Below are 90,171 nucleotides of genomic sequence, written 5' to 3'. Positions count from 1 at the left end.
GCACAGACTGCCTCCCTGCCTCCGGCGTGCCCGGCAGTAAATGCCGGCCGCCCGGCGCTGAACCCCGGCGTTCTCTGTGACCGTCGTTGCCGGTCAGCCGCCATTCAACATAATGTGGCATTAAGCGCAATGGGCCTGAACGGCCCGCCGCGCTTAACAAACATTATGTCGGCGCCGCCCACCCAAGGGCGCTGCGCGGCCACCTCAACCCCGGTGAGCGGCTGGCCGCCGGGTGGGGCCTCTTAGCCCCCGTGGCGCACCGGGCTGCGCCCGCTGCTGTCAGCCTCAATACAAAATCCCACCGCCGCAGTCGCCGCCCTCCCTGGCGGCTCCGGGGCGAAAATCTGCCTTAACCCGTTGCCGGTCAGTCCGTCAGGGTCAACCGCCCTGAAGGCAGGCCAGCAAGCTGGCCGCGGTTTATTGCCCCCGCCCAACCCTGCTGCGCTGGCTGCGTCCGGCTCGCAGTCGCAGGCGCCTCGCTCGTTCCCGTACTCGCCATCTCCGCCCCGTCCGCCCCCGCGGGCGGGGGCTCCCCGCTGAACAGCGTCACCTGCGGGCTTCGCCAGCCCGCACCCGGCCAACCCGCGTCAGCGGCGCAGGCAAGCTGCCCCGCCGCCCCGGGTTATCGATAAAACCTGGTTCCGGCAGAAAAAGCGGGCCAAAACCCGATTATGACATCGGGGAAAAAGTGAGCTAAAATCGGCAAAGTGCCCGTCGGGGCGAGTTGATATGTTCTTTAACAGGGTGGGAAAAAGCGGTGAAGAAAAAGGCTGCTAAATCAAGGGGGAAAGTCCGCTCAACGGTATGATGGCATCGGGATAGTCCCTAAGATCCTTTGGGGTTAGCAGGAGGAGTAAATCCTTACAGTTACGTGCATAATCCGACGGGTTGGATTGACCCGCTGGGGCTAATGTCTAAAAAATGTGGAACAGGTGAATATAAAGATGTTGGTGGTCATCATATTCACGCTAAAGCCGGATTTAAAGATAATGTCAGTTATGATCCTAAGAAAGGGTTTTCAATAAGTCAGGACTATATGACTAAGAATAAATTAGATCATCAACTAATGACTAACTATCAAAGATCTGCCTTTAAAGAATTAAAAAACAGTGGACGCCCAAATACACTCCAAGAACATACTAAGATTGCGGTTGACGCTTTAGAAACAGGAGGCGCATCAACTCAGCAAGCAAGAAACTTAGTCGCTGAATCTCTATGGAATCTACGAAATCAAGGAGTCAGAACTCCTTCTAATATTCCATGGTACAAATAGGATAAAATTATGTCAGATACCGAATTACTTAAAATATTTGGTCATATATTAATGACTACAGTGCGAGATCGATCAATTGAACGCTTTGAGAACATATCGTCAGGAACAGTAAAAGCAAAATACTTACTTGAATTACATAATTTAATAGAAAATTTTACCTTAGAACAACGAGAAATCCTTAGGAAGTTAGTTGTTGAATCTATAGATAATGTTATTTTTAACTTACTTGATATGCTAGAGCAAAATGAAGATTCTATGAAATTACTACTATCTGAAAATAATGGTAGTGAAAGAAATATTATCAATATTAGCGATGGTCTATCCGGTGAGCTATTTACTGATGATGGTTGGATAGAACAATTTAGTAAGTATAAATGATATTCAGGCCGGAAGATCCCTGTGATCTTCCGGCCTTCTGATGATCTACCGTGGCGCATACCCACGATAAGCCAGTGCCGACTGAAGCTTACCGATCGCATCCTTAATCTGATACGCTTCCTCGTCATTCACGGCACAGGCGCGTATCTCCGCCCAATTCAGCCGCTTCACCAGTTGGGCTAAGGCCAGCGCTTCAATGTGGGTTAACTGAATGTCCTGCAAATGTTCAATCGCTATCGTCATCTCATGCTCTCCCCTTAACCCGCAAAACCGGTTATCAGCGCCCGCATCTGCTGCTTAATTTCCCGCAGTTGGGCCTGTTGTCGCTGGTACTGCTGATGCTGTTGTTGCGTGGCTTCACTGTCAGGGATCAGCACCAGACAACCGTCCATCACCTTCACCGTAATCTGGCCGCCGGTATTAAATCCCGCCTGTCTCAGCCACTGCCCCTTAAGGTGTATCGCCGGGGTGGCGTTGTTGACCTTATTCCCGTTCGGCACATAACCCACCGTGTAATAACGTTCTGTTTTCACGGCTTTATTTATCGCCGCTTCTGCTTTAGAATGCGCCTTAGCCATCATTCAACTCCTTCTTAGTTGCTTGTGGTGAGCGGCGTTGTTGTGTTGCTGCACTTCAACGCCGCGCTAAAAAATCACTTTAGACTTAGTTATTCTTCTCCTGATCAACAGGGCGTATTGCCGACTCAACCCGGTGCTTAACAATCACCGCATCAATCAGTTTAATCACTGTCTCCTGTTCTTCCGGCTGGCATTGGGCCAGTGCTTTAAATCGCTCCATTAATCGCGTGTTGCTAATCGGTATCTGTTCGTTAGGCGAGCCAAGCAATAAGTAATCAATAGTTGTCGTGAACAACTCAGCCAGTTGGATCAATTTATCTGTGGGACGGCGACGTGCCGGCGGAAATCCGCGAATACCAGCACGGCCGGCTAAAAATGATCCGCCATCTGGTGTTTGACGGCTGGGAGCTGATAGCGCAGCAGACGCAACAGTTTACGCTTAATCTGGATAACCGGGTGGAGCTGATGGCCGGGGAGGTGCAGACTCAATATGCGGTCAGCGCCCCGACCGGCGAGCCGCTGGCGCTGTTCGACCCGGAGGGCAAGCGGGTGTGGCGGCGGCCGAAGCAGTCGCTATACGGCCTGCGTCTGAGCGGACACGGCGAGAACCCGCCATTGGACCCGGGCCTGAGATTTGCCGGGCAACTTTTTGATGAGGAAAGTGGTTTATTCTATAATCGGTTCCGCTATTATTTGCCGGAAGCAGCGTGCTACCTCAGTTCCGATCCAACTGGCCTCTGGGGCGGTGAGAATACCTATGCATACGTCAAAAATCCCACAGGATGGATTGATCCGCTGGGGCTATCGTCAAAGAAATGTGAGTTTCCATCTGGTGATCCTGCCTTAGGTCCTCATGGCAGCTTGAAAAAAGATCCTCGACCAGGGCAATCTCATCACTTAAACCAAGATGCCGCTTATAGGGAGGTAATTCCAACCAATAGTGGTGCTGCAATTAAGTTAAAAGGTAATGCTTTTGCGCAACCCGGTACTCCTCATTATGAGGCTCATAAATCTCTAGAGCAATTCTGGAATAAGTATAGAAGAGGTGGCGAGTTTGCAGGGCAACGACCAAGTAACATTCAATATACTCAAGCTGTCAAACATTCTTTAGAATCGGCAGGATTATCTGCTAGTCAAGTAAATCAAGCTATCAGGTATAGTATACGAAATAGGATTCAGCATGGTGCTCTTGGTGGTATGAACGTGCCTAGAATACCAGGAAGAATAAATCAGGTGAAACCATGAAAATATCTAGTCATTCAATGAACAGGCTTTTGTCTATAGATTGGTTTTCTAATGTAGGGAATCAATTAAAGATACCCAGCATTAAGATAGTAAAAAGTTCAAGTGATGCAAATCAATATATTTCTGCTCCAGAATGGGAAGATGTAACACTAGAAGCAGCCAATGATATATCTGGATTTTTAGCAATAAATCATTCAATTGTATTCCAAAATTGGAACAATATAGCTAAAGATGCCAAGATTTTCCTTGAGAAAGAAGTAATTGAAAAGATTCCTGATATAGATGGATTTGATACTTTAATTTTATCTCAATGCGTTAGTTGGGATATCGTCCATTACTTAATAGAAGACACATATAAGGATAAATTGAAAAAACCTCTATTTTTTGAAAAGCTGATTGAAGTATATGAAAGTGGTCACCTCCCTTGTGGCTGGGATGGAGAATGGCCTAATGGAAATCTAATAGTTTACTAATACGATTAGAAATTGGTAGAGCCGGAAAGATCTTTCGAGATCTTCCGGCCTCCTTATGAATGTCGCCAAAAGATGTAGTGAGAGATTTATTGATAAACAACCCTAAATATATAGGTCGGGGTGACTATGCAATTATCTTTAAAATAGATCCTGGTGAGCGTGGTAATATTCGTTTTTCTACTGACTTGGAATATATTCATGAAGGAAAGTTGAAATTAAAAAACGTTCTATATTCAGGTAAGAATCCATATGATATGCTAGAACATCTTGATTATGAAGCAAGGCATAAACTTACTAATGAGCAAGTTAGAATTAAAAAATGTGGGAGGAAATAATGATGTGCGAATCTATTCAATTAGCAAGGGAAGAGGTGAATGCAATAATCAAGCTGATCCTTTATATAAAGTTCGAATGTGAAGATCCTGGAACATTGATATATTCAAGTAGTCCTTTGATAAATTCAGCCTTAGAGAAAATGCTGAATATGTATGGTTATAAGGATGTCTGGGATAAAGTTTTTGAATAACTTCCTGAAATAAATAGAAATTTTATAAAAAAAATAATTGAGTGTTCAGAGAAGCAGGAGAATAATTATCTTTCCGAGGAAATTAAGCAGCAAATCTTATCAAATCATGCGTATCCATATAAGTGGTAGTTAATAATTAACAAAGCAGGAAAGATCCCCGTGATCTTTCGGCTTTGTTATTTTTATGCTTAAAATAAATATTTTACAAGGTTGATATTATATATTAAATATATAACTTAAAATCACAAAAATATAAAACAAATAAGAAGATAAACAAATAAATAATACAATAAAATATAAAATTCACATTAAATATACATATAAGCTATATTTTAGATATTTTACTCTGTTTTCTCTCTGAAACAGCAAAAAGCCGGAATCGCTTCCGGCTGGCTTCTTTCTTACCGTGGTGAATACCCATGCCGCGCCAACGCCGACTGGTTAGTGCAATGGCAAGGCATCAATGTAATCATCACGGATATACTGATGCAATATAGAAATACTCTGGATAAAATAAATCTAAATCAATCAACTGATGCCATATCGAAACAAGTAGCTAACATTCAAAATATAGCTAAAAAAGGCATGGAGAATGGTAATATTATTAGATCCAAAGATATGTATAACACTAATATTTTTGGGAAAGACGTAAATCAAATAGGCAGACAAAGAGTTTTTGATCTCTGGAGTAAAATTTTAGGATAATTCAATATGAGTGAGATAATAAATTTTTATATGGAACCAGTTGAATTCTTTAAAAGTTCGGATTTTTTATCCGGTTCTATTGAAGAATTTAATGAATATGAAATTATTGATAATAAAGATATAGCATTAAAGCTTCTTTTCGATCAAGGCATACCATGTAACTATATGGTTTGGAGTGATTTTTTTCTGATCTGGTATCCGAGTTTTATCTTCATGAGGATTATAAAAAAGCAGAAAAGGATATCCTTGACAGAATAAAAATATCTACCAAGGATCAAGTTAAAGAAAATATTAGAAAAAGAAAACTACATCTTATAAGAAAGAAACAAGGGTTAGTTGATAACATAGAATACGATAACTTTCTAAATGAAGTAAATGACGAATGTAATTACATGTTAAATATGATAAGCATTTATCGATATTTATTTTCTTTTAATCAAGACTCTAAATTAGAAGAAATATTTTCTATATTTAAAAAAGGAGTTATGCCGTGCGGTATAAAAAAAGATAAAAAGACATTAGTTATTTTCAATCCTATTCTTTTGAAGAATAGTTAATAAAATTATAGATGAACTGCCCTCAAAAACTAGATTCAACATTTAATGACTAGATTTAGAGAGGCAGTTCACAATCACCAGATCTTCCGATGTTATTATTGATCTACCGTGGCGCATACCCACGGTAAGACAGAGCAGACTGGAGCTTAGCGATCGCATCTTTAATCTGATACGCTTCCTCGTCATTCACGGCACAGGCGCGTATCTCCGCCCAGTTCAGCCGCTTAACCAATTGGGCCAAGGCCAGCGTTTCAATGTGGGTTAACTGAATGTCCTGTAAATGTTCAGTAAACGTCCGGTCATCTCACCTTGTTCTTCCCCTCTGGCCCCTGCACGCTACCGCTTCCTTATCTTCATTTGGAGACTGACACCATGAGCCGTAGCCGATATACCCCGGAGCAAAAACAACACCATGTGACCCAATGGCGCCACAGTGACCTGACTCGAAAACAGTATTGTGAACAGCATCAGCTGAGTTTTTCCTCTTTCCGCGACTGGATTGCCGACAGTAACAACATCCCCCAACCTCTCAGCCAGACACTGCCCGCCATCTTGCCGGTTTCACTCCAGCCTGACGACGCGCCCACCGTCACCCTGCATACCCCAGACGGGTATGCCATCGCCTGTCCATTGACGCTGTTGCTTGACGTGACGCGGGTACTGGCCCAATGCTGAAACCGCAACAGCTCTTTCTGGTGCGAGAGCCCGTCGATATGCGCCGGGGCATTGATGCCCTGACTCAACACCTCGAGGGACTGAATTTGCGCTGGCAGGACGAAGCCGCTTTTGTTTTCTGCAACAAGGCCCGCTCCCGTCTCAAGGTGTTGCGCTGGGACCGACACGGTGTCTGGTTGTGTATCCGCCGTCTGCATGCCGATACCGATATCGCGGTGGATGGAGCCTTACTTTTATTACCAGAGAACCGTTGATATTTTTTCTATCTCCGCCCCGGAGACAGTTATGCTTATTTACTCTAGACGTGATACCTGACGGCTTCCACAAAAGCCATAAAAGCCGGTGAGGCTTGTCGCCGGTTGGGATAATAAAGATGAAATCCCTGAAAATATGGGCACCAGTCTGCTAAGACTTCTTTTAGTTTCCCGTCGGCAATGTAGGGTTTAGCTAAATATTCAGGAATATAAGCCAGCCCTATACCATCCAGTGCGCTATTCAGAAGATGAATAGTACTATTTGAGGTAAATTGCCCATTGACCCGAATATTCAGCTTTCTGCCATCTTTCTCAAATTCCCACACGTAAACACCGCCAACAACTGAATAACGGGCATTAATACAACAATGGTTTGTCAGATCATGAGGAGATTGCGGAATTGGATGCCGCTCAAAATAGGCGGGTGTCCCAACTACGGAGAGGCGCCAATCTGGACCAAGACGTACTGCTATCATGTCCTTGCTGATAGCTTCGCCAAGCCGGATTCCTGCATCAAAACGCTCATTGACAATATTCGTGAAGCCGTAATCGATATTGACCTCCACGTTGATGTCAGGGTATCTGGCAAGAAACTTGGCAAGCATGGGCCTCAGGATCATCTGTGCCGCATCGTCTGAGCAAGTGATCCGAATTGTACCCGCAGGTTTATCCCGAAGTTCACCCAATCTTTCAATTTCAGCGTTAATCTGCTCAAAAAGAGGACTAATAGAATGTAATAATCTTTCCCCTGCTTCTGTCGGTGCGACATTACGTGTTGTGCGGGTTAATAAACGTACCCCGAGTCTTTCCTCCAGAGCTTTAATGGTGTGGCTGAGTGCTGATGGCGTGACGCCTATTCTTGCCGCTGCCTTTGTAAAACTTTGCTCCTCTGCCACTAACAAAAATGCTTGCAGATCATCCATCCTGAAACCTCAATTGTTGAATTTTTCTCACAAGAGCATGCTAATTATAGCGTCTAATCAAAGAAACACTATGCAATTAAGATCTACATGAGTTTGATTATCGTCATAGTTGTTTGGGATGCATAAAGCACGTCATTCCGTTCTGCTATCAAATGAATGCCGGAGAAAAATGAAAACTGTTGATATTGATGTAAGACCATACACGCATTCAACACAGCCTCCTGCATGGGGAGCGGTCTTTTCGATGGCTCTCTGTGTTGTTGTATTGATTGCGTCAGAATTTATGCCCGTCAGCTTGCTGAGTCCAATCGCACAGGACTTGCAGATGAGCCAGGGGCAGGTGGGTCAGGCTATTTCAGTTTCAGGCTTTTTTGCCGTGCTGACCAGCCTGCTGAATACTCCCCTGACAGGTAAGTTCGATCGGAAAAAAGTGCTGCTGAGTTTCACGCTGCTTCTGACAATATCCGGGGTGATTGTGACACTGGCCGTTAGTAACGTGGAGTTCATGGTCGGACGGGCTTTATTGGGCATCGCCATTGGTGGTTTTTGGTCAATGGCGACGGCGACCGTGATGAGACTGCTTCCACCTGATTCTGTTGCGAAAGGGCTAGCTCTGATAAACGGTGGCAATGCGCTGGCAGCGACCATTGCAGCCCCGCTAGGTAGCTTTTTGGGACAGTATATTGGCTGGCGAGGCGCTTTTTTTATGGTGATCCCACTTGCCATACTGGCGTTTGCCTGGCAATGGCGGGGGATTCCTGCGATGGAAGCCAGTAAAAAAAGCGAAGCAGTCAATCCATTCAGGTTGCTAAAAAAAACGCAGGTTGCCTTGGGTATGGCTGGCATTATGTGGTTATTCATGGGGCAGTTCGCGGTTTTTACCTATCTGCGGCCGTTTCTGGAAACGATTACTGGCATCAGTGTGACTGAATTATCCCTCACGTTCCTTCTGTTGGGTGCTAGCGGTCTGGTTGGAACATATTTCATCGGATTGTTGTTAAAAAAACGGTTGTTTGCCTACCTGATTGCTATCCCTCTCGCGATGGCAGTGGTTGCGGTAGTCCTTACCATTTTCGGAAATTCTGGCATAGCGGTTGCGGCGTTACTGGCAACTTGGGGATTAGTCGCCACGCCGGCGCCGGTTGCTTGGGGACTCTGGTTGAGCTGCGCACTGCCGGATGATGCGGAAGTTGGTGGTGGTCTGATGGTCGCGACTATTCAGTTAGCTATTACGTTAGGAGCCAGTTCCGGCGGAGCAATGTTTGATGTCATGGGTTGGAAAAGCCCCTTCGTCTTTGGCGCGGTATTACTGTCGTTATCTGCCATTTTTACCTGGGTTGCGCAGCGTTCAGCCCATCCAGACGTTATTGCTCATGGGTAAACATGGGCAATAGCAGAGAAAAATGTACTGACTTTTATATTTCATTAAAGGCAAATATATGAACATGAAAAAGATAGTTTCAGCAATAGCTTTGAGTACGATGTTATCAACATCGGCAGTAGCATCTGCCGCGGATACGCTGGCTTGGGATAAAACATTTGCGCAAAGTGACAAGGTAATTCACCAGAAGGTGTCGTTCTATAACCGTCTGGGAATTAATCTGGTTGCCGATATGTATATTCCAAGAAACTTGGATATGTCGAAAAAGCACCCAGCTATTATTGTTGGTCATCCTTTTGGGGGCGTCAAAGAGCAGAGTTCGGGTTTATACGCCCAGACAATGGCAGAGCGTGGTTTTGTCACTCTGGCTTGGGATGCATCCTATAACGGCGAGAGCGGCGGTGAACCTCGTTCGATTGCCTCCCCAGAAGCTTTTGTGGAAGATTTCAGTGCTGCTGTTGACTTTATTGGCACCCGCTCATTTGTTGACAGAAATCGCATTGGTGTCATTGGTATCTGCGGGAGCGGAGGGTTTGCACTCAGTGCTGCGGCTGTCGATCCTCGGATGAAGGCCATAGTGACTATCAGTATGTATGATATGGGCCGGGATCGCCGTCAGGGATTGGGGGACACAATGACCAAAGAGGATAGGATCAAAGCACTTGAAGACATTGCCCAGCAACGCTACGTCGAATTTGAAGGTGGGCAGAAACGCTATGTTATCGGGACTCCGGAAGAAATTACCGCCGAGTCACCCGCTGTAGCTCGCGAGTTCTATGATTACTACCGGACGCCGAGGGGACACCATCCTCGTTCAACAACAGCAATGTCTCTGACCAGCAACCCGGCATTAATGAATTTCTTTCCGTTCTCTCAAATAGAGGCAATCTCGCCCCGTCCGATTCTGTTCATTGCGGGTGAGAAAGCTAATTCTCGTTACTTCAGCGAGGATGCTTACAAATTGGCGGCTGAGCCTAAGGAACTTTACATTGTTTCCGACGCATTGCATGTGGACTTATATGATCGGACGAAATTCATTCCATTTGACAAGATTACATCATTTTTCACTCACAACTTGAAATAAGATAATAACAAACTAAAGGCGCCTTTAGTTCCAGGCCGCTGATAAATCGCGTTTAAAATAGCGAGGTTCGTCAGCGGCCTGAATACCCTTTTTATAACAGGCATCAACAATGTGGAGCATATCAGCCGTATTGCGCCTAGAGGAGGCTACTGTCTGCTTTGCCCGGTTTTAATATGGCTCAGAGCTGAATGATGATGCTCCGTTAAAACCTAAGATATTAAGAAAGTTACTGCGCGGTATATCCACCATCAATGGGGTGGAAACTACCGGTGATAAAAGACGCATCCTGAGATAATAGGAAGCAAACTAGTGCAGCGACTTCATCTGGTGTTCCGAGGCGGCCAATAGGCTGAAGCTTGATCGCTTCTTGGACTACATTGGTGTCGATCTTGGACATCAACGGCGTGTCGATGTAACCAGGGCCGACGGCGTTGATCCGAATCCCTTGTGTAGCGTATTCCAGCGCGGCGGTCTTTGTCATACCTAGCAACGCATGCTTGGCTGCTACGTATGCAATCGAGTTGGCGAGACCAACACTACTTGCGGCCGAGGCCATGTTAACAATCGCACCACCGCCGGAAGCCAGCATCGCGGGGAGCTCGTACTTCATTGAGTACAGCACACCGTGCATGTTGACATTGATGACCTGATGCCAATCATCCAACGGATAATCTACGGTCCGATGAAACGAGCCGACTATCCCGGCGTTGTTGACTGCCAAGTGTAGTGCCCCAAAGGTCTCTACCGTTTGAGCCACTAAGCGCTCTACCGCAGATGCTTGGGAGACGTCGAGCTGAATGGCGATAGCCTTATCAAGGTCATTGGCAAGAGCTTGAGCTGCGTTGCCGTCAAGATCGGCCACGACAACTTTTGCGCCGTTTGCAGCCAGTCTGCGGCAGATTGCCGCACCAATACCCATAGCTCCGCCGGTAACGATTGCCACCTTACCGTTAAAATTTAAAGTCATATATTCTACTCCTGTAAATGATGCGAAATAAGTTCATACTATCCTTGACTGCCTGTGGCATATCCTCAATCGATTCAGGCAATTCAGCATTTTTAATAAGTGATCAAATTAGTTCTAGCTTGTATTGGCCCTTTTTTCTATTTACATTAACGATATTATCTTAATCTTATTAAAATAATTCCTAATAAATTGTTTTTCAACTTAATCTTATGTTTTGTATAATTTGATGTGTTGAATGATTTTGTAAATATTGAATAAGTCGTATTCTGGATTAATATTGTATCTATTGTTTAGAATAGATGGCTAATTTTACTGGTGTTTGCCAAAATAAAATTTTTTATAATTAAATGTAAAGTTTTAGTTTGTATTTAAAAATATTTAATGGTTTTCAATAATATAGGTTTGATATTAGTATGAATAAAATAAAATGTAACGTGATTTAACATTTATATATAATAAGTTCACATGATGATTCCACTTTTAATAATGCAGTTATGTGTTTTTCAATGAAAATTTCAGGAAATTAAAAGAGGTTTCTTATTTAGAGTGATAAATTGATGATAAAGATTATATCTGTTGTTTCAATCGTAAAGCAGTACCGTATATCAATTCTTTATCAAGTCAGTAAAGTAATTAGTTTAAACTCTGAATAGGGAGTTGGTAATCAGTTGTGATGTAAATGTTTTATAATTCTAATATATTAAAATATAATGAATTGTTTGGCATTAGTGTGACGATTTGGGATAAATGGTGTTCCCGAGTTTTTCCTATGTAAAAGCAAGATTGAGGAAAGTGATAATCGCTATTGAATAGTTTTCACTTGAAAAGACTTTACCTGTTTCTCTAATCTAAGTAAATCATTGAGGTAAGGTACAATAAAGTCAATTTGTGAAAAATAATCTTAATGGGCAGGAGTATTGTTGTTGTCTGAAATTTAAGAGCATTTAGATATAGTCAATTTTCTTAACTGGATAGTTAATTCTACATTAAATTATTGTCAGATTGTTCACTTCTTTTGTTGTTTTGGGTTATCGGTTTACTCTGGTTTTTAAAAGTTAAATTACGTCAAATTTTATTTTGCATTTAAGTAAATAAATTTCTAGCGTTATTAATGAATAATTATTTATTTATTCTTTTCATCTATATGTAGCAGATTTCATTTATTCACTTTTTATTCGCTTTTTATTCACCAAAAGTGCATAAATTGTGCATAAAAATACTTTTTGGAATTTTGAACGAGATCAAAAAGTGTTTTTTTTGTGTATAACTTGTGTTGACTTTGTTAAAGGCGGGCAACAGTATCTGTCTAGTGGCTGTGCAGCTATTTTTGGGAATAGTCATGGGATTAATAAGAATAATATTAAAAAGATCCTGTAATTCTATTATTTTTAAGGATTTTTAGGTTTCAGTTTGGTAAACCTTTTCCTCGGCATACATTAATAAGTTGTGTAAGTATGAGATGAAAAATGATGCGGGGTATATTACTTTCTTTCGTCCGTGTACTCTCTATTTTAAGGGGAAATGATCTATGTTAGAAAATATTCAGAGAAGTTGGTTTGATCACTATATGGTTCCTTGTTTCTCTCCTGCCAGGTTCATACCTGTTCGGGCCAAAGGTTCGAAAGTATGGGATCAGGATGGTAAGGAATATATCGATTTTGCAGGTGGAATTGCCGTTAATTCATTAGGGCATGCACATCCTGAATTAAAGGATGAGTTAATTTCTCAGATTGAGAAAATATGGCATATAGGTAATGGTTACACCAATGAACCTGTCCTAAAATTAGCAAAAAAACTCGTGGAAGGTACTTTTGCTGATAAAGCATTTTTCTGTAATTCAGGAGCGGAAGCTAACGAGGCAGCATTAAAGTTAGCCAGAAAATATGCCTCTGATAAATATGGAAAAAATAAAAGTGAAATTATTTCGTTTAAAGACTCTTTTCATGGGAGAACATTATTTACCGTTACAGTAGGAGGGCAGCCAAAATATTCACAAGATTATGCTCCTCTTCCGCAAGGAATTACCCATCTTCCTTATAATGATTTATCGGCAATTAAAGAACACATTTCTGAAAATACCTGTGCGGTTATTGTCGAACCTATTATCGGTGAGGCCGGTGTTATTCCCGCAGATCCTGCGTTCTTGCAGGAATTACGTACTTTGTGTGATCGTTTTCAAGCGTTGCTTATTTTTGATGAAGTTCAAACTGGGGTAGGTCGTACAGGGTATCTTTATGCTTATCAGGAATATGGTATTGAGCCTGATATTCTTACCAGTGCTAAAGGTCTCGGCGGCGGCTTTCCTATCGGCGCCATGTTAACAAAACAACATATTGCAGCGGTTTTTCAACCAGGAACGCATGGTACTACGTTTGGTGGTAATCCTTTGGCGGCAGCAGTTGCCAATAAGGTGCTTTCCATTGTTAATCAGCCGGAACTGCTCACCGGCGTTTTGCAACGTCATGATTACTTCATGGATAAATTGTCGAAACTGAATCAGCGTTGCCGAATATTCAGTTGTTTGCGCGGTAAGGGGCTGCTTTTAGGCGCTGAATTGGATAAGGCTTGGCAGGGTAAGGCGAAGCAATTAACTAATTTGGCCGCAGAGGAGGGGTTAATGGCCTTAATCGCGGGTCCAGATGTATTGCGCTTTGCGCCGGCATTAAATATCGACTTTGCTGATATCGATGAAGGTCTGGCTCGTCTTGAAAGCGCCATCATGCGGTTTGTCGGTTAATAGTAAGGTTAATAGTAAGTTGAAGGTGACGTTATGATGCTTTTCCGAGCTGTCCGGCATAGTGACTTAAATGGGGTTCAGTCTTTATCTCAACGCGCTGGTATAGGTTTGACATCTTTTCCCAATAACCTGGAGCAGCTACGCGCACGTATTGCGCGTAGTGTTGATACTTTTGATGGAAAACTGTCCAGGGCTCAACAGGGATTCCTTTTTGTGCTGGAAGATACCAGTGTGAATCGGGTGGCGGGTGTCAGTGCCATCGAAGTGGCGGTTGGGCTGGAAGAGCCGTTTTATAACTTTCGGGTACAAAAAACCGTTCGCTCATCACGTGAATTGGGGATTTATAAATCTATTGAAGCGTTAACTTTGGAGCAAGATCAGACCGGTAACAGTGAATTATGTACCTTGTTTCTCGATCCAGAATATCAGAAGGGGAAAAATGGAACATTTCTCTCCAAAGCTCGTTTTCTTTTTATCGCCGCATTTAGGGATATTTTTTCTAAAATTATATTCGCTGAAATGCGGGGAGTTGCAGATGAGCAAGGAAATTCCCCTTTCTGGAATTCATTGGGACAACATTTTTTTGGTATTCCTTTTTCTCAGGCAGATTACTTAACCGGTATTGGATCGAAAACCTTTATTGCGGAGCTCATGCCCCTTCACCCTATTTATATCTCCTTATTATCGGCTGAGGCTCAGAAGGTGATTGGGCAGGTCCATGAAAAAACTGTACCTGCGCGGGCCATTCTTGAAAAAGAAGGTCTTGCCTATCAAGGCCATATCGATATTTTTGATGGCGGCGCTTTATTACAGGCTGAGATTGACCGGATACGTGCGGTAAAAGAGAGCCGCCTCGTTCCTGTTAGTAAAGCAGCATCAGTGACCAGAGATGATGGTGTTTCTTGCATCGTTGCCAATCAGCAGTTTAGTGAATTCCGAGCGCTTTTATTAAATGTGGCGTGTGACAGTAATGAACTGTTTTTAACAACCGCTGAGATGGATGCGCTTCAAGTAAGCGATGGGGAGCAGGTTCGACTGGTTAGTCTCTTTCCAAAGGAAAATTAAACATGAATTATAAAGCACATTACATTGGGGGAAGATGGATTGAGGGGCTGGGTGAGTCAATAACTAAATTTTCCCCAATAGATCAACAGATTCTGTGGCAAGCTAACAGCGCTGATGCTTCTCAGGTCAGAGCCGCTTGTCATGCTGCCCGCGAGGCGTTTTATGTCTGGTCGCATTTGCCCGCCAGTGAGCGGATTAAAGTCGTTCAGACGTTTGCGGCTTTACTGAATGAGGAGAAAGAGACGCTTGCTCGTGTTATCAGTCAGGAAACCAGTAAACCGTTATGGGAAACGCGGACTGAAATACAATCCATGATAGGTAAAGCGGCGATTTCTATCGAAGCGTGGGAACAGCGTACCGGTGAATCAGAAACGATTATGCCAGACGGCCGTGCCTTACTGCGTCACCGTCCTCACGGTGTGATGGCGGTTTTTGGTCCGTATAACTTTCCCGGGCATTTGCCTAATGGTCATATTATTCCTGCGCTTATTGCGGGTAATACGCTGGTGTTTAAACCGAGTGAATTGACGCCGATGACCGCGGAAGAGACGGTGAAACTATGGGAAAAAGCGGGTTTGCCCGCCGGTGTGCTCAATCTGGTTCAGGGAGCGCGCAGTACCGGGACTGCATTGCTGGAGGATAAGCAGATTGATGGCGTGCTGTTCACGGGGAGCGCCAACACCGGCTTTCACTTTCACCGCGTGCTTGGCGGTCAGCCGGAGAAGATGTTGGCGCTTGAAATGGGGGGAAATAATGCATTGATCGTCGATGGTTGCGACGATATTGATGCCGCGGTTTACACCATTGTGCAATCAGCATTTATCTCCGCCGGTCAACGTTGCACTTGCGCCCGCAGATTGTTGGTGAAAAATGGCGTGCACGGAGATGCGGTGATTAAGCGTCTGGTGGAGGTGACAGAACGGATCGTGCCATCCCATTGGGATGCCCAATCTCAGCCGTTCATCGGTGGAGTCATTTCTCTACAGGCTGTGCAAAATCTATTGGAAGCTCAAGATCGGTTGCAAAAACTGGGGGGGATCTCTTTGGTCTCGCTGGAGCAATGTCAGCCGCAATCAACGTTTCTGACTCCAGGAATTATTGACGTTAGCCAAATCGCTGATGTTCCTGATGAAGAGTATTTCGGGCCGCTGCTCATGCTTATGCGTTATGACACATTTGATGAAGCGTTGGCAATCGCTAACAACACCCGATTTGGGCTGGCGGTCGGTTTAATTTCGCCGGATGCTGCTTTGTTCCAGCGCCTGTCAGAAGATGCCAGAGCGGGCATTGTGAACTGGAATAAGCCGTTAACCGGGGCTTCCAGTAAAGCGCCTTTCGGCGGCATTGGCGCGTCAGGAAACTACCGACCTAGTGCTTATTATGCTGCCGATTATTGTGCCTGGCCGATGGCATCTCTGGTTGCCGACGAACTTACTTTTCCTGAGACGCTTGCGCCGGGGATCTGCTTCCCTGATTAACCGTTTAACGGAATAGGTTTCAATTTATACAATTTTTTCAGAGGGATTTATGGCTGGTTTTGAAGCGAATTTTGATGGGTTGGTCGGCCTGACCCATCATTATGCGGGGCTTTCTGTGGGTAATAAGGCTTCGATTAATAATAAGGATAGCGTATCTAATCCGCGTAAAGCCGCGTTGCAAGGTGTGATGAAAATGAAAGCGCTGGCTGATGCGGGGTTTATTCAGGGAGTGCTTCCTCCGCAACAACGCCCTAATATCCCTGCCTTACGTAATTTAGGTTTTGTCGGCAGTGATGAGCAGATACTTCATAAAGCGGCCAAATATTCTCCGGTGTTATTATCAAAACTGAGTTCTGCTTCATCAATGTGGACGGCAAATGCGGCAACCGTGTCGCCTTCGGCGGATAGTGTTGATCAGCGAGTTCATTTCACGGTGGCAAATTTAAATAACAAATTGCACCGTTCGCTGGAAGTGGAAACGACAGCCGCCGCGTTAAAAGCCACGTTTGCTGACCAAAACTATTTTGTCCACCATCAGGCGCTTCCACAACATGAAGATTTTGGTGATGAAGGGGCGGCAAACCATAATCGCCTTGGCGGTGATTATGATACTCCCGGCGTACAGGTGTTTGTTTATGGCCGTAGTGTGTTTCGCGGCGGCCCGGTACCCAAACATTATCCGGCGCGGCAAACATTGGAAGCCAGTGAAGCGATTGCCCGACTGCATCAACTTAATCCGGCGCAAACCGTTTTTGTCCAGCAAAACCCGGTCGCCATTGACAGTGGTGTTTTCCACAACGATGTGATTGCGGTCAGCAACCGAAATGTCCTTTTTCATCATCAACATGCTTATCTTCATCAATCTCAGGCACTGGCCGAAATTAAGCAGAAACTGGCGGTGTTGGGACAGGATTTTGTCTCAATTGAGGTGCCGTCTGAGCAAGTAAGCATTAAAGAGGCCGTTAATTCCTATCTTTTTAATAGTCAATTGTTGAGCAAAACTGACGGAAAGATGATGATCGTTGTTCCTGAAGAGTGCCGTCAAAATGCTGTCGTTTGGAGCTATTTACAGTCGCTGATTGCGCAATCCTCTTCACCGATTAATGAAGTTTGTGTTTTTGATCTGCGGGAAAGCATGCGCAATGGCGGCGGACCGGCTTGTTTGCGTCTGAGGGTGGTACTCAACGATGCTGAATTTCGTGCTGTTAATCCTGCAACATTGTTGAATACGCCGCTCTACAATCGCTTGACCGAATGGATAATGCGCCATTATCGTGACGAATTATGTGCCGGTGATTTGGTTGATCCTCAGTTACTTCGTGAAGTTTATACTGCTCTGGATGAGCTAACGCAGATCCTGAATTTAGGGTCGATCTATGAATTTCAGCGCTAAATTGGAGCAGATATGGATCTGTTAACATTATTGCTTGAAAAAAAACTTGCCGACCACCTGACATTTCCAGAAACAATGAGCGCACATTGGTTGTCAGAAGGGGTATTGCAACTGATTCCCCATGAGGGAGAAAATCGGTCTCTGGTGATTTCTGCCGGCATTCACGGTAATGAAACCGCGCCCATTGAAATATTGATTCAGTTACTCGCGCAGTTGGCGGATGGTACGTTAACACTAAAAAATAAATTGTTGATCATCTTCGGTAATTTGCCTGCGATACGGGCGAATCGACGTTATTTACAGCATGATTTGAATCGCATGTTTAGTGGCCGTTATCTGGATTTCCCGCAGGGAGATGAGCGATCGCGTGCGGCTGAACTTGAAGATGTCGTGAGTCGTTTTTTTGCTGAACCTTCGGTGTCGTCGACAAATATTCGCTGGCATATTGATCTGCATACCGCTATCCGCGCTTCTCACCATGAACAATTTGCCTTGTTGCCTGTCAAGAGCCGTCCCTTTTCCGCTGAATTTATGCAATGGTTGCATGACAGCGATATTGATGCGCTGGTTTACCATCGTGAGAAAGCCGGGACTTTCAGCCATTTTCTGAGTGAAAAGTTTGGGGCGGATAGTTGTACGATGGAGATGGGTAAAGCAATGCCTTTTGGGGAAAATGATTTAACCAGATTTCAAAAAATTACCGATGCCCTTTATAATTTAATTTCTTTATTACCAATAACAGCACGTATTAAATCTGAGTTGAAACATTATCAGGTAATTGACTCTATTATTAAGAGTGATAATAGTTTTCAGCTTCATATACCCGCAGATACCTTGAACTTTACTGAATTGCCAGAAGGATTTGAAATCGCCAGCCAACATGATCGTCATTGGAAAATTAAATTTCCGGCGAAATTTATTTTATTTCCTAATGCTGAGGTAGCTAATGGATTAAGGGCGGGACTGTTACTTGCATTAAATGAAAAAATAATTAAATAAGATATTACTCTAATTTCTTCCTGAAGCCGTGGTAACTTCTTATTTGGGAAGATTTGGCAGTCAACTGCTTCTTTAATGACGGACGGGTATTATCATGATAAAAAACAATAAAACTCAACAAAACCTTTCGGCAGAGAAATTTGCTGATACACAAACGCTTCATAGAGGGCTGAGTGCGCGTCATATTCAATTGATTTCTATTGGTGGTGCTATTGGCACAGGTTTATTTATGGGATCAGGAAAAACCATTGCCGTATCGGGTACATCGATCATTATTACCTATGCGATTGTTGGTTTTTTTGTCTATATGGTAATGCGGGCAATGGGAGAATTACTCCTGACTAAATTGAATTATCGCTCTTTTGCTGATTTCGTTTCCGATTATTTAGGCACCAAAGCCAGTTTTTTTCTCGGCTGGACTTACTGGATGAGTTGGGTTGTCTCTTGTATTGCTGATGTTGTTGTATGCGGCGGCTACATTCAATATTGGTTTCCCGGCGTTTCTCTTTGGGTGCCCGCATTTATAACGCTAGGTTTACTGGGTACTTGTAATCTTCTTTCTGTCCGCTTATTTGGCGAAGCTGAATTCTGGTTCGCCATGATTAAAGTCATTGCGATTTTAGCGCTGATTATTATTGGTGTTGGTATGGTGATGGTAGGTTGGCAATCACCGGATGGTATGATCGCCTCGGTGAATAATTTGACTGATCCATCGGTATTTCTGCCAAATGGTATTTTTGGTTTTTTTGCTGGTTTCCAAATAGCGATTTTTTCTTTTACCGGTGTTGAGCTAGTTGGCACGATGACGGCAGAAACCAAAGATCCGGAAAAGATATTGCCGAAAGCCATTAATAATATCCCGATAAGAATTATTATTTTCTATATTTTCTCCATGTTAAGCATCATTGCTGTCACTTCTTGGGGGCGAATTTCAGCGGAAGTTAGCCCTTTTGTGACGCTATTTGCCTTGGCTGGTCTGCCTGCCGCTGCCGCAGTGGTTAATTTTGTTGTGTTAACGTCGGCAATGTCCTCTGCGAATAGTGGATTATATGCCTGTACACGTATGCTTTATGGCTTATCAACAGAAAAGAATGCCCACCGGAAATTTAAAATTCTTTCCCGTAATACCGCAATTCCTGTACATAGCCTGATGTTTTCTTGTTTCTGTATGGTGATTGGTACGTCGCTTTTATTTATCATACCGAATGTCATGCAGTTGTTTACTATTGTATCCACCGTTGCTTCGATTATGGTGATTTATAGCTGGTGTGTGATTTTGATTGCCTATTTGGTTTATCGTAAGAATTGCCCTGATGTACATAAACGTTCAATCTTTAAGATGCCTTTGGGGATGTTAATGACTTGGATAACCCTGACCTTTTTCATCTTTACCATAGTGGTAATGGTTTTTGACCCGGATACACTGGTTGCACTTTGTGTCACGCCTTTATGGTTTATTTTGTTAAGTATTTTATGGCGCGTAAAAAAGAGAAATGAGGTACAGGAAGAACAACGTTATCAGATATCAAAAGAGAGTTTTCGTTCGTAGTCAGCTAATTGAGAAATAATGAATTGAAGCAGCTAGAAAAATGGCTTCAATGGTGATCTCATATTAGCCGAAACGGCTCATTTGATTGCATGATATTCAACGAATACCAAACAATTACCTCAGGTGATAATCAAATCGTTTGGCGGGCGGGGGTTTGCCTTTGCAGATATTTTAGTCAGAGTTGCGTTATTTCTTTTGACCTACTTCCAATTGAGAATTTGTTAAGTCCATTAGTTTTCACCTGCTAAGTGTTTAGTCCCTTCAATGCCAAATAGGCTTCCATGCTACCTGTATTATTAGTCGAATCTAGCATTGGATATTCATGATCTCGGTGCTTTTATTAAATTTTAAATTAAATTTATTGATGCTTTATTTTGTTTTTCGTCAAATTTTTTAATTTATTTTGAATCGTTGACCGTTTTAGTTAATGCCTTTGGTCTCTCCGAGGCAAGGATATACAACATTAATCCTGGCTGTTAGTGTATATTAAATAGTACAGGGTGTGGATTTAATAATTAATATTATTAATTGTTGTATGATAGATTGTATGTAAATATATTATCTATTATCAGTCGATAATTGATAATTGTTGTGTGGGAGGATGTTCATAGTGAGTGAAATTCAGCAATCCACCAGGAAAATTAAAATGGGTTATACGGTTTCCATAACTATAATACAGCCTTTAAGTTTCTAATAAAATCAATAATATAAATATAGGCACATATGCAGCAAATTAACATCTCAAACAGCCACCGTTTGGTTCAATCCGAGGCTGAGCTACTCGACCTTATTCTCGCCGAAGTAACTAATACTCCACATCCGGATCTCGTCATTATGGCAGGGCATTTCATGCTCTTCCTTGACGAAGAACGGGGATGCCTCGTACCGGGGGTTATCGAAGAAAATAGTTCGCCCATGCGAGAAAAAATTGAACGACGTGTAGGAATCTTTCCAGGATATACTTGGGAACTTGGTGTTCGAATCGCAGAGCAGCTTGATCCCCAATTCGAAGCGATTAAATTTCTATTGCTTATCAACGATTGGCAATATGTTTCGCGCGATAATGGGCCTGCATCCGAATTAAGACGTGTCTTCTACGAGCAATTCTCCGCGCTTCCGGCCTCATACCAATCTGTCTTGGAGCGCAGCGGGCGATTCTCTGAACAAAACATACTTGCAAGCCGCAAGCACCCTATTGCCTACCCGGAGACTTGGCTGAAATATCGGTTCCAGAAAAGCGCCGATAAGTTGGTCAAAGCGGGGCTATTAAATCGTCGGGTTCTCGACAATGGCCCTGATGCTGGAACCGAAATTTCTCTTGTGGACGAAAACGGCGACTATCGTCCTCTCATTACCTGTGGTGTTACCGGATGTGCGGGAGAGATCACGGAGATGATCTCTGAGGTCTACAACGCGCAACATCGCCTTCTGGTGATTTTTGCCCCCGGCGAATGTTTCCAACCGGTCAAAACAGGGGTAAGCACCGCGCTCTCTCTGTATGGGCTTTCGGGTATGAAGGTGATTGTTGCAGATCCCGGTGGAAGCGGAGAGATGCAGCAGCAAGAGATCTACTCGAAACTCGTTAACGTTGCCGTCTTCACTTCCTGATAGGGAGTCGCTATGAATGTCAATGAAAACCCGACTGGCACAATCTATCTGGATCATTGCGCCACGACACCATGCTTTCCAGAGGTCGTCGACATCATGCGATTCTATATGGAGCATGAATTCGGCAATGCTTCTTCCGCTCATGTGATGGGGCGTCGTGCCCGGCATGCGATTGAGAACGCCACCCAACAAGTTGCGTCTCTCATCGGCGCCCGCCCGGAAGAGATCGTCTTCACATCGGGCGCTACAGAAGCCAACAACATCGCTCTTTTTTCGAGTTTTGCCCACAACGAATGCGCTCCTGCGGGAGCGCTGCTTTGCCCCATCGACCACAAATCTGTGTTGCTCGTCGGCAAAGAGTTGGCTCGTCGGGGGCTTGCTGTCGAGTATCTGCCGGTTGCCGCCAATGGTCGGGTAAAACCGGAAGATGTCATGACTAGACTGACCGCCGACACCCGTATCGTCAGCGTCACTCATGTGAATTCTGAGCTAGGCACCGTTCAGCCGGTGGATGAAATCGCCGCAATCACGCGTCGGTCAGGCGCTTGGCTACATGTGGATGCTGTCCAGTCTGTCGGCAAAATTCCTATGAATGTCAAGGAAAAGGGAATTGATATGCTTTCATTTTCCGCCCACAAAATGCGGGGGCCGAAAGGAGTCGGAGCACTCTTTGTCGATGCGCGTATTGCCGCACGTTTGAGGACCTTTATCTATGGCGGCGGTCAGAATCATTTGCGTAGCGGCACCTTGCCGACGCCGTTGATTGTAGGGTTTGGCCTTGCGTGCCAGATGGTTCAGTCGACCCTCATGCAACGCCAGGCAAAAGTCACCGCATTGAGAGACTATTTCATCACTCGTCTGCATCAAAGAGTGCCGAACGCAGTGTTGAATACCGATCTCTCTTGCAGTTCCCCATATGTCGTGAACGTTCAGTTCAAAGGTATCGCTTCGGAGGCGTTGATATCCGGGTTGCATCAGGTGGCTATATCGTCAGGTTCAGCCTGCAACTCCGCGGAACTACAGCCTTCGCATGTGCTCACAGGTATTGGCTTAAGCTCGGCTCAGGCCAATGCGTCGGTTCGGTTCTGTTTTGATCCGGATCTCGATAATGCGATACTGGATACCGCAATTGAACACCTTGTCTTCCGATTAAATTCTATTCGCTAGGAGCATTATCTATGACTATGCAAACTTCCTCCTCAAGCTCTGGCACTGGTTTTTACGAACGGGCTTTTGGTAGTTTCTCTGCGGAAGCGGTATCCGAGGTACGCAAAGAGACTTATGGCGAAGACCTGGGGCAAAACAACTGGTCCTCTGCTGATGAGTTTAGAAAGTTCTCCCAATGGCTTCAATTATCTGACCGCTCTCATGTGCTGGATGTATGCAGTGGGTCTGGAGGGCCGGCTCTGTTTTTGGCAAGGACCAGCGGCTGTAGCGTGACGGGGATTGACATTAATCCTCATGGTCTCCTTACCGCCCGGCAACTTGCGGTAGATTTCGGACTGGAGGATAGAAGCAACTTCGTCGACAGTGATGTTCGTCAGCCTCTGCCATTTCCCGACGGCACCTTTGACGCGCTATGGTGCATCGACTCGGTAATTCATATTCCCGATCGGCTGGCTTTGCTGCGTGAGTGGTGTCGGCTACTGAAGCCCGGCGGACGGTTTTTATATACTGATCCTACCTTGGTAACGGGCATGCTCAGTAAAGAAGAGATAGTGATACGTGGCATGCCAGGTTATTTCCTTTATAGCCCAGTCGGATTGAACGAGCGCCTGATCAATGAGGCGGGCCTTTGCCTCGAAATGCAGGTGGACCTGACACAAAGCGTTGTGGAACTCAGCGAACGCTGGAGTGCCGGGCGTGAGAAGCGCAAGGAGCAGTTTATCGCAATAGAGGGTGAAGAGACGTTCGAACGTATGCAGAACTTCTTGTCCACCACTCGGTTAGTCTCAATCGAACGCAGGTTGTCACGCGTGGCCTTTGTCGGTTATCGTCCGTGATATCCTTTACCTCCTGCCCATTGGGCAAGGAGGTATCCTACCTATTTGCGTGTGAATAATGATGTTAACCTACCGAAGTGCATTCAACTTTCCTGTCTCGGGTTGGATGCCTGGCTTGACCGCTTACTAAAAATTCAATGAATGATAAACCCGTTTACTCGTAGAGTAATTATGTTGTACTGACTATGCGAAACTGAATTTAAATTAATTTAAAGTAAATGTAGCGATTGTTCAAAAATATATTTTTAATGTTATGGAAATGTGTATTTTCTTTAATTATATTTTAGATTTTTGGAATTAATCTAAGTAATTATTTTGTTTTATTATCAGTATGGTGTTTTTATTGCGATTATAATATGTTTTTGACCATTGTAGTATAAATGGTTATATAATCATTTTATTATTGCCATGTTGTCTTGATATATAAATTAAATATTTTTTGTTTTAATCATATTGGAATTTGTTTTTGTTTTTTATGATTTAATAACATATCGTTATCTAGGTCAGGTGGTAGCAAGAGAGAGTGATTTAATTGATTAATTTATTATCGGTCATCCGTAATGATATGTTTTAAAATAATTATATTAATAACAGCAATGAAATTTATTTTTATTCTATTGAACGTTAAATTTCTTAATTGAATAAAGCAAGGAGATAAGTATGATTTTAAATAAAAAAGTTTTCCTGATTTCCCCTTTTTTGCTCGCAGTGAGTAGTTTTAGCATGGCATGTAAGACAGATCCAAAGATAGAAAAAATAATCACTAAAAATGGGCTGGAAAAGACCAAAGTGATGTCTATGTATAAAAATTGCACACTTTCAGTCTCAGCAGATACACCAAATAAAGTGACATTAGTAAATAATAAAGCGGCAAATCGTGATGCTGAAGCAAAAAAAGCGATGTATTGGTATAGAGGGATGGGAATAAAGGAATATAAAGCATTTCACCAGAATAAGTATAAAAGTCTTCCTTGTGTTAAAGGCAAAAGTTTTTGTGGAATTGCTCCCGAATATACTTATTCGCAAGGTTATCTGACAAATAGCAATCCTGGCGTTGTTGTTGAGTTTAGTACAATAGAACCCAGTTGGTTATATAATGATTTTAAAATTAAACATAAGTGTGAGTATAAAGCTGAAGGGGGAGGAACATATGGGCTTGGTGTAACAGGAACATCGGCAAGTTGTGATTCAGAATACCAGAGAGTAGGAATAGGAAATGTATTTAATAGGTGGTTATCAGAAAAGCCAGCTAAAATAGATGTCATAATTTCTTATGTATTGTTAGCAAAATAGATTTCAACTATATACCTGTCATCTTTCAAGTTGCCTCTTTGTTGGCGGCACTCACTCACCCCGGTCACATAGTTCTCTATGCTCCCGGGGATTCGCTCCCTTGCCGTCGCGATGCATCTTGAAATCTATAAGGTATAAATAGTTTTTGTTGAAATATATTGCACCGAATGTTTATAACTTCGGTGCTTTTTATTGGTAATGTATTTAAATAAAATGATCAACGTTATTGGAAATAAAATGGATTTGTTAATATTTTATTGGATATGATAAGAATATAGTCTACAAAAAGAATATTACCATATGGTAATAAAAAATTACCATTGCTAGATGTTTTCCAATAGGTATAAATAAATACTTTATTTTTTGAATTATGTGAATAATTATCATTGCAATTGGGTGATGTCCAATATGTTATTTAGGAATAATAAATAGGTAATTGTTTTATTTATGTGATATGGTAACAACTAAAAAATTATCTATTTTATATGTTATTGAAATTGTCTTTTTTGTGTTTTTGTTTTATTTTTAATTTGATTATTTTGGCGCTTGTGTTTTTTGATTTAACAATCTATCTTTATTTAAGATAGCTAATAATAAGAGAGACTAATTAAATGATATAATTTATATTGCGAAGTTATTTTGTTATTGATTCTTTATTTATAGTAGCATTGCACGTTAAGTCATTATATGTCGACAAAGATTATAGATGAATTTGTTAATAACAGTTATGAAATATATCTTTGTTTTTCTTGGTATCAATACTATCAATACTATCAATAAAGCAAGGAGAGAAATATGAGCTTGAATAAAAAGTCTTTCTGATTTTTACTTTATTAGCTATGAGCCATTTTAGTGTGGCATGTAATATTGATCCAACGGTAGAAAATATAATAAAAAGCTATGGACTACAAGAAACTAAAGTGATGTCTATGTATAAAAAGTGCGAATTGGATGCGGTGAATACTGGAAATAGAATTATATTAACTAATCATAAATCCCAAAATAGGAATGAACGTGCAGAGATAGAGATGTACTGGTATCGAGGAATGGGAATAGAAGAATTTAAGTTATTTGATAGTAATAAGTTTAAGAGTATTCCTTGTGTTAATGTGCCGAATCGCTTTTGTGGAATTTCTCCTGAGTATACTTACGCGAAGAGTTATCCGATGAGAGAAGATAAAAAATTGGTTATAGAGTTTAGTACCGTAAAACCTGGTTGGCTATATAATGAATTTACAACTAAACATAACTGCGAAATTTATGTTGAATCAAGAGGAGAATCATATAGACTGGGTGGAATGGGCGCATTGAAAGAAGATGAATCGAATTGTGAGCCTAAAGGTTATAAGGTCGGGGATGAGTTTAATAACTGGCTATTAGAAAAGCCAGTTAAAATAGAGGCTACAATTTCTTATATACAAATACCTATACTGAACTAATCCTTAATATCTATTATATAATCATGTCATTATTAGCTTTAAACTCTCTTTTAGCACCGAATGTCTTATAGCTTTGGTGCTTTTTCTTGGTTAAAGTTTATCGCCCTTGTTGGGGGGATAACTAATAGCACTCGATAGAATGTTAAAGAATAAATGCAAATTGCATAAAGAACTCTATTAGATAACAAAGAAAATTTTCATTGAGAAATGTTTTTCAAAAGAAATATTTTCATATCACTATTGGTTTTTTTTCTTATATATCGTTACTATATTTTTTGTAGATATTCTAATGGCATATTTTTTAATTTAATTATATTGGAATTTGTTTTTGTTTTTTATAGTTAAATAATCTACCTTATTCAAGGCAGATAATAACAATAAGGATTAATGCAACGGCTAATTTATTATGTTATCTGTAATGGCATTCTTTAATTAATATATAATGATGAAATCTATTTTAATCTAATTAGGTACCAAAACTATAAATAAAGCAAGGAGAGAAATATGAGTTTGAATAAAAAAGTTTTCCTTATTTCCCCACTTTTATTAGCTATTAGCAGTTTCAGTATGGCATGTATGAAAGATCCGGAAAACATTAGAAATCAGGTAAAAGATGCAATAACTGCAAATGGATTGGCAAAAACCAAAGTAATGTCTTTATACACAAATTGTGTTCTTAGAGTTAAAGACAACACACCAAATAAACTTACGCTAAAGAGTAGTAAAACCTCAAATAGTGATAATGAGGCAGAAAAATCGATGTACTGGTATCGAGGAATGGAGATAAAGGAATATCAAACATTTGATAAAAATAGGAACGAGAAAATTTCTTGCGTTCAAGAAAACAGTTTCTGTGGAATTGCGCCTCAATTCACTTACTCACAAAGTTATCTAACGAATAAAAAACCAGGTGTTGTTATTGAATTTAAGACGGAAAAGGCTGGTTGGTTATATAATGACTTTACAACTAAAAATGGATGTAAGACTAAAGCTGAAGGTGGAGGAACATACGGGCTTGGTGTAACAGGAACATCGGCAAGTTGTAATTCTGCATATAAGCAACGCGGAATAGGAAATATATTTAATGGGTGGTTATCAAAGAATAAAGTACAAGCCCAGGTCGCGTATGTATTATTACAGAAAAAGAAAAAATAGGCTTCTCTGTGCTGAAACTATGCAATTATCAATCTTGAATATACACAGATAACTATAAAGGTGAGGTGCCGCATATATGCGGCACAATTAAATTGTTTTTTGTAGTTCATTGCGTGTAGTTAGGTAGTAGAAAAGTTTTCATTGAAAAATATTTTACAATAGTTATAAATGATCATGTGGTTTTTTATAAATTTTATGGTCGAATGTATTTGCAATCTTGTGAGGTTATTTAGATTGTTATGATATAAAAAACCAGTAGTTATGATGTTATATATATAACATGTGAATGTTGATGAATTATTCATTTTATATATTGTTGAAATTTTTCTATATTTATTTTTATGTGTTTAAGTAAGATATTTTTCTAATTTAATGATTCTGTGATTTGTGTTTTTTGATTTAATAATCTATTCTTACTTAAGAAAGGAAATAATAACTAATTGAATTAAATGATTTATATTGTAATTCCCTATTGTTGTTGATTTCTTATTTGTGTCTGAATTGTGATTTAAATTATTATTTATATCGTAAATTATATATTAGTTTGATGATAACGAAATTAATTTTTGTTCCATTTAGTGTTAAAACTATAAATCAAGTAAGGAGAGAAATATGAATTTGAATAAAAAGATTTTCTTTATTGCACCATTTTTATTAACTATTAGCAATTTCAGTATGGCCTGTATGCAAGATCCGGAGAACATTAGAAATCAGGTAAAAAATGCGATAACTGCAAATGGATTGGCAAAGACTAAGGTCATGTCTTTATATGAAAATTGTGTTCTTCGAGTTTCAGTCAACACACCGAATAAACTTACACTAACGAGTAATAAAACTGTAAATAGTGATAATGAGATAGAAGAATCGATGTACTGGTATCGAGGAATGCAGATAAATGAATATCAAGGATTTGATAGGAATAGTAATGAAAAAATTTCTTGTGTTCAAGAAAACGTTTTTTGTGGAATTGCGCCTAAATTCACTTACTCTCAAAGTTATCTAACCAATAATAACCCAGGTGTTGTTATTGAATTCAAAACGAAAAGAGCCGGTTGGTTATATGGTGATTTTACAACTGCACATAATTGCCGCCCTAAAGTGGAAGCTGGAACATTATCGTATGGGTTAGGTAGAAGAGGGACATCGGAAAGCTGTGATGCTGAATATAAGCAACGTGGAATAGGAAATATATTTAACGAGTGGTTATCAACTAATAAAATACAAGCTCAAGTGGCGTATGTATTGTTAAGAAAATAGGATTTAACATCTATTATATTATCATGTCATTATCAATCTTAAATTTGTGCAGATAACTATAAAGGTAAGGTGCCGCATATCTGCGGCACGATTAAATTTCTGATTCATTTTGCGAAATGTATCTCAATAGCACTTTTAGCATCTTGCCAGGCTTCTTCAAGTGTATCGCCAGTAAAATAACAGCCGGGTAAATCAGAAAACCAGAATCTTTACGGGGATAAAAAGAAAATAAAAAGGCCAAATCCAGAGAAGTACAGGATTCAGCCTTTGTCAGCGATTAATCTGCTACGGATAAGAAGCGGTTACGCTTCCCCCTGTGCTGATTGAATCGCAGTCAGTGCAACGGTGTAAACAATATCGTCTACCAAAGCGCCACGGGACAGGTCGTTAACCGGTTTACGCATACCTTGCAGCATTGGTCCGATTGAAACCAGATCCGCAGAACGTTGTACCGCTTTATAGGTGGTGTTACCAGTGTTCAGATCAGGGAAGATGAACACAGTAGCTTGACCGGCAACCGGTGAGTTTGGTGCTTTAGATTTCGCTACATCTGCCATGATTGCGGCGTCATATTGCAATGGGCCATCAATGATCAGGTCCGGGCGTTTTTCCTGTGCCAAACGAGTTGCTTCACGAACTTTTTCAACATCACTACCGGCGCCGGAGTTGCCGGTAGAGTAGGAGATCATGGCTACACGCGGTTCGATACCAAATGCTTTAGCTGAATCCGCAGATTGAATAGCGATTTCAGACAGTTGTTCAGCAGTCGGATCTGGGTTGATTGCACAGTCACCGTAAACCAGAACCTGTTCCGGCAGCAGCATAAAGAATACGGATGATACCAATGAACTACCCGGCGCAGTTTTAATTAACTGTAATGGCGGACGGATGGTGTTTGCCGTGGTGTGTACCGCACCGGATACCAAACCATCAACTTCGCCCTGTTCCAGCATCAACGTACCCAGAACAACGTTGTCTTCCAGTTGTTCACGTGCAACGACTTCGGTCATGCCTTTGCTTTTACGCAGTTCAACCAGACGTGGAACATAACGCTCACGTACAGCAACCGGATCAACAATTTCAATACCCGCGCCCAGTTCTACCCCCTGAGCAGCGGCGACACGGCGGATCTCTTCTGGATCACCAAGTAAAACGCATTGCGCAATACCGCGATCAGCACAGATAGATGCCGCTTTCACGGTACGAGGTTCGTCACCTTCCGGCAGAACAATGCGTTTGCCTGCTTTGCGCGCCAATTCTGTTAATTGATAACGGAATGCAGGTGGAGAGAGGCGATGTGGGCGTTCAGAGTTCGCTGTCAGGGAGTCGATCCACTCTTTGTTGATATGGTGTGCGACGTAGTTTTGCAGTTTTTCAATACGTTCATGGTCATCTACCGGAACTTCCAGGCTGAAACTTTGCAGGCTCAGGGAAGTCTGCCAGGTGTTGGTATCAACCATAAAGACTGGCAGGCCAGTGTTGAAGGCACGTTCACACAGTTGCTTAATCGGCTCATCGATGGCATAGCCGCCGGTCAGCAGAATTGCACCGATTTCAACGCCATTCATAGCCGCCAGACAGGCCGAAACCAGAACGTCTGGACGATCAGCCGAAGTGACCAGCAGAGAACCGGGACGGAAGTGCTCTAACATGTGTGGAATGCTGCGTGCACAGAAAGTGACGGATTTCACACGACGGGTTTTGATCGCGCCTTCGTTGATAATACGGGCGTTCAGGTGTTTTGCCATATCAATTGCACGAGTTGCAATCAGGTCAAAACTCCACGGAATGCAACCCAGAATCGGCAATGGGCTGTTTTTAAACAGCGTGTTTGGATCGATGTTAGCTACGGTGGCTTTTGAGGATTCGTCAAAGATCTCTGACAGATCAGGACGGGTGCGGCCTTGATCGTCAACCGGCGCATTCAGTTTGTTAATAATAACACCGGTAATGTTCTGGTTTTTGCTGCCGCCAAATTCAGCACGCGCCAGTTCAACACGCTCTTTCAACTGTTCCGGTGAATCGTTGCCTAGCGCTAATACGAATACGATTTCAGCGTTCAGCGTTTTGGCAATTTCATAGTTGAGAGATTGGGCGAATGAATGCTTACGGGTTGGAACCAGACCTTCAATCAGAATGACTTCTGCGTCTTTGGTGTTTTCGTGGTAAAGGGCCACGATTTTTTCCATCAGTACATCTTTCTGATTGGTTGTCAGCAAAGATTCCACATGCGCCATGTCCAGCGGTTCAGCGGTTTTTATGCTGGAATGAGAGCGGATGATTGTCGTGGTTTGATCTTGGGCGCCACAGCAACGGGATTGGGCGATAGGTTTGAAAACACTCAGGCTAACGCCTTTTTGCTCCATTGAGCGGATTACACCTAAACTAACACTGGTCAAGCCGACGCTGGTGCTAGTAGGGATCAACATAATTGTTCGGGACACGGAAACCTCTTTACGGTTGCTCGTTGGTCGAAAAATAGTACCGCCAGCAGTGGCTGGCGGTTGGTCAAATTATTACGCGGTCAGACGCGCTGCGTCTTGAGCGATCACTAATTCTTCATTGGTTGGGATTACCAAAGCAAGACGGCTGTTGTCAGTCGTGATAGCGCCGGATTTACCGAAGCGAGCCGCCAGGTTACGGTCGTGATCGTATTCAAAGCCTAACAGAGCCAGTTTTTTCAGTACCAGCTCACGAACCAGTGCGGAGTTTTCACCAATACCACCGGTAAAGATAATGGCATCCAAACGGCCTTCCATCAGTGCGGAATAAGAGCCGACGTATTTAGCCAGACGGTGGCAGTAAACGTCCATCGCGCGTTTAGCATCGGCTTTAGTTTCATAGTTATCTTCTATATAACGGCAATCACTGGTGACTTCGGTCAGACCTAGCAGACCAGATTCTTTGGTCAACAGTTTGTTGATTTGTTCAACGCTCATGCCCAGTGAATCATGCAGGTGGAAAATGATAGCCGGGTCGATGTCACCGCTGCGGGTACCCATTACCAGACCTTCCAGTGGCGTCAATCCCATAGAGGTGTCAACACACCGGCCATTAACGATAGCGGAGATGGAACCACCATTACCCAGATGACAAACGATAACGTTCAGCTCTTCAACCGGTTTGTTGAGCGTTTTTGCCGCTTCACGGGAAACGAAGAAGTGGCTGGTTCCATGTGCGCCATAGCGACGAATGCCGTGTTCTTTGTACAGGTTGTATGGCAGGGCATACAGGTAAGCCTCTTCCGGCATGGTCTGATGGAACGCGGTATCGAATACGGCAACGTTTTTGTCAGTCAGGTGTGGGAACCCTTTTTTCGCTTCTTCGATACCAATCAGGTGAGCCGGGTTGTGCAATGGTGCGAATGGAACCGCATCTTTAATCCCTTGAATCACTTCATCATTGATGGCGACGGATGCTGTGAATTTTTCACCGCCGTGAACAATACGGTGGCCGATTGCGGTGATTTGATCAGAAAGTTCTGGTTTTTCCGCCAGAATAGTATTAACAATAAAGTTCAATGCTTCACTGTGGGCTGCGCCAGCACCTAAAGCGGCTTCATGTTTCGCGCCATCCATTTTCCACTTAATGCGGGCTTCGGGCAGGTTAAAACATTCAGCTAGACCAGAAAGATATTCTTCACCGTTAGCAGGATCGATGATAGCAAATTTCAGAGAAGAGCTACCGCAATTGAGGACCAGTACCAGCTTACTTGACATGGAAATACCTATATCGTGTTTGTCATTGAGTCTTACAGATAAGACATGTTGATTAATAAAACGTCAATTACTTATGAGCGTAGCGCGTAAGGTGATGACATTAAATGATTAACATCATGCTCTATGCAAAGAGCATGATGTTAAGGTTTCGATTTTCAAAACCCCTTTTTTGCCAGCCATGATGTTAAGAGATAGCGTGATTTGTTAACAAAATGAACCTAAATGCAGTAAAAAAGGTAAAATGTGTCACTTTACTGCTGTGTATAACACAAAAGTGGATGTAGGATACCGATAGCCAGCAGTAAAGACAAAATATACTTAATCCTACAAAAAATATTTTATCATTTACAATGTTTTTTTAAAAAATGTGTTTTTAATTGATTGAGGTCATAATGAGCGCAATACCTCCCACCAGTAATGGATGGCTGAGAAAGATGCAACTGGGACAGCAATACATGAAGACTTGGCCGATTGAGAAACAATTGGCGCCCATGTTTCCTGAAAACCGGATTATTAAGGCAACTCGTTTTGGTATCCGGTTTATGCCGCCGTTGGCTATTTTTACGTTGACGTGGCAAATCGCACTGGGTGGTCAGCTTGGTCCGGCTGTGGCGACGGCGTTGTTTGCCTGTAGTTTACCGATGCAAGGGTTATGGTGGTTGGGGAAACGGGCATCAACGCCACTACCGGCGGCATTGCTGAAATGGTTCCATGAAATCCGTGATAAATTTGCCGCAGCCGGTATTGCAATGGCTCCGGTGCAGCAAACGCCAACTTATCAATCTCTCGCAGAATTGCTGAAACGCGCGTTTAAACAACTCGATCGTTCGTTTCTCGATGATGTTTAAGCCAGGAGAAATCCGTTTAGATTATTGCCGTCAATGTATTGAAAAATCAGAAATGATGATTCATGGCGAAAAGTGGGGGCATTGTTGATCGCAACCGAAGATTTTTCCTCGATAAAATGGTCTACTAGCCAAGTTTTCGATACTAATATCTTCTTCTTTGTTGATAGAGGCCATTTTGAATAGCGAACTCTTGTGGGTATTGACCCTGCTGTTGATAGCTATTGTTCTTTTTACCACCAATAAACTACGCATGGATATTGTTGCATTATTGGTGATTATCGCATTTGTCATGAGTGGAACGTTAACGCTCGGTGAAGCGACCAGCGGTTTCAGTGATCCCAATGTGTTGTTGATAGCTGCCCTGTTTGTTATTGGCGAAGGGTTGGTAAGGACTGGCGTTGCTTATCAAATGGGGGACTGGCTGGTAAGAGTTGCCGGAAACAGCGAAACTAAAATGTTGGCGTTACTGATGATGACGGTGGCGGGGCTTGGTGCTTTCATGAGCTCTACAGGAGTGGTCGCAATTTTTATTCCTGTGGTGCTCAGTGTGGCGGCAAGAATGAAAATTTCGCCGGGGCGGTTGATGATGCCTTTGAGTTTCGCCGGGCTTATCAGTGGCATGATGACATTGGTAGCAACGCCGCCCAATATGGTGATTAACAGTGAGTTGATACGGGAAGGGCTTCCCGGTTTCAAATTTTTCTCTATTACACCGATTGGTATTTTGATTCTGTTTGCCGGTATTGGTTATATGTTGATCGCTCACCATTGGTTGGGAAATGATCAATCGGATAAAGGTCATGACAAATGGAATCGCCGCACTTTCCGTGACCTTATCCGCGACTATAAATTATCCGGTCGCGCGCGTCGTCTGGCTATCCGTTCAGGTTCCCCGCTGATTGGCCTTTCTCTTGATGAGTTAAATTTGCGTGCCCGCTATGGGGCTAATGTCGTTGGTATTGAGCGTTGGCGACGTTTTCGGCGCGTTATGGTCAGTGCGGTGGGCAATACCGAATTGAGAGCGCGGGATGTGTTGCTGGTTGATATGTCAGACAGTGAGGTGGATCTGCGTGAGTTTTGCAGTGAGCAATTATTAGAGCCGATGGTACTGCGTGGGGAGTACTTTTCTGAACAATCTCGTAATGTGGGAATGGCGGAAGTTTCTCTGATCCCGGAGTCAGATTTATTAGGAAAGTCGCTGCGGGAAATCTGTTTTCGTACCTGCTATGGCTTGAATGTTGTTGGTATTCGACGTGATGGTGAATCGTTGCCGGGTAAACTGGTCGATGAACCGCTGCAACTGGGCGATATTTTGCTGGTTATTGGTGACTGGAAACTGATCCGTGTCCTGCAAACCAAAATGCGCGATTTTATTGTCCTTAATCTGCCGGTTGAGATCGAAGAAGTAGCCCCGGCAACGTCCCAAGCTCCACATGCGCTTTTGAGTTTGGCGCTGATGGTAGCCATGATGCTTACCGATGAAGTACCCAATGTGATTGCGGCATTGATAGCTTGCCTGTTGATGGGAAAATTCCGCTGTATTGATATGGAAAGTGCGTACCGCTCTATTCACTGGCCCAGTATTATCCTGATTGTCGGGATGATGCCGTTTGCACTGGCATTACAGAAAACCGGCGGGATTGATCTGATTGTTCGCGGCCTGATGGATATTGCCGGTGATATGGGGCCGAGAGTGATGCTGGTATGTCTGTTTGTACTTTGTGCGGTAATCGGCTTGTTTATTTCTAATACGGCAACGGCGGTATTAATGGCGCCGATAGCCATTGCTGCCGCGCGTGAAATGGCAGTCTCTCCGATGCCATTTGCGATGATTATTGGCGTGGCGGCTTCCGCTGCATTTATGACCCCGGTTTCATCCCCAGTGAATACGCTGGTTCTTGGCCCCGGTGGTTATAAGTTTTCCGATTTTGTCCGTTTGGGCGTACCATTCACCCTGCTGGTGATGGTGATAAGTGTGCTGGTCATACCTTGGTTGTTTCCATTCTAATGGGGAATATCGAGGCTAATTTCATCTAATGACAAGCTGAACCCCGGTACAAAAACTTTCATAAAGTAATCCATCTCCTGGCTGTGACGATCAGCCAGGGTTTTTTCAAGCCGGGCTTTCGCCAGATTGAATTCATGGTTACCTGCCGATAACTCTTCCAGACATTTCAGATAAGCACACAGGGAATCGGCCTGCTTAATGATAAAAGTTTCTTCTGCTGTATGCTGACTGTCATCCAGAATTGGGCGGAAATCCTCTTGTAGCTCCGCGGGCAGCATTTCCAATAATTTCTTCTGTGCGATTTTTTCTATCTTTTTGTATTCCCGTGCGATATGTGGATTGTGATATTTGACCGGTGTGGGTAAATCTCCGGTGATAACTTCGCTGGCGTCGTGATACATAGCCAGCAACGCAATGCGTTCAGCATTCACATTGCCGCCAAATTTGCGGTTTTTGATAATGGCTAAGGCGTGTGCGACAAAGGCTACCTGTAGGCTGTGTTCAGACACGTTTTCTGTACGTACATTGCGCATCAAAGGCCAACGGTTAATCAGTTTCAAACGGGAGAGGTGGGCAAAAAAGTGGCTCATAATTATCTCTTACAGTAAACATTGCTGTTATTGTGAGCTGTGGGTGGGGTGAAGTAAACCTTAAAATCGTTTCTTATTTTTATCCATTGGTTTTATAGGGAAATCCGCTATTTACCTGACACACATTAAAACAGGTATCCAGACCGTATAGCAGGGGTGATAGGGTTAATTTACATTTACCATTAACTGGCAATGTTATAATCGTGATGGATATATTTTTTAAAAGAAATTTATTTCTCTACTCCATTTTATATACAATTCATATACAAAAATTTCATATAATTTACAATAGCTTATTATTTATTCAGGTGTTCTCTTTTATCAAGTTTAATAAATGCAATGTTTAATTCTTTTGTATCTTGCTAATGCCTTATATAATCACTGCAAGAGTCCTCTATAAAATAAAAAAATTAGTCTGTGTTACCGGTAAAAAGTGAAAATTTATTGGTCTTATTTTGCAGAGAGTCATCATTTGGCATCAATAAAGAAAGCTATGGAAATGGTTATCAAGGATTTCTCTCTGACAGGTGAGGTTTTCCTCAGTGAGGGAAAAACGGGTAGGCTAGATTTATCGGACAGGCTGGATTTATCGGAATAGAAGAAATAGGTTTTCTTCTACACCGACAGAACGTATGGTATGAATAATCTCCGTTATCAGTAATCTCTTTCTGTGAACGGAGATTATTTTTGCTGGTGATATTTGCCAATAAATCGAGCGAATTTTTGAATCGCCATCTCCAGTTCGTCGAGCCTTGGTAACGTCACGATGCGGAAATGGTCAGGTTCCGGCCAGTTAAATGCGGTTCCTTGCACTAACAAAACCTTCTCTTGTAATAAAAGGTCAAGCACCATCTTTTGGTCATCATGAACATTAAAGCGCTTCGTATCAATTTTGGGAAACATATATAAAGCGCCTTTAGGTTTTACGCAGGAAACGCCGGGGATTTGATTAATTAATTCCCATGCTCGGTTACGCTGCTCATACAAACGACCACCAGGTAAAATGAATTCACTGATACTTTGGTAACCACCTAAGGCGGTTTGAATAGCATGTTGCATTGGCACATTGGCGCATAAACGCATTGATGCCAGCATTTCTAAACCTTCAATATAGCTCTTAGCGTGTTTCTTCGGGCCGTTTAATACCATCCAGCCTTGACGAAAACCTGCTACCCGGTATGTTTTGGATAGCCCGTTAAATGTTACCGTTAACAGATCAGGGGCGAGCGCGGCAATTGAATGATGCTCTGCATCGTCATATAAGATTTTGTCGTAAATCTCATCAGCAAAAATAATCAAATTGTGTTGACGGGCTATTTCAACAACTTCCAACAGCAATTCTTTACTATATACAGCACCCGTTGGATTATTAGGGTTAATAATCACGATCCCACGTGTACGAGGTGTAATTTTGTTGCGGATATCGTTTAAGTCAGGAAACCAATCTGACCCTTCATCACACATATAATGTACGGCTTTGCCGCTGGAAAGTGAAACCGCCGCAGTCCAGAGAGGATAATCAGGCGCAGGAACCAGCATTTCATCACCGGTATTCAGTAATGCTTGCATTGCCTGAACGATTAATTCAGAAACGCCATTGCCGATATAAATATCTTCAACGGTCACATCCATCATATTCCGGGCTTGATAATGTTGCATGATAGCTTTGCGTGCGGAATACAGACCTTTCGAATCTGAATAACCCTGCGCGGTTGGTAAGTTACGGATAACATCTACCAAGATTTCATCTGGCGCTTCAAAACCAAAGGGGGCTGGATTACCAATATTTAATTTGAGGACTTTATTACCTTCTTCTTCAAGGCGTTTCGCTTCCTTGAGTACGGGGCCGCGGATGTCGTAACAAACATTATCCAATTTGCTGGATTTTTTAACTGCTAGCATAGAGAGTCTTACCTTATCTTGGTAAAAAAAAGGGGTCGCTTGGCACATAGTGTGTAACATTTAATGTACTCTTCCCGCTGAATGTTTTGAAGATGCCTTGATATATTTGGTTAAAATGGTTGTTTTAGTAGGGAAGTTGTTATTTGAGTATCTTTTTATGCAAATTATGTCAGCGTTAAATTCTGAATTTATTCACAAGATCAAATTTATAATCTTAATTGTGGGTGTTTTCTAGTGTGGAAATGGAGTGTTTTTAACGTGATAACGGCTTGATTGCGCCATTTTGGGCAGAAAGTGATCATGGTTCAATTTGCCAATAAAAATTGTTGTGTTTGTATAATTTATTCTTATGTATAAGATTTGCCTTGAATTGGCAATTCAGAACTATATATTTTAGAAAGATCGAACAATATTTTTGATCATTTCTGGAAACTAGTTGTAAATTTATCTGAATAGGATTATTAAACATTAGTGATATTGTAGATTTTTACTTTATATTTAGTTTTTCTGATATAACTTATGTTATTCTTTGACGTGAGTCAGAAAACAAAATAACCAAACTAGAAATCACATATAGGGTGTTGTAAATAGGGATTGTCCTCAATTTATTTAGGAATCCGAGTAACTTTTGCTAACGAAGAGGAGAAAATAAAACCCGCAATGGGTTGAATAGGTAAAAAAACAGCAGTAAATCTTTGCCCTATTTAATAGAGTAGAGTACTGTCTAAGCGATGTTAATTTAATTTGATAGTGCTTACGTAAAAACACCAGGTTAGTTAGTAATTAAAATCAAAAAAAAGTGATGAATAAACAATGATAAATGCAAATCGTCCGATAATGAATCTCGATCTCGATCTGCTAAGAACTTTTGTTGCTGTTGCTGATTTAAATACTTTTGCAGCAGCAGCAGCAGCAGTATGCAGAACGCAATCGGCTGTAAGTCAGCAAATGCAACGTTTGGAGCAGTTGGTAGGCAGAGAGCTGTTTGCCCGCCACGGCCGTAATAAGCTTCTTACAGAGCATGGTCTTCAACTTCTTGGTTATGCAAGACAAATTCTGCGCGCTAACGATGATGCCAGCGCATCATTAACCTATAGCGATGCAGAAGGCGAACTAAGAATCGGTGCATCCGACGATACGGTGGATACACTGCTCCCTTTTTTGTTAAATCGCATCGCTTCTGTTTATCCGCGGATGGCAATAGATGTCCGTATAAAGCGTACTCAATTTATTGAAAGTATGCTGGATAGCCATGAGATCGATTTGGCGCTCACAACCGCGAAGATCAGTCATCATCCAAGGACTGTTCTGCGCTCAACTCCGGTATTATGGCATTGCGCCCCTGATTTCCAGCTACAACCAAATGAACCTGTGCCACTGGTTGTGATGGATGAAACCAATCCATTCCGTCAGTTGGCGTTGGATACGTTGGATGAGGTGGGAGTATCGTGGCGGATTGCTTATGAAGCCGCTTCTCTGTCGGCAGTTCGCACGGCAGTGAATGCAGAAGTCGGTATTACTGCCCGTCCTCTGGAAATGCAAAATGCCGATCTGCGTATTTTAGGGGAGAGTGAAGGGCTTCCTCGTTTGCCTGAAACTCAATTCTCTCTTTATAGACATAGCAATGAACAAAATGAATCTGTTCTGACGGTTTTTAGTGCTATAGAGAATAAGAAAACGCCATACACGATATCGGGTGTTCCAGAAGAACTTCCTGATGATGACGATATTATTGATGAGTAATATCTGAAACGCTTGTCTTTGCTAATACCTCCATTATGGACGGAAGGAGGTATTAGCTCCCTAGATATATTTATAAGAAATCATCAACTGAATTCATCTTATTTTGTTGTTATCGTAATCATTAAATATACGGTGGCATTTTTCTTAACACCCCCCTGATTTGGTTAACAAATTGTTATATTGTTAACAAAGTAATAATTCGCTGAATTGATGAAATAAGAATTTCTGTAGTGAACGGGAACTTTTCTTGTCGCTAATGGATAAAAAATATAATTTCTTCAGATTTGAATGAATTATCATCAGCAGTAAAATTTTTTTCTGTCAAATTGTGTACTTGATCAAAGAAATACTCCCTATGTAGCAGTGGAAAGGCAGGTTTTTCCTGAGATAATGATGTAGTAAAAGCGAGTTATCGGTTAGACTAGTTTCCGCCGCTATTCGCATGCCAGTTTACTGACACGTTTTAGCAGCGCGGCAGCACGATCCGTTAAGACTAAGTTTGTTGTTTGTAAATAAATGTTAGATTAATTTTGTCATAACAGACAAAATATTGTTGAGAGGAGTAAAAACCAAGAAGATTCACTCCATCAATCATTGATTAACAGTGTTTCAGATTTGGTTATTACCCCTTCCCTTGAATCGATGTGGTGCAACACTGCCAGACAAAAGAGCAGACACTTTTGACACCACTTTTGATGAGTAAGCAATGAGTATGTCAACATCCACTGAACTCTTTGCCCATCACTGGGCATTCGCGGTATTTCTTTTAGGTGCTTTCGGTCTGTGTGCTTTGATGCTGTTAGGGGCGTTTTTCTTGGGCGGAAGAGCGAAAGCCCGGGCAAAACACGTCCCTTATGAATCCGGTATTGATTCTGTCGGTAGTGCTCGTCTCCGTATGTCGGCCAAGTTCTATCTGGTCGCTATGTTCTTTGTCATCTTCGATGTTGAAGCGCTGTTTTTATATGCATGGTCAGTTTCTATCAAAGAGAGTGGCTGGTTAGGCTTTATCGAAGCAAGCATTTTCATTTTGGTGTTACTCGCAGGCTTGTTTTATCTGGTGCGTATTGGGGCGCTGAATTGGACGCCATCTCGTTCAAGCCGCCAGGTAAGTAAACCAAGTGTTGTGATTAACATTAACAATAGTCATCCGCAGTAATAGCGAGGCATTTAAAGATGGATTATACGCTCACCCGCATAGATCCGAACGGTGAGAATGACCGTTATCCCCTGCAAAAACAGGAAATTGTCGCAGACCCACTGGAGCAGCATGTCCACCGTAGTGTTTACATGGGCAAACTGGAGCATGCTCTGCATGATATGGTGAACTGGGGACGTAAAAACTCCCTGTGGCCCTACAACTTTGGTCTTTCCTGCTGTTATGTGGAAATGGCCACATCATTTACCGCTGTTCATGATGTCGCCCGTTTTGGCGCTGAAGTTTTACGTGCATCACCCCGTCAGGCGGATTTTATGGTGGTCGCTGGCACTTGTTTTACCAAAATGGCGCCGGTTATTCAGCGCTTGTATGACCAGATGCTTGAGCCGAAGTGGGTTATCTCTATGGGAGCCTGCGCCAACTCTGGTGGTATGTACGATATTTACTCTGTAGTTCAAGGCGTCGATAAGTTTATCCCCGTTGATGTTTATATTCCTGGCTGTCCTCCTCGTCCTGAAGCTTATATGCAAGCTCTGTTGCTGCTACAGGAGTCGATCGGCAAAGAGCGTCGTCCGCTGTCTTGGGTGGTGGGAGATCAAGGGGTTTACCGTGCCAATATGCAGTCAGAAAGAGAACGTAAGCACGGGGAACGTATCGCAGTGAAAAATCTGCGTACGCCAGACGAAGTTTAGAATCTGTCTTTTAGACAGTAGGCGTGACTCAAAGTAGCCTAATGAATGTAACCAGAGCAATGTGTTGCGATACTAATCCTGATCAAAACGAACACTGATCAAAGCGTTGTGGTGAAAAATGATGATAGATCAGATAGCGCAAGAAAGCGCCCGGCCTGCGTGGCAAACTCACGACCATCTTGATGATCCGGTTGTGGGTGAGCTGCGTAACCACTTTGGCCCGGATGCCTTTACTGTTCAGCCAACCCGTACTGGTATGCCAGTTGTCTGGGTGAAGCGTGAACAATTACTGGAAGTAATGACTTTCCTGAAGAAGCTGCCCAAACCGTATGTCATGCTGTTCGATTTACATGGCATGGATGAGCGTCAGCGTACTCACCGCCAGGGTCTGCCAGAGGCAGATTTTTCTGTGTTTTATCACCTGCTTTCTATTGAGCGTAACCGCGATGTGATGTTGAAGGTCGCCCTCAGTGAAAAAGACCTGAATCTCCCGACTGCAACTCCTCTGTTTCCAAATGCCAACTGGTATGAGCGTGAAACATGGGAAATGTTTGGCGTTGTCTTTAACGGCCATCCAAACCTGCGTCGTATTATGTTGCCGCCGACTTGGGAAGGGCATCCGCTGCGTAAGGATTATCCCGCTCGTGCGACGGAGTTTGATCCTTTCGAACTGACCAGACAGAAAGAAGATCTGGAAATGGAAGCGCTGACTTTCAAACCAGAAGAGTGGGGAATGAAACGAGGTACCGAGAATGAGGACTTTATGTTCCTTAACCTTGGTCCTAACCATCCCTCTTCTCATGGTGCGTTCCGTATCATTCTGCAACTGGATGGTGAAGAGATTGTCGATTGTGTCCCGGATATTGGTTATCACCATCGTGGCGCGGAGAAGATGGGAGAGCGCCAATCTTGGCACAGTTATATTCCCTATACAGACCGTATTGAATACTTAGGCGGTTGTGTTAATGAAATGCCTTATGTGCTGGCGGTGGAGAAACTGGCGGGAATTGAAGTGCCTGACCGGGTAAAAACCATTCGCGTTATGTTGTCGGAATTGTTCCGTATTAACAGCCATCTACTCTACATTTCAACTTTCATTCAGGACGTTGGCGGGATGACGCCGGTGTTCTTCGCCTTTACTGACCGCCAGAAAGTGTATGATCTGGTGGAGGCGATTACCGGTTTCCGTATGCACCCGGCGTGGTTCCGCATTGGCGGTGTCGCTCATGACTTGCCGCGTGGTTGGGATAGATTATTGCGCGATTTCCTGAACTGGATGCCTAAACGCCTTGATTCCTACGTGAAAGCAGCGCTGAAAAACAGCATCCTGAAGGGCCGTTCTATTGGGGTTGCCGCGTATAATTCCAAACAAGCCCTTGAATGGGGCACCACTGGCGCTGGGTTGCGGGCGACGGGCATTGCGTTTGATGTGCGTAAATGGCGTCCATACTCCGGCTATGAAAATTTCGATTTCGACGTGCCGATTGGTAATAACGGCGACTGTTATGATCGCGTGATGTTGAAAGTGGAAGAAGTGCGTCAGAGCTTGCGAATCTTGAAGCAGTGTCTGGACAATATGCCTGAAGGTCCATTCAAAGCAGATCACCCACTGACGACGCCACCACCCAAAGAGCGTACTTTGCAGCATATTGAAACCATGATTAACCACTTTTTGCAAGTGTCATGGGGACCGGTAATGCCGGCAAATGAATCTTTCCAAATGATTGAGGCCACCAAAGGCATCAACAGCTATTACCTCACCAGCGACGGCAGTACTGTGAGTTACCGTACCCGCGTCCGTACACCGAGTTATCCGCATTTGCAGCAGATCCCATCGGTAATCCGCGGTGGCTTAGTGTCTGACCTGATCGTGTATCTGGGCAGTATCGATTTTGTTATGTCTGATGTGGATCGCTAACTATGCAAAGTGAAATTAACGCGAGTGCTCAACAAGCGCGACTTGATGTGGTTAACGTAACAGAGTCTCAGGCAAAAGCAGATTTTGTGCTGAGTATCGAAGAGCACGATGCTATCGAACATGAAAAACACCACTACGAAGATCCGCGCGCCGCTTCGATAGAAGCATTGAAAATTGTACAGAAACATCGTGGTTGGGTACCGGATGGCGCCATTTACGCGATTGCTGATGTGCTTGGTATTCCCGCTAGTGATGTGGAAGGTGTGGCGACATTTTACAGCCAGATTTATCGTCAACCGGTGGGCCGCCATATTATTCGTTATTGTGACAGCGTGGTTTGTCATATTACCGGTTATCAGGATGTCCAGGCTGCGATTGAAAAACATCTGAATATCTGTCCGGGGCAGACGACGAAAGATGGGCGTTTTACGCTGTTGCCAACCTGTTGTCTGGGTAACTGCGACAAAGGCCCGACCATGATGATCGATGACGATACGCACAGTTCTGTCAGACCTGAAGAGATTGAAAAGTTACTGGAGCAGTATCCATGACAGCATATTCAGGAATAAAAGAAATTATTCTTACCGAGGAAAACCATCCTCTTACCTGGCGTTTACGGGATGATAAACAACCGGTATGGCTGGATGAGTACCGTAGCAAAAGTGGTTATCGTGGCGCTGAAAAAGCACTGAAAAGCATGTCCCCAGATGAAGTGGTTTCTCTGGTAAAAGACGCCGGGCTGAAAGGCCGTGGCGGCGCAGGTTTCTCTACTGGTTTGAAGTGGAGCCTGATGCCAAAAGATGAAAGCATGAATATCCGTTATCTGCTATGTAACGCAGATGAAATGGAGCCGGGTACTTACAAAGATCGCTTGTTGATGGAGCAACTTCCTCATCTGCTGGTGGAAGGGATGTTGATCAGTGCGTTTGCCTTGAAAGCTTATCGTGGCTATATCTTCCTGCGTGGTGAATATGTGGAAGCGGCTGTGCATCTGCGTAAAGCCATCGAAGAAGCTAAGGCTGCGGGTTTGTTGGGTAAAAACATTATGGGCAGCGGCTTTGATTTTGAGTTGTTTGTTCATACCGGCGCAGGGCGTTATATCTGTGGTGAAGAGACCGCGTTGATTAACTCACTGGAAGGCCGCCGAGCAAATCCTCGCTCAAAACCGCCATTTCCAGCCACTTCCGGCGCATGGGGCAAGCCTACTTGCGTCAACAACGTTGAAACCTTGTGCAACGTTCCTTCAATTCTCGAATACGGTAAAGAGTGGTATATCGGCCTGAGTGCGGGCAAGAGTAAAGATGCCGGTACCAAACTGATGGGCTTCTCTGGTCGGGTGAAAAATCCGGGCTTGTGGGAGTTGCCATTTGGTACGACTGCCCGTGAAATTCTTGAAGATTATGCCGGCGGTATGCGTGACGGCTTGAAATTCAAAGCATGGCAGCCCGGTGGTGCAGGAACTGACTTCCTGACCGCTGAACATCTGGATCTGCCAATGGATTTCGAGAATATCGCTAAAGCGGGCAGCCGTTTAGGCACTGCTTTGGCAATGGCGGTTGACCATGAAATTAATATGGTTTCTTTGACTCGTAATCTTGAAGAGTTCTTTGCCCGTGAATCTTGCGGCTGGTGTACTCCATGTCGTGACGGGTTGCCGTGGAGCGTGAAAATCCTGCGTGCAATAGAGCGTGGGGAAGGGCAACCCGGGGATATTGAAACGTTGGAGCAGCTCTGTCGCTTCCTTGGGCCAGGTAATACATTCTGTGCTCACGCACCGGGGGCCGTGGAACCACTACAGAGTGCCATCAAATATTTCCGTGATGAATTCGAAGCTGGAATTATAACCAAAGACTATGGGAACACTCATCTCATTGCGGGTATCCAGTCAAACCTGTTGAAACAGCGTTGGTAATGGGTTCTTCACGAAATTAGCAGAATTTTTGATTAACACTTGCTGAAAAGCAGGTCATTTGGAAGCATGCTGACTATGGCTACGATACATGTAGACGGCAAAAAATATGACGTAGACGGGGCTGATAACCTGTTACAAGCCTGCCTCTCTTTGGGGTTGGATATTCCTTATTTTTGCTGGCATCCAGCGCTTGGAAGCGTTGGCGCTTGCCGCCAGTGTGCGGTGAAGCAATATCAAAACGCGGATGATACGCGCGGTCGTCTGATAATGTCCTGTATGACTCCGGCAGCGGATGGCACTTTCATCTCGATTGATGATGAAGAGGCTAAAAAGTTCCGTGAGAGTGTGGTTGAGTGGTTGATGACTAACCATCCGCACGATTGCCCAGTATGTGAAGAAGGGGGCAATTGCCACTTACAGGATATGACCGTGATGACCGGTCATACATTCCGTAAATACCGTTTCACTAAGCGTACTCACAACAATCAGGAATTGGGGCCGTTTATTTCTCATGAAATGAACCGCTGTATTGCCTGTTATCGTTGTGTGCGTTATTACAAAGATTACGCCGACGGCACTGATTTTGGTGTCTATGGCGCTCACGATAATATCTATTTTGGTCGCCCTGAAAGCGGCACGCTGGAAAGTGAGTTCTCCGGTAACTTGGTGGAAATTTGTCCAACAGGGGTATTTACTGATAAAACCCACTCTGAACGTTATAACCGTAAATGGGATATGCAGTTCGCGCCAAGTATCTGCCAACAGTGCAGCATTGGTTGCAATACCAGCCCGGGAGAGCGCTATGGTGAATTACGCCGTATCGAGAACCGTTATAACGGGACAGTAAACCACTACTTTATGTGTGACCGTGGTCGTTTCGGTTACGGTTATGTCAACAGTAAGGATCGCCCTCGTCAGCCACAGCAATTGCGTGGTGATCATTGGATCTCGCTTAACGCTGAACAGGCTATGCAGGGTGGGGCGGATATTTTACGTCAGGCCAAAAATGCCATTGGTATCGGCTCCCCACGCGCTAGTTTGGAAAGTAACTTTGCACTGCGTGAACTGGTGGGCGCGGAAAACTTCTATAGCGGGATTGCCGCGGCTGAACAACAACGCCTTGATATGATGTTGGAAATTCTTCAACAGGGCGGCGTTTATACACCATCGCTGCGTGAAATTGAAAGCTATGATGCGGTACTGATTTTAGGTGAAGATCTAACGCAAACCGGCGCCCGGATGGCACTGGCAGTTCGTCAGGCTGTGAAAGGTAAAGCCCGCGAAATGGCGGCCGCTCAGAAAGTTGCTGATTGGCAAATTGCCGCTGTGATGAATATTGGTCAGCGTGCGAAATATCCCCTGTTTGTGACCAACGTGGATGATACTCGTCTGGATGATATCGCCGCGTGGAATTATCGCGCGCCGGTTGATGATCAGGCGCGTTTTGGTTTTGCCATCGCCCATGCATTGGATAACACTGCGCCGGCAGTCGAGAATTTGCCTGACGAACTGAAAGCTAAAGTGGAAATGGTTGCGCAAGCATTGATTGGCGCGAAGAAACCACTGATTATCAGCGGCAGTAACGTCGGTAGTGATGCGATTATTCAAGCAGCGGCCAATGTTGCCTGGGCGCTGAAAGACCGAGGTTCAGATGTCGGTTTGTCGTTTGTTGCAATCTATGCGAATAGTATTGGATTGGGAATGATGGAGGCTCAACCACTGGATGTTGCGCTGCAACGGATAAGCAGTGGTGAATCTGATACGGCTATCGTAATGGAAAATGATCTCTATCGGCATGCCGCAGCAGATAAGGTAGATGATGCACTGAGCAAGCTGAAAAACCTGGTTGTGGTTGATCATCAACGCACTGCCATCATGGATAAAGCCCATTTGATTCTTCCAGCTTCCAGCTTTGCAGAAAGTGACGGTACGCTGGTAAATCAGGAAGGCCGGGCGCAGCGTTATTTCCAAGTTTTCGAACCCTCTTTCTATGACAAATCGGTGGTGATGCTGGAGAGTTGGCGTTGGTTGCACTCCTTGCACACAACTTATACTGAACGCCATTTAGACTGGACGCAGCTTGACCATGTTATTGATGCCTGTGTTGAAACAATGCCACAGCTTAAAGGCATTGTTGACGCCGCGCCTGATTCTACATTCCGCATCCGTGGTCAGAAATTGGCCCGTTCACCGCACCGTTACAGTGGTCGTACTGCAATGTTGGCGAATCTCAGTGTACATGAGCAACGTCAACCGCAGGATGTGGATTCGCCATTTGCTTTCTCAATGGAAGGTAACAATAGCCCTAATGCCTATCGTCAGCAGGTGCCATTTGCATGGGCACCGGGCTGGAACTCACCACAGGCTTGGAACAAATTCCAGGCGGAAGTAGGTGGTCATCTGCGCTTTGGTGATCCCGGTGTGCGTCTGATTGAAACCACTGACGGCGGTTTGAACTATTTTGATCAGATCCCGACAGCCTTTACTGCACAAAATAACCAGTGGACAGTGGCTCCTTACCACCATTTGTTTGGTAGTGAAGAGTTAACTCAGCGTTCTGATGTGATTCAGGAACGTATGCCGGAGCCTTATGTGATGCTCAATAGCAAAGATGCGGATCAATTGGGTGTGAAAACGGGTTCTGTTCTGGAGTTTGATTGTTTTGGTCAGCAACTGCGTCTGGCAGTTCGTCTGAGTGAAAATCTTGCTCAAGGGCAGATTGGTTTGCCAATGGGAATGCCGGGCATTCCTCCAGTATTGGCGGGTGTTTCCGTGAATAATTTACGGGAGGTTGCATAATGAGTTGGTTAACCCCCGAAATTATTGATGTGCTGATCGCTGTTCTCAAGGCCGTGGTGATCTTGGTCGTGGTGGTTGTCTGTGGGGCATTGATGAGCTTTGGCGAGCGTCGTTTGCTAGGGCTGTTTCAAAACCGTTATGGGCCAAACCGTGTAGGTTGGGGTGGGTCGTTACAGATCGTCGCTGATATGATCAAAATGTTCTTCAAAGAGGACTGGGTACCCCGGTTTGCCGACAGAATGATCTTTACCTTGGCGCCGGTGATTGGTTTCGTTTCTCTGTTGCTGGCATTTGCCATTGTGCCGATCACGCCGACTTGGATGGCCGCCGACCTGAACATCGGTATTTTGTTCTTTATGATGATGGCGGGTCTGGCTGTCTATGCGGTGCTGTTTGCTGGATGGTCAAGTAACAACAAATACTCATTACTGGGGGCGATGCGTGCTTCTGCGCAGACACTGAGTTACGAAGTGTTTATCGGCCTCTCCTTTATGGGCGTTGTGGCGCAGGCAGATTCTTTCAATATGGTGGATATCGTCAATGCACAGGAGCATATGTGGAATGTCATTCCTCAGTTCTTTGGCTTCTTGACTTTTGCTATCGCGGGTGTGGCGGTGTGTCACCGTCATCCATTTGACCAGCCGGAAGCAGAACAGGAGCTGGCTGACGGCTATCATATTGAATATTCCGGTATGAAATTCGGTCTGTTCTTCGTTGGTGAATATATCGGTATTGTCACGGTTTCTGCCCTGATTGTGACAATGTTCTTTGGTGGCTGGCATGGTCCGTTCTTGCCGCCGTTTGTCTGGTTTGCGTTGAAAACGGCATTCTTCATGGTGATGTTCATCCTGATACGCGCCTCTTTACCACGTCCGCGTTATGACCAGGTGATGTCGTTTGGCTGGAAAGTCTGTCTGCCGCTAACCTTACTTAACCTGCTGGCGACTGCGGCAGTGATTTTGTACAACGCTCAATAAGGGGGGAATGAACCATGACATTAAAAGAGTTAGTGGTTGGTTTTGCCACCCAGGTACGCAGTATTTGGATGATTGGCTTGCATGCCTTTCATAAGCGCGAAACCCAAATGTATCCAGAGGAACCGGTTTATCTGCCGCCCCGTTACCGTGGCCGTATTGTGCTGACGCGCGATCCGGACGGTGAAGAGCGTTGTGTTGCCTGTAACCTGTGTGCGGCGGTTTGCCCGGTGGGATGTATCTCACTGCAAAAAGCTGAACATAAAGATGGTCGTTGGTATCCAGAATTTTTCCGCGTTAACTTCTCACGTTGTATTTTCTGTGGCTTATGTGAAGAAGCTTGCCCGACGACTGCGATCCAATTAACGCCGGATTTCGAAATGGGGGAGTTTAAGCGCCAGGATCTGGTGTATGAAAAAGAGGACCTGACGATTTCAGGTCCGGGTAAATATCCTGATTATAACTTTTACCGTAAGACAGGTATGGCGATTGGCGGCAAATCGAAAGGTGAAGCTGACAATGAAGCGAAACCTATCGACGTTAAAAGCCTGTTGCCGTAAGGAGCGATATTCATGGAATTTACGTTTTATACTGCCGGGCTGATTGCCATATTGGCAACTATCAGGGTGATTACCCATACCAATCCGATACATGCGCTTTTGTATCTGATTGTGTCTCTGCTGGCGCTTTCAGCGGTGTTTTTTTCGCTTGGCGCTTATTTTGCCGGTGCGCTAGAGATCATCGTCTACGCCGGGGCCATTATGGTGCTGTTTGTTTTCGTGGTGATGATGCTTAACCTTGGCAAATCTGTTGTTGAACAAGAGCGTGTCTGGTTGAAACCGAGGACTTGGATTGGTCCGGGGATACTGTCAGCGGTGCTGCTTGTTGTGCTGGTGTATACCATTATCAATGTTTCTCATGGCGATATTGCTGACAATATCACCGGCGAAGTTATCAGTGCTAAAGAAGTGGGTATCAGTTTGTTTGGTCCGTATGTATTGGCCGTTGAACTGGCTTCTTTGCTATTACTTGCCGGTATGGTGGTGGCGTATCACATAGGCCGTGAGCATAAACAGGGTGAAGTGCTCAGCAACCGAAATGCGGAGGAACAACCATGATACCTCTTCAACATGGACTGATTTTGGCGGCCATTCTATTTGTGTTGGGCCTGACCGGGCTCATCATTCGCCGTAATCTGTTGTTTATGTTAATTGGGCTCGAAGTGATGATTAATGCTGCGGCTTTGGCCTTTGTTGTGGTAGGCAGCTATTGGGGCCAGCCAGATGGTCAAGTGATGTTTATTTTGGCTATCAGCTTGGCGGCAGCCGAGGCGAGTATTGGCTTGGCGCTGTTATTGCAGCTCTATCGTCGTCGCCAGAATCTGAATATTGATACAGTCAGTGAGATGCGCGGATGAACTTACTCTATTTAACAATTCTGCTGCCACTGCTGGGATTTTTGCTGTTGGCATTTTCCCGTGGCCGCTGGTCTGAAAATACATCAGCCACCATCGGGATTAGTTCTGTTGGTTTGGCTGCGTTGGTTACCTTATGGGTTGCTATCGATTTCAACAGTCAGAATGGTGCGGGTGATCTGGTTTACAGTCAGAACCTGTGGAACTGGATGGAAGTTGGGAATTTCAGTATCCCGTTTACTCTGGTGCTTGATGGTTTATCGCTTACCATGTTGAGTGTGGTGACTGGTGTTGGTTTCCTGATCCATATGTATGCCTCGTGGTATATGCGTGGTGAAGAGGGTTATTCCCGTTTCTTCGCTTATACCAACCTGTTTATCGCCAGCATGGTGATACTGGTTCTGGCAGATAACATGATGCTGATGTATCTCGGTTGGGAAGGGGTAGGTCTGTGCAGTTACCTGCTGATTGGCTTCTACTATACCAACCCGGCGAATGGCGCTGCGGCAATGAAAGCCTTTGTTGTTACTCGTGTGGGTGACGTCTTCTTGGCTATCGGCATGTTCATTCTGTATGACAATCTGGGAACGTTGAACTTCCGCGAGTTGGCGATTTTAGCTCCACAGCATCTGGAAGCCGGTTCTTCAGTGATTACTTGGGCAACCCTGATGATATTGGGGGGAGCAGTAGGTAAATCAGCTCAGTTGCCGTTACAAACTTGGTTGGCCGATGCGATGGCGGGTCCAACGCCGGTTTCCGCGCTGATTCATGCGGCAACGATGGTAACCGCCGGGGTCTACTTGGTTGCGCGTAGCCACGGCCTATTCTTGATGGCGCCGGAAATCCTGCAACTGGTTGGTACTATCGGCGCTATCACGTTGGTGTTGGCAGGTTTTGCTGCGTTAGTGCAAACCGATATTAAGCGTGTATTGGCTTACTCAACCATGAGCCAGATTGGCTACATGTTCTTAGCATTGGGGGTTCAGGCATGGGATGCGGCAATCTTCCACCTGATGACTCACGCTTTCTTTAAGGCGCTGTTGTTTCTGGCATCGGGTTCCGTCATTCTGGCCTGTCACCACGAGCAGAATATTTTCAAAATGGGAGGATTGCGTAAATCCATTCCGTTGGTTTATGTCTGTTTCTTGGTGGGTGGCGCGGCGTTATCAGCGTTGCCAATCGTCACTGCCGGTTTCTACAGTAAAGATGAAATTCTGTGGGGAGCAATGTCACATGGTCATATCAACCTAATGCTGGCGGGTTTGGCGGGGGCATTTATGACTTCCTTGTACACCTTCCGCATGATTTTCATCGTATTCCACGGTGAGGCGAAAACAAAAGCCCATCCTGTTAAAGGTATTACCCATCACCTGCCGTTACTGGTATTGCTGGTGCTTTCCACCTTTGTGGGCGCACTGATTGCGCCGCCATTGGCGGGTGTGTTGCCGGGAAGCCATGCAACGGATCACACAGGCAAAATGACCCTGGAAGTGGTTTCTGGCGTGATCGCTGTAGCGGGCATTTTGCTGGCAATGGCACTGTATCTGGGTAAACGTCAGTTGGTGAATGGTGTGGCACAAAGTGCTCCGGGGCGTTTCTTCTCCGTGTGGTGGTTTAATGCTTGGGGCTTTGATGTTCTCTATGACTGGGTATTTGTTAAGCCGTTCAAGAACATTACACATGTATTGCGAAACGATCCGCTAAATTCACTGATGAATATTCCTGCGGTGTTATCACGCTGGAGTAACAAAGGTCTTAGTCTGAGTGAAAATGGACAGGTCCGTTGGTACGTTGCCTCTATGGGGTTGGGTGCAGTGCTGGTTTTAGCTCTGCTGCTACTGGTTTAATTTAAGGGATACATTGCGCCATGCTATTACCTTGGCTAATTCTTATGCCCTTCATCGGTGGCCTGTTGAGTTGGCAGGCTGAACGCTTCGGTACCCGTGTACCGCGTTGGATCGCGTTAATTTCGATGGGGTTGACTCTGGTGCTCTCTCTGCAACTGTGGTTGCAGGGGGGGTATACCTTGGCTAATCCACAAGGGATACCTCAATGGCAAGAGGAATTTCTTATGCCGTGGATCCCACGTTTTGGTATCAGTATTCACCTTGCTTTGGATGGCTTATCGCTGCTGATGGTGGTGTTGACCGCACTACTGGGGCTGATGGCTATTCTCTGTTCATGGACGGAAAATCAGCCATATCAGGGCTTTTTCCACTTGAACCTGCTGTGGATCTTGGGTGGTGTGATGGGGGTGTTCCTCGCTATCGACATGTTCCTGTTCTTCTTCTTCTGGGAAATGATGTTGGTGCCGATGTACTTCCTGATTGCACTGTGGGGACACAGAGGCTCAGGCGGTAAGACTCGTATCACCGCGGCGACCAAGTTTTTCATTTACACTCAGGCGAGTGGCTTGGTGATGTTAATTGCGATTATGGCGCTGGTACTGGTTCACTATAACGGGACAGGCGAGTGGACATTCAGCTATGAAAAATTGCTGAATACACCAATGTCACACACCGTTCAATACTTGCTGATGCTCGGTTTCTTCATTGCGTTTGCGGTAAAAATGCCGGTTGTGCCTTTACATGGGTGGCTACCTGACGCGCACAGTCAGGCGCCGACAGCGGGTTCTGTTGACTTAGCCGGCATCTTGCTGAAAACCGCAGGTTATGGTCTGTTGCGTTTTGCTTTGCCGTTGTTCCCGGAAGCTTCTCATGAGTTCACACCGATTGCGATGTGGTTCGGTGTGCTTGGGATCTTCTATGGCGCATGGATGGCGTTCAGCCAGACAGATATCAAACGCTTGATTGCTTATACCAGTATCTCTCATATGGGGTTTGTGTTAATCGCGATCTATTCTGGCAGCCAGCTTGCTTACCAGGGGGCAATTATTCAGATGATTGCTCATGGTCTGTCAGCCGCAGGTATGTTTATTCTCTGTGGGCAACTTTATGAGCGCTTACATACCCGTGATATGAATCTCATGGGGGGCTTGTGGAAACGTGTGCAGTTCTTGCCTGCGTTATCGCTCTCTTTTGCTGTCGCGACACTGGGAATGCCGGGGACCGGTAACTTCGTCGGTGAATTTATGATCCTGTTTGGTAGTTTTAGTGAATTTCCGTTAATTATAACGATTTCTGTATTTGGTCTGGTCTTCGCCTCTGTTTATGCCCTGTATATGATGCAGCGTGCTTACTACGGTGAGGCAAAATCAGACGAACCACTAAGACGGATGGATATGCGAGAAATATCCATTGTAATGGTGCTGTTGATATTACTGGTGGTGATGGGTTTTTACCCACAACCTATCCTTGATACTTCAGCGGCAGCGATGGATAACATCCAGACCTGGTATTCAGCTTCAATTTCAACTACAAGGCCGTAATTCGCCATGACAATAACTCCTCAACAACTGATCGCGCTGTTACCGCTGTTGATCGTCGGATTGACGGTAGTGGTTGTGATGCTGTCCATTGCGTGGCGACGCGATCACTTTATTAACACCACTCTGACCGTGGTAGGTTTGAATCTGGCTCTGCTGTCTCTCTATTTTGTCGGACAGCAAGAAGCGATGGATGTCACTCCACTGGTTCATGTGGATCGCTATGCTATGCTCTATATCGGTCTCGTGCTGGTTGCGAGTTTAGCAACGACGACTTTCGCCTATTCTTGGTTAGAAAATTATCCAGATAACAAAGAAGAGTTCTATTTGCTGGTGCTAATTGCGACAGTGGGTGGGATTCTTCTGGCTTGTGCAAACCACCTGGCGTCATTGTTTATCGGTATTGAGTTATTAACTTTGCCGCTGTTTGGTTTGATTGGTTATGCATATCGCCAGAAACGCTCTCTGGAAGCGGCTATCAAGTATATGTTGCTGTCTGCGGCAGCCTCTTCTTTCATGCTATTTGGTATAGCGTTGTTATATGCGGAATCAGGCGATCTCTCTTTTGCCGCACTGGGGCATCGTTTGTCTGACAGCTATATCTATCAACCTTTGATACTGTCAGGCTTGGGTATGCTGGTTGTTGGCCTTGGCTTCAAATTATCACTGGTTCCTTTCCATCTCTGGACACCGGATGTTTATCAGGGAGCGCCGGCTCCGGTCTCTACCTTCCTGGCGACAGCCAGCAAGATAGCGATTTTCGCGGTAGTAGTGCGCTTGTTTGTTGAAGCGCCAATGGCGGATAGCGAAGCATTGCGCACAGTATTAACCGTTATTGCCATTGCTTCTATGCTGTTCGGTAACTTGATGGCGTTGACCCAGACAAATATCAAACGTCTGCTTGGTTACTCTTCTATTGCTCACCTGGGTTATTTGTTGGTGGCGCTGGTGGCGGTACAGAATCACCAGCTTTCAGAAGAGACGGTCGGTATCTATCTGGCAGGTTATCTGTTTAGCAGTATCGGCGCATTTGGCGTTGTTAGCCTCATGTCCAGCCCATATAAAGGGCCGGATGCAGATTCCCTCTACTCATATCGTGGCCTGTTTTGGCATAAACCTATTCTGTCTGCGGTGATGACGGTGATGATGTTGTCGCTGGCGGGGATACCAATGACATTTGGTTTTATTGGTAAGTTCTACGTCATTGTGTTGGGTGTGAAAGCGGAACTGTGGTGGCTGACGGGGGCTGTGGTGGTAGGTAGTGCTATCGGTTTGTATTACTACCTGCGGGTGATGGTCAGTTTGTACCTGCCTGCGCCAAAGGCCCTTAACCGCGACACGCCAAGGAACTGGGCATCGACTGCCGGCGGGATCGTTGTTCTGGTTTCCGCATTATTGGTATTAGCGCTAGGTATCTGGCCTCAACCGCTGATTGATGTGATACAGCAAGCGAAAATTATTCTCTAAATAGCCAGTCAGTTGTTACGGATTATTTGGAGTATAAAAACCCGGTAAGATTATTCTTACCGGGTCAGTTTTGAAAAGACTTGGGCTATAAAAATAAAATATTTTATTTATTAAAATAGTCTCGCCATATGATTTTAGGTTTTCTCTTAAAGCCATGTCTATTTAAATGATGTTTAAATAAATCAGTAAATTCATTTAATAATATTTTATGTTCTTATTTGCCTTTTTTACGGGGTATAAATGAGATTTCAAAATGGTTATACATCTTATGTCACTTATAATTATATGTATAACAATGAGTTGAAAATGGTCATGTGTAGTAAAATTATGAAACGTTATTTATAATCATTGATAAAGTTAATTATTTTTCTCATTTTTCACTGATGGTTTTATGGTGAGCAGGTTTTAAATAGCTATTAAAAGCTATTTTTTTAGAGCCTGTAATTTAAATTTATCCATTTTCATTAAATCGATACTCTGATTTTCTCGTTTTTCCTTTTTCTTGTATTTGATTTTTAGGCTTAAAACCAAAGAGGGTAAGAAATATATTAATGGTATTAAAATTAAAGTCCATTTCTTTAATTATCGCATCCAATCTGACTTCTTCAAGAATATATTCAGGATAACATCTTTCACAGTAAACAACGTATTTATCAATGCACCTTTGGCACATATCCAAAGGTGCATCTTCGACAGTTCGTGTTAGTTGTAGTTTACCCAGCAGTCATAGGATGAAATGTACGGCGGCTGATACAACCCGCCCGTGATATTTCCGACTTTCATTTGCAGGGTAATCCTACAGTCTGCTGGAACATTCGCTCCTGCGGCATTGATCGTGGCTGAGCCGCTGGCTACATCCAGAAATGCTTCCCATGCAGCAGAATTATCCGGGGTGGTGATGAAAAGACGCAGCGTGATTTGATTTTGCCAGCCAGCCCAATTGATTCGGTCATAAGTACACTGAATGGTGTTCACAATTCCTGAAGGCACCGGTCCGTTCAGGGGAGCTAAGGTTGTACCAGAAATATACGTTCCGCCTTGAGTTGGTTTAGGGCCGAAACCAGAGCGATACCAACGTGGTCCGGTCTGTTGCGTGAGACTGTCCTCGGCTTCAATTTGCTGTTGTAGCAACTCCAGCAGAGATGGGTCTTCTTTGGTTAGGTCTACTTGGGTCAACGAAACAGTTTGTTCCTCTTTCAACAACATATTAGAGGACAGAATTAGCTTGCTCATTTACATTCTCCTAATTTATATCGAAAAAATGGTGACGAGCATTAAAACACCACTCGATCATGCAATACAATCGATCATGTGACACAATCGATAATGCAGGATTGATGCTTATTAGAAGGGTAGATTTGTGAAAATCTTTCAGTTTTCGCGTAATGATATTATGCTCCCAATCTAGCAGACGTGCGGCCTTGCTTATGTCTTTGGGGATGTTTTTAAATGGGTTGGTCAATAACTTGACCCGGTAAGGTTTATTCCTACCGGGTTGTTTTTATCTCCTATTTTTTATCTCTTATATAGGAGAATGAGTCTTCTTAGTGCTTAGCTCAGTAGCATCGAGTGATATTGCAATGCCAGATCATCAAGGAAACCCAACTGTTTGTGTATAATCTTGGTTAGATCTTGTTGGTCAATTTTACCATCTATGGTGTTCTGTAATTGTTTGGTAAATATATTCCATGCTTGTTCTAGTTTAGCTGCCTGAAGTAGTAATGTGGTTCTCTCCTTGTCGATTTGGTGCACATCTTCTATACCGGCAATCCGTTGTTCTACTCCTTTTAATTGGATTTTCAGGTCGTCGCAATCTTTATTTATCTGGTTGATTCGTTCATCCAATTTGGCTCTGGCATCAGCCAATTCTATATATTTCAATCCTTTGGAAATATTGCCCAGAATCTTTTTAGCAATTTCAACTCCCTGCTTAATTGCCTGTTTGATCAGTTCTTTTTTAGGATTGGCTAAATCCAGTTTATCCAGATCGCTGATATTGGGAATATAGTCTTTGAACATGTCAGCCAAATTGTATTGACGTATAACGTCTTGGCTTTCGATGATTTTGTTGCGATCTACAACCAATTTGGCTTTATTCTGCTCTTGTTGCGCAATATCAGCCTGAATCTCTGCTTTTCGTTCTTGTTCCTCTTTCAGACTACCTTCCAGGCGTTCCAAAATCACGACATTGCTCACATCGGCAATCCTACTTGCCATATGGTTCTCTTCTTTCTGTAAGCTGCGAATAACACCTTTGACATCTTTTTTGAGATTGCGGATATGTTCTGAGCGTGCTTCCAAAAGAGTATTTCGAGTTTCATCATCTAATTCGGGATCTTCCAGTTCTGTATCGATTTCAGTGAGGGTCAGGAAGTAGTCTTGAGGGGGGAGTTGTCTCAGGACAGTTTGCAATTGAGGCACAGAGGCACGAGCTGCTTCGTCGAGGTCACGGCTGTATAAGCTTATCCGTAGTGTTTTTTCCTGAATGATTTCAATGCCTGACTTTTGCTGGTGTGACAGCTGCCAGATATTTTTCACTGCTTGACTCAAGGTTTTTACGTTAATTTCTGGGTAAACAACAGTCTGCTGTGGAAAAGTGATGATCTCACTCATTCTAATACTCCTTTTTTCTATTTCTTATGTCATACGAGAGGAAACAATTAGTTGTAGCGATTTTTGTATTCTTTTAACGCTTCATCGAAAACTCTGACTAATTGTTTAGCGGAGCCTTCTACCTCTTTCCAAGGGCTTATCACTTGCTGGAATTTAGTGATGAAAGAGGTCAGTTTTAGTGCGTCGTTAATCTGAGAGAATTTATCCCTGGAGGCATTGATTTGAGTTAGCATGGATTGCCACATGTAATCTAAATGGTTCAATGCCACTTCTGCATCCAGCAAACGGGTATCAATGTCGCTAAAATCAAGAGATAAAGTGGTAATGGATTTTTGTAGGGCGCGTTTACCTTTAATGTTATCTTCCAGGCTGCGTACTTCTGCGATCAGTTCATTTTTCAGTTTACGTACTTCTTCTGCCTTAGCACCAAAAATACCGCCAGTAATCGCGAGACCTATAATCCCTCCGGCAATACCAGAAAAAGCCAGGCCAACGAATTTATTGTAATCTTGCTTGAGTTGGTCGATTTCCGCTTTCTTTTCGATAATTTTTTCGTCCAAATCTCCGATACTGACTGACATTTTATTGTCTCTCATCAGCTTTCTTTTACTTTCAACTTGTGGTTGCAAGCCCATAGCAATACTGCCATTTGACAGCCTGCCACCGATCAGTTTTAGTTTGAAATCGGATACTTCGTTTTTGACTTTTTCAGTTTTTCGCCGTTGTTTCTCAATATCACTCTTCATGGTGTCGAGGATTTCTACCAGGGCATACGATACTTCTCTGTCTTCGTGAGTATAAGTGATCTCGGAAAGTTGTCTTTTTGAGAGATCTCCCAATCTTCTCTTGATGCGTTCAATAATTGGCATTTCATTGATGATACTGAGTATATTCTCTCCGGCTTCGGTAATTTGTTGACCAATAACTTCCAGGTCAATGCTCTGTTGTAGAACATCTTTTTCTACTTCACTCCAGCTAAGAGAATGGATGCGGATTTCTTCAAACAAGGTGTGAATATCCTCTGGTTCCAGTCCAGCGATATTGACTCTTTGGTAGCCGAGATAGCTCTTCACTTCCTCAAGATTAAAAGGTAGTGATAGGCCCTTCTTGACATACAGTTTGATATTAATCAGGTCTTCTTTGGTAAATATTCCTCCGGGGCGGGCAACACCTTCTTGTTTACCAGTCAGTAATTGCAAGGTAGCCGAGGGAATATCTGTTTCGTTCAGTGTTTTTTCCGCTGGAAGTTGAGCTAATAACATATATTTCTCCATTAATGGTTCTTGCTTTATTGAAAAATTATTAGATACATCAAGGCACAACCGAAAGTCATAATACTCATGTTGTTAAATTAATGTTGTATTTTTTATTGAATAATCTGAATTAAAAATACACATATTTTCGTGGTTGATTGTTGAAAAAATAGTTTTATTTATGAGTTTTATTAAATAATTTTTTGTCGTTTTCATTAATCTTAAATGAAATTGTTTATGGTTTTTGTATATCTAATGTATGGAATTAAATAATATGAATTTTTATTATTTTAGTCATGAAATGTGAAAACAATCTTTTGTTTTTCTTGTTTATATGATTTTAAATTTCATTTTTTAATTGATGTTAATGTAAAAAACATAAAAAATTTTAATGTTGTTTTATAAAAGTCATTTTAAAACAATTAGTTGTGTTGGTTTGTGATGTGGGGGTTATGTGATTTTCACCTTATTAATTTAAAAAGTGGGTAATATAGTCTTTTTATAAAGAATGAGTTAAATATTTTTTGATTTGTCATTTATGGCATGTTTAAAAAAAATGGGGTCGTAACCTATTTTTCTGATGTTATTGAATAAAGTCTTTTGTTATTTTCAGATCTATATTTCAATTAAATTGTTAATTATTCACACAATAGATTAGAATTAACAAATAAGGTGGATTTTTTTATAATTCTATTTGGCTATTGTGAAAATAATATATGTTTTTTTATAGCGCGGTTTTTTTATAAAAATAAATATTTATTTCTTGGTTTATAATAACGCTATTTATTTAGTAAATTTTCCGTAGTAAGTAAAAGAGTCGTTTTTTTATAAATTGCATCGAAAGAATTGATCATACTAATGAACTTAATATTCCTTATCTAAAGGACAAAACGTCTGATGTAGCTTGTTTCAGTATTGGGATAATGGCATATCACTAACGGAATCGAACAAGCATAACTACATAAATAATCAGGACTTTAATTATTATTAATGCCCCGTATAATCTTACTTTTTATCACGTCTTTTGGGGCAGAAGTGATGAATCAAATTGCTAATGTTGTCGCTAATGTATGCAACATACTGAATAATAAACAAATTAGTGAAGTTGGTATCCAACAGATTTCATTTCCTCTGCCAGCCGGTTGCAGCGCTTACTGGCTGGAATGGCTGGCAGCGCAGTCTCATTATCCGCAGTTCTATTGGCATCACAGAGAGGGCCATGAAGAGGTCGCTGCTTGTGGGCAAATCTATCTTTTCAGTGATATTGTTTCAGCCGAAAATTTTTTGCACAGAAACCGTCAATTTCCACAGATACGGATCTGGGGGCTGAATGCCTGGGATCGGATTCAACCCGCTCGTATTACGCGATCCGAAGCAGGGGACGCGGGTTATCTGTTTTTACCCCGTATCGAATTACGTCGCTACCGTGACGAAAGCTGGTTGTATTTGAATATAGCTGGCCGACAGGATGTGAGAAATGCACAGGAATTCCTGCAACAGTTAGTTCCGCACCGGGAATTCTCCGCGTTACAGGCAGTGGTAGTGAATGCGGAGAATATACCGGAACGCGCCCGGTGGTGTGACTTGATTGAGCTGGCTTTGGAGACTATCACCCATCGTAAGATGGAGAAGGTTGTGATGGCGCGTAAGACGCAGTTAATACTGAGTGAGCCTTTAGCGGCTGCCCAATTTATGGCAGCGAGCCGCCAGATAAATCACCGTTGTTATCATTTTATGTTGGCGTTTAATCGGCATGAGGCATTTTTGGCGTCTTCGCCAGAACGGCTTTACTACCGTAAGCAGACTCAACTTTATACAGAGGCGCTAGCGGGGACGGTTGCCAATTCTGATAATACTCAGCACGCCGAAAAATTGGGGCAATGGTTGCTGGAAGATAAAAAAAATCAACATGAAAACTTGCTCGTTGTTGATGATATTTGCCAGCGTCTTCAAGGTGCTGTGGTTTCTGTCGATGTGGCTCCGCCAGATGTGATTCGTTTGCGAAAAGTCCAGCATTTACGGCGTCGGATTCAGGGAAAGTTAGAGAGTGATCGTGATAGTGATTGCTTGCATCGTTTACAACCAACGGCGGCTGTTGCTGGATTACCTCGTGAAGCGGCGCGTGATTTTATTGGTGATAGCGAACCATTCAGTCGTGATTGGTATGCGGGTTCCGCAGGATATCTTTCCTGTGAACAGAGTGAGTTTGCGGTTTCCCTGCGTTGCGCAGAAATTAACAACAATTTACTTTCTCTATATGCCGGTGCCGGGATTGTGATGGGTTCTGATCCACAACAGGAGTGGATAGAGATAGAGAATAAAGCTGCCGGGCTGCGCACTTTACTGAAAGGTGAAGAGTTGAATGAAAATAATCTCCGATTAAGTGGCAATTCATTGAACTAGGATAAAGAAATAATTATTTGTGCCGTTAGGCTAATAGTCAGCTTTTATAGAAATTCTCTGAGTAAACTATGTCAAACAGCGCATTTAACCGCCGCTGGGCGGAGCTTTTATTGGAAGCACTCACTCGTCATGGATTACGTCATGTTTGCATTGCGCCCGGTTCACGTTCCACGCCTTTGACAATAGCTGCCGCGGCAAATAGCAAACTGATTTGTCATACTCATTTTGACGAACGTGGATTAGGGCATCTGGCACTGGGGTTATCCAAAGCAAGCAGAGAGCCGGTTGCCGTCATTGTGACTTCTGGAACCGCAGTGGCAAATCTCTATCCTTCATTAATTGAAGCCAGTTTAACGGGTGAACGCGTGGTTTTCCTTACGGCTGATCGGCCGCCAGAATTGATGGATTGTGGCGCGAATCAGGCTATCCGTCAGAATGGTATTTTTGCTTCTTATCCATGCCAAACAATCTCTTTGCCAAGGCCGACTGTAGATATACCGGCAAGTTGGCTGGTTTCTGTCATAGATCATGGTATGGCGAATTTGCGGCACGGGGCTTTGCATATTAATTGCCCATTTGCTGAGCCGTTATATGGTAATGAAGAGCCTGCTTATGGTGAGTGGCAGCAGCAGTTAGGCGAGTGGTGGAAGAGCAACGAACCTTGGTTAAGCCAGCCAGTGGCTAATGTTGTGGCGGAAGTACCGGATTGGCACTGTTGGCAACAGAAAAAAGGCATTGTATTGGCTGGTCGAATGAGTGCCGAAGAGGGAGTTAATGTTGCTAAATGGGCAAAGGCATTGGGTTGGCCGCTGATTGGCAATGTGCTTTCACAAACTGGGCAGCCATTGCCTTGTGCCGATTTATGGCTGGATAATCCTCATGTGCAGGAGATTTTAGCGCAAGCGCAACTGGTCGTGCAGTTTGGTTCCAGCTTGATAGGGAAACGCTTGTTACAGTGGCAGGCGAAATGCCAGCCGCAGGAGTTTTGGATTATTGATCCAATACCAGGCCGGCTTGATCCTGCCAATCATCGTGGCAAAAAATTAACCTGTCATATTGCTGACTGGTTACTGGCTCATCCCGCGCAGTCGCGTATACCGTGGGCGCAATTGCATACATCGTGGGCAGAAGAGCTTATTGTCTGGTCAGAAAAAGCCGTTAACTGCGTCAGAATAGAGTTGGCAGGGAAATTCGGTGAAGCAACTGTGGCCTATCGATTGCGTGAATTACTGCCTGAACGAGGGCAGTTGTTTGTCGGTAACAGCCTGATTATTCGTTTGATAGATGCGCTGGGGCAATTACCGGCTGGGTATCCGGTTTACAGTAACCGGGGCGCTAGCGGCATTGATGGATTAATTTCCACTGCGGCGGGTGTGCAACGGGCAACAGCAAAGCCCACTTTGGCTATTATCGGTGATTTATCGGCGCTTTATGATCTCAATAGCTTGGCACTGTTGCGTCATCCTTCCTCACCCATTGTGTTAATCGTGGTAAATAATAACGGCGGACAGATTTTCTCTTTACTACCAACCCCGGAAGAAGCAAGGCAACGTTTTTACTGTATGCCTCAGCAGGTTGATTTTGATCATGCTGCGGCGATGTTCGGCTTGAAATATGCCAGCCCACAAAGTTGGATAGAGTTGCAACAAAGTATTGAACAGGCATGGCAACAAAATGAAACCACGTTGGTTGAGCTAAAAGTGCAGGAGAGAGAAGGGGCTGAATGTTTGCAACAACTGTTAAAACAGGTGTCAATATTGTGAGTCTGGCTTGTCGCAAGTTCAATAGTCACAATGATCGCCCTTGGTTGATGTGGTTGCATGGATTATTAGGCTGTAGTGATGAATGGTTGCCGTTAGTGAATCTGTGCGCTCAGCATCCCTCATTGGTCATCGATCTGCCCGGTCACGGTGATTCTACTGACGTGCGGGTAAAAGATCTTATGGATATGAGTTGTCTTTTATCTGAAACATTGGCAGAACAGCAAATTAGCAAATATTGGCTGATGGGCTACTCATTAGGAGGCCGTATTGCTATGTATCATGCCTGTTATGGTGATATGCGGGGATTATGTGGGTTACTGATCGAAGGAGGAAATCCTGGATTGTTTTCCCAACAGGAGCGCAATAATCGTTTCGAACACGATAGAAATTGGGCCGGACGTTTTCGTTCTCAGCCGATTGAACAGGTTTTATCTGATTGGTATCAGCAGCCGGTTTTTTCTGATCTATTACCTGAACAGCGTCAGCAACTGATCAAAATACGCCGTCATAATAATGGCGATGGTGTGGCTAATATGCTGGAAAATACCTCACTTGGACATCAACCTTGGTTAGTACCTGTACTGCAACAATTGAGGTTGCCTTTTGTTTATCTGTGTGGCGAAAATGATAAGAAATTCCAGCAATTGGCAAAACATTGCGCCTTACCGCTGCAAACTATTCCACGTGTTGGGCATAATGCTCACCGAGCGAACGCGGTGGCGTTTGCTGCGGAAGTAAACCATTTTTTATCACTCTTTAATGTATAAGGAATACGAATATGATTTACCCGAGCGAAGAAGAACTTTATGCCCCAATTCTATGGCAGGACTACTCCGAAGGGTTTGAAGATATTTTTTATCACAAATCTACCGATGGTATGGCTAAAATCACCATTAATCGCCCGCAAGTACGTAACGCATTCCGGCCATTGACGGTTAAAGAGATGATGTTGGCGTTGGATGATGCCCGTTATGATGACAATATCGGTGTGATTATCCTGACGGGTAGGGGTGAAAAAGCTTTTTGTGCCGGTGGAGATCAAAAAGTCCGTGGCGATCATGGTGGTTATAAAGATGACAATGGCATGCATCACCTGAATGTCTTGGATTTCCAGCGCCAGATTCGCACTTGTCCAAAACCCGTCGTTGCTATGGTTGCTGGATATGCGATTGGTGGTGGTCATGTACTGCATTTGGTGTGTGATCTGACTATTGCTGCTGATAACGCTATTTTCGGTCAGACCGGGCCTAAAGTGGGTTCTTTTGACGGCGGTTGGGGAGCATCTTACATGGCACGGATTGTTGGTCAGAAAAAGGCCCGCGAAATTTGGTTCTTGTGTCGTCAATATGATGCTAAACAAGCGTTGGAGATGGGGTTGATTAACACCGTTGTGCCTTATGCGGATCTGGAAAAAGAGACCGTTCGCTGGTGTCGTGAAATGCTGAAAAATAGCCCAATGGCCCTGCGCTGCTTAAAAGCGGCTCTAAATGCGGATTGTGATGGTCAGTCTGGATTGCAGGAGCTGGCAGGTAACGCCACCATGCTTTTCTATATGACAGAAGAGGGGCAGGAGGGGCGTAATGCATTCGTTGAGAAACGCCACCCTGATTTTAGTAAATTTAAACGTAATCCATAATGCGTACTGCAACTTTATATCGGTTCAGATTGCCAATGGAGGCTGGTGTTATCCTGCGGTATCAGCGGCTTAAAACTCGTGATGGTTTTTTGGTTCACTTACAGGAAAATGGTCAACAGGGATGGGGTGAAATTGCACCACTACCGGAATTCAGCAAAGAAACAGTTGAACAGGCAGGTGAAGCTACGGTGGCATGGCTTAAACGGTGGCGCCTTGGCGCTGAACCTGATGAAAGTGAATTACCTTCTGTCGCATTTGGGATTAGCTGCGCATTAGCTGAATTGCAGGGTAAATTACCGCAAGATGCTGACTATCGGAAAGCGCCTCTGTGTAATGGCGATCCTGATGAACTGATTGTTTGTCTCAGTAACATGAGTGGGCAAAAAGTCGCCAAAGTGAAAATCGGACTGTATGAAGCTGTACGTGATGGCATGGTAGTGAATATTTTGCTGGAAGCGGTACCGGATTTGTCTTTGCGGCTGGATGCTAACCGTAGTTGGAGCCGTGCTAAAGCGGACAGTTTCGCTAAGTATGTCAATCCTGATTACCGCCACCGAATTGCCTTTTTGGAAGAACCTTGTCAAACCCCGGAACAATCGCTCGCTTTTTCCCGTGATACAGGGATCGCCATTGCATGGGATGAAAGCGTTCGTGATGAAGGTTTTAACGTAGCGGCACAGGCAGGGGTGACGGCTATTGTGATTAAACCCACTCTGATTGGCAGCCTTGCCTGTTGCCGTCAGTTGATTTCAGCCGCGCACAATGCGGGATTGGAAGCGGTGATCAGCTCCAGTATTGAAACCAGCTTCGGTTTGACTCAGCTTGCCCGTATTGCTCATTGGCTGACGCCAGCGACTATTCCTGGACTGGATACGTTGGAATTGATTCAGTCTCAGTTAGTACGCCGTTGGCCGGGTAGCACGATGCCAGTAACAGGATTGGACGAGTTAGAAATCGCATGGCGCAGTTAAATCTATTTACCCAGTGGCCGTGGCGCTACTGGGCATCGTTTAGCCCCGAAAATATGGCTGTTAAGTTGCGTGATCGTTCCCTAACCTGGCATCAATTAGTTATTTCTCTGGATAAGATAGCGGCCAATTTTCGTCGGCAAGGAGTGGTTGAAGGCAGTAGCGTCATGCTGCGGGGGAAAAACAGCGAAGAGATGCTATTTTGTTATCTTGCTGCGTTACAGTGTGGTGCGCGGGTATTGCCACTGAATCCTCAATTGCCTGAAATACTCTTGGCTCAATTACTGCCGCATTTGAATATCGATTTCGTGACTGATTTTTGTGATGACAGTTTGCCTGTGATGGATGCCATCTCCCTCGATTGGAAAAGTGAACTACTGAATTCTGATGATAATTCAGTGGCATGGGATGCTATGCGTCCGGCCAGTATGATACTGACCTCTGGCTCTTCCGGGTTGCCTAAAGCGGCTGTTCACTCGATTCATGCTCATCTTGCCAGTGCGCAAGATGTACTTTCAGTAATCAATTTTCAGCAGCAAGATAGCTGGTTGCTTTCATTGCCATTGTTTCATGTATCTGGTCAGGGGATCATTTGGCGCTGGTTAATCAAAGGGGCCTCTTTAGTGCTCAGAAATACCAGTCTGTTAGATCATTCTTTGGCAGATTGTACTCACGCATCATTGGTTCCAACTCAGCTTTGGCGGTTACTGGAGTCTTCACAAAATCAGACACTGAATTTGAAAGAAGTACTTTTGGGTGGATCAATGATCCCCATTGAATTGACTCAAAGGGCGGAGCGGCAAGGTATTCGTTGTTGGTGTAGTTATGGTTTGACCGAACTGGCTTCAACCGTATGCATTAAACGGGCTGATGATCTTCCCGGTGTCGGCAATCCCTTACCGGGCAAAGAAATTCGGCTGATAAATGAAGAAATTCAGATTCGTTCTGGCAGCCTCGCTAACGGATATTGGCTGGATGGTAAATTACAACCGTTAGCTGATAGTGATGGCTGGTTTCATACCCGTGATCGAGGAGTGATACAAAATGGTGAATTGCGGATACTTGGTCGGATGGATAATCAATTTTTCAGCGGTGGAGAAGGGATTCAGCCGGAAGATATTGAACGGGTGATTAACACCCACCCGCAGGTCGCGCAAAACTTTATTGTTCCCGTCCCCGATTATGAATTTGGTTATCGCCCTGTCGCGGTGATAGACAGTAATTCATCTGAGGTCATTGATACATTACCTGAATGGTTGATTGGTAAACTGGCTTCTTTTCAGCGCCCGGTAGCTTACTATCTGCTACCTAAGCAGTTTAAAAATAACGGCATTAAAATTTCCCGCCAGCAAATTAAAAAATGGGTGATGGATTTACCCAGTTTTTCTTGAACTATGTCGCCAAAGCTATCATAATGATAGATATCTTTTTGATAGGAGATTTCATGGAAGAAAATGGATTGCCTATAATCAGAGAATTTCCTCTGAATTCTGTATCAGCAAAGAGAATTATCAGTGAGTTAGCTGAGAATCACACGGGGCGTATTAAATATACTCATCATGTTAAACAAAGAATGGTTGAGCGAGGAGTGACGACTCGGCAAATCATTAACGTATTAAAGAGCCGACATAATCATATAACAGAGCAACCACATCAAACGGCGAGTGGTGATTGGAAATTCAATCTTCAAGGCATTGCGGCGGGAGAATTGATCGAAGTCGTTATTGTTTTAAAAAGATGTGAGTATGACCCGTCTTGTTTTGTGATTACGGTAATAGTTAAATAAGGATAATATTATGTATCATTATGTTGAAAGTGGATTATCAAATATTTGGTTAGCGAATGGATTTCAACAGGAAATAACTGATGGTGAAGTTTATATCAGTATCGACAATCTTGATGAATTGCATCGTTTAATTGCTAAGGTATTAGTTTCACTGAAACGCCCACTGTCAGCAGAAGAAGTTCGTTTTTTACGTATTGAAATGAATATGTCGCAAAAGCTCTTGTCTAACTTGTTGGGCGTTGATATCCAGACAATTGCTCGTTGGGAAAAGGGGCAATCTGGTATTCCAAGGGTTGCCGATGTTGCTTTACGTTCTCTCTACACAGAATCAATTGATGAGCAAAGTTATATTGGTGACATGCTGAGAAAGTTGTCAGAAACCAGTATCCAGCAGCAAGCAGAAAAATTGGTTTTTGCTGAAAAAAATAATATGTGGCAAAAGCTGGCATGATGAAAATATTCAATTGAACACTTCGTACTGCCCATTATTTATCGTGTAATAATGGGCAGAGATGGTTAAAAAACTGTGTTGTTAGACATTATCCTTTCATTTTTTTCAGCGCGTTTTCAACACCGGCGCCATATTCTGGGTGAACTTTTCTAAATAGCTCAACCTGACGACGTTGAGTATCTTCATGTGCTTGTGATAGCTCACTGGCGATACGATCAAACATACGTTGATGCTCTTTACTGTTTATTAACATAAACAGTTTACGAGGCTGGCTGAAATAATCTTCATCTTGACGATGGTTCCAGTGGTCGGCATCTCCTTCTAAAGCTAATGATGGATGTTTGAATTCAGGTTGTTCCTGGAACAATCCCGCATTGTTTGGTTCATAAGTCACCGTGTTTCCGCTGTTGCCATCGACACGCATTGCCCCATCACGGTGGTAATTATGGAACGGACAACGAGGTGTATTGACCGGAATTTGATGGTGGTTAACGCCAAGACGGTAACGTTGAGCATCACCATAAGAGAACAGACGGCCTTGTAACATCTTATCAGGAGAGAAACTGATACCCGGCACGACATTAGCGGGGTTGAAAGCTGCCTGTTCAACGTCTGAGAAATAGTTATCAGGATTACGGTTTAGCTCGAAATAACCGACATCAATCATCGGGTAGTCGCCGTGAGGCCATACTTTGGTCAAATCAAATGGGTTGTACGGTAACAGATTAGCTTCTTTCTCTGGCATGATTTGAACTTTTAATTTCCAGCGTGGATAATCTCCTTGTTCAATTGCTGCAAACAAATCACGCTGAGAACTTTCACGATCTTTACCTACCAGCGCTTCTGCCTCTTCGTCCATCAGGTTTTTAATGCCTTGCTGACAACGGAAATGGAATTTCACCCAGAAACGTTCATTATCTGCGTTGATAAAGCTGAAAGCATGGCTACCAAAACCGTGCATATGACGGAAAGATTTAGGTACGCCACGGTCACTGAAATCAATGGTTAATTGGTGCAGTGATTCAGGTTGATGAGAGAAGAAATCCCATTTATAGGCAGGATTACGTAAATTAGTGTGGGGATCGCGTTTAACAACATGGTTAAGATCTGGGAACTTCAGTGGATCACGAAGATAGAATATTGGGGTATTGTTGCCGACTAAATCCCAATTACCTTCTTCAGTATAGAACTTAAGCGCAAAACCACGAATGTCACGTTCAGCATCTGCTGCGCCGCGCTCACCGGCGACGGTTGAGAAACGGGCAAACATCTCGGTTTTTTTGCCTATTTCAGAAAAAATCTTAGCTCGGGTGTACTTAGTAATATCGTGAGTAACCACAAAAATGCCATGAGCTCCAGAACCTTTAGCATGCATACGGCGTTCTGGGATCACTTCACGATCAAAATGGGCAAGCTTTTCTAAGAACCAAACATCTTGTAACAACATAGGACCACGTTGACCCGCGGTCATGACATTATTGTTGTCAACGACAGGGGCGCCAGCATTCGTTGTAAGTCCTCTCTTTTTCATCACACTTCTCCTGTTTTACATGAAAAAAAACAGCGGAATCGCTGATTAAGAAAAATGTTCTGGTCAATGGCGAAATGCAAATATTGTGTTTTTTTATAATTTATTTATTATTTTCTTATTTACTATTTAATTTGAAATTATTTATATGGTTAATTATTAAGTACGTGAAATGAAGAATTCACACATATTTAGTAAGTATAGATGATTCATTTCTTTTTGTTGTCTATCGGTTTAGTTGTATTTACGTAAGATGTGTAACATTAAGTAAATAAAGAGGAAATGTGATGAAGATTTATCTTGCTGCGGTAGCGACCGGTTTGTTGTTCATTGCTGAATCTGCGAATGCAATTTCCGTGAATGTTCAGGCTGGTCGCCATTTCACCAATACTTCTGCGGCAATTGGTGATAACAGTGCTGGGTTATCTTTTAACGGCAACTGGGCTCGTAGTGATCATAACGGTCAGTTGGGAAGTTTGGGAACCGCATTTAGTCTGCCTGTTGGTCCATTGACGGCCAGCATTGGCGGTAAGGCTCTCTATTTATCCCCTAAAGATGGAAAAAATGGTGAGGCATTAGCAGCAGGTGTGGGTTTGAGTTGGACTGTTATGCCCTCTTTAGCTCTGTACGGTGAAGTTTACGGCGCGCCATCCGGATTAACTTTGGGTATTAATTCTTATGCTGAAGCTGCTGGTGGCTTACGTTTTACCGTGTTCAAACCGTTAACAGTGGATGCAGGTTATCGGGTTATGAACATGAGAGGGAAAGAGGGGAATAGAGATAACAAATTGGCTGATGGATTTTATATCGGTGCTGGTTTGAATTTTTAATTTACTTTTTCCATGCCGTCCGCACCATTTCTGATGCGGACAGTTTCGATTTCCAATTAGCCCACTTCTGGCAATAAACCACTGACAATACCTATTTGGATGGTAATTACCGTAATTCCGCAAAGAAATATCAGAATCAAAGCGGGTTTTCCGCCTTTTACTCGATAGGCTCTTTGCTCAATTTGACGGCTGCGCCATGCCAGCATGGAAGGCAGTAACAGGGCGAGAATAGAGAGTGCTACTGCGGCGAAAGTTAACGCCATAACAAAGTTTGGATAGTATAAGGAGCAAAGCAACGGTGGAACAAAAGTGATGATGCCGGTTTGCAGGCGGCCTGTCGCATTATTACGACGTTTGAACAGATCTGCCATGTAATCAAACAAACCTAAGGAGACCCCAAGAAATGAGGTTGCCAGCGCTAAATCAGCAAACAGACGGACCGCAAGCTCTACACGAGGCGTCGCGACAACTTCTCTCACCGCTTTTAACAGCCCATTCAGCCCTGATTGCTCTGCTAAGATCCCGACAAAAGTGTGGGAAGAGATGGCGCCCAGTGTAGCTAATTGCCATAAGATATAGGCAGTCAGTGGGATAGCACTGCCGATAACAAATATTTTGCGTAACTTTTGGGTATCGCCTCCCATATAATTCACGATACTTGGCACACTGCCGTGAAAACCAAAAGAGGTGAATACCACGGGAATAGCCGATAATACCAAACCCTGTTCCAAAGGCATTGACATCAGATTAGTGCTTTTGATGTGGGGCATCATGACAGTCAGCATAATAACCAGGAAGATGATTTTTGCCGTAAATAGCAGGCGGTTAATCATATCGACAGATTGAGTACCGATAGTGACAACACAACCTGCGACAAGGGTGAAAATCAGTACGCCAAATGAAACAGATATGGGTTTACCCAGCCATGAAGAGAGGCTGCCTGACAGCAACTCACCGGCGCCACTGATATAAGCGGTTGTCAGGGCATACATAAGGAAGAGCATACTGAAACCGGTGAGCCATTGACCTCCTCGACCAAGATAACGTTTTGCCAGCGTTCCCAGGCCCGTATCAGCCGGGCTGTATTGATAAACTTCCACCAGCAATAAAGCGGTATAGCTCATCAAAACCCAAAGAGCGACTAACATCACAAAGGTTGTTCCAAAACCGACACCGGCTGCTGCCAGCGGCATCGCCAGCATTCCTGCGCCAATTGTCGTGCCCGCTACGATAAAAATACTGCCAAGAGTACGATTCTTCACGCTTTCCCCTAGTTTATGAACTGATTGAAATCGTTATGGAAAGGCAGGCTAAAGGAATAATTTATTTATGTCAAATTAAGGTTACACTTAGTGTAAATAAATAATTACAATTGCATTTTTGCATGATCCTAAATTATGTATTTCATTAAATATAAAAAGTTATTTATTCTATTGAGTATTTAAAAAACCAGACTTTATTCACACTTAAATAATATAATTTTTTATTTTCATCTAGATTGCCAATTAAAATAAGACGTTATTCATTATTTTAACAATTAACGCATGGTGAAATAAAAATTATCAATGGAAAGAATAACTGTTTGTTTTAGGACATTAGTTGTAAATGGTCATTGTCTGCTAGTTACGGTCAAACCACACCGTACAACCTTATATGCCAATGAGCGTCTCTCACTAGGTGGGCAATATTCTGTTCGGGGATTTAAAGAACAATACCTGACCGGCAATCGCGGTGGGTATTGGCGTAATGAATTGAAAAGGATCTTATCTGATAAGAAGGTTGTTCAATCTCCTATCATACGAACTATTCAAAGTAATGATGGTATTCGTTATGAACGCGTAGTGATTACAGAAAAAAATGATGGGAATTGACAAGTTTAGTAATTACAAATCTACTAATATTATAACTATCTTAACTGATAAGCATGGAAACCTAATTACAACAACTCCGGGAAGAATAAAATGAAATTGATGGATTTGTTAATAGAAAAAGAGTATCGTCAACAGTTGCTTCAATCAAGAAAGTCGTTGTTTGCTGGTGATAATCCTGAGTTACTTTCACTTTTGTATGAAGTGAGACCAGAGACTAAAAGTGCATTATTTATCAGACATTTTCCTGATAGAGATTTAGGTAATAATAGCAGATTCATTTATTATTAATTTTCATCCTGAATACCATCTGTGAATTATTCAACCTACGGATAATATTGGAAATGAAATTATAGCCAAATGGGGAAATGTTAAAATTGATTAAAAAGAAGTTAATAGAGGATTTAAGATCATTTATTAACTTCCGATGTTTTCAATAATAACATATATATCTAGTTGTTATTTCCCCTAAAAACCGATTTATTCATTTTTATATTGTAAATAATTCTTCATTCTATAATCTTTTAATACTTGGTCGATTACCCAACTGGTTCGTGAGCCTGATTCTCCTGTTGATGGGCAAAGTCCTTTTTCTTGTAATTCATTGATGATAGTGTTAATCAATGGCATTTCTATATGTACTGGATTGTCAATATTAAATTGGTGTAATTTATTATTCTGGTCATAATGTGAAATGGCTGAATTTCCAAAGGTGGAAAAAGATATTTTTCCTTTATTGCCAATTATTTCAACATTATCATGTCTGGAATTCGATGCAAAATTCCATATACCCACACCTTGAATATTATTTTCAAACATAAATGACATTGATACGCAATCTTCCGCAGACTCAACAACCACCGACTAAAGTCGGTGGGTTAGTGATTAACGGACTGAAAGTCCGGATACGCATCGGCTGAACGATGCGTCAATTGTCCATCCTGAAGTTATCATCCGGGTTTGGTTCAAAATGATGCTCCAGATAAGCCTTTATCATCTCTTCCGTTAACTGACCCACCGTCGCACAAAAATAGCCTCTGCCCCAAAAATGCTGACCCCAGTAGCGTTTCTTTAGATGCGAAAACTCTTCAAACAACTTACTCGCTGTCCTTCCCTTCAGTCTCCTCATGATTTCTGAGGGAGATAATGTCGGGGGACTACTCACCAGTATGTGAACATGATCTTTGCTCACGACCCCTTTTAATATCCTGATTTCAAATGCTTCACATGTCTGACGAACTAATTCGCGCACCCGTATTGCTACTTCACCTATCAGCACTTTGTGCCTGTATTTCGTTACCCACACAAAATGGTATTCAATCTGAAATACTGTGTGACTACCGTATCTGTAATCCATGTTGCACCTCCCATGCAACACAGTATCTCAGCTAAAGCTGACCGACTAAAGTCGGTGGTTTTAACCTTTCATATGGAAGAATAAATATTTCCCTGAGAGTTTGCATGCCCTTTAACAGAAATAATTCTTCCTAAAAGAAAGTCTAATATATCAAGAGTATGACATGCTAAATCAACAAATAACCCACCACCGGAAATTTCGGGCTTAACAACCCAAGGTAAATGATGAGGATCTTGGTAACATTGCTCTATCTCTCTATAAAGTATACAGTTTACTATCCTTGGTGTCCCTATCGCGCCAGACTCAATTAATTCTTTGATCTTTAAAAATCTTGGCAATGCTCTTCTGTAATAAGCTACAAATAAGGGAACATTTTGGGATTTACAAGTCGCGATCATCTCATTACATTCTTCGAATGTTAATGCCATAGGTTTTTCTACATATATTGCTTTACCAGCTTTAGCTGCTAAAATGGTATATTCTTTATGTGTAGAGGGCGGTGTTGCAATATATACTGCATCAATGTCTTTGTCATTAATCAGTGAATCAGCGTCAGAATACCATTTAGGAACATGATGTCTCTTGGCAAAGTCTTCTGCTAAATTAGCGTTGCGCCGCATTACTGCAACTAATTCAGAATTATCTAATTTATAAAAGGCAGGGCCACTTTTTACTTCAGTAACATCACCGCAACCAATAATGCCCCATTTTATTGTTTTTTTCATCGTCGTTTCCTTGATATTATTGTGTCTAATTGTTTGTTAATTAAACATTGATAGAGATTATATTACAAATATAATTTATACTATTATTTCAATAAAAAATATATTTATATAGCATGTTTTTTACTCTTGAATCAAGAGAGTTAATGAACGTTCTCGAATTTATTATTATCTATTAATTCAGCGTAATCTATAGGATTATGGAGAGTAAATATTGATTTCAGCGGTAAATTCTAATGAATATATTAAAGAGGAGAGAAGCAATAATATGGTCTTTCTTCTAAAAGAAAGACGTAATAACTGAAAGAATAGGTTATTACGTTTTACCACCTAGGAACGGCCTGAAATAATTACGCCTATTGGGATAGGTTCTAAAGCTCAATCTCAATATCACTGAGTGGATGACAGCAGCAGGGTAAAATCTCGCCTTCATTAACAAAAGCCAAAGGTTTGCGTCGATAGCCGACTTTGCCTTTTATCAATTTGACACGGCAAGAGCCGCAATAACCTTCGCGGCACTGGTATTCAGCTTGAACTCTACCCTGTTCCAGTGCTTCTAGCAGACTGTTATGCAGCTTGGGAGAGCTGTAGATATGATAACCCTGCATACCATGCAGGGTTACTTTGTAGCTTGTCATCAGAGTTCAAAATCACTCAGGTCGTCAGGGTTAACCTCAGCATCAATCTGACCAACCAGATATGAGCTAACTTCAACTTCCTGCGGTGCTACTTGAACGTTGTCAGACACCAGCCAAGCGTTAATCCACGGAATCGGGTTAGAGCGCGTTTCAAATGGCAGTTTCAGCCCGACAGCCTGCATACGGATGTTAGTGATGTACTCAACATATTGACACAGAATATCTTTGTTCAAACCAATCATAGAACCTTCGCTGAACAGGTAATCTGCCCACTCTTTTTCTTGTTCCGCCGCCTGAACAAACAGATCATAGCACTGTTGTTCACACTCTTTGGCGATTTCTGCCATTTCTGGATCGTCCTGACCAGAGCGCAACAGATTCAGCATATGTTGTGTGCCGGTCAGATGTAGTGCTTCGTCACGGGCGATCAATTTGATGATTTTCGCGTTACCTTCCATCAATTCGCGTTCAGCAAAGGCAAATGAACAGGCAAAACTGACGTAAAAGCGGATCGCTTCCAGCGCGTTAACGCTCATCAGGCACAGGTACAGTTGCTTTTTCAGTTCACGCAAGCTGACAGTGATGGTTTTACCGGCAATCTGATGCGTTCCTTCACCAAATAGCTGGTAGTGATTAGTCATCTCAATCAGATCATCGTAATAAGCGGAAATGTCTTTCGCCCGTTTCAGAATTTCTTCATTGGTGACAATATCATCAAACACAACTGCCGGATCATTAACGATATTCCGAATGATGTGAGTGTAAGAACGTGAATGAATCGTTTCAGAAAAAGACCAAGTTTCAACCCAGGTTTCCAACTCAGGGATGGAGATCAAGGGCAGAAAAGCCACGTTCGGGCTGCGGCCCTGAATAGAGTCCAGCAGCGTTTGATATTTTAAATTGCTGATAAAAATATGCTTTTCATGGTCAGGCAACGCATTGTAGTCAATGCGGTCGCGAGACACGTCAACTTCTTCCGGGCGCCAGAAGAAAGAGAGCTGTTTTTCGATCAATTTCTCGAAAATTGGATACTTTTGCTGGTCATAACGGGCTACGTTTACCGGCTGACCAAAAAACATCGGTTCTTGTAACTGGTCGTTTTTTACTTGTGAAAAAGTGGTATAGGCCATAACTTCCTCAAATTAAATCTTACACGCGCCGCCTTCACAATCGGAATCAGCAGATTCCACGACTTCTTCCAGGTCATCCTGAACGTCTTCCGCACCATCACGGGTATTGTGGTAATACAGCGTTTTCACACCATATTTGTAAGCGAGCAGCAAATCTTTCAGCAGCTGATTCATCGGCACTTTTCCACTTGGGAAATGTGTCGGATCATAGTTGGTATTGGCAGAGATCGACTGATCGATAAATTTCTGCATGATACCAACCAACTGCAAGTAGCCATCATTGCCGGGCATTTGCCATAAGAGTTCATAAGCCCCTTTCAGACGCTCATATTCCGGGACAACCTGGCGTAAAATGCCATCTTTTGATGCTTTAATGCTGATGTAGCCACGAGGCGGCTCAATGCCGTTGGTGGCGTTAGAGATCTGTGAAGAGGTCTCTGACGGCATCAAAGAAGATAATGTCGAGTTGCGCAGACCATGTTGTTTGATCTCGTTGCGCAATGTTTCCCAGTCATAGTGCAGCGGTTCATTGGTCAATGCATCCAGCGCTTTTTTATAGGTATCGATAGGCAGGATACCTTTAGAATAGGTGGTCTCTTTAAACCACGGGCAAGCGCCTTGCTCTTTCGCCAGTTCATTAGAAGCTTTCAGCAGGTAATACTGGATCGCTTCAAATGTTTTGTGAGTCAGATTGTTCGCGCTGCCATCGGAATAACGTACACCGTGTTTCGCCAGATAGTAAGCATAGTTGATAACACCAATGCCTAATGTACGGCGACCCATTGCCCCTTGTTTGGCGGCAAGGATAGGGTAGTCCTGATAATCGAGCAGGGCATCAAGGGCACGAACCGCCAGAATAGCCAGTTCTTCCAGCTCATCAAGATTTTCAATGGCTCCCAGGTTGAATGCAGATAAGGTACACAACGCGATTTCACCATTTTTATCATTGATATCATTCAATGGTTTGGTTGGCAGTGCAATTTCCAGACACAGATTTGATTGGCGCACTGGGGCGACCAAAGGATCAAATGGGCTGTGAGTGTTGCAGTGATCTACGTTCTGAATATAGATACGGCCGGTAGAAGCACGTTCCTGCATCATCAGGGAGAAGAGCTCAACCGCTTTCAGACGTTGCTGACGGATATTGCTGTCTTGCTCATATTTGGTGTACAAGCGTTCAAATTCATCCTGATCGGCAAAGAATGCATCATATAGCCCCGGAACGTCGGATGGGCTGAACAGGGTGATCTCTTCACCTTTGATCAGTCGTTCGTACATCAGTTTGTTAAGTTGTACGCCATAGTCCATGTGACGAACACGGTTCCCTTCAACGCCACGGTTGTTTTTCAATACCAGCAGGCTTTCAACTTCCAGATGCCACAATGGATAGAACAGTGTAGCGGCGCCGCCACGAACGCCCCCTTGAGAGCAGGATTTTACTGCGGTCTGGAAATGTTTATAAAAAGGAATACAGCCGGTATGGAAGGCTTCACCATTACGGATTGGGCTTCCCAGTGCGCGAATACGGCCTGCATTGATACCAATACCGGCACGTTGAGAAACATATTTCACAATGGCGCTAGATGTCGCATTAATGGAATCCAGGCTATCGTCACATTCAATCAGCACGCAGGAGCTGAATTGACGGGTAGGGGTGCGTACACCCGCCATGATCGGAGTTGGCAGAGAAATTTTAAATGTCGAAGCCGCGTCGTAAAAACGGCGAATATAGTCCAGACGCGTCTCTTTCGGATAACCGGAGAACAGGCAAGCCGCCACCAGAATATAGAGGAATTGGGCGCTTTCATAAATTTCACCGGTAACGCGATTCTGAACCAGGTATTTACCTTCAAGCTGTTTGACCGCCGCATAGGAAAAGTTCATATCACGCCAATGGTCAATAAAATCGTCCATTTGCTCGAATTCTTCTTTCGAGTAGTCTGCAAGCAAATGTTTGCCATATTTGCCCATTTCCACCATACGGGATACATGATCATAGAGTGCTGGCGGCTCGAATTGACCATAAGCTTTTTTACGCAGGTTGAAAATTGCCAGACGGGCGGCCAGATACTGATAGTCAGGCGCATCGCCGGAGATAAGATCAGCGGCAGCTTTGATCATCGTCTCGTGAATATCCGAGGTTCTGATACCATCGTAAAATTGGATTTGGGACCGCAGTTCTACTTGTGATACCGAGACATTTTTCAGCCCATCGGCTGCCCAGTTAACAACCCGGTGGATTTTCTCAAGGTCAATTCGTTCTTTGTGGCCATCACGCTTTGTTACTAGCAGACTATGGTTCATGGACAGGCATACCTTACATTTACTTTCAGATTCGTTCCCACCTGCTTTGTGTCTTTGCTCAGACCAAAACATAACCCTCTCAGTGGCGAAGAAACCCACGAGAGAGTAGTGGTAATGGAATGTTAAGGAACACAATATGTAGGGGGTACACTAAATAATGACAACAAGATAATGTTAAAAGCGGCTTTTATCAAGTGCACAAAAATACGGATTCTTGTGGATAACTTGAGGACTAAATTTATTAAAAAGCCGGAAGCCTGCATCATTACTAGCGGTTGCTCTGACAGAAACACCGGCAAAAATGAGTAAAAAAATTCCTGAAAATATGATTCATTTGCCGATTTATTAATCTGCCAGATGAATATGTCAGACATACCGGGTGTGTAACATATAATTGACGTCTATATTGTGACCAAGGCTAAATTTATCCGTCAGCAGGTTGTAATGCAGGCCGATAATATGCTGTTCTTGTAGAGGTGTGCTGTCAATCCAGCCTATCAACTCTGATGGCCGGATAAATTTCTTCACGTCATGAGTTCCTTTTGGCACCATTTTCAGAATATATTCCGCGCCGATTATCCCTATAAGCCAGGCTTTTTTGTTGCGGTTAACGGTAGAAAAAAAGGCGTGCCCGCCGGGTTTCACTAACTGAGCACAAGCACGGACGACCGATTGTGGATCTGGGACATGTTCCAGCATTTCCATACAGGTGACGATATCATAAGCTTGTGGATATTTTTCGGCGTGGCTTTCCACAGTTTCCTGTACATAAGTCACGGGGATACCTGTTTCAAGGGCGTGCAGTCTGGCAACTTCAAGTGGTTCCGTACCCATATCCAGCCCGGTCACTTCTGCCCCTTCACGGGCCATACTTTCTGACAAAATACCGCCGCCACAGCCCACATCCAAGATTTTTTTACCGAAAATGCCGTCAGAACGCTGCAAGATGTAATTCAAGCGTAGCGGATTAATTCGGTGCAGCGGCTTAAATTCACCTTCCAAATCCCACCAGCGAGAAGCAATCGCTTCAAATTTTTCTATTTCCTGTTGATCAACATTGTTTGGGATGGAAGGGGTTTTGATGTTCATCAGCGGTTGTCGCTCCTTAAACTTTCTTAAAACAGGCGGATTCACTCCGTTCTGAGCAGGGTTTACTCAGTTTTGAGATAGTATACACGGCTTAATTTTTAAATACCCGTATCTGATTTTTATAAAACTGTTGGTTTATGGTATAGTTCTAAACCTTTGAATTCGGAATGTATGAGGGATAGTGGGCTCCATGAGCGACATTGCCAGAGAAATCACCCCGGTCAATATCGAAGAAGAGCTGAAAAGCTCATATCTGGATTATGCGATGTCTGTAATTGTCGGGCGTGCACTACCAGATGTTCGAGACGGACTAAAGCCGGTACACCGCCGCGTGCTTTATGCCATGAGTGTACTGGGAAATGATTGGAATAAACCCTACAAGAAGTCTGCCCGTGTTGTCGGGGACGTCATCGGTAAATACCATCCACATGGGGATAGCGCAGTCTACGACACGATCGTTCGTATGGCTCAGCCGTTTTCCCTGCGCTATATGTTGGTTGATGGTCAGGGTAACTTTGGTTCAGTCGATGGAGACTCAGCCGCCGCTATGCGTTACACCGAAGTACGTATGGCGAAAGTTGCCCATGAGTTGCTAGCGGATCTGGAGAAAGAGACTGTCGATTTTGTGCCAAACTATGATGGTACAGAGCAGATCCCGGAAGTGATGCCAACCCGAGTACCAAACCTGCTGATCAATGGCTCTTCTGGTATCGCAGTGGGTATGGCGACTAACATTCCTCCTCATAACTTATCCGAAGTTATTGATGGTTGTCTGGCTTATATTGAAGATGAAAATATCAGCATTGAAGGGCTGATGCAGTATATTCCCGGCCCGGATTTCCCTACTGCTGCGATTATTAATGGTCGTCGCGGTATTCAGGAGGCTTATCGGACTGGCCGCGGTAAAATTTATATCCGTGCCCGTGCGGAAATTGAAGTTGATGAGAAGAATGGCCGTGAAACGATTTTAGTGCACGAAATTCCTTATCAAGTCAACAAAGCCCGCCTGATTGAAAAAATTGCCGAATTGGTGAAAGAGAAACGCATTGAAGGGATCAGTGCGCTGCGTGACGAATCCGATAAAGACGGCATGCGGATCGTGATTGAAGTGAAGCGGGATGCGGTGGGGGAAGTGGTTCTGAATAACCTCTATTCCCTGACTCAGCTTCAAGTCTCTTTTGGCATCAACATGGTGGCCCTGCATCAGGGGCAGCCGAAGCTGCTGAATCTAAAAGATATTATTTCGGCCTTCGTATGCCACCGCCGTGAAGTGGTTACTCGTCGTACCATCTTTGAATTACGCAAAGCCCGTGAACGCGCCCATATTCTTGAGGCATTAGCTGTCGCACTGGCGAATATCGATCCGATTATCGAACTTATCCGTCTTGCTCCGACACCTGCCGAGGCAAAAGCCGCATTGGTCGCTAAGCCGTGGGAATTAGGCAGTGTTGCTACTATGCTGGAACGAGCCGGTGATGATGCCGCCCGTCCTGAGTGGTTGGAACCACAATATGGTGTGCATGATGGTAAATATTATCTGACCGAACAACAGGCTCAAGCCATTCTGGATCTGCGTTTGCAGAAACTGACCGGCTTGGAGCATGAAAAACTGCTGGATGAATATCGTGAATTGCTGACATTAATCGGCGAGTTACTATTTATTCTGGAAAATCCTGAGCGCTTAATGGAAGTGATCCGTGAAGAGTTGTTGGCGATTAAGTCGCAATACAGCGATGCCCGCCGTACTGAAATCACGGAAAATACGGCTGATATCAATATCGAAGATTTGATTAATCAGGAAGATGTGGTTGTCACGCTGTCACATCAAGGGTATGTCAAATATCAGCCGTTATCTGACTATGAAGCGCAGCGCCGTGGTGGTAAAGGTAAATCCGCAGCGCGTATTAAAGAAGAAGATTTTATTGACAAGTTGTTGGTTGCCAATACTCACGATACGATCCTCTGCTTCTCCAGCCGTGGCCGCCTGTACTGGATGAAGGTTTATCAATTACCGGAGGCTAGCCGTGGTGCGCGTGGTCGTCCGATTGTTAACCTGTTGCCGTTAGAGCAAAATGAGAGAATTACGGCGATTCTGCCGGTACGTGAATATGAAGAAGGGTTGTATGTCTTCATGGCTACTGCCAGTGGGACCGTGAAGAAAACCGCGTTGCAAGATTTCAGCCGTCCGCGCAGTGCCGGTATTCTCGCAGTTAATCTCAATGAAGGTGATGAGCTGATAGGCGTTGACCTGACTGACGGTAGTAACGAAGTTATGTTGTTCTCCGCGGAAGGGAAGGTTGTTCGTTTTGAAGAGGAAGCGGTTCGTTCAATGGGGCGTACAGCGACCGGTGTACGTGGTATCAAACTGAATGGTGAAGATAAAGTTGTTTCTCTGATTATCCCGCGTGGAGAAGGAGAAATTCTGACTGTCACTGAAAACGGTTATGGTAAACGTACTGCTGAAAACGAGTATCCAATTAAATCCCGTGCAACGCAGGGGGTTATCTCGATTAAAGTCAGCGAACGTAATGGCAATGTGATCGGGGCAATTCAGGTTGAACCGACCGATCAGATAATGATGATTACTGATGCCGGCACGTTAGTGCGTACAAGGGTATCGGAAGTCAGCGTTGTTGGCCGCAATACTCAAGGTGTAACGCTTATTCGTACTGCGGAAGATGAGAAAGTTGTCGGCTTACAGCGGGTCGCTGAGCCGGAAGATGATGAAGAGGGATTGGCGGCAGAAGGGGAAGAATCGAAAAGTGATAACACCGATTTACCTGATGCTAACATCGGCGAGTCAGTTGATCCGGTTTAAGTGAAGATATTTTTTTACTTAATATAAGAAACAGGTACTTCGGTGCCTGTTTTTTTAAAGGGATTTTTATTAATATCGAAATATGCAATCAATGGGCCTTTTTAATCTTTAAGCTCTGGTATATCTTGTCATTAATGACATTGAATAATGCCGGTTTTTATTAGGTAACCTTTTGAGATATCTTTCTTCTTTTCGTACATCGCTAAAAATATCCCGTTATCTTTTCCGGGTGCTTGGCCTAATGCTGTGGGCGTTAGGCGCTTTATTAACAGCTTTTTACCTGGTTAATATCTTTAATGAAATCAAGTCGGATATTCGGCAAGAATACAATGCTAATTATGATTCCACGCTCTCTTATGTGCGTCATACAGCAAGTGTTCTGCGGGATATCCAATATATGACAGAGAAGCATTTACTGAATTCTAATGGAAAAAATGCTATTTTTGATTTTCCACATAATAGCCCGACGTTTTCTTATCATCCTCTGAACCAAGGCGCTGATTGTCGTACTTTTCGCGACAACACTCATAGCTATTTAAATTCGTTGAATAACCTCATCTTCTATTGGAAAGATAATCTTGCGGCCCCTCAGGGGTTGAATCAGGTTTTTCTGGTGGGTACGCAAAGTATGTGTATGGTGAATTTTTCTATCCGTAATACCTCGACTGAACCTGATACACTGAAAAAAATAGTTTATGAAAACTCACGCAGACTTATCAGCTTGAAAGATCAAGGTAAAGAACGAAATGTTTATTGGGTTATTCCTAGTGCAAGATCTGATAGTGGTCATCTCTACGTATTGGCGCCGGTATATGTCAATGGTCAGATGGTTGCAATGATAGGCATTGAACAATTCATCAGATTGGACTCTTTTATTCAAAGACAAGACCGCCCAATTTCAATAACGTTATTGAATCGTAGTAATCAACCTGTGTTGCACTATCCAGCAAATGATGACTATAAACTTCATTATGCCGATTATCAGTTGGAAGCGCCTTATTTTGGCTATGATGATAATTTCACTGATTTACTGTTAAAACGCCGGTTAATGCCATCTTCATTCAGTATCATTTACGCGTTGCCGCTGAAAACTATTTTTGAGGGTTTTAAGCTACAGATTATTAGCAGTATTGTGCTTAATGTATTGTCTGCCTGTGTCATCATTATTCTGGTGTATCTGTTTGAGCGGAAAATGTTTGCTCCGGCTGAAGAGAATGCAATTCGGCTAGAGGAGCATGAACAATTTAATCATAAAATTGTCGCTTCGGCACCGGTTGGGATCAGTATATTGCGGGTCAGTGATGGGAGTAATATTCTAAGTAATGAGCTAGCTCATAATTATTTAAGAATGTTAACGCATGAAGATCGGGAACGTATTATTCATATTATTTGTGACAGAACCAGCAGTTATGTTGATGTCGTAACCAGTAATCATCATCATCTACAAATCAGTTTTGTTCATTCCCGCTACAGGAATGAAGAGGTGGCGATTTGTGTTTTGGTTGATATTAGCGTCCGTGTACGGATGGAAAAATCATTACAGGAGATGGCGCTGGCATCGGAACAGGCTAACTATTCTAAATCTATGTTTTTAGCTACCGTCAGTCACGAGTTGAGAACGCCGCTTTACGGTATTATTGGCAACCTGGAATTATTACAGGCGCATTCGTTGCCTATTGAATCTATTCGTTTGTTATCAACGATGAATAATTCTTCAGCGTTGTTGCTAAAAATTATCAGTGATATTCTCGACTTCTCAAAAATTGAATCTAAACAGCTTAAAATTGAGTCTAGAGAATTTTCCTGTCAGGAAGTTATCTCTCATGTTATTTCTAACTACCTGCCGTTAGTGGTGAAAAAACCGTTGACCTTGTATTGCTATATTGAACCGGATGTACCGGATTATATCTGCAATGATCCGGTTCGATTACAACAAGTTATATCTAATTTGTTAAATAATGCGATTAAATTCACTGATACCGGATGTGTGGTTATCCATGTGACGGTTGATAGAGATTATTTATACGTCAGAATAAAAGATACTGGCGTCGGTATTTCTGATAAAGCGCTGGTTCAGTTGTTTGATCCATTTTTCCAGATCATGCCCAATACGGAAAGTTCATCTCAAGGAACGGGGCTTGGTCTGGCGATTTGTGAAAAACTTATCAATCTGATGGATGGTGATATCGAAGTCATTTCACAACCACAGATAGGGAGTATGTTTTCTATTCGTTTACCTTTATATGGTGCGAAATATAGGCCAAACACTCAGCTAATCAATGAGCATCAGCGAAAAATCATCTTGGCTATACGTAATCTTTATCTGGAGGAATTTTTACAGCGTTTTCTGGTTCATCATGGCTTACACACTATTTTGTATAGCGGGCAAAGCACTGATGGTAGTGAAATTATTATCAGCGATTTCCCTGATGCTGTGACTTCCCCGGTATATGGTTATATTGAGTTATCAACCGACTATATTGGCTCACCGGAACAAATCAGAGAAAACTATTGGTTACACAACACTTACCATTTACATGATTTTCCGGTAATGATTGAGCGGCTGATTTCATCGAATCATAATGTGGTATTAAATACCGCACCACCTGTTTTTCAGGTAAATACCCGGTTTAATACTATTATGGTTCTGGTAGTGGATGATCATCCTATCAACCGCCGTTTATTGGCCGATCAATTGAAATCCATTGGTTTTCAAACAGTGATGGCAAATGATGGATTAGATGCGTTGGAATATTTGAAAGAAGGGGGGATTGATATCATTCTGACGGATGTCAATATGCCCAATATGGATGGTTATGCGTTAACAATGTACTTACGAAATGAAGGGTGTAAGCTGCCGATTATTGGTATTACGGCAAATGCACTGGCAGAAGAAAAACAGCGCTGTATTGATGCAGGAATGAATGATTGTTTGTCTAAACCTGTTTCCCTGGTGACTCTCAGGCAGGTACTGGCGGAGATGATTTGAACCGATGATTCTTAAAACGATGAATTAAGACAATGCCCGGCATAAACAAGTAGTTGCCGGGCATCGGGACGACTTTCATATTAAAATTAAAATAACGAACGGTATCTACTGAACATTATCGTTTGTATCGATAGTGACAGAAGCAAGGTAATTGAGTAATGCAATATCGTTATTTACCCCCAGTTTTACCATAGCTGATTTTTTCTGACTGCTGATAGTCTTGACACTGCGTTTCAGTTTTTTGGCAATATCTGTTACCAAAAAGCCTTGGGCAAATAGACGTATAACTTCACTCTCTTTTTGTGATAACGGTTTATCTCCATAGGGGGCTTTCGTCACTTTTTTCAACAGTTCAGAAACGCTTTCTGGCATAAATCTTTCCCCTTCTTTCAGGGCCGTCAATACATCAGGTAAATCTGTTGGTGCTCCTTGTTTTAAGACAATGCCTTCAATATCAAGTTCGAGTACAGCACTTAAGATTGCTGGATTATTGTTCATGGTTAAAACAATGATTGATAGTCTGGGATAATGGCGTTTGATGTATTTAATCAAATTGATTCCATCGCCGTATATGTCGCCAGGCATAGACAGATCAGTGATCAATACGTTTGCTTTAATACAGGACAGATTGTTGATCAATGTGGTCGAGTCTTCCGACTCAGCGACGACATTGATCCATTCAAGCCGCTCAAGTGATTTGCGGATGCCAAACAGGACAATTGGATGATCATCAGCAATAATGACGTTAAGGTTATTCATCTATTAGTTACCCTGCTGCAATAGCCTATTGGTTAAGGACTCAATACGGCTAATGCTATTCTTAATCTCTATTTCGTTACTGTCTGTTATGTGTTGTTCCAGTGTTTCGCAAGAAAGTTTGAGGAGTTCTAGGTCTAACATAGCAAAGACGCCTTTCAGGCGATGTGCTGTTTGCGAAAGCGATATCAGATCATATTGTTCTATGTCAGTATACAGCTTATTAATATCTATCGGTACTGTCTCGACAAATAATTGTCGGTAATCGCTATCAATGAGCTGTTTTTGATAACTATTTATGACATTGCCAAAATCGTAATCACTGCTTTCATCGTTAAATGCTGACATTTCAGCATTTGCATTAAACTCGTTAAAACTGAAACTTCTCTCAATTAATAACGAAATGGCATTGATAACCGCTTCACCCAGATTGTAGTTACACCTAATATAGTCAGGTTTTATCTGCTCAAAGCCAGCCAGATTATCAACCAGTAATATAGTCGATTTTGCCGAATCGTAGTGTTTATCTGTCAACATGATATCGTATTCTCGATTCATATTTTCTTGCTTTTTATCGAAGTAAACCGCGCCATAATGATGCAGATGATTTTGCACAATCTTACGGACTTCCGTATTGCTGATATCCAGCAAGGCAGTAATGTCTTCCAGTAGCGGTGGGCATTGGCCTTGGCCGATGATTAAAGGCAGGCTGATAGCATAGTGCGTACCTAAGTTGGGTTTGCTGTTTATAGTAAAATGACCATTTAATTTTCTACATAATTGGTTACATAGATAAAAGGTTAATCCTGAATTGGATTGATATTTATCACCTGTCGCTTTGCTTAAAAATGGATAATTCAAATTGGTTAAATCTGTTGAATTAAGTCCAGCCCCTGTATCTATAATTTCGATTTGAATTTGTTCTTTGTATTCCTGAGAATAATTAACGACGAGAGATATTTTGCCATAAGATGTGAGCGTGATTGCATAATTGACTAACATCAGGACGATCTTACTGATGGCGGTGCTATCGCCAATAAATAGTGATTCAGGATTAATATTACAATGATAATAATAACTCAATCCTTTATTATTCATCTTAGAAAACACTTTCTTAATAATATCTTCTAAAATGACTGATAATGAAAACGATTCATTTTTTGCTTGCCATTCACCTGATTCTAATTCATTGAGTAATGAAATATTCTCGATCCAGTCTGATATATGTTCAGATTTAGATAATAAATTATCAACGATACGAATACTATTTTCTTCTGTGAGAATTTGTTTCAGTTGGTAAGCGATATGATCTAATTCCTTTATTGGTTGTTTTAATTCAGAACGAATGTTAGTCAGCATAAAACGCCGAGCTTGTACACTCTTATCGTGTTCCAGATGAGCAAGTTGTAGACGCCTGCTAATTAATGCTTCCTGATCTTTATCTTGCAGTAAAAACAGATAAGTTTCCGGCAACAGGCGAATGCTGGACATTTTAATTTCATAGACTGAATCGTCAATTGACGTTTGGATGACACCATGATGTTGCTTTGCCATCATTTTAATTTTATTTAAATCGACATTCGGCAACAGATGATCGGCAATGTTATTGCACATAATTATTTGATTTACTGAGAAATCATAAATCAATAGGCCAATCGGGATATTAGAGATAATATCGTGACTTAACGCGTCCTTGACTTGTAATTCGTGGTTCATAAGAGCGTTTGGCGCGATATATTTTCTACGAATGTAGATAAGCCCACCTAGAGAGAGGATAATAAATACTGAATCAGCCAGTAACAACCAGATGTTTCTGTATAACAAATCGATGAGCAAATCTTTGAGTGATATCCGATACAACAGTTTGTATTGTGTACCTTTGAGTGATTGAGAAAATTCGAGCCAGAAACCATTTTGTGAGATATTAACTTTATTGATTTCATGAGGGGGTTGTTCGTCATCCGACAATAAACTGAAATTTGCCGCTGCCATATCAATAGGAAGAAGATGGCAAATAGGTAAATCGAAAGCGATAACTGTCGCCAATTGACCCGGTGAATTGAATGTTGCTCGGTAAGTATAAAAATAGATATTTGAGCCATTTAACTTACGGATGGATGAAATATTTTCCCGTTCATCTAACGCGGTGGATTGCATCAGCATTTCTGAACGTTTTGATTCGGCAGTCAGTGTTAGATAACTTTCTTTAAATCTCAATTCCGGTTTAAGAATAGAGTGAGTTGTTATCAGAAACAGACTATTATCTTTACCATTCAGATAGTACATGGAGTTATATTCATTGCGAGTGCCCCACAAAATTTCCATATAATTGGAGAGGCGTAGTGCCAACTCTACACTTGTAGCGCTGTGATGACCAAAAATAATCGTGTCGATGGTTTGATAACGATTCTCAAGCCAGTAAACATCAGGCCGTAGCTTCATTGGTGTGACGAGTTCTTGCGGTTTAAAAGATGAGCTATTGGCTTGTTTAAAGATAGAGTTAGCGTGGTAACGATAATCTTCTATCTGTAATACTACTTTGGTTGCAACACTATTTAGCGCATACTTTTTCCCCATTAGCCAGGCATTGAAGTAGTTATAACTGTATAAAAACAGGGAAATAAAAAGCAGAATAATGAACAGACCGTAGTAACGGTTTATGGTTGATGAATTAATAGAAAACTGTTTGTTATACATTCGTTGAGTAGAAGCCTTAATAATTGCTTGGCTGTTTAGCGAGCTTGTTAAATTGGTGAATCTCATGATTCGATCTATTTAGGCTAATTTTAGCAGGATTAGGGCTGGAAAGGATATTGTAGATTGAGGATTGAGCGAACAGTAAAAAAATCACAGAATTTTTACGATAGAGGCTAGACATATTATTATGTTAGGAGCATAATCCCGCGTCATGGAAGGATGGCCGAGCGGTCGAAGGCAGCGGTCTTGAAAACCGCCGATGGGAAACCATCCTAGAGTTCGAATCTCTATCCTTCCGCCAAATAGTGACCCTACGCACATAAAGTGCGTAGGGTTTTTTATTTGTGCAGAGGTTCATTACGCACGGGTATATTCAATGTTGCGGGTATGTTTATTATGGCTGGGGTCATAATGCTAATATGACTGATAGGGTACAGCGCATAGCAATTATAGAAGCCTTGCCACTGGGCGAGGGGAGAACAACTCAGCAAATTAAACTATGAAGATTAGAGCCTTTTACTTCTTGACCTTTTAGCAAAATCCGCCGTAAACCCTCGCCCAATGCGGGCGGTGATATAAGGCGAAAAGCCCGCAGGGCTTTCAGGTTATTAACCATCACGTTCACTGGCAGCCCGGGGGGGGGGGGACACGGCCCAAAAAAGCGGTTAAAATACATAAACTATCCCGATGAGCGCTGATGATGTTAAGAGCCACCAAAGTCCGCATTTACCCGACACCCGAACAGGCTGATTATCTCAATGCTCAGTTCGGTGCGGTCCGTTTCGCGTACAACAAGGCGCTCCACATCAAGAAGCACGCTTATCAACGCCACGGGGTGAACCTCAGCCCGCGTAAAGACCTCAAGCCCTTACTGTCAGTGGCGAAAAAATCCCGCCGGTATGCCTGGCTCAAAGCGTATGACGCCATCGCCTTGCAGCAGGCGGTGATTAACCTCGATATGGCGTTTTCCCACTTTTTTAATCCGAAGCTGAAAGCACGCTTCCCGGCGTTCAAACGCAAGCATGGCAGGCAGTCCAGCTATCATTGTGT

At 43.2% G+C, this 90,171-nt stretch carries 76 protein-coding genes, 1 tRNA gene and 4 pseudogenes; 56 read left to right on the top strand and 25 right to left on the bottom strand.

Annotated features, from left to right (window positions below; all coding sequences use genetic code 11):
• Positions 1 to 910: 910 nt before the first annotated feature.
• Entirely contained in the window at positions 911 to 1,273 is a 363-nt protein-coding gene (locus tag EAE93_RS17625) for a hypothetical protein (protein WP_044467127.1), read from the top strand.
• 9 nt (positions 1,274 to 1,282) lie between these two features.
• The gene (locus EAE93_RS17620; protein WP_040151676.1) at positions 1,283 to 1,651 is read left to right on the top strand and encodes a hypothetical protein; all 369 of its coding nucleotides are present in this window, start codon (positions 1,283 to 1,285) and stop codon (positions 1,649 to 1,651) included.
• 45 nt (positions 1,652 to 1,696) lie between these two features.
• On the opposite strand, the gene EAE93_RS17615 is transcribed toward EAE93_RS17620, so the two are convergent.
• The 3 genes and pseudogenes from EAE93_RS17615 to EAE93_RS17605 all read right to left on the bottom strand — a co-directional run.
• Positions 1,697 to 1,894 (bottom strand): DUF7706 family protein, encoded by a 198-nt coding sequence (locus EAE93_RS17615; protein WP_040151678.1) that lies wholly within the window; start codon positions 1,892 to 1,894, stop codon positions 1,697 to 1,699.
• A 14-nt stretch (positions 1,895 to 1,908) separates the two neighbouring features.
• The gene (locus tag EAE93_RS17610) at positions 1,909 to 2,229 is read right to left on the bottom strand and encodes a SymE family type I addiction module toxin (protein ID WP_040151679.1); all 321 of its coding nucleotides are present in this window, start codon (positions 2,227 to 2,229) and stop codon (positions 1,909 to 1,911) included.
• 85 nt (positions 2,230 to 2,314) lie between these two features.
• Positions 2,315 to 2,554 (bottom strand): annotated as a pseudogene (locus tag EAE93_RS17605) (helix-turn-helix domain-containing protein); the annotation flags it as partial.
• Between the two features lie 8 nt (positions 2,555 to 2,562).
• Between EAE93_RS17605 and EAE93_RS24730 the strand changes: the two are divergent.
• The 6 genes from EAE93_RS24730 to EAE93_RS24725 all read left to right on the top strand — a co-directional run bounded on the left by EAE93_RS24730 (position 2,563) and on the right by EAE93_RS24725 (position 5,436).
• Positions 2,563 to 3,474 (top strand): RHS repeat domain-containing protein, encoded by a 912-nt coding sequence (locus tag EAE93_RS24730; protein WP_246593316.1) that lies wholly within the window; start codon positions 2,563 to 2,565, stop codon positions 3,472 to 3,474.
• Positions 3,471 to 3,947: a hypothetical protein gene (locus EAE93_RS17595; protein WP_214040226.1), complete on the top strand. Its 477-nt coding sequence runs from the start codon at positions 3,471 to 3,473 to the stop codon at positions 3,945 to 3,947. Before EAE93_RS24730 ends, EAE93_RS17595 begins: the two co-directional genes overlap by 4 nt.
• A gap of 59 nt (positions 3,948 to 4,006) precedes the next feature.
• On the top strand, positions 4,007 to 4,282 hold the full coding sequence (locus EAE93_RS17590) for a hypothetical protein (protein ID WP_214040225.1): 276 nt from the start codon (positions 4,007 to 4,009) through the stop codon (positions 4,280 to 4,282).
• Positions 4,282 to 4,473 (top strand): hypothetical protein, encoded by a 192-nt coding sequence (locus tag EAE93_RS17585; RefSeq protein ID WP_214040224.1) that lies wholly within the window; start codon positions 4,282 to 4,284, stop codon positions 4,471 to 4,473. The genes EAE93_RS17590 and EAE93_RS17585 overlap by 1 nt, the downstream gene beginning before the upstream one ends.
• 486 nt (positions 4,474 to 4,959) lie before the next feature.
• Entirely contained in the window at positions 4,960 to 5,178 is a 219-nt protein-coding gene (locus tag EAE93_RS17580; protein WP_181148493.1) for a hypothetical protein, read from the top strand.
• 6 nt (positions 5,179 to 5,184) lie between these two features.
• Positions 5,185 to 5,436 (top strand): hypothetical protein, encoded by a 252-nt coding sequence (locus EAE93_RS24725; RefSeq protein ID WP_250151085.1) that lies wholly within the window; start codon positions 5,185 to 5,187, stop codon positions 5,434 to 5,436.
• Between the two features lie 402 nt (positions 5,437 to 5,838).
• Here the strand turns inward: EAE93_RS24725 and EAE93_RS25750 are convergent, their stop codons facing one another.
• Positions 5,839 to 6,006, bottom strand: a complete 168-nt coding sequence (locus EAE93_RS25750; protein ID WP_420875400.1) for a DUF7706 family protein — start codon at positions 6,004 to 6,006, stop codon at positions 5,839 to 5,841.
• Between the two features lie 101 nt (positions 6,007 to 6,107).
• Between EAE93_RS25750 and tnpA (EAE93_RS25640) the strand changes: the two genes are divergently transcribed.
• Together tnpA (EAE93_RS25640) and tnpB are read left to right on the top strand one after the other, a co-directional pair.
• Complete coding sequence (tnpA, locus tag EAE93_RS25640) at positions 6,108 to 6,410, top strand: IS66 family insertion sequence element accessory protein TnpA (protein WP_415186299.1); 303 nt, start codon at positions 6,108 to 6,110, stop codon at positions 6,408 to 6,410.
• Positions 6,404 to 6,607: pseudogene (tnpB, locus tag EAE93_RS17565) on the top strand (IS66 family insertion sequence element accessory protein TnpB); the annotation flags it as partial. The gene tnpA (EAE93_RS25640) and the pseudogene tnpB, both read left to right, overlap by 7 nt.
• Positions 6,608 to 6,708: 101 nt before the next feature.
• On the opposite strand, the gene EAE93_RS17560 reads toward tnpB, so the two are convergent.
• Positions 6,709 to 7,587, bottom strand: a complete 879-nt coding sequence (locus EAE93_RS17560) for a LysR family transcriptional regulator (protein ID WP_214040222.1) — start codon at positions 7,585 to 7,587, stop codon at positions 6,709 to 6,711.
• Between the two features lie 169 nt (positions 7,588 to 7,756).
• Here EAE93_RS17560 and EAE93_RS17555 point away from each other — a divergent pair, with 169 nt between their 5' ends.
• Together EAE93_RS17555 and EAE93_RS17550 are read left to right on the top strand one after the other, a co-directional pair.
• Positions 7,757 to 8,968 (top strand): MFS transporter, encoded by a 1,212-nt coding sequence (locus EAE93_RS17555; RefSeq protein WP_214040221.1) that lies wholly within the window; start codon positions 7,757 to 7,759, stop codon positions 8,966 to 8,968.
• A 100-nt stretch (positions 8,969 to 9,068) separates the two neighbouring features.
• Positions 9,069 to 10,052, top strand: a complete 984-nt coding sequence (locus tag EAE93_RS17550) for an alpha/beta hydrolase (protein WP_235319454.1) — start codon at positions 9,069 to 9,071, stop codon at positions 10,050 to 10,052.
• A 226-nt stretch (positions 10,053 to 10,278) separates the two neighbouring features.
• On the opposite strand, the gene EAE93_RS17545 is transcribed toward EAE93_RS17550, so the two are convergent.
• Positions 10,279 to 11,019, bottom strand: a complete 741-nt coding sequence (locus EAE93_RS17545; protein WP_214040220.1) for an SDR family NAD(P)-dependent oxidoreductase — start codon at positions 11,017 to 11,019, stop codon at positions 10,279 to 10,281.
• Between the two features lie 1,528 nt (positions 11,020 to 12,547).
• Between EAE93_RS17545 and astC the strand changes: the two genes are divergently transcribed.
• The 13 genes from astC to EAE93_RS17480 all read left to right on the top strand — a co-directional run bounded on the left by astC (position 12,548) and on the right by EAE93_RS17480 (position 28,995).
• The gene (gene astC, locus EAE93_RS17540) at positions 12,548 to 13,756 is read left to right on the top strand and encodes an aspartate aminotransferase family protein (RefSeq protein WP_036775871.1); all 1,209 of its coding nucleotides are present in this window, start codon (positions 12,548 to 12,550) and stop codon (positions 13,754 to 13,756) included.
• Positions 13,757 to 13,792: 36 nt separating this feature from the next.
• The gene (astA, locus tag EAE93_RS17535) at positions 13,793 to 14,821 is read left to right on the top strand and encodes an arginine N-succinyltransferase (RefSeq protein WP_229001395.1); all 1,029 of its coding nucleotides are present in this window, start codon (positions 13,793 to 13,795) and stop codon (positions 14,819 to 14,821) included.
• A 2-nt stretch (positions 14,822 to 14,823) separates the two neighbouring features.
• Positions 14,824 to 16,299 (top strand): succinylglutamate-semialdehyde dehydrogenase, encoded by a 1,476-nt coding sequence (gene astD / locus EAE93_RS17530; protein ID WP_214040219.1) that lies wholly within the window; start codon positions 14,824 to 14,826, stop codon positions 16,297 to 16,299.
• Between the two features lie 49 nt (positions 16,300 to 16,348).
• Positions 16,349 to 17,692 carry an N-succinylarginine dihydrolase gene (gene astB, locus EAE93_RS17525; protein ID WP_214040218.1) on the top strand — a complete coding sequence of 448 codons (1,344 nt, stop codon included), beginning with the start codon at positions 16,349 to 16,351 and terminating at the stop codon, positions 17,690 to 17,692.
• A 12-nt stretch (positions 17,693 to 17,704) separates the two neighbouring features.
• Complete coding sequence (gene astE, locus EAE93_RS17520; RefSeq protein ID WP_214040217.1) at positions 17,705 to 18,691, top strand: succinylglutamate desuccinylase; 987 nt, start codon at positions 17,705 to 17,707, stop codon at positions 18,689 to 18,691.
• 94 nt (positions 18,692 to 18,785) lie between these two features.
• On the top strand, positions 18,786 to 20,240 hold the full coding sequence (locus EAE93_RS17515; protein ID WP_214040216.1) for an amino acid permease: 1,455 nt from the start codon (positions 18,786 to 18,788) through the stop codon (positions 20,238 to 20,240).
• Between the two features lie 723 nt (positions 20,241 to 20,963).
• Positions 20,964 to 21,848 carry an LPD16 domain-containing protein gene (locus EAE93_RS17510; protein ID WP_040152076.1) on the top strand — a complete coding sequence of 295 codons (885 nt, stop codon included), beginning with the start codon at positions 20,964 to 20,966 and terminating at the stop codon, positions 21,846 to 21,848.
• Between the two features lie 12 nt (positions 21,849 to 21,860).
• Complete coding sequence (locus EAE93_RS17505) at positions 21,861 to 23,015, top strand: cysteine desulfurase family protein (protein ID WP_036811948.1); 1,155 nt, start codon at positions 21,861 to 21,863, stop codon at positions 23,013 to 23,015.
• 11 nt (positions 23,016 to 23,026) lie between these two features.
• The gene (locus EAE93_RS17500) at positions 23,027 to 23,851 is read left to right on the top strand and encodes a class I SAM-dependent methyltransferase (RefSeq protein WP_214040215.1); all 825 of its coding nucleotides are present in this window, start codon (positions 23,027 to 23,029) and stop codon (positions 23,849 to 23,851) included.
• A gap of 660 nt (positions 23,852 to 24,511) precedes the next feature.
• A complete protein-coding gene (locus EAE93_RS17495) occupies positions 24,512 to 25,144 on the top strand; it encodes a hypothetical protein (protein ID WP_036775883.1) in 633 nt (210 codons plus the stop codon).
• 854 nt (positions 25,145 to 25,998) lie between these two features.
• Positions 25,999 to 26,583, top strand: coding sequence for a hypothetical protein (locus EAE93_RS17490; protein WP_332009307.1), 585 nt, complete (start codon positions 25,999 to 26,001; stop codon positions 26,581 to 26,583).
• Between the two features lie 504 nt (positions 26,584 to 27,087).
• The gene (locus tag EAE93_RS17485) at positions 27,088 to 27,738 is read left to right on the top strand and encodes a hypothetical protein (protein WP_036781393.1); all 651 of its coding nucleotides are present in this window, start codon (positions 27,088 to 27,090) and stop codon (positions 27,736 to 27,738) included.
• A 612-nt stretch (positions 27,739 to 28,350) separates the two neighbouring features.
• Complete coding sequence (locus EAE93_RS17480; RefSeq protein WP_036781391.1) at positions 28,351 to 28,995, top strand: hypothetical protein; 645 nt, start codon at positions 28,351 to 28,353, stop codon at positions 28,993 to 28,995.
• Between the two features lie 104 nt (positions 28,996 to 29,099).
• Here EAE93_RS17480 and EAE93_RS25635 read toward each other — a convergent pair.
• The 3 genes and pseudogenes from EAE93_RS25635 to ackA form a co-directional block, all read right to left on the bottom strand.
• A pseudogene (locus EAE93_RS25635) lies at positions 29,100 to 29,183 on the bottom strand (type II toxin-antitoxin system HicB family antitoxin); the annotation flags it as partial.
• 114 nt (positions 29,184 to 29,297) lie between these two features.
• Entirely contained in the window at positions 29,298 to 31,424 is a 2,127-nt protein-coding gene (pta, locus tag EAE93_RS17470) for a phosphate acetyltransferase (protein ID WP_036811934.1), read from the bottom strand.
• An 87-nt stretch (positions 31,425 to 31,511) separates the two neighbouring features.
• Complete coding sequence (gene ackA, locus EAE93_RS17465) at positions 31,512 to 32,714, bottom strand: acetate kinase (protein WP_036781389.1); 1,203 nt, start codon at positions 32,712 to 32,714, stop codon at positions 31,512 to 31,514.
• Between the two features lie 392 nt (positions 32,715 to 33,106).
• Here ackA and yfbV point away from each other — a divergent pair, with 392 nt between their 5' ends.
• Both yfbV and EAE93_RS17455 read left to right on the top strand, forming a co-directional pair.
• Positions 33,107 to 33,562 (top strand): terminus macrodomain insulation protein YfbV, encoded by a 456-nt coding sequence (gene yfbV / locus EAE93_RS17460; protein ID WP_036811929.1) that lies wholly within the window; start codon positions 33,107 to 33,109, stop codon positions 33,560 to 33,562.
• Between the two features lie 175 nt (positions 33,563 to 33,737).
• Positions 33,738 to 35,570: an SLC13 family permease gene (locus EAE93_RS17455; protein ID WP_036811926.1), complete on the top strand. Its 1,833-nt coding sequence runs from the start codon at positions 33,738 to 33,740 to the stop codon at positions 35,568 to 35,570.
• On the opposite strand, the gene yfbR is transcribed toward EAE93_RS17455, so the two are convergent.
• Together yfbR and EAE93_RS17445 are read right to left on the bottom strand one after the other, a co-directional pair.
• Positions 35,567 to 36,160, bottom strand: coding sequence for a 5'-deoxynucleotidase (gene yfbR, locus EAE93_RS17450; RefSeq protein WP_036781381.1), 594 nt, complete (start codon positions 36,158 to 36,160; stop codon positions 35,567 to 35,569). The genes EAE93_RS17455 and yfbR overlap by 4 nt on opposite strands.
• 681 nt (positions 36,161 to 36,841) lie before the next feature.
• Entirely contained in the window at positions 36,842 to 38,062 is a 1,221-nt protein-coding gene (locus EAE93_RS17445; RefSeq protein WP_036781379.1) for a pyridoxal phosphate-dependent aminotransferase, read from the bottom strand.
• Positions 38,063 to 38,875: 813 nt separating this feature from the next.
• Here EAE93_RS17445 and hexA point away from each other — a divergent pair.
• The 14 genes from hexA to nuoN all read left to right on the top strand — a co-directional run bounded on the left by hexA (position 38,876) and on the right by nuoN (position 55,522).
• On the top strand, positions 38,876 to 39,805 hold the full coding sequence (hexA, locus tag EAE93_RS17440) for a transcriptional regulator HexA (RefSeq protein ID WP_036781377.1): 930 nt from the start codon (positions 38,876 to 38,878) through the stop codon (positions 39,803 to 39,805).
• Between the two features lie 706 nt (positions 39,806 to 40,511).
• A complete protein-coding gene (locus EAE93_RS17435; protein ID WP_011147306.1) occupies positions 40,512 to 40,961 on the top strand; it encodes an NADH-quinone oxidoreductase subunit A in 450 nt (149 codons plus the stop codon).
• Between the two features lie 17 nt (positions 40,962 to 40,978).
• Entirely contained in the window at positions 40,979 to 41,653 is a 675-nt protein-coding gene (locus EAE93_RS17430) for a NuoB/complex I 20 kDa subunit family protein (protein WP_011147305.1), read from the top strand.
• A gap of 118 nt (positions 41,654 to 41,771) precedes the next feature.
• The gene (nuoC, locus tag EAE93_RS17425; protein ID WP_214040213.1) at positions 41,772 to 43,571 is read left to right on the top strand and encodes an NADH-quinone oxidoreductase subunit C/D; all 1,800 of its coding nucleotides are present in this window, start codon (positions 41,772 to 41,774) and stop codon (positions 43,569 to 43,571) included.
• Positions 43,572 to 43,573: 2 nt separating this feature from the next.
• Positions 43,574 to 44,122 carry an NADH-quinone oxidoreductase subunit NuoE gene (gene nuoE, locus EAE93_RS17420; RefSeq protein WP_036781371.1) on the top strand — a complete coding sequence of 183 codons (549 nt, stop codon included), beginning with the start codon at positions 43,574 to 43,576 and terminating at the stop codon, positions 44,120 to 44,122.
• Entirely contained in the window at positions 44,119 to 45,483 is a 1,365-nt protein-coding gene (gene nuoF, locus EAE93_RS17415) for an NADH-quinone oxidoreductase subunit NuoF (RefSeq protein ID WP_036811921.1), read from the top strand. Before nuoE ends, nuoF begins: the two co-directional genes overlap by 4 nt.
• Before the next feature lie 75 nt (positions 45,484 to 45,558).
• Complete coding sequence (nuoG, locus tag EAE93_RS17410; protein ID WP_214040212.1) at positions 45,559 to 48,282, top strand: NADH-quinone oxidoreductase subunit NuoG; 2,724 nt, start codon at positions 45,559 to 45,561, stop codon at positions 48,280 to 48,282.
• Complete coding sequence (gene nuoH / locus EAE93_RS17405; RefSeq protein ID WP_036781364.1) at positions 48,282 to 49,259, top strand: NADH-quinone oxidoreductase subunit NuoH; 978 nt, start codon at positions 48,282 to 48,284, stop codon at positions 49,257 to 49,259. The genes nuoG and nuoH overlap by 1 nt, the downstream gene beginning before the upstream one ends.
• A 14-nt stretch (positions 49,260 to 49,273) precedes the next feature.
• Positions 49,274 to 49,816: an NADH-quinone oxidoreductase subunit NuoI gene (nuoI, locus tag EAE93_RS17400; RefSeq protein WP_036811918.1), complete on the top strand. Its 543-nt coding sequence runs from the start codon at positions 49,274 to 49,276 to the stop codon at positions 49,814 to 49,816.
• Positions 49,817 to 49,828: 12 nt separating this feature from the next.
• A complete protein-coding gene (gene nuoJ / locus EAE93_RS17395) occupies positions 49,829 to 50,374 on the top strand; it encodes an NADH-quinone oxidoreductase subunit J (RefSeq protein WP_036781359.1) in 546 nt (181 codons plus the stop codon).
• Positions 50,371 to 50,673, top strand: coding sequence for an NADH-quinone oxidoreductase subunit NuoK (gene nuoK, locus EAE93_RS17390; RefSeq protein ID WP_011147297.1), 303 nt, complete (start codon positions 50,371 to 50,373; stop codon positions 50,671 to 50,673). The genes nuoJ and nuoK overlap by 4 nt, the downstream gene beginning before the upstream one ends.
• A complete protein-coding gene (nuoL, locus tag EAE93_RS17385; RefSeq protein ID WP_040152050.1) occupies positions 50,670 to 52,517 on the top strand; it encodes an NADH-quinone oxidoreductase subunit L in 1,848 nt (615 codons plus the stop codon). The genes nuoK and nuoL overlap by 4 nt, the downstream gene beginning before the upstream one ends.
• 20 nt (positions 52,518 to 52,537) lie before the next feature.
• Complete coding sequence (gene nuoM, locus EAE93_RS17380) at positions 52,538 to 54,058, top strand: NADH-quinone oxidoreductase subunit M (RefSeq protein WP_105398088.1); 1,521 nt, start codon at positions 52,538 to 52,540, stop codon at positions 54,056 to 54,058.
• A 6-nt stretch (positions 54,059 to 54,064) separates the two neighbouring features.
• Positions 54,065 to 55,522: an NADH-quinone oxidoreductase subunit NuoN gene (gene nuoN / locus EAE93_RS17375; RefSeq protein ID WP_036811909.1), complete on the top strand. Its 1,458-nt coding sequence runs from the start codon at positions 54,065 to 54,067 to the stop codon at positions 55,520 to 55,522.
• A 702-nt stretch (positions 55,523 to 56,224) separates the two neighbouring features.
• Here the strand turns inward: nuoN and EAE93_RS17370 are convergent.
• From EAE93_RS17370 to EAE93_RS17360, 3 genes are all read right to left on the bottom strand, one after another.
• The gene (locus EAE93_RS17370) at positions 56,225 to 56,755 is read right to left on the bottom strand and encodes a hypothetical protein (protein ID WP_036811904.1); all 531 of its coding nucleotides are present in this window, start codon (positions 56,753 to 56,755) and stop codon (positions 56,225 to 56,227) included.
• Between the two features lie 318 nt (positions 56,756 to 57,073).
• Positions 57,074 to 58,135 carry an alpha-xenorhabdolysin family binary toxin subunit B gene (locus tag EAE93_RS17365; RefSeq protein ID WP_214040211.1) on the bottom strand — a complete coding sequence of 354 codons (1,062 nt, stop codon included), beginning with the start codon at positions 58,133 to 58,135 and terminating at the stop codon, positions 57,074 to 57,076.
• Positions 58,136 to 58,182: 47 nt separating this feature from the next.
• Complete coding sequence (locus tag EAE93_RS17360) at positions 58,183 to 59,409, bottom strand: alpha-xenorhabdolysin family binary toxin subunit A (RefSeq protein WP_214040210.1); 1,227 nt, start codon at positions 59,407 to 59,409, stop codon at positions 58,183 to 58,185.
• A gap of 1,017 nt (positions 59,410 to 60,426) precedes the next feature.
• Here EAE93_RS17360 and menF point away from each other — a divergent pair.
• The 8 genes from menF (at position 60,427) to EAE93_RS17320 (ending at position 68,395) form a co-directional block, all read left to right on the top strand.
• Positions 60,427 to 61,791: an isochorismate synthase MenF gene (gene menF, locus EAE93_RS17355; protein WP_214040228.1), complete on the top strand. Its 1,365-nt coding sequence runs from the start codon at positions 60,427 to 60,429 to the stop codon at positions 61,789 to 61,791.
• A gap of 68 nt (positions 61,792 to 61,859) precedes the next feature.
• Positions 61,860 to 63,554 carry a 2-succinyl-5-enolpyruvyl-6-hydroxy-3-cyclohexene-1-carboxylic-acid synthase gene (gene menD, locus EAE93_RS17350; RefSeq protein WP_214040209.1) on the top strand — a complete coding sequence of 565 codons (1,695 nt, stop codon included), beginning with the start codon at positions 61,860 to 61,862 and terminating at the stop codon, positions 63,552 to 63,554.
• Entirely contained in the window at positions 63,548 to 64,321 is a 774-nt protein-coding gene (gene menH / locus EAE93_RS17345) for a 2-succinyl-6-hydroxy-2,4-cyclohexadiene-1-carboxylate synthase (protein ID WP_415186300.1), read from the top strand. Before menD ends, menH begins: the two co-directional genes overlap by 7 nt.
• Positions 64,322 to 64,332: 11 nt before the next feature.
• Positions 64,333 to 65,190, top strand: a complete 858-nt coding sequence (gene menB, locus EAE93_RS17340) for a 1,4-dihydroxy-2-naphthoyl-CoA synthase (RefSeq protein WP_036811894.1) — start codon at positions 64,333 to 64,335, stop codon at positions 65,188 to 65,190.
• Positions 65,190 to 66,161: an o-succinylbenzoate synthase gene (gene menC, locus EAE93_RS17335; protein WP_214040208.1), complete on the top strand. Its 972-nt coding sequence runs from the start codon at positions 65,190 to 65,192 to the stop codon at positions 66,159 to 66,161. The genes menB and menC overlap by 1 nt, the downstream gene beginning before the upstream one ends.
• Positions 66,149 to 67,549: an o-succinylbenzoate--CoA ligase gene (gene menE / locus EAE93_RS17330; protein WP_214040207.1), complete on the top strand. Its 1,401-nt coding sequence runs from the start codon at positions 66,149 to 66,151 to the stop codon at positions 67,547 to 67,549. Before menC ends, menE begins: the two co-directional genes overlap by 13 nt.
• A gap of 53 nt (positions 67,550 to 67,602) precedes the next feature.
• Positions 67,603 to 67,944: a DUF4258 domain-containing protein gene (locus tag EAE93_RS17325; protein WP_036812032.1), complete on the top strand. Its 342-nt coding sequence runs from the start codon at positions 67,603 to 67,605 to the stop codon at positions 67,942 to 67,944.
• A 10-nt stretch (positions 67,945 to 67,954) separates the two neighbouring features.
• Complete coding sequence (locus EAE93_RS17320) at positions 67,955 to 68,395, top strand: helix-turn-helix domain-containing protein (RefSeq protein WP_036811885.1); 441 nt, start codon at positions 67,955 to 67,957, stop codon at positions 68,393 to 68,395.
• Positions 68,396 to 68,483: 88 nt separating this feature from the next.
• Here the strand turns inward: EAE93_RS17320 and EAE93_RS17315 are convergent, their stop codons facing one another.
• The gene (locus EAE93_RS17315; protein WP_036783078.1) at positions 68,484 to 69,926 is read right to left on the bottom strand and encodes a catalase; all 1,443 of its coding nucleotides are present in this window, start codon (positions 69,924 to 69,926) and stop codon (positions 68,484 to 68,486) included.
• A 284-nt stretch (positions 69,927 to 70,210) separates the two neighbouring features.
• Here EAE93_RS17315 and EAE93_RS17310 point away from each other — a divergent pair, with 284 nt between their 5' ends.
• Positions 70,211 to 70,753 (top strand): YfaZ family outer membrane protein, encoded by a 543-nt coding sequence (locus EAE93_RS17310; protein WP_214040206.1) that lies wholly within the window; start codon positions 70,211 to 70,213, stop codon positions 70,751 to 70,753.
• Positions 70,754 to 70,809: 56 nt separating this feature from the next.
• Here the strand turns inward: EAE93_RS17310 and tyrP are convergent, their stop codons facing one another.
• Positions 70,810 to 71,955, bottom strand: a complete 1,146-nt coding sequence (gene tyrP, locus EAE93_RS17305) for a tyrosine transporter TyrP (protein ID WP_235201189.1) — start codon at positions 71,953 to 71,955, stop codon at positions 70,810 to 70,812.
• Between the two features lie 410 nt (positions 71,956 to 72,365).
• Between tyrP and EAE93_RS24715 the strand changes: the two are divergent.
• Both EAE93_RS24715 and EAE93_RS17295 read left to right on the top strand, forming a co-directional pair.
• Positions 72,366 to 72,507 (top strand): annotated as a pseudogene (locus tag EAE93_RS24715) (ShlB/FhaC/HecB family hemolysin secretion/activation protein); the annotation flags it as partial.
• 207 nt (positions 72,508 to 72,714) lie between these two features.
• The gene (locus EAE93_RS17295; protein ID WP_036811872.1) at positions 72,715 to 72,912 is read left to right on the top strand and encodes a hypothetical protein; all 198 of its coding nucleotides are present in this window, start codon (positions 72,715 to 72,717) and stop codon (positions 72,910 to 72,912) included.
• Between the two features lie 189 nt (positions 72,913 to 73,101).
• Here the strand turns inward: EAE93_RS17295 and EAE93_RS17290 are convergent, their stop codons facing one another.
• From EAE93_RS17290 to ubiG, 7 genes are all read right to left on the bottom strand, one after another.
• Positions 73,102 to 73,449: a hypothetical protein gene (locus EAE93_RS17290; RefSeq protein ID WP_250151083.1), complete on the bottom strand. Its 348-nt coding sequence runs from the start codon at positions 73,447 to 73,449 to the stop codon at positions 73,102 to 73,104.
• A gap of 100 nt (positions 73,450 to 73,549) precedes the next feature.
• On the bottom strand, positions 73,550 to 73,978 hold the full coding sequence (gene tnpA / locus EAE93_RS17285) for an IS200/IS605 family transposase (protein WP_040154654.1): 429 nt from the start codon (positions 73,976 to 73,978) through the stop codon (positions 73,550 to 73,552).
• 68 nt (positions 73,979 to 74,046) lie between these two features.
• The gene (locus tag EAE93_RS17280; RefSeq protein WP_250151082.1) at positions 74,047 to 74,703 is read right to left on the bottom strand and encodes a Gfo/Idh/MocA family protein; all 657 of its coding nucleotides are present in this window, start codon (positions 74,701 to 74,703) and stop codon (positions 74,047 to 74,049) included.
• 368 nt (positions 74,704 to 75,071) lie between these two features.
• Positions 75,072 to 75,338, bottom strand: a complete 267-nt coding sequence (yfaE, locus tag EAE93_RS17275) for a class I ribonucleotide reductase maintenance protein YfaE (protein WP_036811868.1) — start codon at positions 75,336 to 75,338, stop codon at positions 75,072 to 75,074.
• Positions 75,338 to 76,468 carry a class Ia ribonucleoside-diphosphate reductase subunit beta gene (gene nrdB / locus EAE93_RS17270; protein ID WP_036781046.1) on the bottom strand — a complete coding sequence of 377 codons (1,131 nt, stop codon included), beginning with the start codon at positions 76,466 to 76,468 and terminating at the stop codon, positions 75,338 to 75,340. Before nrdB ends, yfaE begins: the two co-directional genes overlap by 1 nt.
• 12 nt (positions 76,469 to 76,480) lie before the next feature.
• Positions 76,481 to 78,772: a class 1a ribonucleoside-diphosphate reductase subunit alpha gene (gene nrdA / locus EAE93_RS17265; protein ID WP_040152028.1), complete on the bottom strand. Its 2,292-nt coding sequence runs from the start codon at positions 78,770 to 78,772 to the stop codon at positions 76,481 to 76,483.
• A gap of 366 nt (positions 78,773 to 79,138) precedes the next feature.
• A complete protein-coding gene (gene ubiG / locus EAE93_RS17260; RefSeq protein WP_040152025.1) occupies positions 79,139 to 79,861 on the bottom strand; it encodes a bifunctional 2-polyprenyl-6-hydroxyphenol methylase/3-demethylubiquinol 3-O-methyltransferase UbiG in 723 nt (240 codons plus the stop codon).
• A 190-nt stretch (positions 79,862 to 80,051) separates the two neighbouring features.
• Here ubiG and gyrA point away from each other — a divergent pair, with 190 nt between their 5' ends.
• On the top strand, positions 80,052 to 82,679 hold the full coding sequence (gyrA, locus tag EAE93_RS17255) for a DNA topoisomerase (ATP-hydrolyzing) subunit A (protein ID WP_040152022.1): 2,628 nt from the start codon (positions 80,052 to 80,054) through the stop codon (positions 82,677 to 82,679).
• Between the two features lie 172 nt (positions 82,680 to 82,851).
• Complete coding sequence (rcsC, locus tag EAE93_RS17250; protein ID WP_214040205.1) at positions 82,852 to 85,668, top strand: two-component system sensor histidine kinase RcsC; 2,817 nt, start codon at positions 82,852 to 82,854, stop codon at positions 85,666 to 85,668.
• 105 nt (positions 85,669 to 85,773) lie between these two features.
• Here the strand turns inward: rcsC and rcsB are convergent, their stop codons facing one another.
• Together rcsB and rcsD are read right to left on the bottom strand one after the other, a co-directional pair.
• Positions 85,774 to 86,427, bottom strand: a complete 654-nt coding sequence (rcsB, locus tag EAE93_RS17245) for a response regulator transcription factor RcsB (protein WP_036814974.1) — start codon at positions 86,425 to 86,427, stop codon at positions 85,774 to 85,776.
• A 3-nt stretch (positions 86,428 to 86,430) separates the two neighbouring features.
• Entirely contained in the window at positions 86,431 to 89,121 is a 2,691-nt protein-coding gene (gene rcsD, locus EAE93_RS17240; RefSeq protein ID WP_036814971.1) for a phosphotransferase RcsD, read from the bottom strand.
• 213 nt (positions 89,122 to 89,334) lie between these two features.
• Between rcsD and EAE93_RS17235 the strand changes: the two genes are divergently transcribed.
• A tRNA-Ser gene (locus tag EAE93_RS17235) sits at positions 89,335 to 89,422 on the top strand.
• A 399-nt stretch (positions 89,423 to 89,821) separates the two neighbouring features.
• Positions 89,822 to 90,171, top strand: a 350-nt coding sequence (locus EAE93_RS17230; RefSeq protein ID WP_214040204.1) for a helix-turn-helix domain-containing protein, incomplete at its 3' end; no start/stop codon positions are given.

Origin of the sequence: Photorhabdus akhurstii, assembly GCF_018448925.1 — a bacterium.
GTDB classification, from domain to species: domain Bacteria; phylum Pseudomonadota; class Gammaproteobacteria; order Enterobacterales; family Enterobacteriaceae; genus Photorhabdus; species Photorhabdus akhurstii.
Note: the sequence above shows the minus strand (reverse complement) of the source record. Positions and strands in the feature narration are given on the sequence as shown.

Excerpts from the sequence above, each read along its gene's own strand:
- EAE93_RS17625 (WP_044467127.1), top strand. The coding sequence starts at position 911 with ATGTCTAAAAAATGTGGAACAGGTGAATATAAAGATGTTGGTGGTCAT.
- EAE93_RS17620 (WP_040151676.1), top strand. The coding sequence starts at position 1,283 with ATGTCAGATACCGAATTACTTAAAATATTTGGTCATATATTAATGACT.
- EAE93_RS17615 (WP_040151678.1), bottom strand. The coding sequence starts at position 1,894 with ATGACGATAGCGATTGAACATTTGCAGGACATTCAGTTAACCCACATT.
- EAE93_RS17610 (WP_040151679.1), bottom strand. The coding sequence starts at position 2,229 with ATGGCTAAGGCGCATTCTAAAGCAGAAGCGGCGATAAATAAAGCCGTG.
- EAE93_RS17595 (WP_214040226.1), top strand. The coding sequence starts at position 3,471 with ATGAAAATATCTAGTCATTCAATGAACAGGCTTTTGTCTATAGATTGG.
- EAE93_RS17590 (WP_214040225.1), top strand. The coding sequence starts at position 4,007 with ATGTCGCCAAAAGATGTAGTGAGAGATTTATTGATAAACAACCCTAAA.
- EAE93_RS17585 (WP_214040224.1), top strand. The coding sequence starts at position 4,282 with ATGATGTGCGAATCTATTCAATTAGCAAGGGAAGAGGTGAATGCAATA.
- EAE93_RS17580 (WP_181148493.1), top strand. The coding sequence starts at position 4,960 with ATGCAATATAGAAATACTCTGGATAAAATAAATCTAAATCAATCAACT.
- EAE93_RS24725 (WP_250151085.1), top strand. The coding sequence starts at position 5,185 with ATGAGTGAGATAATAAATTTTTATATGGAACCAGTTGAATTCTTTAAA.
- tnpA (WP_415186299.1), top strand. The coding sequence starts at position 6,108 with ATGAGCCGTAGCCGATATACCCCGGAGCAAAAACAACACCATGTGACC.
- EAE93_RS17560 (WP_214040222.1), bottom strand. The coding sequence starts at position 7,587 with ATGGATGATCTGCAAGCATTTTTGTTAGTGGCAGAGGAGCAAAGTTTT.
- EAE93_RS17555 (WP_214040221.1), top strand. The coding sequence starts at position 7,757 with ATGAAAACTGTTGATATTGATGTAAGACCATACACGCATTCAACACAG.
- EAE93_RS17550 (WP_235319454.1), top strand. The coding sequence starts at position 9,069 with ATGTTATCAACATCGGCAGTAGCATCTGCCGCGGATACGCTGGCTTGG.
- EAE93_RS17545 (WP_214040220.1), bottom strand. The coding sequence starts at position 11,019 with ATGACTTTAAATTTTAACGGTAAGGTGGCAATCGTTACCGGCGGAGCT.
- astC (WP_036775871.1), top strand. The coding sequence starts at position 12,548 with ATGTTAGAAAATATTCAGAGAAGTTGGTTTGATCACTATATGGTTCCT.
- astA (WP_229001395.1), top strand. The coding sequence starts at position 13,793 with ATGCTTTTCCGAGCTGTCCGGCATAGTGACTTAAATGGGGTTCAGTCT.
- astD (WP_214040219.1), top strand. The coding sequence starts at position 14,824 with ATGAATTATAAAGCACATTACATTGGGGGAAGATGGATTGAGGGGCTG.
- astB (WP_214040218.1), top strand. The coding sequence starts at position 16,349 with ATGGCTGGTTTTGAAGCGAATTTTGATGGGTTGGTCGGCCTGACCCAT.
- astE (WP_214040217.1), top strand. The coding sequence starts at position 17,705 with ATGGATCTGTTAACATTATTGCTTGAAAAAAAACTTGCCGACCACCTG.
- EAE93_RS17515 (WP_214040216.1), top strand. The coding sequence starts at position 18,786 with ATGATAAAAAACAATAAAACTCAACAAAACCTTTCGGCAGAGAAATTT.
- EAE93_RS17510 (WP_040152076.1), top strand. The coding sequence starts at position 20,964 with ATGCAGCAAATTAACATCTCAAACAGCCACCGTTTGGTTCAATCCGAG.
- EAE93_RS17505 (WP_036811948.1), top strand. The coding sequence starts at position 21,861 with ATGAATGTCAATGAAAACCCGACTGGCACAATCTATCTGGATCATTGC.
- EAE93_RS17500 (WP_214040215.1), top strand. The coding sequence starts at position 23,027 with ATGACTATGCAAACTTCCTCCTCAAGCTCTGGCACTGGTTTTTACGAA.
- EAE93_RS17495 (WP_036775883.1), top strand. The coding sequence starts at position 24,512 with ATGATTTTAAATAAAAAAGTTTTCCTGATTTCCCCTTTTTTGCTCGCA.
- EAE93_RS17485 (WP_036781393.1), top strand. The coding sequence starts at position 27,088 with ATGAGTTTGAATAAAAAAGTTTTCCTTATTTCCCCACTTTTATTAGCT.
- EAE93_RS17480 (WP_036781391.1), top strand. The coding sequence starts at position 28,351 with ATGAATTTGAATAAAAAGATTTTCTTTATTGCACCATTTTTATTAACT.
- pta (WP_036811934.1), bottom strand. The coding sequence starts at position 31,424 with ATGTTGATCCCTACTAGCACCAGCGTCGGCTTGACCAGTGTTAGTTTA.
- ackA (WP_036781389.1), bottom strand. The coding sequence starts at position 32,714 with ATGTCAAGTAAGCTGGTACTGGTCCTCAATTGCGGTAGCTCTTCTCTG.
- yfbV (WP_036811929.1), top strand. The coding sequence starts at position 33,107 with ATGAGCGCAATACCTCCCACCAGTAATGGATGGCTGAGAAAGATGCAA.
- yfbR (WP_036781381.1), bottom strand. The coding sequence starts at position 36,160 with ATGAGCCACTTTTTTGCCCACCTCTCCCGTTTGAAACTGATTAACCGT.
- EAE93_RS17445 (WP_036781379.1), bottom strand. The coding sequence starts at position 38,062 with ATGCTAGCAGTTAAAAAATCCAGCAAATTGGATAATGTTTGTTACGAC.
- hexA (WP_036781377.1), top strand. The coding sequence starts at position 38,876 with ATGATAAATGCAAATCGTCCGATAATGAATCTCGATCTCGATCTGCTA.
- EAE93_RS17435 (WP_011147306.1), top strand. The coding sequence starts at position 40,512 with ATGAGTATGTCAACATCCACTGAACTCTTTGCCCATCACTGGGCATTC.
- EAE93_RS17430 (WP_011147305.1), top strand. The coding sequence starts at position 40,979 with ATGGATTATACGCTCACCCGCATAGATCCGAACGGTGAGAATGACCGT.
- nuoC (WP_214040213.1), top strand. The coding sequence starts at position 41,772 with ATGATGATAGATCAGATAGCGCAAGAAAGCGCCCGGCCTGCGTGGCAA.
- nuoE (WP_036781371.1), top strand. The coding sequence starts at position 43,574 with ATGCAAAGTGAAATTAACGCGAGTGCTCAACAAGCGCGACTTGATGTG.
- nuoF (WP_036811921.1), top strand. The coding sequence starts at position 44,119 with ATGACAGCATATTCAGGAATAAAAGAAATTATTCTTACCGAGGAAAAC.
- nuoG (WP_214040212.1), top strand. The coding sequence starts at position 45,559 with ATGGCTACGATACATGTAGACGGCAAAAAATATGACGTAGACGGGGCT.
- nuoH (WP_036781364.1), top strand. The coding sequence starts at position 48,282 with ATGAGTTGGTTAACCCCCGAAATTATTGATGTGCTGATCGCTGTTCTC.
- nuoI (WP_036811918.1), top strand. The coding sequence starts at position 49,274 with ATGACATTAAAAGAGTTAGTGGTTGGTTTTGCCACCCAGGTACGCAGT.
- nuoJ (WP_036781359.1), top strand. The coding sequence starts at position 49,829 with ATGGAATTTACGTTTTATACTGCCGGGCTGATTGCCATATTGGCAACT.
- nuoK (WP_011147297.1), top strand. The coding sequence starts at position 50,371 with ATGATACCTCTTCAACATGGACTGATTTTGGCGGCCATTCTATTTGTG.
- nuoL (WP_040152050.1), top strand. The coding sequence starts at position 50,670 with ATGAACTTACTCTATTTAACAATTCTGCTGCCACTGCTGGGATTTTTG.
- nuoM (WP_105398088.1), top strand. The coding sequence starts at position 52,538 with ATGCTATTACCTTGGCTAATTCTTATGCCCTTCATCGGTGGCCTGTTG.
- nuoN (WP_036811909.1), top strand. The coding sequence starts at position 54,065 with ATGACAATAACTCCTCAACAACTGATCGCGCTGTTACCGCTGTTGATC.
- EAE93_RS17370 (WP_036811904.1), bottom strand. The coding sequence starts at position 56,755 with ATGAGCAAGCTAATTCTGTCCTCTAATATGTTGTTGAAAGAGGAACAA.
- EAE93_RS17365 (WP_214040211.1), bottom strand. The coding sequence starts at position 58,135 with ATGAGTGAGATCATCACTTTTCCACAGCAGACTGTTGTTTACCCAGAA.
- EAE93_RS17360 (WP_214040210.1), bottom strand. The coding sequence starts at position 59,409 with ATGGAGAAATATATGTTATTAGCTCAACTTCCAGCGGAAAAAACACTG.
- menF (WP_214040228.1), top strand. The coding sequence starts at position 60,427 with ATGAATCAAATTGCTAATGTTGTCGCTAATGTATGCAACATACTGAAT.
- menD (WP_214040209.1), top strand. The coding sequence starts at position 61,860 with ATGTCAAACAGCGCATTTAACCGCCGCTGGGCGGAGCTTTTATTGGAA.
- menB (WP_036811894.1), top strand. The coding sequence starts at position 64,333 with ATGATTTACCCGAGCGAAGAAGAACTTTATGCCCCAATTCTATGGCAG.
- menC (WP_214040208.1), top strand. The coding sequence starts at position 65,190 with ATGCGTACTGCAACTTTATATCGGTTCAGATTGCCAATGGAGGCTGGT.
- menE (WP_214040207.1), top strand. The coding sequence starts at position 66,149 with ATGGCGCAGTTAAATCTATTTACCCAGTGGCCGTGGCGCTACTGGGCA.
- EAE93_RS17325 (WP_036812032.1), top strand. The coding sequence starts at position 67,603 with ATGGAAGAAAATGGATTGCCTATAATCAGAGAATTTCCTCTGAATTCT.
- EAE93_RS17320 (WP_036811885.1), top strand. The coding sequence starts at position 67,955 with ATGTATCATTATGTTGAAAGTGGATTATCAAATATTTGGTTAGCGAAT.
- EAE93_RS17315 (WP_036783078.1), bottom strand. The coding sequence starts at position 69,926 with ATGAAAAAGAGAGGACTTACAACGAATGCTGGCGCCCCTGTCGTTGAC.
- EAE93_RS17310 (WP_214040206.1), top strand. The coding sequence starts at position 70,211 with ATGAAGATTTATCTTGCTGCGGTAGCGACCGGTTTGTTGTTCATTGCT.
- tyrP (WP_235201189.1), bottom strand. The coding sequence starts at position 71,955 with ATGCTGGCGATGCCGCTGGCAGCAGCCGGTGTCGGTTTTGGAACAACC.
- EAE93_RS17295 (WP_036811872.1), top strand. The coding sequence starts at position 72,715 with ATGAAATTGATGGATTTGTTAATAGAAAAAGAGTATCGTCAACAGTTG.
- EAE93_RS17290 (WP_250151083.1), bottom strand. The coding sequence starts at position 73,449 with ATGTCATTTATGTTTGAAAATAATATTCAAGGTGTGGGTATATGGAAT.
- tnpA (WP_040154654.1), bottom strand. The coding sequence starts at position 73,978 with ATGGATTACAGATACGGTAGTCACACAGTATTTCAGATTGAATACCAT.
- EAE93_RS17280 (WP_250151082.1), bottom strand. The coding sequence starts at position 74,703 with ATGAAAAAAACAATAAAATGGGGCATTATTGGTTGCGGTGATGTTACT.
- yfaE (WP_036811868.1), bottom strand. The coding sequence starts at position 75,338 with ATGACAAGCTACAAAGTAACCCTGCATGGTATGCAGGGTTATCATATC.
- nrdB (WP_036781046.1), bottom strand. The coding sequence starts at position 76,468 with ATGGCCTATACCACTTTTTCACAAGTAAAAAACGACCAGTTACAAGAA.
- nrdA (WP_040152028.1), bottom strand. The coding sequence starts at position 78,772 with ATGAACCATAGTCTGCTAGTAACAAAGCGTGATGGCCACAAAGAACGA.
- ubiG (WP_040152025.1), bottom strand. The coding sequence starts at position 79,861 with ATGAACATCAAAACCCCTTCCATCCCAAACAATGTTGATCAACAGGAA.
- gyrA (WP_040152022.1), top strand. The coding sequence starts at position 80,052 with ATGAGCGACATTGCCAGAGAAATCACCCCGGTCAATATCGAAGAAGAG.
- rcsB (WP_036814974.1), bottom strand. The coding sequence starts at position 86,427 with ATGAATAACCTTAACGTCATTATTGCTGATGATCATCCAATTGTCCTG.
- rcsD (WP_036814971.1), bottom strand. The coding sequence starts at position 89,121 with ATGTATAACAAACAGTTTTCTATTAATTCATCAACCATAAACCGTTAC.